This window comes from Burkholderia sp. Bp8986 (assembly GCF_003854225.1).
In the GTDB taxonomy this organism is placed as follows: domain Bacteria; phylum Pseudomonadota; class Gammaproteobacteria; order Burkholderiales; family Burkholderiaceae; genus Burkholderia.
This window is the reverse complement of sequence record NZ_QTQM01000003.1, coordinates 170003-283094: the sequence shown is the minus strand read 5'-3', so window position 1 is coordinate 283094 and position 113092 is coordinate 170003. Positions and strand designations below refer to the sequence as shown.

Annotated in this window: 111 protein-coding genes, 1 tRNA gene and 1 pseudogene (1 of these 113 only partly in view); 50 read left to right on the top strand and 63 right to left on the bottom strand. The window is 68.3% G+C overall.

Annotated features, from left to right (window positions below; all coding sequences use genetic code 11):
* Positions 1-2144: the 5' portion of a serine hydrolase gene (locus DID99_RS05215; protein WP_124666231.1), read on the bottom strand. The gene continues 235 nt to the left of window position 1, outside the view; the window shows 2144 of its 2379 coding nt (coding positions 1-2144); its start codon is at positions 2142-2144; the stop codon falls past the left edge of the window.
* 121 nt (positions 2145-2265) lie between these two features.
* Positions 2266-2730 carry a carboxypeptidase regulatory-like domain-containing protein gene (locus DID99_RS05210; protein WP_124570435.1) on the bottom strand — a complete coding sequence of 155 codons (465 nt, stop codon included), beginning with the start codon at positions 2728-2730 and terminating at the stop codon, positions 2266-2268.
* Between the two features lie 469 nt (positions 2731-3199).
* On the opposite strand from DID99_RS05210, the gene DID99_RS05205 reads away from it, so the two are divergent.
* Entirely contained in the window at positions 3200-3697 is a 498-nt protein-coding gene (locus tag DID99_RS05205) for a lecithin retinol acyltransferase family protein (RefSeq protein WP_124666266.1), read from the top strand.
* A 278-nt stretch (positions 3698-3975) separates the two neighbouring features.
* Here the strand turns inward: DID99_RS05205 and DID99_RS05195 are convergent, their stop codons facing one another.
* From DID99_RS05195 to DID99_RS05185, 3 genes are all read right to left on the bottom strand, one after another.
* A complete protein-coding gene (locus DID99_RS05195; protein ID WP_124666229.1) occupies positions 3976-5232 on the bottom strand; it encodes a putative glycoside hydrolase in 1257 nt (418 codons plus the stop codon).
* A complete protein-coding gene (locus tag DID99_RS05190; protein WP_124666265.1) occupies positions 5229-6029 on the bottom strand; it encodes a polysaccharide deacetylase family protein in 801 nt (266 codons plus the stop codon). The genes DID99_RS05195 and DID99_RS05190 overlap by 4 nt, the downstream gene beginning before the upstream one ends.
* A gap of 118 nt (positions 6030-6147) precedes the next feature.
* A complete protein-coding gene (locus tag DID99_RS05185) occupies positions 6148-7083 on the bottom strand; it encodes a 1-phosphofructokinase family hexose kinase (RefSeq protein WP_124666228.1) in 936 nt (311 codons plus the stop codon).
* A gap of 217 nt (positions 7084-7300) precedes the next feature.
* Between DID99_RS05185 and DID99_RS05180 the strand changes: the two genes are divergently transcribed.
* Entirely contained in the window at positions 7301-9097 is a 1797-nt protein-coding gene (locus tag DID99_RS05180; RefSeq protein WP_124666264.1) for an adenosylcobalamin-dependent ribonucleoside-diphosphate reductase, read from the top strand.
* Between the two features lie 68 nt (positions 9098-9165).
* Here the strand turns inward: DID99_RS05180 and ftsH are convergent, their stop codons facing one another.
* Genes ftsH through DID99_RS05165 form a run of 3 tightly spaced genes read right to left on the bottom strand, consistent with a single transcriptional unit; the run spans position 9166 to position 12303 of the window.
* Complete coding sequence (ftsH, locus tag DID99_RS05175) at positions 9166-11073, bottom strand: ATP-dependent zinc metalloprotease FtsH (protein ID WP_124666227.1); 1908 nt, start codon at positions 11071-11073, stop codon at positions 9166-9168.
* A gap of 33 nt (positions 11074-11106) precedes the next feature.
* On the bottom strand, positions 11107-11616 hold the full coding sequence (locus tag DID99_RS05170) for a BCAM0308 family protein (RefSeq protein WP_124666226.1): 510 nt from the start codon (positions 11614-11616) through the stop codon (positions 11107-11109).
* A 39-nt stretch (positions 11617-11655) separates the two neighbouring features.
* The gene (locus DID99_RS05165; protein WP_124666225.1) at positions 11656-12303 is read right to left on the bottom strand and encodes a BON domain-containing protein; all 648 of its coding nucleotides are present in this window, start codon (positions 12301-12303) and stop codon (positions 11656-11658) included.
* 379 nt (positions 12304-12682) lie between these two features.
* Here DID99_RS05165 and DID99_RS05160 point away from each other — a divergent pair, with 379 nt between their 5' ends.
* From DID99_RS05160 to DID99_RS05120, 9 genes are all read left to right on the top strand, one after another.
* Positions 12683-14176, top strand: coding sequence for an efflux transporter outer membrane subunit (locus DID99_RS05160; protein ID WP_124666224.1), 1494 nt, complete (start codon positions 12683-12685; stop codon positions 14174-14176).
* A complete protein-coding gene (locus tag DID99_RS05155) occupies positions 14173-15246 on the top strand; it encodes an HlyD family secretion protein (RefSeq protein WP_124519794.1) in 1074 nt (357 codons plus the stop codon). Before DID99_RS05160 ends, DID99_RS05155 begins: the two co-directional genes overlap by 4 nt.
* Positions 15243-18056 carry a ribosome-associated ATPase/putative transporter RbbA gene (gene rbbA, locus DID99_RS05150; protein ID WP_124666223.1) on the top strand — a complete coding sequence of 938 codons (2814 nt, stop codon included), beginning with the start codon at positions 15243-15245 and terminating at the stop codon, positions 18054-18056. Before DID99_RS05155 ends, rbbA begins: the two co-directional genes overlap by 4 nt.
* Before the next feature lie 2 nt (positions 18057-18058).
* Positions 18059-19183, top strand: a complete 1125-nt coding sequence (locus DID99_RS05145) for an ABC transporter permease (RefSeq protein ID WP_124666222.1) — start codon at positions 18059-18061, stop codon at positions 19181-19183.
* Between the two features lie 141 nt (positions 19184-19324).
* Entirely contained in the window at positions 19325-19510 is a 186-nt protein-coding gene (locus DID99_RS05140; protein WP_124519791.1) for a DUF2964 family protein, read from the top strand.
* Between the two features lie 32 nt (positions 19511-19542).
* A complete protein-coding gene (locus DID99_RS05135; RefSeq protein ID WP_124519790.1) occupies positions 19543-20679 on the top strand; it encodes an ABC transporter permease in 1137 nt (378 codons plus the stop codon).
* Positions 20676-21380 (top strand): ABC transporter ATP-binding protein, encoded by a 705-nt coding sequence (locus DID99_RS05130; RefSeq protein WP_185733734.1) that lies wholly within the window; start codon positions 20676-20678, stop codon positions 21378-21380. Before DID99_RS05135 ends, DID99_RS05130 begins: the two co-directional genes overlap by 4 nt.
* Positions 21377-22462 carry an HlyD family secretion protein gene (locus tag DID99_RS05125; RefSeq protein ID WP_124666220.1) on the top strand — a complete coding sequence of 362 codons (1086 nt, stop codon included), beginning with the start codon at positions 21377-21379 and terminating at the stop codon, positions 22460-22462. The genes DID99_RS05130 and DID99_RS05125 overlap by 4 nt, the downstream gene beginning before the upstream one ends.
* Positions 22440-23930 carry an efflux transporter outer membrane subunit gene (locus DID99_RS05120; RefSeq protein ID WP_124666219.1) on the top strand — a complete coding sequence of 497 codons (1491 nt, stop codon included), beginning with the start codon at positions 22440-22442 and terminating at the stop codon, positions 23928-23930. The genes DID99_RS05125 and DID99_RS05120 overlap by 23 nt, the downstream gene beginning before the upstream one ends.
* A 50-nt stretch (positions 23931-23980) precedes the next feature.
* Here the strand turns inward: DID99_RS05120 and DID99_RS05115 are convergent, their stop codons facing one another.
* Entirely contained in the window at positions 23981-24430 is a 450-nt protein-coding gene (locus DID99_RS05115; RefSeq protein ID WP_124666218.1) for a hypothetical protein, read from the bottom strand.
* 280 nt (positions 24431-24710) lie between these two features.
* On the opposite strand from DID99_RS05115, the gene DID99_RS05110 reads away from it, so the two are divergent.
* Positions 24711-26114, top strand: coding sequence for an MBL fold metallo-hydrolase RNA specificity domain-containing protein (locus DID99_RS05110; protein WP_124666217.1), 1404 nt, complete (start codon positions 24711-24713; stop codon positions 26112-26114).
* Positions 26115-26186: 72 nt separating this feature from the next.
* Here the strand turns inward: DID99_RS05110 and DID99_RS05105 are convergent, their stop codons facing one another.
* Genes DID99_RS05105 through DID99_RS05085 form a run of 5 tightly spaced genes read right to left on the bottom strand, consistent with a single transcriptional unit; the run spans position 26187 to position 31362 of the window.
* Positions 26187-27227, bottom strand: a complete 1041-nt coding sequence (locus tag DID99_RS05105; RefSeq protein ID WP_124666216.1) for a zinc-dependent alcohol dehydrogenase family protein — start codon at positions 27225-27227, stop codon at positions 26187-26189.
* Positions 27224-28255 (bottom strand): bifunctional enoyl-CoA hydratase/phosphate acetyltransferase, encoded by a 1032-nt coding sequence (locus DID99_RS05100; RefSeq protein ID WP_124666263.1) that lies wholly within the window; start codon positions 28253-28255, stop codon positions 27224-27226. The genes DID99_RS05105 and DID99_RS05100 overlap by 4 nt, the downstream gene beginning before the upstream one ends.
* A 14-nt stretch (positions 28256-28269) precedes the next feature.
* Complete coding sequence (locus DID99_RS05095) at positions 28270-30099, bottom strand: alpha/beta hydrolase (protein ID WP_124666215.1); 1830 nt, start codon at positions 30097-30099, stop codon at positions 28270-28272.
* A complete protein-coding gene (locus tag DID99_RS05090; protein ID WP_124570385.1) occupies positions 30096-30842 on the bottom strand; it encodes a beta-ketoacyl-ACP reductase in 747 nt (248 codons plus the stop codon). The genes DID99_RS05095 and DID99_RS05090 overlap by 4 nt, the downstream gene beginning before the upstream one ends.
* A complete protein-coding gene (locus DID99_RS05085; protein WP_124666214.1) occupies positions 30832-31362 on the bottom strand; it encodes a hypothetical protein in 531 nt (176 codons plus the stop codon). The genes DID99_RS05090 and DID99_RS05085 overlap by 11 nt, the downstream gene beginning before the upstream one ends.
* 196 nt (positions 31363-31558) lie before the next feature.
* On the opposite strand from DID99_RS05085, the gene DID99_RS05080 reads away from it, so the two are divergent.
* From DID99_RS05080 to DID99_RS05065, 4 genes are all read left to right on the top strand, one after another.
* On the top strand, positions 31559-32398 hold the full coding sequence (locus DID99_RS05080; RefSeq protein WP_124666213.1) for a universal stress protein: 840 nt from the start codon (positions 31559-31561) through the stop codon (positions 32396-32398).
* 8 nt (positions 32399-32406) lie between these two features.
* Entirely contained in the window at positions 32407-33609 is a 1203-nt protein-coding gene (locus tag DID99_RS05075) for an acetate/propionate family kinase (RefSeq protein WP_124666212.1), read from the top strand.
* Between the two features lie 69 nt (positions 33610-33678).
* Positions 33679-34182 carry a universal stress protein gene (locus tag DID99_RS05070; protein WP_124666211.1) on the top strand — a complete coding sequence of 168 codons (504 nt, stop codon included), beginning with the start codon at positions 33679-33681 and terminating at the stop codon, positions 34180-34182.
* Entirely contained in the window at positions 34179-35012 is an 834-nt protein-coding gene (locus DID99_RS05065; RefSeq protein WP_124519778.1) for a universal stress protein, read from the top strand. Before DID99_RS05070 ends, DID99_RS05065 begins: the two co-directional genes overlap by 4 nt.
* A gap of 52 nt (positions 35013-35064) precedes the next feature.
* Here DID99_RS05065 and DID99_RS05060 read toward each other — a convergent pair whose 3' ends face one another.
* On the bottom strand, positions 35065-35535 hold the full coding sequence (locus DID99_RS05060; protein ID WP_124519777.1) for a universal stress protein: 471 nt from the start codon (positions 35533-35535) through the stop codon (positions 35065-35067).
* Between the two features lie 250 nt (positions 35536-35785).
* Between DID99_RS05060 and DID99_RS05055 the strand changes: the two genes are divergently transcribed.
* The 3 genes from DID99_RS05055 (at position 35786) to fnr (ending at position 39635) form a co-directional block, all read left to right on the top strand.
* Positions 35786-37792 (top strand): PAS domain S-box protein, encoded by a 2007-nt coding sequence (locus DID99_RS05055; RefSeq protein ID WP_124666210.1) that lies wholly within the window; start codon positions 35786-35788, stop codon positions 37790-37792.
* Positions 37789-38436, top strand: coding sequence for a response regulator transcription factor (locus DID99_RS05050; RefSeq protein ID WP_124519775.1), 648 nt, complete (start codon positions 37789-37791; stop codon positions 38434-38436). Before DID99_RS05055 ends, DID99_RS05050 begins: the two co-directional genes overlap by 4 nt.
* A 425-nt stretch (positions 38437-38861) precedes the next feature.
* Positions 38862-39635: a fumarate/nitrate reduction transcriptional regulator Fnr gene (gene fnr / locus DID99_RS05045; RefSeq protein WP_124528573.1), complete on the top strand. Its 774-nt coding sequence runs from the start codon at positions 38862-38864 to the stop codon at positions 39633-39635.
* 25 nt (positions 39636-39660) lie between these two features.
* On the opposite strand, the gene DID99_RS05040 is transcribed toward fnr, so the two are convergent.
* Positions 39661-40650 carry a zinc-dependent alcohol dehydrogenase family protein gene (locus DID99_RS05040; protein ID WP_124666209.1) on the bottom strand — a complete coding sequence of 330 codons (990 nt, stop codon included), beginning with the start codon at positions 40648-40650 and terminating at the stop codon, positions 39661-39663.
* Between the two features lie 173 nt (positions 40651-40823).
* Here DID99_RS05040 and DID99_RS05035 point away from each other — a divergent pair, with 173 nt between their 5' ends.
* The 4 genes from DID99_RS05035 (at position 40824) to DID99_RS05020 (ending at position 43611) form a co-directional block, all read left to right on the top strand.
* Positions 40824-41831 (top strand): Acg family FMN-binding oxidoreductase, encoded by a 1008-nt coding sequence (locus tag DID99_RS05035; protein WP_124666208.1) that lies wholly within the window; start codon positions 40824-40826, stop codon positions 41829-41831.
* A 19-nt stretch (positions 41832-41850) separates the two neighbouring features.
* Complete coding sequence (locus DID99_RS05030; protein ID WP_124521041.1) at positions 41851-42186, top strand: c-type cytochrome; 336 nt, start codon at positions 41851-41853, stop codon at positions 42184-42186.
* Between the two features lie 22 nt (positions 42187-42208).
* Positions 42209-43228 (top strand): LOG family protein, encoded by a 1020-nt coding sequence (locus DID99_RS05025; RefSeq protein ID WP_124666207.1) that lies wholly within the window; start codon positions 42209-42211, stop codon positions 43226-43228.
* A gap of 140 nt (positions 43229-43368) precedes the next feature.
* Positions 43369-43611, top strand: a complete 243-nt coding sequence (locus DID99_RS05020; protein ID WP_124519769.1) for a hypothetical protein — start codon at positions 43369-43371, stop codon at positions 43609-43611.
* A gap of 124 nt (positions 43612-43735) precedes the next feature.
* On the opposite strand, the gene DID99_RS05015 is transcribed toward DID99_RS05020, so the two are convergent.
* Positions 43736-43975, bottom strand: coding sequence for a hypothetical protein (locus DID99_RS05015; RefSeq protein WP_124519768.1), 240 nt, complete (start codon positions 43973-43975; stop codon positions 43736-43738).
* Positions 43976-44023: 48 nt separating this feature from the next.
* The gene (locus DID99_RS05010; protein ID WP_059452433.1) at positions 44024-44674 is read right to left on the bottom strand and encodes a BON domain-containing protein; all 651 of its coding nucleotides are present in this window, start codon (positions 44672-44674) and stop codon (positions 44024-44026) included.
* Between the two features lie 230 nt (positions 44675-44904).
* Between DID99_RS05010 and DID99_RS05005 the strand changes: the two genes are divergently transcribed.
* Positions 44905-45570, top strand: coding sequence for a nitroreductase family protein (locus DID99_RS05005; protein WP_124528579.1), 666 nt, complete (start codon positions 44905-44907; stop codon positions 45568-45570).
* A 104-nt stretch (positions 45571-45674) separates the two neighbouring features.
* Here DID99_RS05005 and DID99_RS05000 read toward each other — a convergent pair whose 3' ends face one another.
* The 4 genes from DID99_RS05000 to DID99_RS04985 all read right to left on the bottom strand — a co-directional run bounded on the left by DID99_RS05000 (position 45675) and on the right by DID99_RS04985 (position 47904).
* On the bottom strand, positions 45675-46109 hold the full coding sequence (locus DID99_RS05000) for an Hsp20/alpha crystallin family protein (RefSeq protein ID WP_124666206.1): 435 nt from the start codon (positions 46107-46109) through the stop codon (positions 45675-45677).
* A 177-nt stretch (positions 46110-46286) separates the two neighbouring features.
* On the bottom strand, positions 46287-46562 hold the full coding sequence (locus tag DID99_RS04995; RefSeq protein WP_124519765.1) for a DUF1488 domain-containing protein: 276 nt from the start codon (positions 46560-46562) through the stop codon (positions 46287-46289).
* Between the two features lie 41 nt (positions 46563-46603).
* Complete coding sequence (locus DID99_RS04990; protein WP_124666205.1) at positions 46604-47077, bottom strand: universal stress protein; 474 nt, start codon at positions 47075-47077, stop codon at positions 46604-46606.
* A 203-nt stretch (positions 47078-47280) separates the two neighbouring features.
* Complete coding sequence (locus tag DID99_RS04985) at positions 47281-47904, bottom strand: hypothetical protein (RefSeq protein WP_260444545.1); 624 nt, start codon at positions 47902-47904, stop codon at positions 47281-47283.
* Between the two features lie 143 nt (positions 47905-48047).
* Here DID99_RS04985 and DID99_RS04980 point away from each other — a divergent pair, with 143 nt between their 5' ends.
* The gene (locus DID99_RS04980; protein WP_124666204.1) at positions 48048-49652 is read left to right on the top strand and encodes a bifunctional aminoglycoside phosphotransferase/ATP-binding protein; all 1605 of its coding nucleotides are present in this window, start codon (positions 48048-48050) and stop codon (positions 49650-49652) included.
* Between the two features lie 62 nt (positions 49653-49714).
* Here the strand turns inward: DID99_RS04980 and DID99_RS04975 are convergent, their stop codons facing one another.
* Positions 49715-50164 (bottom strand): CBS domain-containing protein, encoded by a 450-nt coding sequence (locus DID99_RS04975; RefSeq protein WP_124519761.1) that lies wholly within the window; start codon positions 50162-50164, stop codon positions 49715-49717.
* A gap of 289 nt (positions 50165-50453) precedes the next feature.
* On the opposite strand from DID99_RS04975, the gene DID99_RS04970 reads away from it, so the two are divergent.
* Positions 50454-51047, top strand: coding sequence for a rhomboid family intramembrane serine protease (locus DID99_RS04970; RefSeq protein WP_124666203.1), 594 nt, complete (start codon positions 50454-50456; stop codon positions 51045-51047).
* A 31-nt stretch (positions 51048-51078) separates the two neighbouring features.
* On the opposite strand, the gene DID99_RS04965 is transcribed toward DID99_RS04970, so the two are convergent.
* The 12 genes from DID99_RS04965 to DID99_RS04905 form a co-directional block, all read right to left on the bottom strand.
* Positions 51079-51543 carry a hypothetical protein gene (locus DID99_RS04965; protein WP_124519759.1) on the bottom strand — a complete coding sequence of 155 codons (465 nt, stop codon included), beginning with the start codon at positions 51541-51543 and terminating at the stop codon, positions 51079-51081.
* Positions 51544-51696: 153 nt separating this feature from the next.
* Positions 51697-52956 (bottom strand): nitrate/sulfonate/bicarbonate ABC transporter ATP-binding protein, encoded by a 1260-nt coding sequence (locus tag DID99_RS04960; protein WP_185715738.1) that lies wholly within the window; start codon positions 52954-52956, stop codon positions 51697-51699.
* Between the two features lie 119 nt (positions 52957-53075).
* Complete coding sequence (locus tag DID99_RS04955; RefSeq protein ID WP_124666201.1) at positions 53076-54809, bottom strand: ABC transporter permease subunit; 1734 nt, start codon at positions 54807-54809, stop codon at positions 53076-53078.
* A 198-nt stretch (positions 54810-55007) separates the two neighbouring features.
* On the bottom strand, positions 55008-55967 hold the full coding sequence (locus tag DID99_RS04950) for an acetyltransferase (RefSeq protein ID WP_124666200.1): 960 nt from the start codon (positions 55965-55967) through the stop codon (positions 55008-55010).
* Positions 55964-56137: a hypothetical protein gene (locus DID99_RS38430; protein ID WP_185733730.1), complete on the bottom strand. Its 174-nt coding sequence runs from the start codon at positions 56135-56137 to the stop codon at positions 55964-55966. Before DID99_RS38430 ends, DID99_RS04950 begins: the two co-directional genes overlap by 4 nt.
* Positions 56138-56203: 66 nt before the next feature.
* Positions 56204-57580, bottom strand: coding sequence for a nicotinate phosphoribosyltransferase (locus DID99_RS04940; protein ID WP_124666261.1), 1377 nt, complete (start codon positions 57578-57580; stop codon positions 56204-56206).
* Between the two features lie 545 nt (positions 57581-58125).
* A complete protein-coding gene (locus DID99_RS04930; protein WP_124519755.1) occupies positions 58126-58365 on the bottom strand; it encodes a hypothetical protein in 240 nt (79 codons plus the stop codon).
* A 164-nt stretch (positions 58366-58529) separates the two neighbouring features.
* Complete coding sequence (locus tag DID99_RS04925; protein WP_124519754.1) at positions 58530-58979, bottom strand: CBS domain-containing protein; 450 nt, start codon at positions 58977-58979, stop codon at positions 58530-58532.
* A 61-nt stretch (positions 58980-59040) separates the two neighbouring features.
* Complete coding sequence (locus DID99_RS04920; protein ID WP_124528591.1) at positions 59041-59691, bottom strand: BON domain-containing protein; 651 nt, start codon at positions 59689-59691, stop codon at positions 59041-59043.
* 72 nt (positions 59692-59763) lie between these two features.
* Complete coding sequence (locus tag DID99_RS04915) at positions 59764-60177, bottom strand: hypothetical protein (protein WP_124666199.1); 414 nt, start codon at positions 60175-60177, stop codon at positions 59764-59766.
* A gap of 168 nt (positions 60178-60345) precedes the next feature.
* Positions 60346-62679, bottom strand: coding sequence for an FAD-dependent oxidoreductase (locus DID99_RS04910; protein ID WP_124666198.1), 2334 nt, complete (start codon positions 62677-62679; stop codon positions 60346-60348).
* A complete protein-coding gene (locus DID99_RS04905; RefSeq protein ID WP_260427850.1) occupies positions 62676-63191 on the bottom strand; it encodes a flavodoxin domain-containing protein in 516 nt (171 codons plus the stop codon). Before DID99_RS04905 ends, DID99_RS04910 begins: the two co-directional genes overlap by 4 nt.
* A gap of 163 nt (positions 63192-63354) precedes the next feature.
* Here DID99_RS04905 and phaZ point away from each other — a divergent pair, with 163 nt between their 5' ends.
* Positions 63355-64569, top strand: a complete 1215-nt coding sequence (gene phaZ / locus DID99_RS04900; RefSeq protein ID WP_124666197.1) for a polyhydroxyalkanoate depolymerase — start codon at positions 63355-63357, stop codon at positions 64567-64569.
* A gap of 48 nt (positions 64570-64617) precedes the next feature.
* Here phaZ and ppsA read toward each other — a convergent pair whose 3' ends face one another.
* Positions 64618-67029: a phosphoenolpyruvate synthase gene (gene ppsA / locus DID99_RS04895; protein WP_124666196.1), complete on the bottom strand. Its 2412-nt coding sequence runs from the start codon at positions 67027-67029 to the stop codon at positions 64618-64620.
* Between the two features lie 483 nt (positions 67030-67512).
* Between ppsA and DID99_RS04890 the strand changes: the two genes are divergently transcribed.
* Both DID99_RS04890 and DID99_RS04885 read left to right on the top strand, forming a co-directional pair.
* The gene (locus tag DID99_RS04890; protein ID WP_124666195.1) at positions 67513-69939 is read left to right on the top strand and encodes a membrane-bound PQQ-dependent dehydrogenase, glucose/quinate/shikimate family; all 2427 of its coding nucleotides are present in this window, start codon (positions 67513-67515) and stop codon (positions 69937-69939) included.
* Positions 69940-70046: 107 nt separating this feature from the next.
* Positions 70047-71153 carry a porin gene (locus DID99_RS04885; RefSeq protein ID WP_260444543.1) on the top strand — a complete coding sequence of 369 codons (1107 nt, stop codon included), beginning with the start codon at positions 70047-70049 and terminating at the stop codon, positions 71151-71153.
* A 53-nt stretch (positions 71154-71206) separates the two neighbouring features.
* On the opposite strand, the gene DID99_RS04880 is transcribed toward DID99_RS04885, so the two are convergent.
* Complete coding sequence (locus DID99_RS04880) at positions 71207-71977, bottom strand: class I SAM-dependent methyltransferase (protein WP_044846519.1); 771 nt, start codon at positions 71975-71977, stop codon at positions 71207-71209.
* Between the two features lie 303 nt (positions 71978-72280).
* Here DID99_RS04880 and DID99_RS04875 point away from each other — a divergent pair, with 303 nt between their 5' ends.
* Positions 72281-72601 carry a hypothetical protein gene (locus DID99_RS04875; protein ID WP_044846518.1) on the top strand — a complete coding sequence of 107 codons (321 nt, stop codon included), beginning with the start codon at positions 72281-72283 and terminating at the stop codon, positions 72599-72601.
* 249 nt (positions 72602-72850) lie between these two features.
* On the opposite strand, the gene DID99_RS04870 is transcribed toward DID99_RS04875, so the two are convergent.
* Entirely contained in the window at positions 72851-73849 is a 999-nt protein-coding gene (locus tag DID99_RS04870) for an ABC transporter substrate-binding protein (RefSeq protein ID WP_124485867.1), read from the bottom strand.
* A 67-nt stretch (positions 73850-73916) separates the two neighbouring features.
* Positions 73917-74261: a DUF3088 domain-containing protein gene (locus DID99_RS04865; protein ID WP_044846516.1), complete on the bottom strand. Its 345-nt coding sequence runs from the start codon at positions 74259-74261 to the stop codon at positions 73917-73919.
* A 478-nt stretch (positions 74262-74739) separates the two neighbouring features.
* Here DID99_RS04865 and DID99_RS04860 point away from each other — a divergent pair, with 478 nt between their 5' ends.
* From DID99_RS04860 to DID99_RS04845, 4 genes are all read left to right on the top strand, one after another.
* Positions 74740-75924 (top strand): porin, encoded by a 1185-nt coding sequence (locus DID99_RS04860; protein WP_044846514.1) that lies wholly within the window; start codon positions 74740-74742, stop codon positions 75922-75924.
* A gap of 126 nt (positions 75925-76050) precedes the next feature.
* Complete coding sequence (gene soxC, locus DID99_RS04855) at positions 76051-77310, top strand: sulfite dehydrogenase (RefSeq protein ID WP_124666193.1); 1260 nt, start codon at positions 76051-76053, stop codon at positions 77308-77310.
* On the top strand, positions 77303-77860 hold the full coding sequence (locus DID99_RS04850) for a c-type cytochrome (protein WP_124666192.1): 558 nt from the start codon (positions 77303-77305) through the stop codon (positions 77858-77860). The genes soxC and DID99_RS04850 overlap by 8 nt, the downstream gene beginning before the upstream one ends.
* Positions 77861-77969: 109 nt before the next feature.
* Positions 77970-79169: an LLM class flavin-dependent oxidoreductase gene (locus DID99_RS04845; RefSeq protein ID WP_124528615.1), complete on the top strand. Its 1200-nt coding sequence runs from the start codon at positions 77970-77972 to the stop codon at positions 79167-79169.
* Positions 79170-79171: 2 nt separating this feature from the next.
* Here the strand turns inward: DID99_RS04845 and DID99_RS04840 are convergent, their stop codons facing one another.
* The 6 genes from DID99_RS04840 to DID99_RS04815 all read right to left on the bottom strand — a co-directional run bounded on the left by DID99_RS04840 (position 79172) and on the right by DID99_RS04815 (position 85935).
* Positions 79172-80536, bottom strand: coding sequence for an LLM class flavin-dependent oxidoreductase (locus DID99_RS04840; protein WP_044843485.1), 1365 nt, complete (start codon positions 80534-80536; stop codon positions 79172-79174).
* 39 nt (positions 80537-80575) lie between these two features.
* A complete protein-coding gene (locus tag DID99_RS04835) occupies positions 80576-81793 on the bottom strand; it encodes an acyl-CoA dehydrogenase family protein (protein ID WP_124666191.1) in 1218 nt (405 codons plus the stop codon).
* A gap of 175 nt (positions 81794-81968) precedes the next feature.
* Complete coding sequence (locus DID99_RS04830) at positions 81969-82856, bottom strand: ABC transporter permease (RefSeq protein ID WP_124666190.1); 888 nt, start codon at positions 82854-82856, stop codon at positions 81969-81971.
* Positions 82853-83794 carry an ABC transporter ATP-binding protein gene (locus tag DID99_RS04825; RefSeq protein ID WP_260426155.1) on the bottom strand — a complete coding sequence of 314 codons (942 nt, stop codon included), beginning with the start codon at positions 83792-83794 and terminating at the stop codon, positions 82853-82855. Before DID99_RS04825 ends, DID99_RS04830 begins: the two co-directional genes overlap by 4 nt.
* 127 nt (positions 83795-83921) lie before the next feature.
* Positions 83922-84977, bottom strand: a complete 1056-nt coding sequence (locus DID99_RS04820) for an ABC transporter substrate-binding protein (RefSeq protein WP_044843482.1) — start codon at positions 84975-84977, stop codon at positions 83922-83924.
* Between the two features lie 43 nt (positions 84978-85020).
* Complete coding sequence (locus DID99_RS04815; RefSeq protein WP_124666189.1) at positions 85021-85935, bottom strand: TauD/TfdA family dioxygenase; 915 nt, start codon at positions 85933-85935, stop codon at positions 85021-85023.
* A gap of 363 nt (positions 85936-86298) precedes the next feature.
* Here DID99_RS04815 and DID99_RS04810 point away from each other — a divergent pair, with 363 nt between their 5' ends.
* Complete coding sequence (locus DID99_RS04810; protein ID WP_124666188.1) at positions 86299-88488, top strand: ATP-binding protein; 2190 nt, start codon at positions 86299-86301, stop codon at positions 88486-88488.
* A gap of 75 nt (positions 88489-88563) precedes the next feature.
* Here DID99_RS04810 and DID99_RS04805 read toward each other — a convergent pair whose 3' ends face one another.
* Positions 88564-89274: an MgtC/SapB family protein gene (locus DID99_RS04805; RefSeq protein ID WP_124666187.1), complete on the bottom strand. Its 711-nt coding sequence runs from the start codon at positions 89272-89274 to the stop codon at positions 88564-88566.
* A 381-nt stretch (positions 89275-89655) separates the two neighbouring features.
* Between DID99_RS04805 and DID99_RS04800 the strand changes: the two genes are divergently transcribed.
* Positions 89656-89940: a helix-turn-helix domain-containing protein gene (locus tag DID99_RS04800; protein ID WP_044843467.1), complete on the top strand. Its 285-nt coding sequence runs from the start codon at positions 89656-89658 to the stop codon at positions 89938-89940.
* Complete coding sequence (locus tag DID99_RS04795) at positions 89930-91234, top strand: HipA domain-containing protein (protein WP_044843466.1); 1305 nt, start codon at positions 89930-89932, stop codon at positions 91232-91234. The genes DID99_RS04800 and DID99_RS04795 overlap by 11 nt, the downstream gene beginning before the upstream one ends.
* Before the next feature lie 175 nt (positions 91235-91409).
* Here the strand turns inward: DID99_RS04795 and DID99_RS04790 are convergent, their stop codons facing one another.
* A complete protein-coding gene (locus tag DID99_RS04790; RefSeq protein WP_124519732.1) occupies positions 91410-91793 on the bottom strand; it encodes a hypothetical protein in 384 nt (127 codons plus the stop codon).
* Positions 91794-92042: 249 nt separating this feature from the next.
* Here DID99_RS04790 and DID99_RS04785 point away from each other — a divergent pair, with 249 nt between their 5' ends.
* From DID99_RS04785 to DID99_RS04765, 4 genes are all read left to right on the top strand, one after another.
* Positions 92043-92483 carry an Hsp20/alpha crystallin family protein gene (locus DID99_RS04785; protein WP_124528629.1) on the top strand — a complete coding sequence of 147 codons (441 nt, stop codon included), beginning with the start codon at positions 92043-92045 and terminating at the stop codon, positions 92481-92483.
* A gap of 15 nt (positions 92484-92498) precedes the next feature.
* The gene (locus DID99_RS04780) at positions 92499-92906 is read left to right on the top strand and encodes an Hsp20/alpha crystallin family protein (protein WP_124570350.1); all 408 of its coding nucleotides are present in this window, start codon (positions 92499-92501) and stop codon (positions 92904-92906) included.
* 412 nt (positions 92907-93318) lie between these two features.
* Positions 93319-93882: an Hsp20/alpha crystallin family protein gene (locus tag DID99_RS04770; protein WP_044843462.1), complete on the top strand. Its 564-nt coding sequence runs from the start codon at positions 93319-93321 to the stop codon at positions 93880-93882.
* A 47-nt stretch (positions 93883-93929) separates the two neighbouring features.
* A tRNA-OTHER gene (locus DID99_RS04765) sits at positions 93930-94003 on the top strand.
* 79 nt (positions 94004-94082) lie between these two features.
* Here DID99_RS04765 and DID99_RS04760 read toward each other — a convergent pair.
* The 10 genes from DID99_RS04760 to DID99_RS04715 all read right to left on the bottom strand — a co-directional run bounded on the left by DID99_RS04760 (position 94083) and on the right by DID99_RS04715 (position 100618).
* Complete coding sequence (locus DID99_RS04760; protein ID WP_124519728.1) at positions 94083-94478, bottom strand: hypothetical protein; 396 nt, start codon at positions 94476-94478, stop codon at positions 94083-94085.
* Positions 94479-94562: 84 nt separating this feature from the next.
* Positions 94563-94817 carry a hypothetical protein gene (locus tag DID99_RS04755; RefSeq protein WP_124485851.1) on the bottom strand — a complete coding sequence of 85 codons (255 nt, stop codon included), beginning with the start codon at positions 94815-94817 and terminating at the stop codon, positions 94563-94565.
* Positions 94818-94926: 109 nt separating this feature from the next.
* On the bottom strand, positions 94927-96549 hold the full coding sequence (gene groL, locus DID99_RS04750; RefSeq protein WP_124666186.1) for a chaperonin GroEL: 1623 nt from the start codon (positions 96547-96549) through the stop codon (positions 94927-94929).
* Between the two features lie 77 nt (positions 96550-96626).
* The gene (gene groES, locus DID99_RS04745; protein ID WP_124485849.1) at positions 96627-96944 is read right to left on the bottom strand and encodes a co-chaperone GroES; all 318 of its coding nucleotides are present in this window, start codon (positions 96942-96944) and stop codon (positions 96627-96629) included.
* 654 nt (positions 96945-97598) lie between these two features.
* Positions 97599-98021: an ACT domain-containing protein gene (locus tag DID99_RS04740; protein WP_124528639.1), complete on the bottom strand. Its 423-nt coding sequence runs from the start codon at positions 98019-98021 to the stop codon at positions 97599-97601.
* Positions 98022-98117: 96 nt separating this feature from the next.
* Positions 98118-98597, bottom strand: a complete 480-nt coding sequence (locus DID99_RS37740) for a hypothetical protein (RefSeq protein ID WP_260426156.1) — start codon at positions 98595-98597, stop codon at positions 98118-98120.
* A gap of 184 nt (positions 98598-98781) precedes the next feature.
* The gene (locus tag DID99_RS04730; RefSeq protein ID WP_124485847.1) at positions 98782-99003 is read right to left on the bottom strand and encodes a hypothetical protein; all 222 of its coding nucleotides are present in this window, start codon (positions 99001-99003) and stop codon (positions 98782-98784) included.
* Positions 99004-99052: 49 nt separating this feature from the next.
* Positions 99053-99868, bottom strand: a complete 816-nt coding sequence (locus tag DID99_RS04725; RefSeq protein WP_124666185.1) for a fused MFS/spermidine synthase — start codon at positions 99866-99868, stop codon at positions 99053-99055.
* A 5-nt stretch (positions 99869-99873) separates the two neighbouring features.
* The gene (locus DID99_RS04720; protein WP_044843459.1) at positions 99874-100137 is read right to left on the bottom strand and encodes an HPr family phosphocarrier protein; all 264 of its coding nucleotides are present in this window, start codon (positions 100135-100137) and stop codon (positions 99874-99876) included.
* Between the two features lie 34 nt (positions 100138-100171).
* Positions 100172-100618 carry a hypothetical protein gene (locus DID99_RS04715; RefSeq protein ID WP_124666184.1) on the bottom strand — a complete coding sequence of 149 codons (447 nt, stop codon included), beginning with the start codon at positions 100616-100618 and terminating at the stop codon, positions 100172-100174.
* A gap of 207 nt (positions 100619-100825) precedes the next feature.
* Between DID99_RS04715 and DID99_RS04710 the strand changes: the two are divergent.
* Positions 100826-101176: pseudogene (locus DID99_RS04710) on the top strand (zinc ribbon domain-containing protein YjdM).
* 319 nt (positions 101177-101495) lie between these two features.
* On the opposite strand, the gene DID99_RS04700 reads toward DID99_RS04710, so the two are convergent.
* Positions 101496-101693 (bottom strand): ribbon-helix-helix protein, CopG family, encoded by a 198-nt coding sequence (locus DID99_RS04700; protein WP_044843458.1) that lies wholly within the window; start codon positions 101691-101693, stop codon positions 101496-101498.
* 168 nt (positions 101694-101861) lie between these two features.
* Positions 101862-102629: a YoaK family protein gene (locus DID99_RS04695; RefSeq protein WP_044843457.1), complete on the bottom strand. Its 768-nt coding sequence runs from the start codon at positions 102627-102629 to the stop codon at positions 101862-101864.
* 245 nt (positions 102630-102874) lie between these two features.
* Here DID99_RS04695 and hyfB point away from each other — a divergent pair, with 245 nt between their 5' ends.
* From hyfB to DID99_RS04660, 7 genes are all read left to right on the top strand, one after another.
* Positions 102875-104881 carry a hydrogenase 4 subunit B gene (gene hyfB / locus DID99_RS04690; RefSeq protein WP_124666183.1) on the top strand — a complete coding sequence of 669 codons (2007 nt, stop codon included), beginning with the start codon at positions 102875-102877 and terminating at the stop codon, positions 104879-104881.
* Positions 104875-105825, top strand: a complete 951-nt coding sequence (locus tag DID99_RS04685) for a respiratory chain complex I subunit 1 family protein (protein WP_044843455.1) — start codon at positions 104875-104877, stop codon at positions 105823-105825. The genes hyfB and DID99_RS04685 overlap by 7 nt, the downstream gene beginning before the upstream one ends.
* Positions 105826-106485, top strand: a complete 660-nt coding sequence (locus DID99_RS04680) for a formate hydrogenlyase (protein WP_044843454.1) — start codon at positions 105826-105828, stop codon at positions 106483-106485.
* Positions 106478-107941 (top strand): hydrogenase 4 subunit F, encoded by a 1464-nt coding sequence (locus tag DID99_RS04675; RefSeq protein WP_124666182.1) that lies wholly within the window; start codon positions 106478-106480, stop codon positions 107939-107941. The genes DID99_RS04680 and DID99_RS04675 overlap by 8 nt, the downstream gene beginning before the upstream one ends.
* Positions 107942-107944: 3 nt before the next feature.
* The gene (locus DID99_RS04670) at positions 107945-109507 is read left to right on the top strand and encodes an NADH-quinone oxidoreductase subunit C (RefSeq protein WP_124570343.1); all 1563 of its coding nucleotides are present in this window, start codon (positions 107945-107947) and stop codon (positions 109505-109507) included.
* Positions 109507-110022, top strand: a complete 516-nt coding sequence (locus DID99_RS04665) for an NADH-quinone oxidoreductase subunit B family protein (protein WP_124666181.1) — start codon at positions 109507-109509, stop codon at positions 110020-110022. The genes DID99_RS04670 and DID99_RS04665 overlap by 1 nt, the downstream gene beginning before the upstream one ends.
* 201 nt (positions 110023-110223) lie before the next feature.
* Positions 110224-110421, top strand: coding sequence for a DUF2970 domain-containing protein (locus DID99_RS04660; protein WP_044843450.1), 198 nt, complete (start codon positions 110224-110226; stop codon positions 110419-110421).
* A 212-nt stretch (positions 110422-110633) separates the two neighbouring features.
* On the opposite strand, the gene DID99_RS04655 is transcribed toward DID99_RS04660, so the two are convergent.
* Positions 110634-110846, bottom strand: coding sequence for a DUF2909 domain-containing protein (locus DID99_RS04655; protein WP_044843449.1), 213 nt, complete (start codon positions 110844-110846; stop codon positions 110634-110636).
* Entirely contained in the window at positions 110843-111193 is a 351-nt protein-coding gene (locus DID99_RS04650; RefSeq protein ID WP_044843448.1) for a hypothetical protein, read from the bottom strand. The genes DID99_RS04655 and DID99_RS04650 overlap by 4 nt, the downstream gene beginning before the upstream one ends.
* Before the next feature lie 372 nt (positions 111194-111565).
* On the opposite strand from DID99_RS04650, the gene DID99_RS04645 reads away from it, so the two are divergent.
* The gene (locus DID99_RS04645; RefSeq protein WP_044843447.1) at positions 111566-111751 is read left to right on the top strand and encodes a ribbon-helix-helix protein, CopG family; all 186 of its coding nucleotides are present in this window, start codon (positions 111566-111568) and stop codon (positions 111749-111751) included.
* 21 nt (positions 111752-111772) lie between these two features.
* Here DID99_RS04645 and DID99_RS04640 read toward each other — a convergent pair whose 3' ends face one another.
* Both DID99_RS04640 and DID99_RS04635 read right to left on the bottom strand, forming a co-directional pair.
* Complete coding sequence (locus DID99_RS04640; protein ID WP_124528647.1) at positions 111773-112609, bottom strand: spermidine synthase; 837 nt, start codon at positions 112607-112609, stop codon at positions 111773-111775.
* Between the two features lie 46 nt (positions 112610-112655).
* The gene (locus DID99_RS04635) at positions 112656-113000 is read right to left on the bottom strand and encodes a zinc ribbon domain-containing protein YjdM (protein WP_044843445.1); all 345 of its coding nucleotides are present in this window, start codon (positions 112998-113000) and stop codon (positions 112656-112658) included.
* Between the last annotated feature and the right edge of the window lie 92 nt (positions 113001-113092).

Below are 113092 nucleotides of genomic sequence, written 5' to 3'. Positions count from 1 at the left end.
CGCACCCCTTCGCACATCCTGCCGCGATACGGCCCCTCCGCCGGCACGAAGCGAACCGGCGAGAACGTCGCGTCCAGCCGCATCGCGCGAAGATCGTCGGCGAGGATGCGCCCGTCGATCCACGGCGCGCCGACCACGCCGAACGGTGTCGCGGTGCCGCGCCCGACACTGACCGCCGCCCCTTCGATGAGCCCCGTCTCCGGGTAGAGCGACAGCGCGGCGCCATCGCGCAGGTTCGGCGAGGGCGGTACCTGGCCGAGCCCGGTGTCGCCGAAGCGCATCGCGCGCACGTAATGCGCCATCGGCACCACGGTCAGCGCCGCGCCGACGTGCAGGCGGTCGTTGAACAGCCGCGCGAGCTCGCCGAGCGTCATGCCGGGCTGGAGCGGCAACGGGTAATAACCGGTGAACGTGGCCGGCCCGGCATCGGCCACGGGGCCGCCGAACGCATCGCCGCCCAGCGGGTCCGGGCGGTCGAGCACCAGCACCGGGCGCTGCGCGGCGGCGCCGGCCTCGAGCGCGTAACCGAGTGTGGCCAGATAGGTGAAGAAGCGTACGCCGGCGTCCTGCAGGTCAAGCACCAGCACGTCGACGTCGGCGAGCAGCGCGGGCGCGATCCTGCGCCGGTCGCCGTAGAGGCTGTGAACCACCACACCGGTCGCGGCGTCGACCGTGTCGCCGAACGTCTCGTCGACGTCGGTGCCGAGCCCGTGCTCGGGTGCGAACAGCGCGACGAGCCGCGCGCCCGGCGCCTGTGCGAGCAGGTCGGCCGTGCGCCGGCCGAACCGGTCGAAGCCGCTGCGGTTCGTGACGAGCGCGATGCGCTTGCCCGCGACGGCCGCGAAGCCGTTCGCCGCGAGCACGTCGATGCCGGCCAGTACCGGCCCGCGCGATACCGGCAACCGGGCGGCCTGCGCGACGGCCGCCGCCATTGCGGGCACGCGCGTCGCGATCCGCGCCGGCGTCACGGGAGCGGCTTCGCTCGATACGATGCCGAGCACGAGCGAGCGCAACGGCAACGCCGTGCCGGTTTCGTCGGGATACAGCCGGCTCGTGAGCACGACCGCGAAGCGGCGCGTCACGGGATCGATCCACAGCGCCGTGCCCGTGTAGCCGAGGTGTTGCAGCGCGCCGACCGGCGGCAACCGGTAGCGGTTCGCGACGAGCGGCGGCGCGACCGCCCAGCCGGGCGTGTGCGGGTCGCCTTCGGCGTCGAGCGTGGCCGGTGTCTCGAGCGTGGCGACGCTGCGGCGCGCCAGCACGCGCGCCGGGCCGAGCGCACCGCCGTTCAGCAGCATGCGCGCGAAGCGCGCCAGATCGTCCGCACTCGCGAACAGGCCCGCATTGCCGGCCACGCCGCCCAACGCGGCCGCGACGGGATCGTGCACGCTCCCGCGGAGCAGCCGGCCATCGCGCACGGCGGTGGGCGCCACGCGCGCGAGCAGCGGCGCCGGCGGCCGGAACGCGGTGCTCGCCATCCCGAGCGGCGCGAACACGTGTGCTGCGCACCACGCGTCGAGCGGCCGGTGCGACACGCGCTCGACGATCTCGCCGAGTGCCACGTAGTTGACGTCGCTGTAGCGCACCCGGGTGCCGGCCGGCGCACCGGGTGTCATCGCGACGATGTCGGCCAGCACGGCGGCGCGGCTGCGCAGCGCGCGGGACGACGACACGCCGGCCGGCAGCCCCGACACGTGCCCGAGCAACTGGCGGATCGTGATGCCGGCCTTGCCGTGCGCACCGAACGCGGGCCAGTAGCGCGCGACCGGCGCGTCGAGGCTCAGCATGCCGCGCTCCGCGAGTTGCATGACCGCAACCGCCGTCGCCACCGGCTTGGTCAGCGACGCGAGATCGAAGACGGTATCGGCCGTCATCGCCTCCGCGTGCTCGCCCGCCACGCGCAGGCCGCGCGCGACGCGTACCCGCACGCCGTCCGCATCGCCCGTCACGACCACCGCGCCGGCAAGATGGCCGTCGGCGATCTCGGCGGCGACTGCCTCGTCGATCGCGGCGGCCTGCTGCTGCGCGGCGGCCGTGCCGGATTCCGCGTGCGCACCGGCCGATGCAAGCGCGAACAGCAGCGCGCCGGTCAGCGCGGCAGCGCAGCGGGAGTGTCGCGATCGAGACTGTTCCACGGCATTCATTCCTTCGTGCCGGTCGCAGCGGCGGAGTCGAGCCGCGCGCGGAGAACCGCCGCGCCGCTGGCGCGAGCGCCGCGCATCGCCGCCTCGCCGGTCCTGATCGAAAGCGCGACTGGCGTGCCGGTTATTGCGGCGATGCGGAACAATCCGCACACAGATGCATAGCGCCTTGCCGTTCGGGGTCGTGCCAGTAGAAGCGCACATCGACGGCGCCGCGCGCCGGTACGACGACGTGCCGGACTTCCTGGACGGCCCTGTCGTGCGCGGACACGGTATATCGCCCCGGCGGCACGCGGGCGAACAGGAACGGCCCGTTCGTGTGCGCGTCGAGAAGCGTCGCCTTGCCGGACGACAGCGTGACGTCGACATCGGAAAGATAATGGCCCCGCTTCGACGCGAACGTGATCCGCAGGTTGTAGCGAGGCGCGACATCGCGAAACGCGGTGACCTCGTCCTGGCCGATTCCGCCGGTGATATACGCGACACCGTTGCGCATGATCGGCTCGGTCGACGTTTCAGCCAGCGCGTTCGTACCGATATTCAGCAGGCAGGCTGCCAGCAGCAGCATCTTCACGGTTCCGGTCCACATCTTCACTCTCCTGATCGAGCACGCATGGCTGCAATGCCGCCCGTCCGGTCGCGGAACGTGTCGCGTGCGGTGACGTCGCTCGTTCGAGTCGACGACGCTGTCAGCGTCGCGCGGAACGCCGATTTCCCGTTGACTCAAGTCAAGTGCGCGCCTGTCGACGCCGAACGAGGCCGGACGGCCCCCCGCGAGACAGTCATCGCGCCCCATCTGCCCGGGCGTCGCGGCACGCCTGAAAACACGGGGGAGCGGCATCCGGACGGCGCAATCGTCCGTAACGGCTGTCAGCCGATATTGCACGGCCCGTCGGAAATTTCCGACACGGCGGCCCGACGTCGGACAGCAAGCTCAGGCCACGCTGATTGTTCCGCGCGGCGCCGCTGTCAATACTGGAGACGTGACAGGAAGCAACGTGTTTCGCGGCCGGCGCGCGGCCCTTCCGCCCCGCCGCCGCAGGACCGAGGAGCTGGCGATGATTGATCCGACCGCAGTGCACGCCGACGACGCCATGCCGGATGGCGAACCGCCGGTCGGTGCCCACCTCGTGACCCGCCGCCCCGGTTATCTGCATCATGGGATCTACATCGGCGACGGCAACGTGATTCACTACGCGGGATGGTCACGCCATGCGAGCGGCGGTCCGGTCGAGGTCGTCACGCTGGACGGCTTTCGTGCCGGTTTCGGGCTCGCGGTCATCCGCCACGCGCGCACGCTGTACGACGGAACGGAAGCCGCGCGCCGCGCGGCATCGCGCCTGGGCGAATGCCGATACCGGCTGCTCACGAACAACTGCGAGCACTTCTGCCTGTGGTGCCTTTTCGGTGTGGCGAGGAGCGAGCAGGTCGCGTCGTGCCTGCGCAACCCGGCGCATGGCATCGCGGTCGCCGTCATGCTCGTCGCGTGCGTACTGGCCGCGCGGTGGCATCCGGCGATGACCGGGCGCGAATGCACGGCACGGTGTATGGCGTAGTATCGACGGCAGGGCCGTCGTTCAGTCATTCATCGACTCGACCGTCACCCGCGGCCACGAAAGACGGCATGCGCACGCCCCCACCGTTTCGCCTGCGCGATCGCGATGCGGATCGCGCTGCCCTCGGAACGCCCCTGCCGCAGCAGCGCGTTGGCAATCTCGATCGCCTTGCCGCGAACCGGCGGCGGCAGATTCCGCATCGAAGGCGGATAACGTTCGTCATTCCACGGCATGATCGATTCGCGCCCTGCGCGTTCGCGCCGGTCTGCACGTGCCGCTCAGCGCGGCAACGCGGCAGGATCGTAGCGATTGCGCGGATTCCACAGCATCCAGCCGTCCGTGCCCTCCGCGTCGGCCGCGTCGACCTGCGCGCGAATCTCGTCCGCATCGAACGGCCGGCGATCGAACGCATAGTCGCGAAACGCCTGGAGCCACGGCCGAAACCGGACACCGTCCAGTCCGGTCCGGCGCTTCGCCTCGGCCAGCGACCGCGACACGATCTCGCCCGGATGCTCGGTCGGCTTGCGGCAACCGGGCAGGCCCCACGTGAAGCCGGACGGATACAGCATCGGCGACACATAGTCGACGACCGGTCCGAGCGCGTCGAGCCGCTGCCCGATCGCGGTGTCGTCGGCATTCCAGCAGACGTACCCGAAGATGTCGGCCGACATGTACAGGTTGTACGGCCGCAGCCGTTCGCGCGCGCCGGTCAGGAATCCGGTGATCGCCGCGACCCGGTTGGCCTCGGTATTGGACTCGCCGAACCGAAGGCCGTTGGCGTCGGGAAAACGCAGGTAGTCGAACTGGATTTCGTCGAAACCCATGCGGGCAGCCTCTTCGGCGACATCGTAATTGTGTTGCCAGGCCGCGCGCGACGTCGGGTCGATCCAGCGCTGATGCTCGCGGTCCTGCCAGATCTCGCCGGCCGCGTCGCGCACGGCCCACTCGGGATGAGCGCGCGCCAGCGCGTCGTCCTTGAACACGACGATGCGGCCAATCACGTAAAGACCGCGCGCGTGGAACGTCCGCAGCAGGTCCGGCAGATCGGGCGGATGCACGACGGCGCCGGCGGCATGGTTCGCGGCACCCGAGATTTCACGCGCCAGGCTGCGATACGGCGTCACGCCGCTGTCGCCCTTCACGTCGATGACGAGCGCGTTGATTGCCGTCTTGTCCTGGAGGGACAGCGCCGCCTCGCGCAGCGTGCGGTCGGCGACGCCATAGGCGGACAGATAGACCGCCTTCGGACGCACGGGCGTCATCCGGATCGTCTGCGCGACCCCGGCCGGCGCGAGCGTGACTTCGGTTCGCGCGTAGCCCGGCGCACGCACGCTCAGGCGCGTGCCCGCCGCGTCGATCTCCAGTGAAAACGCGCCGTCGCGATCCGCGGTCCGGTTCACGCCCGACGCATGCCCGATCGCGCCGGCGAGCGGGTGCCCGTTCGTCGCATCGACGACGGTGATCGTGACGGGCGCCGCCCGGGCAGCGAAGCCGGCGAGCGACACGAGCAGGCAGATGATCAGGCGTTTCATCACGGCTGACTCCCGGCGGTTCTCAGCAATCCGTTCATGCATCGTGTGTCGCAATCGTCCGTCATCAGATAGCGCGGCAGTGCCATTGCCGGGTCGGTGACACGAACGGGGCGCGCGTCGAGCGTGAATGCCGCGACGTAGCCTTCGCGTGCGGCCAACTGGTCGGTCTGTTCATCATGGACGCCGAACGGCCAGGCCAGCAGCCTGACCGGCTCACCGGTTTCGGCCTCGAGCCGTTCGCGGGACCGGCCCAGCTGGAACGACACGAAGCGCCGGTAGTCGTCCGGCGTGAGCCGGGCGCGCTCGGTGCGGAAATTCGGATGCCAGTACGTATGGGACTCGATGTCGAACCCGCCGGCCCGCCCGAGCGTGCGCAGCTGGTCCCAGGTCATCGCATAGCCGGCGTTGGAGATGGCGGATGGATAGATGAACAGCGTGACCGGCATCGGATGGGCGCCCAGCAACGGGCGCAGCACGTCGTAGACGGAGCGATGACCGTCGTCGACGGTGATCGCGACCGCCCGCGCCGGCACGGCATCGGCCTGGCCGTCGTGCCAGCGCACGACGTCGGCGAGCGGCACGATGCGGTAGCCGTTCGCCTCGATCGCCTGCAGCTGGTGCCGGAAGGTTTCGGTACGCACCGTCATCGAATCCAGGCGCGCGGTGGCGAACCGGTGATAGACCAGGATCAGCACACGCTGCGGGGGCGAATCGACGGTCGCGACGTCGGCGGACGAAACCGGCGACGCGGCCGACAGCAGGAGCAGGCTGGCGATCAAGGCGGTCAGGCGAACGGCCATGGCGGACCTCGTGGAATGGCTGCCCCATTTTTCGCGATGGCGGCGCGCAATCCGCTGAGCCAGATCAACGATCGATCGCGCGTCGACGCGATCGTGCACGCGTCGGTCCGCCTGGACGTCAGCTTGCCTGCGCAACCAGTTCGGCATGAATTCGCTCGACGTCGTCGCGCGTGCACAGCGCCGTGCCCGGATGCTCGACCGAGGCGGCCGATGCCGCCAGCGCATAGCGGCACGCATCGTCGAACGGCACGCCGCGCGCCAGCGCCCAGACCATGCCGCCGACGAAACTGTCGCCGGCGCCGACCGTGCTGCATACCGCTGCCGGCCTGCCGGGCAGGCGCTGCGCGCGATCGCGCGTGACGACCCAGGCGCCGCGCGCACCGAGCGTCAACGCGACGATGTCGGCCTGCCCGCGCGCCACGAGTTCGCTCGCCTTGCGGCAGGCCGCCGTGTCGTCGAGCGGTTCGCCGGCCAGCGCACTCAGTTCGCCGAGGCTGGGCTTCACGAGATGAACGCCGGCCTCGAGGGCCGCTTGCAGCGCCCGGCCCGCCGCATCGACGACCACCCGGCTTCCTCTTGCCCTGGCCGTGCGCGCGAGCGTCGCATACAGGTCGTCGGGCGCGCCGGGCGGCAGGCTGCCGCTCAGCACGAGATAGCGCGGCGCCGGCTGCATGGCGTCGATGCGGGCCGCGCAGTCGCGCCACTCGGCCTGCGTGACGAGCGGCCCCGGCATCACGAACCGGTATTCGCGCCCGGTCGCGGTCTCGCTCACGCAGACGTTCTCGCGCGTCTCGCCGGCGATCCGGACGCGCACCGCCGGCAGGCGCTCGGCTTCGAGCAGCAGCGTCAACACGTCGCCGGTCGGCCCGCCGGCCAGGTACAGCGCGACGCAGTCGCCCCCGAGCCGGTGAATGGTTCGGGCGACGTTGATCCCGCCGCCGCCGGGGTCGCGCCGTGGCCGTGTACAGCGCAGCTTGTGGGTATCGACGATGTGCTCGACCGAGGTCGAGACATCGACGGCCGGATTCAACGTGACGGTAACGATATCGGTCATGGTGCGTCGCTCGCAGTCGATGGCAGGCGCGCCGGGTGCCCGCGTGGCGATTCCCGGCCCACCGCGGCGTGCCGGCCGTGGCTACACGTTACGTTCGACGCCGGCCGCGGCGTTGACCGCCATCAAGCGGTGCCGCGAAAGCGCCCGGTTGCGTTCGATCAACGACACGTTCGGGCAGGCGCCTACATTGAGTCATTCGTCGTCGCCGAGCCCCGCCATGGACGAGCAACCGCTTTGCAGCACCGTGTTCGCCGAGCGCTATGCGCAGCCCGGCGACACGTCTCGCGCGGCCGTCTTCCATCGCGTCGCCCGTGCGCTGTCGCTCGCCGAGCCGGCCGAGCGCCGTGCGCAGGTGGAGCGCGTGTTCTACCTGAACCTGCAGCGCGGTGCGATCGGCGCGGGCCGCATTCTCGCGAACGCCGGCGCGGACCACGGCGGAACGATGGTCAACTGCTTCGTCCATCCGCTCGCGATTCCGGCCGACGCCCCCGTGCAGGCCCTCGACACGGCGCTCGCGCATGCGCTCGACGACGCCCGGGTCACGCTGCTGATGGGCGGCGGAATCGGCTACGACTTCTCGCCGGTGCCGCCCGCCGACGCGTACGAACGGCGCCTGTCGTCCGGACGCGGCGTATGCGCGGCGATCGACCGCTTCGATGCGATGTGCCGGGCGCTGCCGTTCACCGGCCCGCGCCGCGGCGCGCAGATGGGCGTGCTGCGCTGCGATCATCCGGACCTCGTCGCGTTCGTCGCGGCCAAGCGCGGACGCGCGCGCTGGCCGACGTTCAACCTGTCGGTCGGCGTCACGAACGCATTCATGGAGGCGGTCCGGCACGACCTGCCGTGGGCGCTCTTCCACCACGCGCCACCCGCCTGCACGTCCGGCGCATCGCCCCGGCTGCCCGACGGACGCTACCTTTACACAACGGTGCCGGCCCGCACGCTCTGGCACGCGATCGTCACTGCCGCGCGCGACAGCGCCGAACCGGGGCTGCTGTTTCTCGACACGATCCGCGCCGCGAATCCGCTGCGCGAGCACGAGCGGATCGACGCGACGAACCCGTGCGGCGAGCAGCCGCTGCCGCCCTACGGCAGCTGCGTGCTCGGACCGATCGACCTGTCTCGGTTCGTTCTGCACCCGTTCGGTGTCGACGGCGAGCCGCGCTTCGATTTCGCGACGTTCGCCGATGCGGTGCGCATCCAGGTCCGCATGCTCGACAACGTGCTCGATCTGACCGAGTGGCCGCTCGCCGCGCACGAGCACGAAGCGCGACGCACGCGCCGCATCGGGGTCGGCGTGACCGGGCTGGGCGACGCGCTGACGATGCTGAGGCTGCGCTACGACAGCGCGGAAGCACGCGCGCTTGCACGCAGGATCGCGCTCGCGATGCGCGAGCATGCGTTCGCCGCGTCGGCCGCGCTTGCCGCCGAGCGCGGCGTGTTTCCGGCCTACGACCCGGCCGCCTATCTGAGCGGCCCCGCGTATCGAACGCTGTTGCCGCTGAAGGTGCATCACGCGATCGCGCGGCACGGGCTGCGCAACAGCCACCTGCTGTCGTTCGCGCCGGCCGGCAGCGTGAGCCTCGCGTTCTGCGACAACTGTTCGAACGGAATCGAGCCGGCCGTCGGCTGGACGCAGCGCCGCATGGTCCGCACCGCGGACGGGCAGGTCCGGCCGTTTCGTGTGGAGAATCACGCTCACCGGCTGTTTCGCGCACTGCATGGCGACATCGTCAGGCTGCCGGGCTATTTCGTCACGGCGGCGGATATCGCGCCGGCCGACCACGTCGCGATGCTCGCGGCGCTGCAGCCGTGCGTCGACGCCGGTATCTCGAAGACCGTGACGATGCCCGCCCGGTGTTCGCTCGCGGCGGTCGACGCGCTGTTCTTCCAGGCGTGGCGCGACGGGCTCAAGGGCATCACGGTCTTCCGGCCCGATCCGCGGCTCGCGTCGGTCGTGACCGATGACGCGTCGCACGCGCGGCGCGGCGGCCCGGTCTGCATCGGCTGTTGAACGACACGATGAGCGGCGGCGAGCGTCCGGGCAAGCATCCGGGGCGATAGCGGGCGCCGATCGCTCCTTCAGGCGGAGACGCCCGTGGTCGTTTCCGTGTCGGCTTCCGGCGCCCGGGGCGGCTCGCCGTCATCGTCCGGCGGCGTGATGAGTGCCACCAGCATGTCGTGATCGATCGATTCGTGCTGCAGCAAACTGCGCGCGATCCGTTCGAGCGCATCACGATGCGCGCCGAGCGTTGCCGTGACCCGCGCGTGCGCTTCCTCGAGCAGCGCACGCACCTCTTCGTCGATCAGTTGCGCCGTGTGCTCGCTGCAGTGGCCGTCGCCCGGCGTCCACACGCCCGGCGCCCCGCCCTGGCGTGCGCCATCGTCGAGTGTCGCCAGGCCGATCTTCTCGCTCATCCCGTACTGCATCACCATATGGCGCGCCAGCGCGGTCGCGCGTTCGAGATCGTTCTGCGCGCCGGTCGACACGTCGCCGAACGCGATTTCCTCGGCCACGCGTCCGCCGAGCAGCACGTCGAGCCGGTCGAGCAACTCGCTCCGGCGCAGCACGTAGCGATCCTCCGTCGGCACCTGCTGCGTGTAGCCGAGCGCCGCGATCCCGCGCGGGATGATCGACACCTTCTTCACCGGATCGCAGTGCGCGCGGCTTTGCGCGACGAGCGCATGCCCCGATTCGTGGTACGCGATGGTCCGCTTCTCCTGTTCGTTCATCACGCGGCTCTTGCGCTCCATGCCGGTCATCGCGCGATCGATGGCTTCGTCGAAATCGGCCATCCCGATCGCGGGCTTGCCCAGTTCCGCCGCATGCAGCGCGGCTTCGTTGACGACGTTCGCGAGATCGGCGCCGACGAAGCCCGGCGTGCGCTGTGCCAGCTCGGCCAGGTCGACTTCCGGCGCGAGCTTCACGCGCTTCGTGTGCACGGCCAGGATCTGCTTGCGTCCGGTCAGGTCCGGCCGGTCGATCGCGATGTGCCGGTCGAAACGCCCGGGGCGCAGCAGCGCGGGATCGAGGATCTCCGGCCGGTTGGTCGCGGCCATGATGATGACGCCCGAATTGGCCTGAAAGCCGTCCATCTCGACGAGCAGCTGGTTCAGCGTCTGCTCGCGCTCGTCGTTGCCCGACATCAGGCCGACGCCGCGCGCCTTGCCGAGCGCGTCGAGCTCGTCGATGAACACGATGCACGGCGCGCTCTGCTGGGCCTGCTCGAACAGATCGCGCACGCGCGCCGCGCCCACGCCGACGAACATCTCGACGAACGCCGAGCCGCTGATCGTGAAGAACGGCACCGCTGCCTCGCCGGCGACCGCGCGGGCGAGCAGCGTCTTGCCGGTGCCGGGCGCGCCGACGACGAGCACGCCCTTCGGAATCTTGCCGCCGAGCCGCTGGTAGCGTTCGGGGTTGCGCAGGAACGCGACGATCTGCTGCAGCTCGGCCTTCGCCTCGTCGATGCCCGCGATGTCGTCGAACGTGATGCCGGTTTCCTTCTGCATGTAGACGCGGGCGCGGCTTTTGCCCATGCCGCTCAGATCCCGCATCCCGCCCGGCCTTCGCATCATGAAATTCCAGATCAGGACGAAGCCGATCAACGGGAAGATCCAGGTCGCCAGCGTGCCGATCCAGCCCGTATCCGTCGCGCCGCGGTAGCGAATCCCGGCAGTCGTCAGCGCGGCGACCAGCCCTTCGTCGCTCACCCGGTTCGTCGTGAAGCGCCACGGCGCGCCGGCCTCCTTCACGCCGGCCGCGTCGGACGCGGGCAGCGCGGCGCCGGCTTGCGGCATGCGCAGCGTGCCCGAGATCGTCGCCGGGCCGATCTCGAGATCGTCGACGAGCCGTGCGTCCACCAGGCGGTGAAAATCGCTGTAGGAAATCGTTGTCGACACCGGCTGGCGCGCGAGCAGTTGAACCGCGACCAGCACGGCGAACGCGACCGGAATCAGCAGCCCGGAGTAGTCGAATGATTTTTTCACGGGGTCGAACCTCTCCGGCAGGCCAGCATCCGCTCACGCATCGTCGCGCTTCCAGTGCGCACGCAGCACGTCCTCGCCGTCGCGATAGTCGAGCACGAGATCGCCGTGATGCGCATGCAGCAGTGCTTCGCCGAGGCGCCGGACCATGTGCACGCCCGTCGTGCGAACGATGAGCGAATCGGCGGATGTGTCGATGTCCATGATGCGTTCGAGCGCGTGCTCGCTCGTCTCCAGATCGGCCTGATGCCGCAGCAGTTCGAGAATCGTCGAACGGTGCGCGCTCAGGTAGGCACCCTGCAACACCAGTTCGCCCGCCGGCACGTTTTCCCGCATGCGCTTGCAGGCCGGGCATTCGAGCTGGCGCCGGTCGAGCGGGGTCGCGTACCAGGTCCAGCGGCCCGCGTCGCAGACGGCGCCGCAGCCTTCGCAGATGCGGTCGCCCGCGGGCCGCTTCGGTTCGCGATAACTGTCTTTCGTATGCGGCTGCATGCGCTTGTCGCGGCGCAGATAGTTTCGGCCGGGGCCGGTATGCGAACGGTTCATCGCAGCTTCTCCTGGTAGTAGACGGCGCGTGCAAGCCGGTCAGGCGACGATCAGTCGGTCGACGACCTGCCGGACACCCCTCACCGACCCGGCCGCACCACACGCGGCGCGCCTTTCGGCCAGCGACGCGACCGTGCCCGTCAGCGTGACGACGCCGTCGGTTGCATCGATCGAGATTCCCGCGGTTTCGCGCTGCGCGCGGCGCGCAAGCGCCTCGGCGATCCGGGCGCCGACGTCGGGCACCGTATGGTCGGCACGCACCCGGATGCGGTTGGCCACGCCGACGACGCCGATCATCCGGCTCACCATCGCTTCCGCCGCGCGGCTCTGATACGCATGATCGACTTCGCCGTCGAGGGTCACGCAGCCGTGATCGACCTCGACGCTGATCTTGTGATCGCGCAACGCCTCCTGCCAGCCGAGCGCGAACGTGATCGCGATCGCCAGCTCCTGGTCCGCGCACGCGTTCTCCGGCGGGGTGACGTTCAGTTCGAGCACCAGCGCGCGCGCGTCGGCGACGTGCAGTGCCGTCTTCTGCGCCTCGAGCTTCTGCGCCCAGCTGTCGACCGTGCCGCGCAACGTCACGATCCGGTCGTGAACCTCGACGTCGATCCGGCGCGCATCGATCGCCGGATTCCAGAACAACGCCTGCTCGACATCCTGCTTGAGTACTGCATCGGACTTCATGTCGGTCTCCCGTCGGTCCATGCCGGCCGCAATGCCCGCGAGCGAATGCGTGCCGCACCGTGTTCAGCATCGCGCACGGCCGCGCCGGCGGCTTGACGAGGATCAATCAACCGCGGGCTCGCGACGGACGTTGCCGCACCAGGCGTGCCGCCCGTGACAGGCATTGCGCGGCCCGGTCCGGCACGCCGTCGCGAAAGCGTCCGACGCATGCTCCGGCACGCGCGTCAAGCGAGCAGCCCCTCGAAACGCATCCCCGCCCGAGTGACACAGATCAAGGGGAAACCCGGTAATCGTCGGATATAAGTGAATCCGAAGCGGCGACGCCCCGCGGGCGGCGCCATCCCGAATTCCCGCATTTCCGTATTCGACGAGGCATTCCATGCGCGCTGCCGCGCTTCCCGTTCGCTGTCATCCTGCCGTCGTGCGGCGCATGCGTGCCATTGCGCTGGCGGCGGGCATGGGGCTGCTGTCGGGCTGCCTGTCGCTTGCGCCACCGGACGAGCGTCCCGCCGCACCGATTCCCGCGTCCTTTCCGGAGCCGTCCGCCGACGCGACACCCGCCGCGCCCGTGCCCGACTGGCAGGCTTACTTCGTCGACCCGCGCCTGCGCGCACTGATCGGCCAGGCGCTCGCCGACAACCGGGATCTGCGCGCGGCGGTTGCCCGCGTCGAGCAGGCGCGCGCGGTGTACGGCGTCCGCGGCGCGGATCAATGGCCGACGATCGGTGCGGGCGCGGCCTACGCGCGGTTTCGTACACCGGGCGGCTTTCTCGCTCCGGCGCCCGTCATCGGGCAGGTCTATCAAGTCCAGCTGGCCGAGACGCAATGGGAGATCGATTTCTGGGGCCGCGTGCGCAACCTGAAGGAAGCAGCGCTTCAGCGCTACCTCGCGAGCGACGCGGCCAGGCAGGCGGTGATGCTGAGCGTCGTCACCGGTGTGGCGGACGCGTATCTGACCCTGTGCGAGATCGACGAACGCATCGCGCTGACCCGCGCGACGATCGACACCCGCCGCGAATCGCTGCGGATTTTCCGGCTTCGTCACGCGGCCGGCGCGATCTCGCGCCTCGATCTCACGCAATCGGAGATCCTGCTGCAGCAGGCGGAATCGCTCGGCGTGCAGTTGCAGCAGGCCCGCGCGACGGCAGCCGATGCGCTGGCGTTGCTCGTCGGTGCGCCGACGGCGCTGGGCGCCACGCCGCTCGCGCTCGACGACGGCGCGGTGCTGCCGTCGCTAACCCCCGGCCTGCCTTCGTCGCTGCTGACCCGGCGCCCGGACGTGATCGCGGCGGAGCGCGAACTGCAGGCGAGCCGCGCGAACATCGGCGCGGCGCGCGCGGCATTCTTTCCGCGCATCGCGTTGACGAGTGCGATCGGTTCGGGAAGCAGCGCGCTGCACGACCTGCTGTCGTCGGGGTCCGGCGTGTGGTCGGTGATTCCCAACGTCACGCTGCCGCTCGTCGACGGCGGCCGCAACCGGTCGAATCTCGCGCTGGCGCGCGCGCAACGCGAAGAAGCGCTCGCCCGCTACGAGCAGACGCTGCAGCGCGCATTCCGCGACGTGTCGGATGCGCTCGCCGCGCGCCATTGGCTCGCCGACCAGGTCGCCATCGAGCGCGCCACGCTGGCGTCGCAGGCCGAGCGGGCGCGCCTCGCGAAGCTGCGCTACGACAGCGGGGCAACCCGCTTCCTCGAGGTGCTCGATGCGCAGCGGGACCTGATGAACGCCGAGCAGCAGCTGGTCACGACCCGTCGTGCGCTGCTGTCGAGCCGCGTCGCGCTGTACGGCGCGCTCGGCGGCGGCGTGATCGACACCGGCAAGACTGCCGCGGCAACGGCGCCCCTTTCGACCGACTCGGACAACACACCATGAAAACCATCCCGCGCCCTCTTCTGATCGGTATCGGTGCGGCCGTGCTTGCGATCGGCCTCGCGTACTACGGGTGGACGCGCTGGCACGACGGCCAGGCGGATGCGGGGCTCGTCAGCGGCAACGGCCGCATCGAGGCGACCGAAATCGACGTCGCGACCAAGCTGCCGGGGCGCGTCACCGCCATGCTCGTCGACGAAGGCGACTTCGTGACGGCCGGCCAGCCGCTCGCACGCATGGACGTCGTCGTCCTGCAGGCGCAGCTCGACGAGGCACGGGCGCGCGAGCAGCAGGCGGTGAACACCGCGGCGAGCATCGACGCGCAGGTCGCGCAGCGCCGCAGCGACAAGGCCGCGGCCGCGGCCGTCGTCGTGCAGCGGGAAAGCGAGCTGGATGCGGCCACGCGGCGGCTCGCGCGGTCCGAAACGCTGTCGCGCGACGGCGCGTCGTCGATGCAGGAACTGGACGACGATCGCGCGCGCGCCGGCAGCCTGCGCGCGACCGTGAATGCCGCGCGGGCCCAGGTGCAAGCCGCTCAGGCCGCGATCGACGCCACGCAGGCCCAGCTCGTCGCGGCGCGCTCGGCCGTGACGGCCGCGCAGGCGACCGTGGCGCGCGTGCGGGCCGACCTCTCGGACAGCGAACTGACCTCGCCGCGCGACGGGCGCGTCCAGTACCGGATTGCCGAGTCGGGCGAAGTCCTGCCGGCAGGCGGCAAGGTGCTCAACGTCGTCGACCTGTCCGACGTGTACATGACGTTCTTCCTGCCCGAAGCGGTCGTCGGCCGGGTCCCGCTCGGCGCCGACGTGCGGATCGTGCTCGATGCGGCACCGGAATACGTGATTCCGGCACGCGTGTCCTATGTGTCGAGCACCGCGCAGTTCACGCCGAAGACGGTCGAAACGGCCACCGAGCGGCAGAAGCTGATGTTCCGGGTGAAGGCACGCATCGATCGCGACCTGTTGCAGCGCCACCTGAAGCTCGTCAAGACCGGCTTGCCGGGCGTGGCGTGGCTGAAGACCGACCCGCACGCGGGCTGGCCGGATCGCCTCGCGATCAGGGTGCCGCAATGAAAGCGGCGCCGCCCGTCGAGACGGTTGCCGGCGCGACCGGCGCTGCGCCGGTGTCGGCCGATCCGGGCTGGGTCGCACGGCTGTCCGGCGTCTCGCTGCGCTACGGCGACAAGGCCGCGCTCGACGACGTGACGCTCGATATCCCGGCCGGCCGCATGATCGGGCTGATCGGGCCGGACGGCGTCGGCAAGTCGAGCCTGCTCGCGCTCGTTTCCGGCGCGCGCGCGATCCAGCAGGGCCGCGTATGGACGCTCGACGGCGACCTGTCGTCGCGCCGCCACCGCGCGCGCGTGTGCCGGCGCATCGCCTACATGCCGCAAGGCCTCGGCCGGAACCTGTACGCGACGCTGTCGGTCGAGGAGAACCTGCAGTTCTTCGCGCGCCTGTTCGGCCACGATGCGGCGGAGCGGCGCCGACGGATCGACGCGCTGACGCGCAGCACCGGCCTGCAGCCGTTCCTGGACCGCCCGGCCGGCAAGCTGTCCGGCGGCATGAAGCAGAAGCTCGGCCTGTGCTGCGCGTTGATCCACGATCCCGACCTGCTGATCCTCGACGAGCCGACGACCGGCGTCGATCCGCTGTCGCGCGCGCAGTTCTGGGAGCTGATCGGCCGCATTCGCGCCGCCCGCCCGGCGATGAGCGTGCTGGTCGCCACGGCGTACATGGACGAGGCCCGCCGTTTCGATCGGCTGATCGCGATGGACGCCGGCCGCGTGCTGGCAACCGGCAGCCCCGGCGAGCTGCTCGAGCGCACCGGTTGCGACACGCTGGAAGCCGCGTTCATCGCGCTGCTCCCGGAGGCGCGCCGGCACGGACACCAGCCGGTCGTGATCGCGCCGTTCCAGGCCGATCGGGCGGCCGGCTACGCGATCGAGGCGGACGGGCTGACGATGCGGTTCGGCGATTTCGTCGCGGTCGACCACGTGAGCCTGCGGATCCGCCGCGGTGAAATCTTCGGCTTTCTCGGCTCCAACGGCTGCGGCAAGTCGACGACCATGAAGATGCTCACCGGCCTGCTGCCCGCGTCCCAAGGCACGGCGACGCTGTTCGGCCGGCCGGTCGCCGCGAACGACATCGACACGCGCCGGCGCGTCGGCTACATGTCGCAAGGGTTTTCGCTCTACGGCGAACTGACCGTCCGGCAGAACCTCGTGCTGCATGCGCGCCTGTTCGGCGTGCCGGAGGCGGACGTGCCCGCGCGCGTGACCGAAATGGTCGCGCGCTTCGGGCTGGCCGACGCCCTCGACGCGCTGCCCGAGCGCCTGCCGCTCGGCATGCGGCAGCGGCTCTCGCTCGCGGTGGCGATGGTGCACAAGCCCGAGCTGCTGATCCTGGACGAACCGACGTCGGGCGTGGATCCGGTCGCGCGTGACGACTTCTGGCGGCTGATGATCGAGCTCGCGCGCAACGATCGCGTCACCATCTTCATTTCGACGCACTTCATGAACGAGGCCGCGCGCTGCGACCGCATCTCGCTGATGCATGCGGGCCGCGTGCTCGCGAGCGCCGCGCCCGAGGAACTGGTGCGCCTGCGCGGCGCCGCCACGCTCGAGGACGCGTTCATCGGCTACCTGAGCGACGCGCAGAAAGCGGATGGCGCGGACGGTGCGCCGGCCGATGCGCCGTCCGACGCCGGCTGGCTCGCCGCGCCGCCCGCGGCGGCCGGCGCCGGTCGTGCGGCGGCATGGTTCAGCCCGGCGCGCGCCGGCAGCTATCTGTGGCGCGAAGTGCTGGAGCTGCGACGCGACCCGTTGCGCGCGACGCTGGCGCTGTTCGGCTCGCTCGTGCTGATGTGCGTGATCAGCATCGGGATCAGTCTCGACGTCGACAACCTGACGTTCGCGGTGCTCGACCGCGATCAGTCGATCCTGAGCCAGGACTATGCGCAGAACCTCGCCGGTTCCCGCTACTTCGTGCCGCGCGCGCCGCTCGCGGACGACCGCGACATCGAGCGCCGCATGCGCAACGGCCAGCTGTCGCTCGCGCTCGAGATCCCGCCCGGTTTCGCGCGCGACGTCGCGCGCGGCCGCCGCGTGGAGATCGGCGCATGGGTCGACGGCGCGATGCCGATGCGCGCGGAGACGATCCGCGGCTACGTGGCCGGCATGCACGAAAACTGGCTGCGCGACCAGGCGAAGCGCCGGCTCGGCGTGTCGCTCGCGCCGGCCGTCGACATCGCGATCCGCTATCGCTACAACCCGGACGTCAAGAGCCTGCCGGCCATGATTCCCGCGATCATGCCGATGCTGCTGCTGATGCTGCCCGCGATGCTGACGGCGCTCGCCGTCGTGCGGGAACGGGAGCTCGGGTCGATCGTCAACCTGTACGTGACGCCCGTCACGCGGGCCGAATTCCTGCTCGGCAAGCAGGCGCCGTACGTGATGCTGGCCATGCTGAACTTCCTGCTGATGGTCGTGCTGGCCGACCTCGTGTTCGGCGTGCGGATCAAGGGCAGTTTCGCGACGCTGGCGGCCGCGGTGCTGATCTTCAACGTCGTGGCCACCGGCATCGGGCTGTTCGCGTCGACGTTTACCCGCAGCCAGATCGCCGCGATCTTCATGACGATCGTCGGCACGCTGATTCCCGTCGTGCAGTTCTCGGGCCTGCTCACGCCGCTGTCGTCGCTCGAGGGCAGCGGCAAGTGGGTCGGCACCGTCTATCCGGCCACCTACATGCTCGCGATCAGCCGCGGCGTCTACAACAAGGCGCTCGGGCTGGCCGACCTGTCGTCCCAGTTCTGGCCGATGCTCGCGGCCGCGCCGGTCATCCTGGTCATGACCGGCGTGCTGCTGCGCAAGCAGGAGCGCTGACCATGTCGCGCCTGCTCGTCATTTTCCGGCTCGGGGTCAAGGAACTGTGGAGCCTCGCCCGCGACCCGATCCTGCTCGCGCTGATCGTCTACACGTTCAGCGCGTCGATCTACGTCGCGGCCACCGCGCGCCCGGAAACGCTGCACAAGGTGCCGATCGCGATCGTCGACGAGGATGCGTCGCCGCTGTCGGCGCGCATCGCGGCGGCGTTCTTCCCGCCGCAGTTCGTGCCGCCCCCGCTCGTCGACGCCGGCGCGGCCGATCGCGGGCTGGACAACGGCGACTACACGTTCTCGCTCGACATTCCGCCCGACTTCCAGCGCGACGTGCTCGCCGGCCGTCACGCGACGGTCCAGCTCAACGTCGATGCGACCCGCATGACGCAGGCGTTCACCGGCGGCGGTTACGTCCAGCAGATCGTGTCGGGCGAGATCGATGCGTTCGTGCGGCGCCAGCGCGGCACGTCCTTGCCGCCGGTCGATCTCGCGATGCGGATGCGCTTCAACCCGAATCTCGACGAAGTCTGGTTCGGCGCGCTGATGGAACTGATCAACAACGTGACGATGCTGTCGATGATCCTCACCGGGGCCGCGCTGATTCGCGAGCGCGAGCACGGCACGATCGAGCATCTGCTCGTCATGCCGGTGACCGCGGCGGAAATCATGCTCGCGAAGGTCTGGTCGATGGGGCTCGTCGTCGCGGCGGCGGCCGTCGCGTCGCTGACGTTCGTCGTGGGCGGCGCGCTGCACGTGCCGATTCCGGGATCGGTGCCGCTGTTCGTGGCCGGCATGGCGCTGCACCTGTTCGCGACGACGTCGATGGGGATCTTTCTCGCGACGCTCGTGCGCAGCATGCCGCAGTTCGGCATGCTGCTCGTCCTCGTGCTGCTGCCGTTGCAATTGTTGTCGGGCGGCCTGACGCCGCGCGAAAGCATGCCGCCCGTCGTGCAGGACATCATGCTGGCCGCGCCGACCACGCATTTCGTCGAACTCGCGCAGCGGATCCTGTATCGCGGCGCCGGGTTCGATGCGGTGTGGGCCCAGTTCGCGGCGCTGTTCGCGATCGGCTGCGTGCTGTTCCTGCTGTCGCTGACGCGGTTCCGCAAGACGATTGGTCAGATGACTTGATCGGCGCATCGCGCCCGTGACGCCGGGATTCGTCCGTTGATACAGATCAATCGTGCCGGCGCGCGGCACGCGATCATGGCGCCATGTCTTGCGCAACCAGTGGCAGCTATGTCCACGGCGGCCGCTTCCCGGGAGAACGTCATGATGGGTCTGCGATACCGAAACGCGCTTGCGACGCTCTGCGTATTCATCGCGCTCGCGTCGCTGCTGGGCGTCGTGCATGCGATGCTGATCGACGAGCGGGTCGTCCCGTACGCGATCGTTGCGCTCGTGTCGGGCATCGTGGCGTTCGTCGCGCAGCTGGATCCGGCGCCGTCCGGGCGCTAGGCGCACGGCCCGGACGCGTCGGATTCGCCATCATGAACGGCATCCTGCGTCTCGCGTTCAAGCTGCTCGTCAACGACAGCGCGAAATTCACCGCGCTGATCGTCGGCATCACGTTTTCGGTGCTGCTGATGATCGAGATGACGTCGCTGTTCGCCGGCATCCTGAACAAGTCGTCGGCGTCGGTCATCAATATCGGCGCGAAGGTATGGGTGATGGACCCGGCCGTGAAGACGATCGCGAACAGCATCGGCATGCCCGACTACGTGCTCGACGCGGTGCGCAGCATCGACGGCGTCAAGTATGCGGTGCCGCTCTATTCCGGCGGCGCGCTCGTCAAGCTGCGCTCCGGCACCTACCAGGCCGTGACGGTCGTCGGCCTCGACGACGCCAGCCTGCTCGGCCGCCCGACGATGCTGCAGGGCCGCATCGAGGACATCTACGCGGAAAACGGCTTCATCGCGATTCAGGATCCCGAGTTCCGGAAACTCGAGAATCCGTCCGTCGGCACCGATTTCGAGTTGAACGATCATCGCGGCGTGATCGTCGGCATCGCGAAGGTCGCCGCGAGCGGCCTGTTCGGCACGCCGACGCTTTACACCACCTACGCCCGCGCGATCCGCTACATTCCGTCGCCACGCTTCACGACCTCCTACATCCTCGTCGAGCCCAAGTCGGATGCCGACATCGCCCACATCAAGGCCGTCGTGCAAGCGCTCGGCTATCGCGCGTACACACGCGACGAATTCATCGCGCAGATCGCGCGCTTCTACAAGTACGAGACCGGGCTCGGCACCAACATCATGCTGATGACGATCATCAGCTTCATCATCGGCCTGTCGATTTCCGGGCAGACGTTCTATGCGTTCATCCTCGAGAACCTGGACAAATTCGGCGCGCTGAAGGCGATCGGCGCGAAAAGCCGCGAGCTGGTCGCGATGATCCTGTTCCAGGCGACGTTCACCGCGCTGACCGGTTACGGTATCGGCGTCGGGCTGTGCGTGCTGATGATCAGTCTCGCGAAACTGCGGATTCCCGACTATGCGGCGCTCATCACGTACGGCAACCTGTCGCTCGCGTTCGGGATGGTGGTCGTGATCGCGACGATTTCGAGCTATCTCGGCGTGCGGCGCGTGCTGCGCATCGAGCCGTTCGACATCTTCCGGGGCTGACGATGGCCGGCATCGCGATCGACGCGCGCGGCGTCAGCAAATGGTTCGGCGAAGGCGACGCGCGCACGCAGGCACTACGCGACGTGTCGATGCAGGCGAACTTCGGCGAGATGCTGCTGATCGTCGGGCCGTCCGGCAGCGGCAAGACGACGCTGCTCAGCGTGATCTCCGGCATCCTGCGGCCGGACGGCGGTTCGGTGTCGATCGACGGCGTCGACCTGTGGGCGCAGCCGAACGACGCGATCGCCGATTTCCGGCTGAACCGGATCGGCTTCGTGTTTCAGGATTACCACCTGTTCCCGCGGCTCACGACCGCGGAGAACGTCGCGATCCCGCTGATCCTGAGGCGCCGGCCGTGGGACGACGCGCTCAAGGAAGCGCACGCGTATCTGGACGTGGTCGGGCTCGCAAACCGCGCGCAACTGCCGCCCGTGAAGCTGTCCGGCGGCGAACAGCAGCGCGTCGCGATCGCGCGCGCGATCGTCAGCCAGCCCGACCTGCTGATCCTCGACGAGCCGACCGCGTCGCTCGATGGCGACACGGGCCGCATGATCATCGACTTCGTCAAGCACAAGGTGCTCGACGACACGCGCTGCATCGTGATCGTCACGCACGACGCGCGGATCTTCGAGTACGCGGATCGCGTCCTGCGGATGGAAGACGGCAAGCTGAACGGCATCGAGCGCGGTGGTGCACGATGAAACACCGGCTCGTGTTCGTGGCGGCCCTGCTCGGCTTCCTGGCAAGCGTCGTCGCCGCGTGGGTCTACAGCCGCCAGGAGCCGCCGCAGCCGCCGGTATTCAAGCCGGCCGCCAATCCGTACGCGCGCGGCGTCTATGCGAACGGCATCGTCGAGAGCGAGCAGCCGGCCGGCGCGAACGTGAACGTCTATCCGGACGTCTCGGGCGCGGTGACGCGCATCCTCGTGCACGACGGCGATCCGGTGAAGGCCGGCGACGCGCTGCTGACGATCGACGACTCGGTGCAACGCGCGACCGCCGCCCAGCTCGCGGCGCAGGCCGACGCGGCCGCCGCGCTGCTCGACGAGCTGAAGGCGCAGCCGCGCCGCGAGGTGCTCGACGTGGCCAGTGCGCAAACGGCGGCCGCGCAGGCGAGCCTGAAGCTCGCGCAGGACCAGTACGACAAGCAGCGGCACGCGTACGACATCGATCCGAAGGCGGTCAGCCGCGACGCGCTCGACACGGCCGCGAACGCGGTGCGCGTCGCGGCGGCCAACCTGGACGTCGTGACGCGGCAGTATCGTCTGACCAAGGCCGGCGCATGGAGCTACGACGTGCGCAACCAGGAAGCGCAGGCCATCGCGCTGCGGCGCGCGGCCGACGCGGCGGCCGCACTGCTCGCCCGCTACACGCTGCGTGCGCCGGCGGACGGGACCGTCCTGGCGATGAACGCGGCCGTGGGGGCCTACCTGACCTCGCAGGGGCTCTACGACACCTATACGCGGGGCAGCACGCCGGTCGTGGTGCTCGGCACGCCGGTCGACCGGCTGCAGGTGCGCTGCTACATCGACGAGATCCTGATCCACCAGTTACCCGACCTGCATGCGTTGAAGGCGCACATGTTCGTGCGCGGCACATCGGTCGAGGCCGATCTCCAGTTCGTGCGCGTGCAGCCATACGTCACGCCGAAGATCGAGCTGTCCGACCAGCGCACCGAGCGCGTCGACGTGCGCGTGCTGCCGGTCATTTTCCGTATCTTGCCGAACAGGAATGTGCGGCTGTTTCCCGGGCAGATCGTCGATGTCTACGTCGCAGGCAAATAGCGGGGCCCGCCGCGCGCGCGCGCTGCGCCGCGGCACCGGCGCGCTGGCCGTCGCCGTGCTGCTCGCGGGGTGCACGGTCGGGCCGAATTTCGTCCCGCCGCCCGCGCCGCGCGTCGCGCGCTTCGTGCCGCCCGACGATCCGGGCGCGGCGTCCGGCTCCTGGAGCGGCGGCGGCCGGACGCAAGCATTGTCGGCGGACGCGGCGCTCACGCGCGACTGGTGGACACGCTTCGGCAGCCGCGCGATCGACTCGACCGTCGCCGAAGCATTGACCGGCAGCCCGACGCTCGATCTCGCCGAAGCGACGCTGCGGCGCAGCGAGCACGCGCTGCGGGCCGGCCAGGGGATCTTCTTTCCGCAGGTGGATGCACAGGCCGGCGCGTCGCGCCAGCGCGCTGTGCCGCTGCGCACCGGCCAGGCGTTGCCGGCGTCGATCTTCAACCTGTTCACGCTGTCGGCCACGGTCAGCTACACGCTCGACCTGTGGGGCGGCGAACGGCGCCAGGTCGAAGCGCTCGCGGCCGACGTCGATGCGCAACGGCAGGCGCTGGCGGGCGCCTATCTGATGCTGACCGCGAACGTCGTCAATACGATGGTCGCGCGCGCGGCCTATCGCGACGAAGCCGCGGCGACGCGCGAAATGATCGGCCTGCTCGACGAGCAGGTTCGTCTGACGCGCGCGCAGGTGACGGCCGGCGCGGCAGCCTACGTCGCGGTGCTGACGCTGGAATCGCAGCGGGCGTCGTTCGAGGCGACGCTGCCCGCGCTCGACCAGAAGCGCGCGCAGGCCGACGATCTGCTCGCGCTGCTGGCCGGCCGCTACCCGGCCGACTGGCGGACGCCGGAACTGTCGCTCGACGGGATCGAGCCGCCCGCCAGCCTGCCCGACACGGCGCCGTCGTCGCTGGTGCGCCGCCGCCCCGACATCCTGCAGGCGGAAGCCCAGTTGCACGTAGCCAGCGCGCGGGTCGGCGTCGCGACGGCCGCGCTTTACCCGAACCTCACGCTGTCCGCATCGGGCGGGTTCGACAGCGTCGTCGCCGGCAAGCTGTTCGCGCCCGCCGGCCGCGTGTGGAGTGCCGGTGCCGCACTCACCGCGCCGATCTTTCATGGCGGCTCGCTGCTGAACCAGCGGCGCGCCGCGCAGGATGCGTACGACGAAGCCGATGCGGCCTATCGGCAGGTCGTCCTGTCGGCGTTCTCGCAGGTGGCCGACACGTTGCGCGCGCTCGCCAACGACGCGGCGGCGCTCGATGCGCAGGCGCGCGCGATGGCCGCGGCTCGTGACGCGCTGAAGCTCACGCAGGCCGGCTACGACGCGGGGATTGCCGGCTACGTCCAGTTGCTGGTCGCCGACTTGCAATACCATCAGGCGCGGATTGCGTGGCTGCAGACGGTCGCGCAGCGCCTGCAGGATACGGTTGCGTTCTACGTCGCGCTCGGCGGCGGCTGGGGCGATGCGGGCTGACGCGCGCCGACAAGCGCGCCGCACCGGCATTCAGTCCCGCTTAGCCCCATTCAGCCCGTCTGCGCCACCACGTCGGGCCGCTGCCACGGCGGCAATTCCGCCCAGCCGAGCGGCCCGTAGACGGTGCCGCCGGCGGCCTCGATCCGTTCGACGAACGTGGCGAGCGTGACCCCGGCCGGCACGGTCAGCGTCAGCGCGTCGACGAAATCCTCGCTGCGCAGCCATGGCGCCGCGCCGTGGTTGATCTGCTGGACGCTCCACGCATGCCCGTGCCGCCCGGCCTCGGGCGGTAACAGACCCGGCGCGTCGAACGCGACCCGGAGCAATTGCACGCGCGAATCGCTGTACGGCGGTCTCGCGGCATTCTGGTACGGCACGTCCGCCCAGCGCTCGCCGCATTGCTCGTCGAGCGGCAAGCAGGTAAACCACGCCCAGGGCGCGCGGACGAAGCACAGTCGGTAAAGGTGCCCGGCACCATCCAGATTGGCGATCAACGTCATGATGGGTTCATCCCGAAAGACTCGTGAGGCGACGCGTGATGCCGAACGCATCGCGCGCATGGCATGCGCGGATAACGGGGTCCCGACACCGCATGCACGCACCAACTCACTATCCTGCCGCCGCCGGGGCCCATGCTTGATCGTCGTCAAACCACGCGCCGGCCGGGAATCTCGCCCGGCCGGCATGGGGATCCCGCAATTCCTGATTTCGGTCAACCGCCGCCCGCGCGTTCGGGATGTAATCGATTTACTGTTCCGTCGACTCCCGCAGAGGCACCCCATGAAACTGACTTTTCTCGGTGCGACCGAAACCGTGACCGGCTCGAAATATCTGCTCGAGCACGGCGGCCGGCGCGTCCTGGTCGATTGCGGCCTGTTCCAGGGGACCAAGAACCTGCGGCTGCGCAACTGGCGCGCGCTGCCGTTCGGGCCCGACACGCTGGACGCGGTCGTGCTCACGCACGCGCACATCGATCACACCGGCTATCTCCCGGTGCTGGCGCGCGAAGGCTATCGCGGGCCGGTGTACTGCACGGCGGCCACGGCCGAACTCTGCGACATCATGCTGCGCGACAGCGCGCGGCTGCAGGAGGAGGAAGCCGACTTCGCGAACCGGCACGGTTATTCGAAGCATCATCCCGCGCAACCGCTCTACACGCTGGACGACGCGCAGCGCGCGCTGCGCCTGCTGCAACCCGTCGCCTTCGACGAATGCACCGCGCTGGGCGGCAGCCTGTCGTTCCGCCTGCTGCCGGCCGGGCACATCCTCGGCGCGGCGAGCGTCGTGATGCACTGGGATCACAAGGTGCTCGCGTTCTCCGGCGATCTCGGCCGGTATCACGACCCGATCATGCAACCGCCGCGCCCGCCCGCGCATGCCGACTACCTGGTGGTCGAATCGACGTACGGCGACCGGCTGCATCCGGCGTCGGATCCCGAAAACGAGCTGGCCGGGATGTTCGACAAGACCTTCGCGCGCGGCGGGGTCGTCGTGATGCCCTGCTTCACCGTCGGCCGCGCGCAGGAGATCCTGCACTACATCGCGCGGCTGAAGGCGGCCGGCCGCATGGCGCGCGTCCCGGTATTCGTCGACAGCCCGATGGCGACGGACGTGACCGAGATCTATCGCCACCATATCCTCGAACACCGGCTGACGGCCTCCGAAGCGAATGCGCTCGGCCACGCGGCCACGATGATCCGCTCGGTCGAGCAGTCCAAGGCGATCGCCGAACACCACGGCCCGATGGTCATCATCGCCGGCAGCGGGATGGCGACCGGCGGGCGCGTGCTGCATCACCTGAGCCGCCATGCGCCCGACGCGCGCAACACGATCGCGCTGGTCGGCTACCAGGCCGCCGGCACGCGCGGCGCGGCGCTCGCCGCGCACGAGCCGACGCTGAAGATTCACGGCGAGTACGTGCGCGTGCGCGCGCAGGTCGAGTCGATCACGACGCTGTCGGCCCATGCCGACTACGAAGAGATCCTGAAGTGGCTCGGCACGATGCAGGGCGCGCCCGTGCGGACCTTCGTCACGCACGGCGAACCCGCTGCCGCGGATGCGATGCGCCGGCGCATCTCGGAGCGCCTGCATTGGCCGTGCGAGGTGCCGACCTACGAGCAGTGCGTCGATCTGGACGCGATTGAATCAAACAACACGCAGGAACCCGCCGCGCTGTCGTCCTGACTGCCGGCGCAACGCCGGCCGCGCGTGACGGGCGGCGGAAGCACCCGGTTTCCGCCACGCGCGGCCCGGCATTCAGCCGATTTCGATGATGACCTTCAGCGCGTGGGTCTGCGCGGCGCGCCCGAACGTGTCGTACGCGCTTTCCACGTCGTCGAGCGAGAACCGGTGCGTGATCAGGCGCGCCGGATCGAGGCGCCCGGCGCGCACGGTCTTCAGCAGCATCGGCGTGCTGACCGTGTCGACGAGCCGCGTCGTGATCGAGATGTTGCGATCCCACAGCTTCTCGAGGTGCAGATCGGCCTTGACGCCGTGCACGCCGACGTTCGCGACGACCCCGCCAGGCGCCACGAGCGCCGTGCACATCTCGAACGTCGCCGGAATGCCGACCGCTTCGATCGCGCAATCCACGCCGACGCCATCGGTCAGCTTCATCACTTCCGCGACCGGGTCGACGCCGTGGCCGTCGATGCAGTCGGTCGCGCCGAAGCGCCGCGCGACCTCGAGCCGGTTGCCGTCCGGGTCGATCATGATGATCCGCGCGGGCGAATAGAACTGCGCGGTCAGCAAAGCCGCCAGCCCGATCGGCCCCGCGCCGACGATCGCGACCGAGCAGCCCGGCTGCACCTTGCCGTTCAGCACGCCGCATTCGAATCCGGTCGGCAGGATGTCGGACAGCATCACGAGCGCGTCCTCGTCCGCGCCGGCCGGGATCCGGTACAGGCTGGTCGGCGCATGCGGGATGCGCACGAACTCGGCCTGCGTGCCGTCGATCCGGTTGCCGAGGATCCAGCCGCCGGTCGTGCAATGCGAATACAGTCCGCGGCGGCAATACTCGCAGCGGCCGCACGACGAGATGCACGAAATCAGCACGTGGTCGCCCGGCTTCAGCGAATCGACCGCCGCGCCGACCTGCTCGACGATGCCCACGCCTTCATGGCCGAGGACGCGGCCCGGTTCGCACGTCGGCACGTCGCCCTTGAGGATGTGCAGATCGGTGCCGCAGATCGTCGTGCGCGTCACGCGGACGATCGCGTCGGTGGGCGACTGCAGTTCCGGTTTGGGCCGCCGTTCGAGCGCCTTGCGCCCTGGGCCGTGGTACACGAGTGCTTTCATCGCAATTCCTCCATCGAAAGGGGGGCCTGTTCAGGCATCGGGGTGGCGTCATGCCGGACTTGCGCCAGCAACACCGCGAGCGCGCAGGACGCGACCCGGACGGCGACGCCGTCGGCGCGGCTCGTCAGCACGATCGGCACGCGCGCGCCCACGACGACGCCCGCGTTCGCGGCGCCGCCCAGGTATTCGAGCTGTTTCGCGAGCATGTTGCCCGCTTCGATATCGGGCACGACGAGGATGTCCGCACGGCCGGCAACCGGCGAGTCGATCCCCTTCTCGCGCGCGGCCCGCTGCGATATCGCGTTGTCGAACGCGAGCGGGCCGTCGACGACCGCCCCCGTGATCTGCCCGCGCTCGGCCATCTTCGCGAGGGCCGCCGCGTCGAGCGTCGAACGCATCGCCGGATTGACGGTCTCGACCGCGCACAGCACCGCGACGCGCGGGCGCGCGACGCCCAGCGCATGCGCGACGTCGATCGCGTTCTGCGTGATGGCCGCCTTCTGCGCGAGATCCGGTGCGATGTTCACCGCGGCGTCGGTCAGGATGAACGGCCGCGGATACGCCGGCGCCTCGATCAGGAAGCAGTGAGACATGCGCTTGTCGGTGCGCAGGCCCGATTCCGCGGCGACGACGGCCCCCATCAGCTCGTCCGTGTGCAGGCTGCCCTTCATCAGCGCGCCGGCGCGGCCCGACGCCGCGAGTGCCACCGCGCGGGCCGCCGCGGCGTGGCTGTGGGGAACGTCCTCGATCGTCCATTTCGCGAGATCGACGCCCGCTTCGCTCGCCACGCGCAACACCTTCGCGCGCGGCGCGACGATCAGCGGTTCGATCGATGCGCCCAGCGGCGACGCGTTGAGCGCGGCAAGCGCGACGAGGCTGGCCGTGTCGCACGGATGCACGACGGCCACCGTCAGCGGCGGCGCATGGCGCGCACGCGCGATCAGGGCGGGCAGTTCGCCGTCCGCGCGCGGCAACAGGCCGGGCAGGCACGCGCCGGCGGACAGATCCGGATGCAGGTTCAGGTTCAGGTTCAGGTTCATATTCAGGTCTCCAGCACGTAGCTGCCGGGCGCCGCGCCGAAGCCGGCGGCCGGCACGCGTGCGGGCACCTCGCCCGACGAATGCGCGTGCAGCCAGTCGCGCCAGCACGTCCACCACGATCCGTCGAGCGCGGGCGTTTCGCTCACGAAGTCGCGCCGGTTGCGGTAAGGCGCGCCGGGCTCGCGCGTCGCGCAGCGATAGTGGCGTCCCGGATGGCCGGGTTCGGACACGATCCCGGCATTGTGGCCGCCGGAGGTCAGCACGAACGTCAGCGCGTGGTGCGTGAGCAGATGGAGCTTGTAGACGGAACGCCAGGGCGACACGTGATCGCGCTCGGTCCCGACCACGAATGTCGGCACGTCGATATCCGACAGCGCGACCGGCCGCCCGTCGACGCAGTAGCGGCCGGCCGCGAGATCGTTGTCGAGAAAGAGGCGCGTCAGGTATTCGGTATGCATCCGGTACGGCATGCGCGTGGTGTCCTCGTTCCACGACATCAGGTCGTTCGGCTTCGTGCGCGTGCCGAGCAGATATTCGCTCATCATGCGCGACCAGATCAGGTCGCGCGCGTTCAGCAACTGGAACGCGGCGGACATCTGCGCGCCGTCCAGGTAGCCCTGCCGCCACATCAGCGCATCGAGCGCGGACAGTTCGCTCGCGTCGATGAAGAGGCCGAGTTCGCCGGGTTCGCTGAAATCGGTCTGGGCCGCGAGCAACGTGACGGAGCGCAACGCCTCGTGCTGCCGCCCGTCGCGCGCGAGCGCCGCCGCACCGATCGCCAGCAGCGTGCCGCCGAGGCAGTAGCCGACCGCGTGGACCGCTTCGCCGCAGATCGAGCGGGCGGCGTCGAGCGCCGCCATGCACCCGTCGCGCAGATAATCGTCGAGCCCGAGCTCGCGCGCCTCCGCGCCCGGATTGCGCCACGACACGGCAAACACCGTGTAGCCGGCATCGACCAGGAAGCGGATCAGCGAATCGTGCGGCTGCAGGTCGAGGATGTAGTACTTCATGATCCACGACGGCACGATCAGGATCGGCTCGCGCGCCACGCCGGCCGTCGTCGGGTCGTATTGCAGCAACTCGCACAACGCGTTGCGCCAGACGACGCGGCCCGGCGTGATCGCCACGTCGCGTCCCGGCAGATAGGCGCGCGTATCGCGGGCCCGCGTGCCGTGCGTGCGCTCGAGCAGCGCGTGCGCGTCTTCCAGCCAGTGCCGCCAGCCTGCCGCGAGATTCGCGCCGCCGCTGCGCATCGTCGCGTCGAGCACGACCGGGTTGGTCGCAAGAAAATTGCCCGGCGAGCATGCGTCGAGCCACTGTCGCGCGACGAATCCGACCAGTTCCTCGTGATGCCGTTCGACGCCCGGCACGCCGCGCGTCGCGTCGCGCCACCAGCGCTGGATCGACAGGAAGCCGTCGCGGTACGCGCGAAACGGCCATCCGGACCACGCGGGCGCGGCGAAGCGCGCATCGGCCTGCCCGGCGTGCACGGCCAGGCCGCCCGCGCCGCCATCGTCGGCCTCGCCCTTGCCCTCGCCTTCCCGGTTGGCCGCGGGTGCCACGGCAGCCAGCCACGCCTGCGTCGCAAGCTCGAAGCATTTTCCCGGCGACACGGCCAGATGGGCGCCCCAGTCGAGCGTGGCCAGCGCGAGCGACACGGGCGACAGCCCGAAGGTCATCGCGGCCACGTTCGCATGCGCGGCGCGGTTCCATTCGTCGGCGGGCGACGGCCGGGCCGGCGTGCATCCGGCCGGGTGCGACGCCGGTACGTTCGTAGCCGTTGGCCGCATCGACTCGTGCTCGATCGGCATGCGCATGACGGATCCGTTCATCGCATGTGCATGCCGCCGTTGACATCGAATTCCGCGCCGGTCGCGAAAGCCCCCGCGTCGGAACACAGGAACGCGACGAGCTCGGCGATCTCGTCGGGATTGCCGAGGCGGCCGACCGGGATCTGCGGCAGGATCTTCGCGTCGAGCACTTCCTTCGGCACCGTCTCGAGCATCGCGGTCGCCAGATAGCCGGGGGCCACCGTGTTGACCGTCACGCCGTGGCGCGCGAGCTCGAGCGCCAGCGCCTTCGTGAAGCCGTGGATGCCGGCCTTCGCGGCCGCGTAGTTCGCCTGCCCGTATGCGCCGCGCGAACCGTTCACCGAGCCGATGTTCACGATGCGCCCGAAGCCCGCCTCGATCATGCCCGGCACGAACGGCTTCGTCATGTTGAACATGCCGTCGAGGTTGGTGCGCAGCACCGCGTCCCACATGCTCTTGGTCATCTTCACGAAGGTGGCGTCCTGCGTGACGCCGGCGTTGTTGACGAGCACGTCGACGCGCCCGAACTCGGCCAGCACGCGTGCCGCGCAGTGCTGGCACGAATCGTAGTCGGCGACGTCGACCTCGAACGCGTGGAACGTCCTGCCCGCCTCGCGTTCGTGCGTGAGCCATGTCGCGACGTGGTCGTTGCGCTCCGTATGCGACACCGCCACCGTCATGCCCGCATCGTGCAGGCGACGGCTGATCGCGGCGCCGAGGCCCCCCATGCCGCCCGTGACGAACGCGACCCGATCAGCGCACATGGTCGTTCTCCTGCGCGCCGGTCGTGCCGTTCAGGCGGCGCACGGCAACCGGCGCCCCGTCGTTCGCGTCCTCGATCCCGCGCTCCAGCGCCGTCATCCAGTCGGCCCACGGCATGCTGGCTTCGTTGACCACGGCCAGTCGCCCCAGGTCGGGCAGCCAGTCGGTCTGATAACGCGACATCGCGCCCGCGCCGTATTCGCGCAACCAGGTACGCCATGCGCCGGCGTTCTCGTATTGCGCACGCATGCACAGCTCGGCGGCATCCTGCCAGATCGCGACGCTCGCGATCGCGTAGTCGCGCATCACCTGCCGGGTCGCCTCGCCGAAGGCCGTCCACTCTTTCGTGTCCGCCAGCGCCTGCTGCAGGTGGCGAACCGCAGCGCGGTCCCGCTCGATGCGCCGCCCTGCCAGCGCATGCCATTCGTGCTGCCAGTCGCGGTTCTGCGCGACCATGCGCAGCGCGAGATCGCAGCCCGCGCGGCAAGCGTCGTTCGGTGTCGTCAAAGCGTACGTACTCATCGGCGTCCCTCGTTCGATCCGGTCAATGGGTTGGCATCGCGCCTCGTGCCGCCTGCCCGGGATCGGGATCGGCATCGCGACCGCTTCACTGTGCGGGCATCGCGCAACGGAGCCGTTGATCTGAGTCAAGTACGCGGAAACCCTGCTCCGTAGACTGGATTGCACTGGCGGTTCCCCCGTCGATGGAGCGATTCCGATGAGCTACAAGAGCATAGTCGTGCACCTCGATACGAGCGCCCGCGCGCATTCGCGCCTCGAGTTCGCATTGCGCCTCGCCCGGCGCTTCGGTGCGCACCTGACCGGCCTGTTCGCGGTCTACACGCCGGAACCGCATTCGTTCTACGTGATGGCCGGGTCCGCCGATTACTTCCGCGAGCAACGCGCACAGCGCGACGAGCGGCTCGCCGCGCTGGAACGCCTGTTCCACGCCGAGACGGCCCGCGCGAAAGTGCCGGCCGCGTGGGTGCGTGCCGACGACCGCGCGAACCTGGCCGTGCCGCGCGCCGCACGCCTGGCCGACCTCGTGATCGCCGGCCAGAGCGACCCGAACGATCCCGAGACCTACATCGACGACCAGTTTCCGGAGAACCTCGTGTTGTCCGCCGGCCGCCCGGTGCTGCTCGTGCCGTACACGGGCGAATTCCCGTCGATCGGCGAGCGGGTGTTCATCGCGTGGGACGGCAGCCGGGAGGCGGCCCGCGCCGCGCACGACGCGCTGCCCTTTCTCGAACACGCGAAGCGCGCGACGGTCGCCGCCGTGGTCGACGGCGACTCGGAAGCGGCGGCCACGCGCATTCCGGCCGCCGACGCCGCGCTGATGCTGGCGCGCCACGCACGCGACGTGAACGTGCTCGAAATCGATACCGGTTCCGGCCCGACAGTCGGCGATACGTTGCTGTCGCGCGCGTATGAAACGGGTTCCGACCTCCTCGTGATGGGCGCCTACGGCCATCCGCGCTGGCGCGAGCTGGTGATGGGCGGCGCCACCCGCACGGTGCTGGCGTCGATGACGCTGCCGGTGCTGATGTCGCACTGAGCCGGCCGATGCGTACGCTCGCCCTGCTCGTCGTCAATGCCGGTTCGTCGAGCGTGAAGTTCGCGCTCTTTGCCTACCCGCCGCACGGCGACCCCGCGCGGCGGCCGCTGCACGAGGGCGAAGCGGTCGCGGCCGGCAACAGCGTGTCGATCCGCTACGACGCCGAGCCGGACGGTTCGCTGCCGCTCGGCACGGAGGACGATCCCTACCGCGCCGTGCTCGCGCGGATCGCGGCGTGGATCCGCGTGAAGTTGCCGCATGTCGCGCTGGGCGCGATCGCGCATCGCGTCGTGCACGGCGGCGCACGCTACGTGGAGCCGACGCTCGTCGACGACGACGTGCTGGACGCGCTGCGCACGCTGACGCCGCTCGCGCCGCTGCATCAGCCGCACAGCCTCGATGCGATCGACGTGCTGCGCGACGCGTTTCCGGACGTCCCGCAGATCGCCGTGTTCGACACGGCGTTTCATCGCACGCTGCCGCGCGTCGAGCAGCTGCTGCCGCTGCCGCATGCGTGGTTCGACCAGGGCGTGCGCCGCTACGGATTCCACGGGCTGTCGTACGAATACCTGTCCGTCGCGCTCGACGAGTCGTTCGGCGCCCGTGCGCACGGCCGCGTGATCGCCGCCCATCTCGGCAGCGGCGCGAGCCTGTGCGCGCTGCGCGACTGCCGCAGCGTCGCGACGACCATGGGCTTCTCCGCGCTCGACGGATTGATGATGGGCACCCGCAGCGGAACGCTCGATCCCGGTGTCGTCCTGCACCTGCTCGAGGCCGGCAAGCTGTCCGGCGACGAGCTGGGACACATGCTGTATCACGAATCGGGGCTCAAGGGCGTGTCGGGCGCGTCGGGCGACCCGCGCGTGCTGCTCGCGCGCGAGGCGGCCGGGGACGAAGCTGCCCGCGATGCGCTGGCGCTGTACGTCCATCGCATCGTGCGCGAGACCGGCGCGCTGACCGCGCTGCTCGGCGGCCTCGACATGCTGGTGTTCACGGCCGGCATCGGCGAACACTCGGCGGTGTTGCGCGAGCGGATCTGCGCGTCGCTCGGCTGGCTCGGCATCGTGCTCGACGCGCGCGCGAATGCCGATCATGCGCATGTCGTGTCGTGCGCGTCGAGTGCGGTCACGGTGGTCGTCGAGCCGACCAACGAGGCGTGGGTCGCGGCGCGCGCCGCGGTGCGCGTGCTGCGCGCCAATCGCGACGCTTGATCCAGATCAGCGCGAGCGGCGCATACGCGCCGATGATGGTTCCATCGGCATCCGTTGAAGGGAAACGTCATGTACTCGAACATTCTGGTCGCGCTCGACGGCAGCGATACGTCGTCCCGCGCACTCGACGCCGCGCTGAACCTCGCGGCGGAGACGGGTGCGCGGCTGACCCCGGTCTACGTCGTCGACTTCCTGGTGCCGGCCTACGACACGTACGGATACGATCCGTCGATCCTGATCGATGCATTTCGCGAGGAAGGACTGCGTGTCACGGAGGATGCGGCACGCCGCATGAAAGCGCGCGACGTGGCCGGCACGCCGCAGATCTACAACGTCGCGCCGGCCGGCGAAGACGTTGCGCACCGGATCGTCGGTCTCGCCGGCGAGACCGGCGCCGACCTGATCGTGATGGGCACGCATGGCCGGCGCGGTTTCCGGCGCCTGTTCCTCGGCAGCGTCGCCGAGCGCGTGCTGCGTCAGGCCACGTGCCCGGTCCTGATGATACCGGCAAGCTGCGCCGCGCAGGCGCCCGCCGAAACCACCGTGGCATCAACCGAAAAGGAGCCGTCATGAGCTACAAGACCCTGCTCGTCCATCTCGACGACAGCGAGCGCTGTGCGACGCGCGTCGACCTCGCGCTCGAACTCGCGGGACGCTGGAACGCCCATCTGATCGGCCTCTACGTGGTCTGCCAGGACCTCCTCGAGCCGTTGCGGCGGCCGGACGAACCGCTGAAGCTGGCCGTCTACGAGCGCCTGTGCGAACAGCGGCGCAAGGAAGCGGAAGAAAAATTCCTGAGCGCCGCCGAACGCGCCGGACGCAGCGTCGAATGGCGTGCGCCGACCGGCAACGCGACAGAGGCCGCGGTCCTGCACGCGCGCCACGCCGATCTGCTGGTGCTCGGCCAGGAAAACCCCGATGACCGCCTGACCTACGTCGCACGTCACTTCGTCGAGGACGTCGTGATGGGCAGCGGACGCCCGGCGCTCGTCGTGCCGTACGCGGGCGACGTGCGCACGCTCGGCGAGAACGTGCTGATCGGCTGGGACGGCGGGCGCGAAGCCGCCCGCGCGATGGCCGACGCGCTGCCGCTGCTCGCCCGCGCGCGTTTCGTCAACGTCGAGACGGTCGCCCGCGGGCAACCCGATCCGGACAAGACGCCGGCAGGCGTCGACGTCGCCGCGTATCTCGAACGGCACGGCATTCGCGCGTCGTTCTCGAGCACGCCGCGCGAACGGCCTGTGAGCGTGGGCGCGACGCTGCTGAACCGGGTGACCGACCTGCATGCGGATCTGCTGGTGATGGGCCTGTACAGCCATGCGCGCATGCATGAACGCGTGCTGGGCGGCGCGACGCGCACGATCCTCGAAACGATGACGGTGCCGGTCCTGCTGTCTCACTGAGCGAACGAAAACGGGGCAGCCGCGCGCGGCTGCCCTCGTCCCGTCACGACCGTCACAACATGCCGGCACACGCGCCCGGCCCCTCCCGGACGACCAGCACCGGCCGGTCCGCGATACGCACCAGCGATTCGGCGACGCTGCCGAGCAACGCGCGGCGCACGCCGCGCCGGCCATGCGTGCCCATCACGATCAGGTCCGCGTCGCATTCGGCGGCGGCACGCGCCAGCACGTCCGATACGTTCTCTCCACACGCGTCGATCGTTTGCGCGATGCCGCGTACACCCGACAACCGGAACGCGGTTTCCGCATCCGCGAGCGCGATCGCGGCCTTGTCCGCATCCAGTCCGGCCGGGTCGCGCCGGTCGATATAACCGCTGTCGACGTCGGCCAGCCGCGGCCCATCCGACACCACGCACATGGCGATCACCAGACTGCCCGACTCGCGGGCGAGCGAGATCGCCTCGTCGAGCGCGAGGCGCGCGCCACGGCTGCCGTCGAGTGCCGCAAAGATCCTTTGGTACATGACGCCTCCCAGTTGTCGTCAGGGGTCGACCGGTTCGTGAAACCAGTCTGATCCTCGCAGGCGGCGCTCCGTTGACGCGGGTCAAACCCGCGCGTCGGCGCCCCCTTGCGTATCGGTCCCGATTGGCGAACGTCGGCAAAACGCGCACAATTCCGTGCGATATCGCAGTTGCGTCCCGCTCCGCCTTTCGTGCCCCCCGTCCGGCCCGCCGCCAGCCAGCCGTCGACGAAATCCGTCAGGATGAACGGCAATGACAGTGAATGCGCCTCCCTCCCAGGCCGGACCGGCTTCACACCGGATTCGGCCCGCCCGATATGCAGCCGCGGCCGCGCTGCTGACGCTGGCGCTTGGCCTGGCTGCAACGTTCGCGGCATCCCGCGTACTGCAGAACGGGGCGCAGCACGCCGCCCAGGCGAGGTTCGCGCAAACCGCGACCCTCGCGACGGCCGACCTCCGGCGCAGCCTCCTCGGTGCGGCTGCCGTATTGCGCGGCGCGCGCGGCTTCGCGTCGACCCTGCCCGCGCCGCAGTCCGGAGCGGCGTGGCGCCGCTATCTCGACAGCCTGAATCTGGACGAATTGCAGTCGCCGGTCCGCAGCCTCGGGAGAATCGAGCCGAGCGCGGCGGAGGACGATCAGGCGACGCGGCAGGCGCTGCAGCGCGCGGCGGAAACCGGCAAGGTCGCGCTCGCCGCGAACGCGATCCAGGACGCCACCGATGCCGCGCTCGCGCGGACCGAGCTGACGCTGTACCTGCCGATTTATGCGAACGCTGAAGACCTCGCTTCGTCCGGGACGCGGCACGCCACGGCGACCGGATACGTTTATGCCGCGCTGAATCCGGCTCGTCTCGTCGATTCATCCGTACTCGATCGGCTGCGCGTGGAAATCATGGCCGACAATCCGGCCGCGCCGGTGTATGCCGGCGGCTTCGGCGCCGGCGACTCGAACGCGGCCGGCGACTCGAGCGCCGCCGGCGACCTGTTCCGGCGCACCGATTCCGTCACGTTCGGCGGCACGCCGCTCGCGCTGCGCTACAGCGCGCAGCGCGCCGACACGTCCGGTCCGACGACGGCCGTCCTGCTGGCCGGCACCGTGCTCTCGCTGACGCTGGCCGCGCTCGTGCGGCAGGTCGTCGCGAAACGCGCGCTGGCCCCCGCCGGCGACAGCCAACCCACCGAGGCCCGGATGATGGGCATCATCCGGTCGTCGATGGAGGCCGTCATCACCGTCGACGAGAGTCAGACGATCGTGATCTTCAACCCGGCCGCCGAACACGTGTTCGGCGTCAGCGCGATGGAGGCGATCGGCGCGCCGCTGTCCCGCTTCATCCCCGAGCGCTTTCGCGCCGCGCATGCGCGACACGTCGAGCAGTTCGGCGTGACGGGCGTGTCGGAGCGACAGATGGGGCGGCAACGCGTGCTGTTCGGCTTGCGCGCCGACGGCACCGAGTTTCCGATCGAGGCGTCGATCTCGCAGATTCGCGACGGCACCGGCAAGCTGTACACGGTCATGCTGCGCGACGTGACCGAGCGGGTACGCGCGGAAAATGCGCTCAAGCGCTCGCGCGAGGAACTGCGCGAGCTGTCCGCCAACCTGCAGAACGTGCGGGAGGAAGAGAAAACGCGGATCGCGCGCGAATTGCACGACGACCTCGGCCAGCAACTCACCGCGCTCAAGATGGATCTGTCCGCCGTCGAGCTGGGGCTCGGTGGTGTTGTCGCCCCCAACACCGGCGTGCGCGAGCAGCTGAGCGGCATGCATCGCCTGATCGATTCGATCGTTGCGTCGGTCCGGCGCATCGCGGCCGATCTGCGGCCGGTGATGCTCGACGACCTGGGCCTCGTTCCGGCGATCGAATGGCTTGCAACCGATTTCACGCGCCGTTACAGGATCACGGTCGAGCGGGACATCGCCCCCGTCGATACCGCGTTCACCGGCGCCGGTGCGACGACGCTGTTCCGCATCGTGCAGGAGGCGCTGACCAACGTCGCGCGACACTCGGACGCGACGAACGTGACGCTGGCATTGAAAGTGGAAGACGGTTATTGCATGCTGCGCATCGCGGACAACGGTCACGGCGCGCCGGAGCCCACCCGCAACGGGCAGGATCGCCCGTCGTTCGGCCTGATCGGGATCCGCGAGCGTGCGCACATGCTCGACGGGACGGTGACGATCGACAACCGGCCGGGTGCGGGATTCACGATCACCGTGGCGCTGCCGCTTCACGCCATCCAGCAAGGAGATGTGCTGTCATGATCAGGGTACTCATCGCCGACGACCACGCACTCGTCAGGGACGGTCTTCGGCACATCCTGCAGAGCGCGAGCGGTTTCGAGGTCGTCGGCGAAGCGCAGGACAGTGCCTCGACGATCGCGCTCATGCGCGACACGGATGCCAGCGTGCTGGTGCTCGACCTGTCGATGCCCGGCCGCAACGGTGTCGAACTCATCAAGCAGATCAAGGACGAGAAGCCGGGATTGCATATCCTCGTGCTGACGATGCATGCCGAACAGCAGTACGCGGTGCGCGCATTCCGCGCGGGCGCCTCGGGCTACATGACCAAGGAAAGCGCCAGCGCCGAACTGGTCGCCGCGTTGACCAAGATCGCGGCCGGCGGCGTCTACGTCAGCCTGACCATGGCCGAGCAGTTCGCGCAGAGCCTGAACGAGCCGACCGATCTCCTGCCGCACCAGCGCCTGTCCGACCGCGAATTCGACGTGTTCCGGCGCGTCACCACCGGCGAGTCGATTTCCGAGATCGCGCAGGCGCTCTGCGTCAGCGTCAAGACCGTCAGCACGTACAAGACGCGGATCCTCGAGAAGATGCAGATGCCGAACGACACGGCACTCGTGCGCTACGCGATGCGCCACAAGCTGTTCGAGGACCCGGACGAACTCTGACGGCGGCATCGGGCGCGGGCGGCGCCCCGCCCGGCTGCCCCGACGGCATCGGTGACGGCGGCCGGGCCCGCGCGGGCCGCGCCCCGCCCTTCATCAGCGTCCCGCACCCGCCCGCGACGCTCGCGACAAGTTGCCGCGCCCCTGTAGGAAACCTCCTACAAGACTTCCATCTCACCTACTGCAACTTCAATTCCGGCTGATTTTCTTGACGTTGCGCAACATCCATACTGCACATCAAGAAAAACGCACAAACGTGCCTCCCGGAGCCCAAGGCAGCATCATCGACGAGACCGGTGTATCGGTCTCCCGGCGCGTCCGGTGGGGCTTTCCCGACAGGAAGGCGGCAGAGACCAAAGCCGCCGGTACAACGGCCAGCGCGACCCGCCCGACGGCGAGCCGCCGCTGCCCCCGAACTGGAGCCGATCATGCACAGCAGTGCCGAAGTCTCGACGACCATGCCGTTACGCCCGTTCATCCCGCTGCATCCCGTCGAACCGACGGATCAGCCCAAGCGCGCCGCGTCCCGCTGTTCGACGTGCGCATTGCGTACCGTCTGCATGCCGTCCGATCTGACGCCCGACGATTTCGCGCGCGTCGACGCGATGATCTGCACGACGCGCCACGTCAAGCGCGGCGAAACGCTGTTTCGCGCGGGCGATGCGTTCAACAGCATCTACGCAGTGAGAACCGGGTCGTTCAAGACGATCGTGATGCATCGCGACGGCGACGAGCAGATCACCGGCTTCCAGATCGTCGGCGAGTCGCTCGGGCTCGACGGCGTGTACACCGGGCACCACAACGGCGACGCGATCGCGCTCGAGGACAGCACGGTCTGCATCATCCCGTTCGGCCAGCTCGAGCAGATGTGCCGCGAAGTGCGCCCGATGCAGCATCACGTGTACCAGATGATGGGCGGCGAGATCGTGCGCGAATCCTCGCAGATGCTGCTGCTCGGCACGATGAGCGCAGAACAGCGCGTGGCCGCGTTCCTGCTGAATCTGTCCGCGCGCTTCAAGGCACGCGGCTACTCGGCCGCGGAATTCGTGCTGCGGATGACGCGCGACGAGATCGGCGAATATCTCGGCATGAAGCTCGAAACGGTCAGCCGCATGCTGTCGAAGTTCCAGCACAAGGGGCTCGTCGCGGCGCAAGGCAAGCAGATCCGGATCGTCGATTCGGAAGGCCTGCGGCAAATCTGAGCGCGCCGCGGCGCCGTCGGGCAGGTCAACCGCGCATGCCCAGCACGGCGGCGCCCGATACGCGCCCGCCGCGCAGGTCGTCGAGTGCGCGGTTCGCGTCGGTCAGCGCATAGCGCACCGCCTCGACCCGCAGCGGCATCGCGGCCGCGATCCGCATGAATTCGACCGCGTCCGCGCGTGTCAGGTTGGCCACCGACGCGATGCGGCGCTCGCCCCACAGCCACGCATACGGAAAGCCCGGGATGTCGCTCATGTGAATGCCGCCGCACACGACGATCCCGCCCTTGTCGAGCGCGCGCAGCGCGGCCGGCACCAGCGCCCCCACCGGCGCGAAGATCAGCGCGGCATCGAGCGGCTCCGGCGGCGCTTCGTCGCTGCCGCCCGCCCACGCCGCACCCAGCGACAGCGCGAGCTGCTGCGCGGCCGTGTCGCCGGGCTTCGTCAGCGCGAACACCTCGCGTCCTTCGCAATGCGCGACCTGCGCGACGAGATGGGCCGCTGCACCGAAGCCGTAGATGCCGATGCGGCGCGCGTCGCCCGCCATGCGCAGGGTGCGATAACCGATCAGGCCCGCGCACAGGAGCGGCGCGGCTTCCAGATCGGAATAGCGCTGCGGCAGATGCACGCAATAGCGGTGATCGGCGACCACGCGCTCGGCGTAGCCGCCGTCGATCGTATAGCCGGTGAATCCGGGGGTGTCGCACAGATTCTCGCGGCCGGACGTGCAATATGCGCAATGCCCGCACGTCGAGCCCAGCCACGGCACGCCCACCCGGTCGCCGACGGCGAAGCCCGTCGCGCCTTCGCCCAGCCTGCGCACCGTCCCGACGATTTCGTGACCCGGAATCAGCGGCAGCTTCGGGTGCGCGAGGTCGCCGTCGACGACGTGGAGATCGGTGCGGCAGACGCCGCATGCGTGTACGTCGATCAGCAGCTGGCCCGCCGCGGGCGACGGCTCCGGCACGCGCGCTTCGCGCAAATGCGGGGTCGTGCCGTCAAACATCATCGCAAGCATGCTCGCCTCCCTGCGCGACCGGTTTCGCGCGCTTCGCTTTCCAAGGCTAGTCGTCCGCCACCGCGTGCGTTTGCCCCGATGACAGGCGCTTGACGTGGGTCAACGGCCGCCGGACGGTTGCTGACACGATGAAGTGGCGAAACGCCGCCCGCGCGGCAACCTGGAGATGATCGATGATATCCGTTCCCCCGCTTGCCGCAAGCGCCCATCCCGACCAGCAGCTGAGGGAGATGCTGGGCTACGCGGTGCTGGCGCCGTCCAGTCACAATTCCCAGCCGTGGCGCTTCCTGGTCAACGGCGCCACGATTTCCGTGTGCGCGGACCGCGTCCGCGCGTTGCCGGTGGTCGATCCGTTCGATCGCGAGTTGATCATCAGCTGCGGCGCGGCATTGCTCAACCTGCGGGTCGCGCTCGATCACGCCGGGCTCGCCCACACGATCACCACGTTTCCTTCCGAAGTCGATCCCGATCTCCTTGCGGTGGTCCGGGTCTGCGACGACGGCTATTCCGATGCGTCCCTCGGCGCGCTGTTCGATGCGATTCCGGAGCGCGTCACGACGCGCGCGCCGTTCGAATCGACGGCCGTGCCGCACGAGATCCAGCAGGCGCTGATTGCTGCCGGCGTCGCGGAAGGCGCCGACGTCGCGTGCGTCGACGCGCTCGCGCACCGTGCGCGCGTGGCCGAACTGGTTGCCGAGGCCGACCGCCAGCAGTTCGCGGACCCGCGCTTCCGGCGCGAGCTGGCGAGCTGGATCGATCCGCGCCGGCACGCCGACGGCATGCCGGCATTCGCGGCCGGCGTGCCGACGTTGCTGGACTTCGCCGCGCCCGTCGTGACGATGGCGGTACGGACCTTCGATCTCGGCGACGGGCTGGCCGCGCTGCATCACCAGCTCGTCGGCGCGTCGCCGTTGATCGTGTGCATCGCGACCGTGCGCGACGATCGCGAAGCGTGGCTCGCTGCCGGTCAGGCGCTCGAGCGGATCCTGCTCGTCGCGACGCGCGCCGGTTATACCGCGTCGTACCTGAACCAGCCGATCGAGACGGCCGGGTTGCGCGCCCACCTGCGCCACATGCTCGGGCTGCGCGGCGAGCCGCAGTTGCTGCTGCGCGTCGGGCGCGGCCCGCATACGCCGCATTCGCCGCGTCGCCCGCTCGACGAAGTGATCTCCTTCTCCTGATCTCGACAAGGAAACGAACATGAGCATCATGCGTTGCGCCGCCCTCTGCGCGATTGCGCTGATAGCCGGCACGGCCGCCGCGCAGACGACCGTGCCCGAGCCGACCGAACTCGTCAACGCGCAGCACTGCATGTTCTGCCATACGCCCGACATGACGTTCCTCGGGCCGTCGTTTCACGAGATCGCCGAGCGCTATCGCGGCGATCCGCATGCCGCCGCGCAGCTGGAACGCAAGCTGCGCGTCGGCGGCCGTGTGCATTGGGGCGACACGCCGATGCCGTCCGCCATCGATCGCGGCGGCCCGCTGTCTCGCGACGACGCGCATCGGCTCGTGCAATGGGTGTTGAGCCAGTGACCGTCGCGGGGCGCTTCCGTTCATGTCGACCCTCGTCAAACGCGCGCCCGCCGGCATGACACGCGGCCACGCACGCCGCCGCCCCGCCCCCGCCGCGACGATCGCGAAGATGCGCGGCAATCGGCTACGCGCGAGGCCCGATGCCGTCGTCGGCAAGGACGCCATCCCGCGCCGCGCGCGGCGCGTCGCCCCATCCCCGAACCGCGCCCCGGCCGAAGCAGACGCGACCCTTCTGCGGGGTTCCGGCATGCGCGGCATCCGGCTGCAATTCGATTACTGGAAAGCCGAGGAGCGCCTGCAGAACGAACGGATCGGCCATGCGGTCGTGATCTACGGCAGCACGCGTATCGTCGCGCCGTCGGTCGCGAAGGCGCGGCTGGACGAAGCGAATCGCCTGCTCGCGGAGCGTCCGTACGACCCGAGCCGGCGGCGCGCCGTCACGATCGCCAGCCGGCTCGTCGAATACAGCGTGTATTACCGCGTCGCGCGCGCGTTCGGGCGCATCGTCGCCCATGCCGACCGGTGCACGCGCACCGCGCGGCTCGCGATCGTCACCGGCGGCGGCCCCGGCATCATGGAGGCCGCCAACCGCGGGGCGTACGAGCGCGGCGCGCCGAGCATCGGCTTCAATATCGAGCTGCCGCGTGAACAGGCGCCCAATCCGTACATCACGCGGGCGCTCTGCTTCCGGTTCCACTATTTCGCGATCCGCAAGCTGCACCTGCTCGAGCGCGCGAAAGCGGCCGTCTTCTTCCCCGGCGGCTACGGCACGTTCGACGAGCTGTTCGAAGTGCTGACCCTGCTGCAGACGCGCAAGATCGCGCCGCTGCCGGTCGTCCTCGTCGGCGAGGCGTACTGGCGCCGCGCGGTCGACCTGGCGTTTCTCGCGGACGAAGGGATGATCGACCGCCGCGACCTGGAACTGTTCACGTATTGCGAATCCGCCGAGGCGATCTGGGACGCGATAGGCAGCTGGTATGCGCGGCGTCGCGAACGCGCGCCGGCACGCTGCAACGGGTCTTCGAAGCCACGCGCCGTGTAGGAATCCGCCGACGAGACGGGTGCGATTCCTACCTCGACTTCGGGGCACGCTGATTGAATCGGGGGCGCGCGGCAACGATACTGAAATCACGGATACCGGCCGACCGGCAAGCCGATCGCACAACAACCAGGAGAGCCGTCATGTCACACGCCGACTATCGTTCCGATTCGGGGATGCGGGCCGCCGCATCCGACACGTCCGACGCATCCGGCACGGCCGCGCTCGACACGCTGGCACTCGTCGCGCTCGCCCGGGACGCCGGCATGCTGGTGACACTCGACGGACAGATCGGGCGCGAGCGCTACGAAAGCGTGACGGGATCGATCGCCACACTGGCCCGCTTCGCCCAGGCGCTGCAGCTTTCCGCGCTCAAGGTGGAGTGATACCCGGCGTCGTGGCGTCGCGCCTCGGTATCGGTCGCCGGTGCGACGGCCCCCGTCGCTGCGCGGCTGCGCGCAGCGCGCGACGTGACCGACGCCTTCGTCGACCCGCCCCCCCCCCACCGGTTCAGACCGTGAAGGTATTCGACTTCTTCATCTCGATCCACGTCATCCCGGCGCGCAGCGCGTCGATCGCGGCTTCGCGCTCGGTCGCATGCGTCCTGCAGTGCGCGAACGTCCGCTCGCACATGCCGTCCGGCGATTCGAGCGTGACGTGGATCCGGCAGCGGAAGCCGCCCGTTTCGGCCGCGACCGTCTCGATCGCGACCGACCAGTCCGTTTCGTGAAGTTCGCCTGAAAGTGTCATCCGGCCACCCTCCTGGATCGCCGCGGATCGCGCCTGCGCCTGCCGGACTTACTCGACCACCAGGTCGTCGACGACGGCACGCACGCCGCGCGCGGACCACGCGGCACCGCGCACGGCCTTGCGTTCGGAGAACGAGCCGACCTTGCCGGATAGCCGCACGGTGCCGTCGTGCACGTCGATCGCGATATGCTTCGCCTCGCGCTCCGCGTGACGCATGATCGCGCGCTTGATGTTCCCGCCGATGTCGTCCGCACCGACCGTCCCCTGTACCGCGATGTGGTCGGTCACGCCCGTCACGCTGCGCATCTGCGAGATCGCGCGCACGGCCAGATGGCTCTGGTATGCCCAGTCGACCTTGCCGGACAACGTGATCCAGCCGCGCTCGACCTGCACCTTGACCGCGTCGTCATGCAGCCCGACCGTCCAGTGCAGCACCGATCGCACCGCTTTCGCGATGTCCTCGTCGGTGCGCACGTCGTCGTCCGGCAGATGCACGGTCATGTCGACGACGAGCGCCTTGACGCCGGCCACGCGGTTCGCCGCGCGCTCGATCGCCAGCTTCTCCGCATAGCTCGGCGGGTGCCCCGAAAGCGTCACGATCCGGTCGGTCACCTCGACGCCGATGCGTGTCGAATCGATCGACGGGTCGGACTCCAGTTCGTCCTGGACATCCTGCTTCAACTGCTTGTCGGTTTTCATCGTCTGCTCTCCTGTGAGCCGCGGCGTGCCTGTCCGCCGCACGTAGCCAGATTTGCACACGTGCGGCGCCCGATCGCTGATGCAGGTCAACGTATGCCGCGCGCCGCACGTCGTGGCCGGCGGGTGCGCCGCTTGACGGAAGTCAAGCCGCTACGGCCCGGCCGTCTTATCGTGAAATCGCCGAGGCGCGACGTTCCAGGCACGCGCAATCACGCTTCAAGGAGACTCGCATGACCGAACAGCAGCTGTTGGCCTATTCGCCGGCGCCCGTGATGCAGCCGGCATCGCCCGAGGGCGAGTCGCCGGCGATCGTCGACCTGCCGCGCCCGATGCTCGACAGCGACGTGCCGCTGATGGCGGCGCTCGCGACCCGAATGAGCTCCCGCGAATTCGCCGCCACACCGCTCCCGCCGATGACGCTCGGCACGATGCTGTGGGCGGCCGACGGCATCAACCGCCCGGCGAGCGGCGGTCGTACGGCACCGTCCGCGCACGCATTCAATGAAATCGACATCTACGTCGCGCTGCCTTACGGCGTCTATCGCTACGATGCGCCCGCGCATCGGCTCGTGCTGAAACACGCGGTCGATGCGCGCAACCTCACGGGCTATCAGGACTTCGTCGGCCGCGCGCCGCTGGATCTCGTCTACGTCGTCCGGACGGCCGCGATACTCGACATGCCGCCGCAGCAGCGCGACGTGTTCTCGGCGATCGCGGCCGGCGCCATCGCACAGAACGTCTCGCTGTACTGCGCGGCGGCCGGCCTCGGAACGGTCGTGCGCGGCTGGATCAATCACCGCACGCTCGCCGACGCGTTGCGGCTGAACGAGGACGAGCTGCCGATCCTCGCGCAGACGGTCGGCTACCGGCCCGGCAGTACGCCATCGCATGCGTGAGGGCAGATTCGGTCGCACCAACGAAGCGGCGCGCGGATCGCTCCGCGCGCCGGATCCACCCGATGGGCGACGCGTGCCTGCATCGCCCGTTGCCCGTCGTCCGATCAGCTGATCGTGAGTTTCTTCTGCCCGACCGGCGCCTTCTTCGGCAGCGTCAGCGACAGCACGCCATCCTGATACGTCGCCGTCGCGCTGGCGTCGTCGATGTCGCCCGACAGCGAGAACGAGCGGCTGATCGCACCGCTGTAGCGCTCGCGACGGATCACGCGCTCGCCGTCCTTCTGCTCGTTGTTGCGCTCGACCTTCGCATGGATCGATACGGTATTGCCCGTCACCTGGACGTCGATATCGTCCTTGGCGATGCCGGGCAGCTCCGCGTTGACGGTATACGCCTTGTCGTTTTCGGTGACGTCGATCTTCATCGATGCAAGATCGGGCTGGTCTGCCAGCGCCATGCCGCGCAGCGGCCTGAACAGCCCCTGGAACAGGTCGGATACGGGTTCGATCGAAAACGGATCGTAACGCGTCATGTTGCTCATGGTTCGTACTCCTGATGCGGTGACATACGGCCGGCGCTCTCGTCCCGACAGCAGCGGCCGCAATGAAGATCGGAGGGCGCGACAGCACATGCCGCGCATGGGACGAATGATCTTTCGAAATCCAGCGTACCCTCCCGCCCCGGCACGCGCTTGATGCGCGTCAAGGGCGGCGGCCGATTACGTACAGAAGCGGAAATAGCCGCTGTGAAGCAGGATCGGCCGTCCGCCGATTTCTTCGAGCAGGCAGCGGGCAGCGCGCTCGATGGCGGGACGATGGCGCGCAAAGGCGTCGACGAGATCCTGCTCGCGAGGCGACGCCGCGCGGAAGTGATCTTCCAGCGCGGCCGAGGTGATCGCGCAGCGCACGCGGCGGCCTTCGACGAGTGCCGGAAAGCTCAGCGCGGAATCAAGGTCGCAATACGTCGGATGTTCGGAAGGAAACGATATCTGCATGATGATCACCTGTGCAGCTAGCACACTGGCCGACAGCAACACTAGGCCGCCACAACCGTCGCGGGCGCGGCATCCTCACCGCGCACGAGCAGGACCGGGCAACTCGATGCGCGGAGGAAAGTTTCGGCGACGCTGCCGAGTACCAGCCGTCGGACCCCGCGCCGACCGTGCGTGCCGATCACGGCCAGATCGATCGAATGATCGACGACGTAGCGCTGCAGGCGCGCCGCGACGTCCTCGCCGAAATCGGTCTCGATGATGTCCGTCTCGCCGTTGACTGCCGCGCGCGAGATCGTCCGGTCGGCGTCTCGCAGGATCGCGGCGCCGTGGCTACGGATCTCGTCGAGCAAGGCTTCCGGCTCCATGCGGCCGCCGTAGGCGAACAGCGTGGACTTGTCGATGGCGAACACGGCGAACAGGCGGGCGCCGCACAACCCGGCCATCCTGAGACCTTCTTCGAGCGCCCGATGCGCCGAAGGACTGCCGTCCGTGGCGACCATGATATTCGTGTACATGCGAACCTCGCTGATGAACCGACGCGCCGGCGGCGTTCGGATTCGCTTCCATCATCGGTGCTCGCCGCGAGCAGGCGTTGACCGAGGTCAACGGTTTGGAGCCGTTGCGAAACCGGCACGAGAAGAAACTGGCGGCCGCTGGCCGGCATCCGGCCGACCGGGAGGCGAGGCGCCGCATTGCCGAGGACCGACGGCATCCGCCGCTAGCCCGGCGGGTTTTCGTCCGACCGGAAGCCTTGCTCGATTTCAAGGATCTTCCTGGCGCACGCATCGTATTGCCATCCCGGGCCGCCGTTGCTGTCATACATGCCCTTGCACATCGCCTTGAGCCGGATTACCGAGACACCGCCACCCGATTCCGCGCGCGACGCCCAGAGATAGACTTCTCCGGCCACATACGGTTGCGCCGTCTCGATCCGGTCCGCACTGAATCTCGTGATTCGGGTCGACGAATGATCCTGGACGTAGCGCCGCGTGCGGCTCCACGCCCGGTCGCACTCGGACGGCGTCGAACACTGCAGCGCGGCGGCCTGACGCATCTCGAGCAGTCGTGTTTCCATCGTCCTGAATGTCCCGGTTCGCTCCGCCCCGGCACACGCACCCAGCGCGAGGAGCACACTCATCGCCAATGCCCGTCGTTTCATCGTCAATGCCTCGTCCGGCCATGAATTCCGCATACGGTCACGCGCCGCTTTGCGCGGGCGCTGGAACCGACTGTATTGCCGCCCCGGCGAATGCGGTTGACCTGCGTCAAGCGTCTGCTCGCGCGTCTGTCGGGCGTCCGGCTTGACCGGCATCAAGTCGCGATACGCCGTGGTCGGCTGCAATAGGGTTCGTCGCGTCGGCAATTCCGGGCCTGCCAGCCGGATCCGGCGACATCGGGCGAACGAGAACGCGCATACTCGTTTCGAATCCAACCCGCCGGGCGCGGCAACGCGTACGCGCGCCCCGTATAACCGATCCGTTCATCATGTCCCGAGCGCCGCATATTCCATTCGCGCTGAGTCGCGGAAATGCACGACGAAAGTCGAGACAATTCGATCGCGCGTTGAGCCGGCCAAACACCTATCCCCACCCCGCGGGCCGGATCGAGCGGATCGAAACCCATCTGTCCGTCGTTTATCTGGCCGGGCGCTATGCGTACAAGCGCATCAAGCCGGTGCACTTCACCTTCGTCGATCTCACGCGGCCTGCACAGCGGCGCCGCTGCGCGCTCGCGGAGTGCACGCTCAATCGGCCGTTCGCCGGCCCGCTGTACCTCGGTGTCTGGCCGCTCGTCCCGCACGGCCGGCGATGCGCGTTCGCCGCACCGGTGCCGACCGGCGGGCGCCGGCGCCGGCAGCAGACAGTGCCGGGCGAGTACGTGGTGCGCATGCGCCGGTTCGACGCGCAGGCGATGTTGTCGGTTCGCAGCGCATCGCGCGACGACGGTCTGGCGGATGCGGAGGCCCTCGCGGATACGCTGGCCCACCATCATCTGCACGCGCCGCGCCGTGCGCCGCGCGGCCATCCCGGCAGCGCGGCGAGCGTCGCGGCCCAATGCCGGCCGTTGCTCGACACGCTCGACGTCACGGTACCGGACGAAGCCGCGCTGCGCGCCTGGTACGAAGCCGAACTGGCCGGCATCGCACCGCGGCTCGCCGATCGGCATGCGCGCGGTTTCGTGCGCGCGTGCCACGGCGACCTGCATCTCGAGAACATCGTGCGCTGGCGGAACCGGATCCTGATGTTCGACTGCGTCGAATTCGACGACGCGCTGCGCTGGATCGACGTGGCGAGCGATCTCGCGTTCGCGCTGATGGATTTCTCCGCCCACGGACGCGAGGATTGCGCCCACCGCCTCCTTTCCGGCTGGCTGGCCCGCACGGGCGACCACGCGGCACTGGGCGTGCTGCCGTGCTACTTCGTCTACCGTGCGCTGGTGCGCGCGCTGACCGCCCGGCTGCGCGGCGACGCGGCGGCACGCGCCCGCTATCTGCGCATTGCGTCGGCGATGGCCGGTGCGCGACGCGATGCGCAACCTGCGCTGCTCCTGTGTCACGGGGTTTCCGGTTCGGGCAAGTCGCTGGCGAGCCGTGCGCTGGCCGAGCGGCTCGGCGCCATCCGCTTGTCCAGCGACGTCGAGCGCAAGCGCCTGGCCGGGGCATCGGCCGACACCCGCCTGCCCTCCGTTGCCTATTCGGACACGGCGATCGACGAGATCTACGATCGCCTGCTTTCGGAGGCGCGCGTGGTCATCGACAGCGGCTACACGGCAATCGTCGACGCGACGTTCCTGCGCCGGTGCAACCGGGCGGCGTTCATCGCGCTCGCCGCACGGCTCGGCGTGCGCGTCGCGATGCTCGATTTCACCGCGAGCCGGGCGACGCTCGCCGCGCGCGTCGCTGCCCGGGCGGCACGCGGACGCGATGCCTCCGATGCCGACACCGCCGTGCTGGCCCGGCAGATCGAGCATGCCGATCCGCTGACCGAAGCCGAAGCAGCGATCGCGATTCGTTTCGACACCGATTGCGATGCCGTCGCGTATGAAAGCGGCGCGTTCTGGGCGCCGTTGCGCGCCGCGCTGCACGCGTAGGCGCGCGGCGCGAATCCCTCGGACAAGCGGCCCGGCCCGCGCCGGGCGCCGGCCCCGCGGCGTCACGCGCGGAAACGCTGCTCCTCGATCTGCTGCAGCTTGCCGACTTCCGCGACGCTGCCGAGCAGCCCCGCGAGATGCCCGACGATATCGTCGAGCGTCACGATGCCGACGAGGCGGCCTGCATCGTCGACGACCGGCAGTCTCCGAATGCCCGACCGGCGCATCTCATCGAGCGCGACGCCGATCTCGTCCGTGTCGGACACGACGACGAGACCCCGCGACATGATCTGGCCGGCCGTCACGTCGCCCGGATCGTCGCCGCGGGCCATCACCTCGATCACCAGGTCGCGGTCGGTGACCAGGCCGATCGGAATGGCTTCGCCATCACGGTACTCGATCACGACGATGTCGCCGACATGCGCGTGCCGCATGCGATCGGCCAGTTCGAACGCACTGCATTCGACCGTGCACGATTCGACCGGTCGGGTACTGATTCTTCCAATGTGCATGATGAAGCTCCCGTTGCCCTTTGCGTGGACGATACGCATGCGCGCCGCCTCGCGGCGACGCATGTTTCCCGAGTTCAGGGTAAGCGCGGCGCCCTGGGCGGGCTTGACGCACGTCAATGTGCCGTACGCCGTCGGGCCGACGAGGCGCGGACGGCGAGGCGGCGGCCATCCATGATCTGCCTCAACGGCCGCGCATGTGCCACCGCTAACGTGACGGTATGTCGTGACGTTCGATGCCGGCCGTACCGCTGGCCGCCAACGCCACCTCCGTCCCGCGGATTCCGTCGCCATGACCTACGCACTGATTCTGGTGAACTTCGCCGTGTTCATCGCCGAGGCGAGCGGCTGGCCGGTGCTCATCGACCTGTTCGCGCTATGGCCGCCCGCCCCATCGGGCGCGCCGGCGACACCGGATTTCCACGTCTGGCAGTTGCTGACCTATAGCGTGCTGCATGCCAGTCTCGCCCATGTCGCGTTCAACATGTTCGGGCTCTACATGTTCGGACGCGATGTCGAACGCGTGCTCGGGCGCGCACGCTTTCTCGCGCTCTATCTGGCGAGCGTGCTGGCCGGCGCGATCGCGCAGCTCGGCGTGATGCGTGCCCTGCCGCCGGCCGACGCACCGACCGTCGGTGCGTCGGCCGGCGTTTTCGGCGCGCTGATCGCCTACGCCGTGCTGTTTCCGAAACGGCGCGTCGTGCTGCTGTTCCCGCCGGTACCGATGCCCGCCTGGCTCTTCGCGGCCGGCTATGCATTGACCGAATTGCTGTCCGGCCTCAGCGGCGACACGAGCGGCGTCGCGCATTTCGCCCACCTCGGCGGGATGCTCGGCGCGCTCGTGTGCCTCGCCTTCTGGCGAAAACGCGCGGGCATGCGTGCGTGACGCCTGTTCCCGCCGATGGCGGGAGCGAGCCCTAGATGCTGAGATATCCCTGGAACAGCCACGGCGGGCCGGTTCTCTCGCCTGTCGCGCGACCGCTCGCGGCGGGCACGCAGATGCCCGAGAAACCGGGCGACCCGTCCTGCCAGAACGACGGCACGAACGAAAATTCGCCGTTGACCGTCACCACGAAGTCGCGATTGAACTGCGACGGCCCGAAAATCGTCACCTCGCGGAAGAACGACGCGGCCTCGTCGCGCGCCGTGCTGCGCGCGGCAAGCAGCCCCCTGACGTCATAACGCGCCGGCAGCGTGTAGACCTTCCCGCCGCGCTCGACCGCTTCCGCCGCCGTGAAAACGAGTTCCACACCCGGGTACGGCAACCGGTAAGGCTCCCGACAGATCGGGCCGTCCGGCCCGAGCGCGAGCGGCGGATGAGCCCAGAGCGAAAGCGACAGCGGGCTCGTGCGCTGGGCGAAGTATTCCGAAAGCCAGTTCATGGTCAGTCCTCCCGTGAACGGTCATTGACGTCGGGTTGCGGAGCTTGTCTGCCGGATCGACGCGGTCGCGTCGACGGTTCGTCCAGCGTCGCACGCCCCGCCGCGCGACGCTTGATGCCGATCAAGCACGCGCCCGACATGCGGCCCGAGCGGTCAGCGGCCGAACGTGCGGGTATGGTCGTCGTAGTCGAACAGTCCCGCGTAGCGCCCCCAGTCGATCACGACCCTCAGCGCCTGGTCGGCGCTGCGCGGATCGAGATGATCCTCGAGTTCGAGCTCGAAACGCTCGCGCGGCGCGCGGTGCCCCTCGCGTTCGCCCAGCACTTCGTCGATATGCCCGGCGAGCGGCACGAACCGGACGACATGCTCCCGAAACAGACGCCGCCGGGCGTTGTCGTCGCTTTGCGCGAACACGTGACCCGCGGCACTCAGCCGGATGCTCCGGTCGTGCCATTCGGCAAACGCGAGCAGATGGAGCGCGGCCGCCGTCGAATACAGCGCGTCGACCCGGAGCGCGAGCGCCGATGCGATCGTGCCGAGCTCTGCATGCCCCTCGTACGGCGCGGCAGCGAGCGTGTCGACGAATCCGGCGAGATGGTGGCTCGACACGTCGGGCAGCTTCATGGCCAGCGCGCTGCCCGCCGCTTCCCGGCCTGCCGTCGCGTCGGTGATGCGTGCCGTCAGCGTCGCATAGATCTTGCCGGCGATCGCCTGAACGGCCGGATCGTGCCGACTGCGCGGACGCGGCAGCGGCACGTTCAGCGTTGCCTCGATGCGCGCCGGACCGGCGCCGAGCACCAGGATGCGATCGCACATGAGCACGGCTTCCTCGATGTTGTGCGTCACCATCAGCACCGACCGGGTCGACAGCTGGTGCGCGTCCCACAGGTCGAGAAAATCCGTGCGCAGCGTTTCCGCGGTCAGCACGTCGAGCGCCGAGAACGGTTCGTCCATCAACATCAGCGCGGGCTCGCTGACGAGCGCGCGGGCGAAACCGACCCGCTGGCGCATGCCGCCCGACAGTTCGCGGGGAAACGCCGATTCGAACCCGTCGAGCCCGATCAGCTCGATCGCGGCGGCCGCGCGTGCGCGCGCGTCGCCCGGCGCGAGGCCCAGCGCGTCGAGGCCGAGCTCGACGTTTTCGATGACGGTCAGCCACGGGTACAGCGCAAAGGTCTGGAACACCACCGCGATGCCGTCGGTCGGACCGGCGAGCGGCGCACCGCGATACGCCACCGTGCCGGACGAGGGCTTGACGAGCCCGCCGGCGATCCTCAGCAGCGTGGACTTGCCCGAGCCGGAGCGGCCCAGCAGCCCCAGGATCTCGCCTTCGTGCAGCGCGAGGTCGATATCGGCCAGCACGTGCAGCGGTTCGCCGGACGGCTTCGTGAACGATTTGCATACGGCCCGCATCTCGAGCACGACCGCCGCCGGGTCCGAAGGCGGCGCAGCCGCGCCGGCGACGTTCCCTTCCGTGTATTCGCTGAGGTTCGGCACACGGGTCTCCCGTGAGTAAAGGATCGGTCGAGGGCTCAATCGAGCCGCGTGCGGCGCTCCGCGAACGCGTACATCGGGCGCCACACGAGCCGATTGGTCGCGATCACGAGCAACGACATCGCGGCCACGCCGAGCGCGATGCGCGGATAGTCGCCGGCGTCGGTCATCCGCGCGATATAGGCGCCGAGTCCGCCGGCATCCAGGCGTGTGCCGCCCCAGCTCACCGCTTCGGCGACGATGCTCGCGTTCCATGCGCCGCCCGACGCGGTAATCGCGCCGGTCACGAAGTACGGCAGGACGCCCGGCAGCATGACGTGACGCCACCAGGTCGGCGGCCGCACCCGGAAGCAGGCGGCCGCTTCGCGCAGGTCGGCCGGGAACGCGCTCGCACCGGCGATCACGTTGAACAGGACGTACCATTGCGCGCCCAATATCATCAGCGGGCACAGCCAGATGTCGGGTTCGAGCCGCAGGCGCACGATCGCGAACACCGCGACCGGAAACAGCAGGTTGGCCGGAAACGCGGCGAGGAACTGCGTGACCGGCTGGATGCGGGCGGCCACGCCCGGCCGGAGGCCGATCGCGATGCCGATCGGCACCCAGATCGCCGACGCGAGGGTGACCAGCACGGTCACGCGGACGAACGTGAGCCCGCCTTCGCTTGCGACGACGCGCAGGTCCGTCCAGGTCAGCGTCGCGCGTCCGAGCCGGAACAGTTCGTACACCGCATACGCGCATCCCGCGCCGCACGCCGCGAACCAGAGCACGTCGCCCGTGTGTCGCGGCAGCGCGATCCGGCCGCGCCATGCCGGCATGAACCCGCGCAGCCGCGCGCGCGCCGCCCGACGCAGCACCGCCCGGACCGGGCCGACCGCACGGCCGATCCATCGCGATCGGTGGAACAGGTCGAGCATCCAGCTGCGCGACCCGACCGTGGGCGCGGCATCGCCATAGCGGAACCGTTCCGACCATGCGACCAGCGGCCTGAACAGCAACTGGTCGTACAGGACGATCGCGACGCTCATCGCGACGATCGCCCAGCCCACGGCGGCGAGGTCGCGGCTCGCGATCGCCTGCGCGACGTAGGCGCCGACGCCCGGCAGGTCGACGTGCAGGTTGCCGACCGCGATCGCCTCGGACGCGACCACGAAAAACCAGCCGCCCGACATCGACATCATCGCGTTCCAGACGAGTCCCGGCATCGCGAACGGCACGTCGAGGCGCCAGAAACGCTGCCATGCGGACAGCCGGAAGCTGCGGCTCGCCTCGTCGAGATCGAGCGGCACCGTGCGCAGCGCCTGATAGAAGCTGAACGTCATGTTCCAGGCCTGGCTGGTGAAGATCGCGAAGATCGCCGCGCACTCGGCGCCGAGGATCCGCCCCGGAAACAGCGACAGGAAGAACAGCACCGTAAACGACAGGTAGCCGAGGATCGGCACCGACTGCAGCACGTCGAGCAGCGGGATCAACACGCGCTCGGCGCGACGGCTGCGCGCGGCCGCGGTCGCGTAGACGAACGTGAAGACGATCGACGCGAGCAGTGCCGCGAACATGCGCGCGACCGTGCGCAGCGTGTAGCCGGGCAGCGCCGCGGGCGACAGCGAAATCGCCGGGGGCTGCGCCACCGCCAGCGGGCCGGCCATCTGGTGCGCCGCGATGCCGGCCAGCAACAGGAAACCCACCACGATCAGCGTCGCGACGATGTCCCGCCAGCCCGGCACGGGCAGCGTCCAGCGCCCGCCCCGCAATACCTCAGCATGGTGCTCCACGACGCCTCTCCCGCCGATGATGGCGGTTCATCTTCCCGGGTGGGGCGGCCGGCGGGCTTGACCTGCGTCAACCGCCCTGCATTGCCCGGCGCCACGATCGCAGCGAGTCCTGCCGCGCAACGGCCACCGGTCAGGAGCATCCCGATGACACCCGTTCCGGCCACGCCGTACCACACCGACGAGCGCGCCTGCGTCGGCTCACGCAGCGGAGTATGCGTTCGCGAGCGCCTCGACGAACGCGTCGAGGCGCTCCGGCGCGAGCCGGTTGATGCCGGCCGCCCCTTCCCGGCCGCCGCCCTCCGGAAATGCGCGACAAAGACGATCTGCGCCGTACGGTGCGGCGACCGGCGCGCGAACGCTGACGGTGTACCCACCCGAGGCCGACGACGTCAGCACCGCGTGAGCGCGTGCCGCGTCACCACGCGCGAGCCGATTGGCGAAAACGCCGCGCACGCGACGCGCCCAGCGCGTGTCGGGGAGGATATAGACGTCCGCCCCCGGCAGCGCGATGTTCGCGCGCTGTCGCTCCGCAAGCGCGATATCGCGTCGCCGGTTGGCGTCGAGCCGCCGCGCGAGGGGCGACCTCGCGAACTCGAGCGGGTTCGCATATTGCCGCACCGCCGCATACACGGCCGGCGGCGGCATGAAGAGGTCGTCCGGGCAATCGCCGTAGCCGTTGTAGTTGACGGATTCGCCGAGCACCTGCAGACGGTAGGCATCGGCATCCGTCAGGCCGCAGGCGGCGGCGAGCCTGCCGGCCACGCCGACGAGATTGTCGCCATAGGCACCGACCACCGCCCAGAGTCGCTGCCGGCCCGCCAGGTATCGGTCGACGATGACGCTCGTACAGGTGTCCGGCGCCGTGTCGATATGCGTGCGAAGGTGCGGATGAGCGGGCACGGCGGCGGCCATGTGGTGATCGAAATAGTCGATGTCGACCCCGCGCGCCAGCAGCGCGTCGAGTGCCGCGCGGTTCACGTCGAGAGAAATGTCCAGGACGGTGACGATGTCGCCTCGGGCGGCCGGCACGCGCGCGAGCAGCGCGATGTCGCGCTTGGGACCCGTCACGAGCACCGACTCGGCCGGCATCTCGAGCCGCAGCTGCTGAAGCGAACAGATGCCGTCCGCATCACCGTTGAACACGTCAAAGCGCGTCATGATTCGCGACGCGCGATAACTGCATGAATCGAGGTAGCCATGCCATGGAACGACTCCCTTTCAGCCTGTTTGCCTTCGCCTCGTGTCGCGCCTTCGGCGAACGGATCGCGGCCCGTCTCGGCGTCACGCTCGCCGCGCACGAGGAACGTCCGTTCGAGGACGGCGAACACGAGACGCGCGCGCACTTCCTCGCAACAGAAGCGATGGCGCGCGGCCGGCCGGGATGCGTGCACCGTTCATGCCGCTTGCTGCCCCGCGTGCGTGTCCGGCCGGGCATTCTCCTGCGCGACCAGTGCCGCCAGCGCCGGAGAAATCGCCGGCTGCAGCGGCATGACGGGCGCCAGTGCACGCATCGGATCGGGCAGCGTGGACAGTTCGCGCATTGCGTGCATGCGGCTCTCGCCGAGCGTGGGGGCCGCGAGTCGCGCCCCTCCGATCATGACGGGCCGCAACAGCGGCGTTCCGTCGATGCGCTCGCCGTCGAGTCCGAGGCTGTCGGCGGCGATTCGCCCATCCGGGCCGTATTGCCGGAACACCTGCTTGCGGCCGGGCAGCGTGGCCTTGCCCTCCGAACGTTTGCAGCGCGCCCGGCCCGCATACTCGACGAGCTTGTACGCGCAGTCGAGACACGGTGCGTCCGCCGACGTACTCATCCGCGTGCCGATTCCGAAACCGTCGATCGGCGCGTGCTGCCGGACGAGCTCCCGCAGCCGGATTTCATCGAGATTGCCGCTCGCGAAGATCGTCGCGTCCGTCAGGCCGCCATGGTCGAAAATCGCGCGCACGTTGCGCGCGTGCGCCGCCAGATCGCCGCTGTCGATCCGGACGCCCTTGATGCGCACGTTGTCGAGCGCAAGCCGCCGCGCCAGTTCGACGACCTTGTGCGCCGCGTGCTCCGTATCGTACGTATCGATCAGCAGCACCGCGTTATCCGGCTGCGATCTGGCGAAATGCTCGAACGCGAGCGCTTCGTCGTCGTGCGCCTGGACGTATGAATGCGCCATCGTGCCGTACACGGGAATGTCGTAGCGCACGCCGGCGAGCAGGGTCGCCGTGCCGGAGAATCCTGCCAGGTAGCTGGCCCGCGCGGACAGCATCGCCGCCTCCGCGCCATGCGCGCGCCGCAGGCCGAAATCGACCAGCAACCTGCCATGCGCGACGAGCGTGGCGCGTGCGGCCTTGCTTGCAACCAGCGTCGCGTAATGGAGCAGGTTCATCACGCGGCTCTCGACGAACTGCGCCTCGCGAAGCGGCGCCGTGATCCGCAGGATCGGTTCGTCGGCGAAAAACACCGTGCCTTCCGGCATCGCGTCGACCGTACCGGTAAAGCGCAAGCCGGCGAGCGACGCGAGGAAATCGGCTCGCAAGCGCCCGGTCGCGGCCAGTCGCTCAAGGCCGGCGGCCGTAAAGCGCAGGCCCTCCAGATAGTCGAGGACGAGCTCCAGTCCCGCCGCCATCAGGAATGCCCGCTGCTCGGGCAGCGCCCGTACGAAGAACTCGAAGCTGGCCATGTCGTTCATTCCGGCATCGAACGCGGCCTGCATCATCGTCAGTTCATACCAATCCGTCAGCAGCGCGTCGTCGATGCCAGCGTCCGGCCAGGATCCGTTCATCATGCGCCCTCCCGCGTCGCTCGCGCGCAATCGTGCAACCGGTACCCGGCCGCTGCGATCTGGAGCAGCGTCGCTTCCGTCATTGCGGCGCGGGTCCCGGACTCGCCGGGACCGCGGTCCACACGCCATTGCACGACGCGACATACGGATAGTATCCGCGCGGGTCCTCGACCGCGCTGTCACCGCGTACGCTCCCTCGGCGCGAAATGGCGAAAGTCCCGCCCGTGGAAATCCTGGCGGGGAACATGGCGTGCATGCTGCGCATGTGCCGGCTGCGTCGGCACGCAACATGCGGCCGCGCACGGCACAAGCACGCGGCTTGCGCGTCTGAGCCTGTTCATGGTCGTCATTCTTCGCGGAGATGCGATCCATCGTATTGAGGCCGTGCCCCGCGGCCTTGACCGGGATCAACGCATGCCCGCGGCCCGGCGGGACGCCGGCGACGCGGCATTCGCAGGCGCCAGGTCATGCCGCGCGCGCAGGGTTCGTGTCGCCGTGCTTGCCGATGCGCATGCGGTGCAGACGACGGTGAGCAACACCGTCCGTCAGTACGTGAACGTGTCCGATTTCTTCATTTCGACCCATGTCATTCCGCTTCGCAGTCCCTCCAGCGCTGCCTCGCGCTCGGTCGCGAATACGCGGTGATGCGGGAAGACATGCTCGCACTTGCAGTCGGGTGAGCGAACCGTCACGTGGACACGGCAGCGGTACCCGCCGGACTCGACGCCAACCGTTTCGATCTCCACAGTCCAGTCCGCTTCGTTCAATTCACCGGAAATCGTCATGATTACCCCCTTTCCTTGCCGTGCGAGCGCAAGCTGCTTCCCTCATCGGTCGCGCCACGCCGCGAGCCGCGATGGCGTTCGCGCGCGCCCGAAGGGCGCATCGCACCGGCATCGAGACCGCCGCTGCGCCATGCGCGGCGCGACGGAAGCTGGATCCGGCCGGATCAGCCACGCTGCTTCTCCTCGAAATACGGCTGGCGGGCCGCCACGAGCCGCAACTCGTCGAGCAGCGCCGCGGCCGCGCGCAGCAGATCGTCGAGCGAGACAATGCCGACCAGTTCGCCGTCGCCGCCGACGACCGGCAATCGACGGACGCCATGCTGGCGCATCCGCTTCGCGAGCAGCCAGATGTCGTCGTCGACGTTCGCGGTCGCGACGGGCGCCGACATGATGTCACCGACGAACAGCGAGCCGGCCTGCGCATCGGGGCTGACGACCGTCAGCACGATGTCGCGATCGGTCACGACACCGACCGGCACGCATCGCCCCTCCTGTTCGCGCACGACGATCAGATCGCCGGCGTGCGCGCCGCGCATCATTTCCGCCGCCTCGACGACGGTTGCTCGTGCCGAACACATGGCAACATCGCGGGTACAGAGCATCGCGGCATTCATGTTCGTTCTCCCGGCCGGGGCGAGGCGGACCATCGATCGATGTCCGCCGCCGCCCGAACCATCATGCAACCGTAAGTTGATCGACCACGTTGCGCACGCCCGGCGCCGACCACGCGGCATGGAAGGCAAGCCGCCGTTCGCCCAGCGAGCCCACCTGGCCCGTCAACGTCACGCAACCGTCCTGGACGGTAATGCCGACGTGTGCGGCCTCTTCCGTTGCATGCCGAATCAAGGCCGCCTGGATCTTGCCCGCGATGTCGGATTGCGTCGGATGCGGCCGGACGTGGATCTCGTTGATGATCCGGGTGACGCCGCGCAGCCGCTCGACGGCCCGCTCCGCCTCCTGCATCTGGTAGCTCCACATCACCTCGCCCGACAGCGTCACGCACCCGTTCTCGACCGTCACGTGCACGGCCTGCTCGCCAAGCCCCGCATCCCACATCAGGAGCGAGCGCGCTGCAATGGCGACGTCCTCGTCCGAGCGATGCTTGCCGTCGTCCGTTTGCACCTCGAGTTCCAGCACGATGCCGCGCACGCCTTCGATACGCTCGACGGCCTTGCGCACCGCGACCTTTTCCAGATAGCTGGCGACGTGCCCAGTCAACGTCACGATGCGTTCGTGCACTTCGACGCCGATGCGCACCGCATCGATCGACGGGTCCCACTCGAGTTCCTGCTCGACGTCCTTCTTCAGCGCGCTGTCGCTTTTCATGGCCATCGACTCCTGTTCGCAATCGATGAAAACAACGGTAATTCCCGCTGCACCGCGTGGAATTGATACAGGTCAGCGCGCGGCGTGGTGAGCGATCGCGACCGATGTCTCCGCTGCGATCGCGCGAAACCCGGTCGTTACGTCGACATTGCGCCCCTGCCAGGCGCGATCGCGCCTGGCGAGTCGCGATACCATCCGGCGCCCGTCGGGCGACAGGCGGGCGGGCGCCTCGGCAAGCGATGCCGCATCCAGTCGAACGAGACCGCGATCGGCGAGGCAGCGCAGGTCGGCGGGGTCGCCCTGCTGGCGCCGCGGCTCGCTGGCGAGCACCATCAGGATCGCGATTTCGTGGGGACTCAGCAGCCAGTCGCCGCCGGCGTCGATCGGGTGATGCTGGCGATGCGCGGCAGCCGACACGCGCAGCGCCGATGCTTCGGAACGGGAAATGATCTGGCGATTCGACGTGTTCGTAAACAAGGCGGGCATGATGGTGTCCGGATCATGAACGTGAAGACGCAGAAGGCACGGGACATGTCGATCGCGGTCGACATGCGAGAACGTCAATATCCGCTCCTGCCGGGCAAGCGTTCTTGATGCAGGTCATCCGGAAGACGCGAGCGATCGAAACGTTCCCCGCCGTGGAGTGGGAAGCGTTCAAGGCGTTGGTGGCCTCGCTCGACCAGGCCGGCCGGCTGCGCCCCCGAGCGGTTCCGCCGCGTTGGACGCGAGCACTGCGAGCGCCGCGCGGCGGCCGAGTTCGAACAGCGCTGCAATCGATGTATCGGAAAAATCGAAGTCGCGCGCGAAAGTGTCCGTGGCTCCGGCGAGGCCATTCAGCGCGATCCTGAAGACCCGTACGGGCGCACGACTCCCCATGAGTCGGATGTATTCCGGGAGTTGTCGCATGCGGGCCGCCGTTTCGGGATCAAGCTGGCAGGTTATACGTTCGACGAGATCGCGAAAGTCGTTCTCGTTTTCCTCGAACCGCAGGTCGTTACGAACCCGATCGGCATAGACGATCTCGTCGCGCCGCAGCATGACCTCGATCAGGTTCGATGGCAACGGGCGCGACCCTGAAAACAAATCGACAACAAACACGCGCCCTGCTATCCGCCCGCACCGTTCGATCACGAGATCGAGCGGCGAGTTGCTGATGATGCCGCCGTCCCAGTAAGCGCGGCCGTCGATACGCGTCCACGGCATCGCGGGCGGCAGGCTACCGCTGGCGAGCAGGTGCTCGGGCGTGATGCGATCGACATAGCTGTCGAAGATGCGCCGCTCCCCGCTTTCCACGTCCACGGCTCCAAGCAGCAGGCGCGTCGCGCTGCCCGCCAGGGCGTCGAAATCGACATGGCGGCGCAGTAGCGCGAGCATCGGCTGCGTGTCGTAGCAGCTCGTCCACCACGTAGCAAAGCCGGACGGCGGAATCCCGTCAGGCCACCAGTGCGGCCGAAGGAAATTCGGAACGCCGAACAGCGCGATATGCCACGCGAGCAACGCATGTCCCGCATAGGCGGACGACGGCACGCCCACCGGACTCCTGATCGACAGCTCGCGCCAGAATGCGTCGAGTGCTTCGGCCGCATGCCCCGGATGGCTCGCTGCGATCGCGCCGTTGAACGCGCCGATCGACACGGCCGCGATCACGTCCGGACGGACGCCCCGCGACTCGAGCGCGGCGATCGCTCCGCTTTCGAATGCGCCGAGCGCACCGCCACCCTGCAGGATCAAGACCGTTTGCGCGGGGAGTTCGCACAGCCGCGATACGTCGTGCGTCACAGCCTCGACTTGCGCGCCGAGATTGACCCGATGGCGTATCGTCTCCTCGGCGGCGGTCATTTCATCCGCGCGGACACCGATCGAGAACATCGCACGCAGGACATGATGTCTCAGATAGAGCAACGAGTACGGAGCATGCGGGAATCGGCCCTGCTCGACGACTTCGGTCGCATCAGCAGCGTTGCCGAGGAAGTTGTACGGTACGTCGAATACGCTTCCGTAGAAAATCGATACATCCCGATAGGGCAAGCGCGCACCGCGCATGTTCCTGGCGGCCAGGCGCCCCTGACGCACCGCGTTGTCCCAGTGCTCGATACGCCTCTGCACGCCGAATACCGGATCGCGAAACCGCGCGACGTCGCCGGCCGCATGGACGTCCGGATCCGACGATTGCAGGCATTCGTCGACAAGCACGCCATCCACTGTCGCGATGCCACTGCCCGCGAGAAACCCGCAGTTTGGCTCGACGCCCACGGCAATCACGACGAGGTCGCATTCGATGACGCTGCCGTCGGTGAGCACGGCCGCCTCGATCGAATGCTCTCCGATGAAGCGCTCCACCGTCGTTCCGGTTCGAACGTCGACGCCGCGCGTCGCACACAACCCGGCAAAGTGATCGGATAGCCGAACGGAATTCAGCTGCGGCAACAGCCGCTCGCAGCGCTCGACGAGCGTGACCTCCAGACCGCGCCCGCGCAGCGTGGCCGCCGCCTCGAAACCCGTGAAGCCTCCGCCCACGACGAGCAGGCGTCGTCGCCGGGCGGCGCTGTCGCGAAGCACGAGCGCGTCGTCGAGGTCGTGAAGGTGACCGATGCCCGCCAGCGTCGCCCCCGGCACCGCCAGACGGCGTGGCGACGCACCGGTCGCGATCAGCAGCTTGCCGTAGTGTATCGCGGAGCCGTCCTCCAGCCTGACGACATGCGCGCCGCAGTCGACCGACGCGCCCCTCGCCCCTAGAAGCAGATCGATCCTGCGCATCTCGTAGAACCCCGCCGGGTGTATCGCGATTGCCGCCGGGGTGAGGTTTCCTGCGAGAAATTCCTTTGTCAGCGGCTGTCTCTGATACGGCAGCACGTGTTCGCCGCACAGGATCGCGATGCGCGCGGACGGATCTTCGCGCCGCAACGTATGCGCCGCGGACACGCTGGCAATGCCGCCGCCGACCAGCACATGATCGTAGTCGCGCCTGGCCCCGGACTGCGCCGTCACGTTGCCCGCTCCGCGCGCATGTGCCGTTCGCCGGAGGCAAGCCGGCGGGCGATCGAACGCGCAAAACGGGCGAGCTTCCGAGCGGCCAGGCCGCGGCCGATATCGCGCCCGGAAATCGCGCACGTCGCGATCGGCCTTTGCCGCGCCAGCGCCTGCATCTGCCCGAATGCAGTGATGTCGCCGCGCAGGCCCATCGTGCAAAAGAATGCGGTCGCGCGCAGTTCGCTCCCGTGCCGCGCGAGCCAGGTCGAAATCGGCGTCGATGCACGGCCCGCCCAGACCGGCGTACCTAGCACGACCACATCGTATGCGGACGGCGAACAGGCTGTTGGCCGAAGGTCCGCGGCACGATCGCGGATCACGTCCGCGAGCGAACGCAGGAAGCCGACGGCCCCCGTCCGCCGCCGATCGTCGGCTTCCCGCAGCCGTTCGCAATCCGCGCCAAGCTCGGCGGCAAGCCGGTGCGCAACCGCCGCCGTCGTTTCACTGCGCGAGTAGAAGACGACGAGCATGCGTCGAGACGTGTCCATGGCCCACTCCGTGCATCCGTCCGGGATCCATGGACCAGCTTATGCACCGGCGATCGGGGCGACACTGATGCAGGTCAACCCGTCGCGGCACAATCCGGCGACAGTAGGCTTGTCCAACTTTCCCGCGATTTTCCGCCCATCCGCCATGTGGTATGACCTGATCGAACGGCAACGGCAATGGTTGCGAACGTGGGGCGCGGCGGCGCGGTTCACGTGCGGTCTTTGGCCCGATGCCGCGGCGGCGTGCTACGCCGACCTTTTCGAACCCCTGCTCGACCTGCATGCCGAGGCACCACGGTTCGCCATCGATTCGATCGACGTGGACGGCCGTCGCATCGACGTCGACGAAACGATCGTCTCGCACACGCCGTTTTGCACGCTGCGCCGCTTCTCGCACGCCGGTGCACAACGCGTGATCCTGCTCTGCGTGCCGCTGGCCGGCCATGCGGCCGTGATGATGCGCGAGACGGTCGAGACCCTGCTGGCCGACGGCGACGTCTGCATCACCGACTGGACCGATGCGCGCGACGTGCCGTGCGACGCGGGCCGATTCGGCCTCGACGAATACGTGTCGATGCTCGACCGCTTCGTCGATACCCTGCTTGCGGACACCCGGCCGGTGCACGTCGTCGCCGTCTGTCAGGCGACGTTTCCGTCGCTCGGTGCCATCGCGCTGCGCGCGCAACGCGACGCCGCGCTGCCGGCGAGCCTGACGTTGATCGGCGGCCCGCTCGATGCCCGCATCAATCCGAGTGCGCTCGGCACCGCGGCCCGGTCGCATTCTCTCGACTGGTGTCGCGCCACGCTGATCGATACGGTGCCGCACGGCTTCGCCGGATACGGGCGGCAGGTATTTCCGGCCTATCTGCAGCGCGCCGAGATCGCGGTCACCTACCCGCAACGCTACATGGCGCTGGTCGATCGCTATCGACGAGCGGTGTCGAGCGACGACGCCGACGCACTCGCAACCGCACGCCGCGCACTGCGCGAGTACCTGACGCTCCTCGACATGCCCGCCGAGTATTTCCTCGATACAGTCGACATCGTGTTCCAGCGGGCTTGCCTGGCAAACCGGACGTGGCACGTTCACGGCCAGCGGGTCGAGCCCGCCGCGCTGCGCTCGATCGTGTTGCTGACCGTCGAAGGCAAGTGCGATGCCGTCACCGGTGCCGGCCAGACCCATGCCGCGCTGGCCATGTGCAGCGGCCTCGCGGCGGATGCCCGGCAACGCGTCGACATCGACGATTGCGACCACTACGGGCTCTTTACCGGCGATCACTGGCACGCCGACGTGCATCCGGTACTGCAAGCGGCGTTCGTCCGGGCCGAACGCGGCTGGCCGCGCTCGTGCGCGGCGTGATGCGCCTTCAACCCGGTGCGGGACCGTCGTGTGCCCATCCGACCCCGTTCATTCCGGCGCCGCACGCTCGCCGGGCGCAGCGCGCTCCGCAGCGGCCACGCGACGCTTGACCGCGATGAAGCTGTCGGGGCTGACGGAAACCGAGTCGATGCCGCACGCCACGAGAAAATCGGCGAACGCCGGATGATCGCTCGGCGCCTGGCCGCACAGGCCGACCTTCGCTCCCGCGTTGCGGGCCGACTCGATGACGCGGGCGATCATCCACTTCACGGCGGCGTTCTGTTCGTCGAACAACCCGGCCAGTTCCGCCGAATCGCGGTCCACGCCAAGCGTCAGTTGGGTCAGATCGTTGCTTCCGATCGAGAAGCCGTCGAAGCGCTGCGCAAACTGGCTCGCGAGGATGACGTTCGACGGGATTTCGCACATCACATAGATCTGCAATCCGTCATCGCCGCGCTTCAGGCCGTTGGCGGCCATCACCTCGAGCACGCGGTCCGCCTCGTCGAGCGTCCGGCAGAACGGGATCATCACGACCACGTTCCTGAATCCCATGTCGTTTCGCAGCCGCGCGATGGCCCGGCATTCGAGCGCGAATCCGGCACGATAGCGCGGCGAATAGTAGCGCGACGCACCGCGAAAGCCGAGCATCGGGTTTTCTTCCCGCGGTTCGAACTGCGCGCCGCCGACCAGATGAGCGTACTCATTCGTCTTGAAGTCGCTCATGCGGACGATCACCGGCGCGGGATGACAGACCGCCGCGATACGCGCAAGGCCATGCGCCAGCCGGTCGACGAAATAGTTCGACGGGTCGTCATAGCCCGTCGTCAGGGCAGCGATCGCGCGCTTCGCATGCGCGTCCGTCAGCGCATCGTAGTGGGCCAGCGCCATCGGGTGAACCTTGATATGGTTGCTGATCACGAACTCCATGCGCGCGAGCCCGACGCCGTCGGCAGGCAGTCGCCACCACCTGAACGCCGCGGCCGGATTCGCGAGGTTCAGCATGACCTGCGTACGGGTAGCCGGCAGGTCGGTCAGGTCGATCGCCTCCACGTCGTATTGCGCGATGCCTTCGTACACGAACCCGGCCTCGCCCTCCGCGCACGATACCGTCACTTCCTGCTGATCGTGCAGCATGCGGGTCGCATTGCCGGTGCCGACGATGGCCGGCAATCCCAGTTCGCGGCTCACGATCGCGGCATGCGACGTGCGGCCGCCATGATCGGTGACGATCGCCGCGGCGCGGCGCATCACCGGCACCCAGTCCGGATCCGTCGTGCGCGTCACCAGTACCGCGCCATCGACGAATCGCCCCATGTCGCGCGGACTGTCGATCACACATACGCTGCCGACCGCGATCGCCTCGCCGACACTGACGCCGGTGAGCAGCTTGCGGCCGGCCCGACCAAGTCGATAGGTCTTGATGGCGCTGGCCTCGCGCCGGGACTGCACCGTTTCGGGACGTGCCTGCACGACGAACAGTTCTCCGCTTACGCCGTCCTTTGCCCACTCGATGTCCATCGGCTGACCATAGTGCGCCTCGATCGCGCAGGCCCAGTTCGCAAGCGCCAGGATGTCGCGGTCCGCCAGCACGAAGGTGGCACGCTCGGCTTTCGAGGTCGGCACGTTGCGGGTCGGTGCATGCTCGTCGCGCGCATAGATCAGCTTGCGTGCCTTGCCGCCGAGCGTCTTGCCGATGACGGGCGTGCACGCCGGATCGCCGAGCAACGGCTTGAACACCTCATATTCGTCGGGATCCACGGTGCCCTGCACGACATTCTCGCCAAGCCCCCACGCCGCGTTGATCAGCACCACCTTGTCGAATCCTGTTTCCGTGTCGAGCGAAAACATCACGCCGGCCGCGCCGAGGTCCGAACGCACCATCCGCTGCACGCCGATCGACAGCGCGACGCGCAAATGATCGAAACCCTTTTCTTCGCGGTAGGCGATCGCCCGGTCGGTAAACAGCGACGCATAGCACCGTCGGCAAGCCGCGAGCAACGCATGCTCGCCGCGCACGTTCAGGTAGGTTTCCTGCTGACCCGCGAAGCTCGCGTCGGGAAGATCCTCGGCGGTCGCGCTCGAGCGGACGGCGACATCGACGTCGTCGCTGCCGGCCTCGCGGCACAGTTGCCGATACGCGTCCCGGATCGCGTCGGCGATGTCGTCGGGCCAGTCTCCGTGGAGGATCGCCTGCCGGATCGACGCACCGGCCTCGGCAAGCGACATCTTGCGTGCGCCGAACGCTTCGAGCGTGCTGCCGATGGCCTGCCTCAACCCGTTCGCATCGATGAAGCGCCAGTACGCATCCGCGGTCAAAGCGAACCCGGGTGGCACGCTCACGCCCCGTGCGGACAGGTTGGCGATCAGTTCGCCCAACGACGCATTCTTGCCGCCGACGCGCGCCACGTCGCCGCGTCGCAGATCGTCGAACCAGACGATGTGTGATTTTCCGTGATCCATGACGAGCCCTCCGATGGTCGCGGCCGAGCCGCGAGCGACAGGCGCGGGCCGGCAGTGGCCGGCGCGGTCGGCCGAACACGTTCATCGTGGCTCGGCGCGTCGGCGTCTCCCGTGACCTGCATCAAGAACGGCGCTGCATCGCCCCCAACTTCGCCCGGGGCGGCTTCCCCCCGCTGCGGTTCGTTCGCTTGCTGCAAGAAATCGACGGGTTTCCGATCGATCGCCCGTCGCACTGATCTGCAACACACTTTCAACCAATCGAACAAGAATCGACGAAAAAATGGGCGAGCAAAATCTCCGGTTCGCCATTAAAATGCACCGCTTGGTTAATTTCTACAGCTAACCAGGCTGCACGATCAGGACCTGCGAAGCCCGCGCATGCATGCCGTGCGGCGCCTTCTCCACGTGTTCGAACGGGGCCACCCACGGCGCCCTCTTCCCGCCTGTCGATGCAGCCCGGCGCAAACGGATAAGAAGACACTCATGTCCAAGCAATCCCCTGCAGAGCCGATTCGTGCTTCCGCCCGCATCGGCCTGACCGCCGCGGGCGCGGTCTCGCTGCTCCTCGGCCTTTATTTCGTCATCGGCGGCGGCATGCTCGTCGCCCGTGGCGGGAGCGCGTACTATCTGCTGGCCGGGCTCGCCCTGTGCGCGACCGGCGTCCAGCTCGCCCGGCGCCGCGCCAGTGCGGTCGCGATCTACCTCGTGATGCTGATCGCCACGGCGCTGTGGGCCGTGTGGGAAGTCGGCTTCGCGTTCTGGCCGCTCAACGCGCGGATCTTCATGTTCTCGATGATCGGCATGCTGCTCGCGCCGGCCTGGCCGCTGCTGCGCCGTGCCGAAGGCAAGGCACCCGCACGCGGCATGGCATGGGGCATTGCCGCACTCCTGCTCGCCTGCAACGGCGCATTCGTCTACGGCATGTTCGTGCCGCACGGCACGTTCGGCACCGAGACGCCCGTGCCGGCGGCCGGCAATGCAGGCGCCGACGACTGGACGGCCTACGGTCACTCGGACGGCGGCGACCGCTTCACGCGCTACGCGCAGATCGATCGCGACACGGTGAAGCACCTGCAGGTCGCGTGGACGTTCCGCACCGGCGACACGCCGCTCAGCCCGGACGGCGGCGGCTCGGAAGATCAGCAAACCCCGCTGCAGGTCGGCAAGACGCTGTTCCTGTGCTCGCCGCACAACACCGTGATCGCCGTGGATGCCGCGACGGGCGCGGAGAAATGGCGCCATGCGTTCCCGACCAAGACGACGGTCTGGGTCCGCTGCCGCGGCCTCGCGTACTTCGATGCGGACAAGCCGCTCGTGCAGCCGACCGTCGCCGGATCGACGCCGGTCCTGCCGGTCGCCGCGTCCGGGGATCCGGCCGTGTGCCGCCGCCGCATTTTCATGAACACGATCGACGCGAAGCTCGTCGCGCTCGATGCGGACACCGGCAAGCTGTGCGACGGCTTCGGCGATCACGGCATCGTCGACCTGAAGGCCGGCCTCGGTAACGCGAAGAGCCCGTTGTACCAACTCACGTCCCCGCCGACGGTCGCGGGCACGACGGTGGTCACGGGCGGCCGTGTCGCCGACAACGTGTCGCTCGACATGCCCGGCGGCGTGATCCGCGGCTTCGACGTGATGACCGGCAAGATGAAGTGGGCGTTCGATCCGGGCAATCCGGACGATCACGCGCAGCCGGCGCAAGGCAAGACCTTCGTGCGCTCGACGCCGAACGTATGGGCGCCGATGACCTACGACGCGACGTCGAACACGGTCTACATGCCGGTGGGCAACGCGGCGATCGACCTGTGGGGCGTGAAGCGCACCGCGCTCGACGAGAAGTACGGCGCTTCCCTCCTCGCGCTCGACGCCACGACGGGCGCGGAAAAGTGGCACTTCCAGACGGTCCACCACGACCTCTGGGACTACGACGTGCCGATGCAGCCGACGCTGATCGAGTTCCCCGCGGAAGGCGGCAAGCGCGTGCCGGCGCTGATCGTCGGCACCAAGATGGGCCAGCTGTTCGTGCTCGACCGCGTGACCGGCAAGCCGCTGACGCAGGTCGTCGAACATCCGGTCAAGACCGCGTCGATTCCGAACGAGCCGTATTCGAAGACCCAGCCGCTGTCCGTCGGCATGCCGCAGATCGGCGCCGACGTGCTCGAGGATTCGGACATGTGGGGCGTCACGCCGATCGACCAGCTGATGTGCCGCGTGATCTTCCGCGGCATGCGCTACGACGGCCTCTTCACCGCGCCGGACACCGATCGCTCGCTCAGCTTCCCGGGTTCGCTCGGCGGCATGAACTGGGGCGGCCTGTCGTACGATCCGAACGCGGACATGATCTACGTGAACGACATGCGGCTGGGCCTCTGGGTCCACCTGGAGCAGGAGAAGAACCGCGGCGGCGCCTCCGACGGCAACGAATCGGTGAACGCGGGCATGGGTGCCGTGCCGCTCGGCGGCACGCCGTACTCGGTGCTGAAGGACCGCTTCCTCTCGCCGATCGGCATCCCGTGCCAGAAGCCGCCGTTCGGCAGCCTCACCGCGGTCGACCTGAAAACCCGCCGCATCGCATGGCAAGTCCCGCTCGGTACCGTGAAGGACACGCGCCTTCACGGCGTGCAGATGAACATGCCGTCACCGATCGGCATGCCCACCATCGGCGGCTCGCTGACGACCGGCGGCGGTCTCGTGTTCTTCGCCGCAACGCAGGACTACTACCTGCGCGCGTTCGACAGCTCGACGGGCAAGGAACTGTGGAAGGCACGGTTGCCGGTGGGGAGCCAGGGCACGCCGATGAGCTATACAATCGGCGGCAAGCAGTACATCGTCATCTCGGCAGGCGGTGCGCGCCAGTCGCCCGATCGGGGCGACTACGTGGTGGCTTACGCCCTGCCCGACAACAAGTAAGCGCCGGAATCGACCGGATCGCGTGCGGGATGGTGCGGCGAGGGTTGCCGCACCGTCCCGCATCCAGCGCGTCACCTCACTGTCTTGACTGCATGCTACCGTTGTCCATGACTCGTTCCTTTCCCGCCTCCCGCACCCGAAATCACGACCTCACGCCGGGACGCCGCCGATCGCGCCGGCCGGCGGCCGTCACGCGTTTCGCACTGCGCATCGGTGCGGCCGCAACGGCCATTGCCGCACACGCGTCGGCGGCCCATGCGCAAAGCAGCGTGACGCTGTACGGCACGATCGACACGAGCATCGAGATCACGAATCCCGGCGCGGGTTACGTCGCCCGGATGGATTCCGGCGCGTATCGCGGCTCGCGCATCGGCGTGCGCGGCGCGGAGGATATCGGCAACGGCGTGAAGATCCTGTTCGATCTCGAGAACGGCTTCGGCTCGGCGGACGGCACCCTGGCCACCGCCAACACGTTGTTCAACCGCCAGGCCTGGATCGGCGTGAGCTCACGCTACGGCACGGTGCGGGTCGGCCGTCAGTATTCGCCGATCTACATCCCGTTCAAGGGGCAGCTCGATGCGTTCGGGGCCGGCACGATCGCGTCGGGGCTGAACAATCTGTCGAAAATCACGCCGTACGAAAGCAATGCGATCACGTACCTGTCCCCCGAGGTGCACGGCTTTTCGACCACGATCATGGCGTCGTTGCGCGACGCGAAGGACGGCGACGGCAACGGGCTGGCAGGCCACATCGAGACGTTCGCCTGGCATGACGGCCCGCTGCGCATTTCGTACGCACACCAGCAAACCCACGGCAGCGGCGCACTGCGCGCCAACCTCGGCGGCGTGTCCTATGCGTTCGGCCCGGTGACGGCCTTCCTGTCGTACTTCAATGGCGACGGCGGAACGCCGCGATATCACAGCGACGGCGTGTCGGCTTCCGCACGCTACGCGGTGAACGCGCGTTTTCGCGCGTCGCTGGGTTATACATGGCTGCGCGACCGGTCGGGCCGCGACAACGATGCCGACCAGTTCAGCGCGGCGTGTGAATACGATGTGTCGAAGCGGGTGCTGGTCTATGCGAGTGCCGCGTGGCTTCACAACCGCGGCCAGGCCACCTACACGCTGAGAGGCGTGAACGTGACCGGCCTCACGCCTTCGTGGCCGGGTGCGTCGGTGCGCGGTGTCCAGTTCGGCGTGATCGATCGCTTCTAGAAGAAGCGCACGTCCGCGGCCGATGTCGCGATCGACGCGACGCGCCCCTTTCACTAAAAGAATTTCGCAAGCCACCCCGGCGCCGCCGCGCGATCGAACACCACGTGCAGCTCCGGGCTGAACGAGCCGAATTCAAGCCCGTGCCGCGTCGCCAGCAGCGTCAGCGCCTGGCTCGTATAGAACGAAATATGCCCGTTGCGCGGCACGCAGTACCACCATTGCTCGATCCCGCGCGCGAGGATCTCCGGCGTGATCAGGGACGTCTGGAACAGCAGTGCGCCGGCAGGCGCCCGGTAGCGGATGATGTCGGCGAACAGGCTTCGAGGATCCGGATGATGCTCGAAGACCTCGAACGACAGGATCGAATCGAACTGCCCCTGCGGCGCGACGGGATGGCTGAACGGATCATACGAAGTCACGTCCGCGAAGCCGCGCGCGGACAACTTCTTTTCCAGCAGCCCGAGCCCCGAGCCGAAATCGAGAATGCGGGTCTCGCGCATCGACGGAAAGCTCGTGCAGATCAGGTCGGCGTGCTGCTGCGGACGATGCTCGAGATACTCCGGATCGTGGCGCGCGTAGTCGTCGTTGTACACGTGACGCGCAAAGTCGTCGTGCGTCCAGCGGTCGAAGGCCGGCGTACACGTGAATCCGCATTGCCGGCACGCGTAGTAGTAGATCGGCACGCCCACGAACGGATCGACCTTTTTCCCGGCGATCATGTCGGCGCCGCAGCGCGAAAAATCGACCACGCCGCAGATGTCCGCGTCGGCACCGCACACCTTGCAGGCGATCGTCGCCGGATGGTTGGCCGGAATGTCAATCATGTTGCAGTCCCCTGGTTGGCTTCAGGCGTACGCACCACCCGCTCGGTCACGTCGCCCCGGCGCCCCGGCGCCGTCTGCCGGAACGGCGTGGCCGACGGCTACCGCGGCGAATCGTTCCGATCCGCGCACGATACCCGGTTTCCGGCGAACATTTGTTAAATAGCTTGAATAGCCGACAACCGGTCGACAATTTGCCTTAACATCCGGCCACACGATCGACCACGGGCTTCAGCAAGGACCGCGGTCACCATTTTCAAAGGCTCGAAAGCGGCAGCGGCTTTCATTCGAACGGACGGACCGACCATGTTCCAATCACCAGGAGACTCCTTCGTCGGCGGCTCGCTGCTCGGCCTGTGCGTCGAGGTGCCGCTCGCCGTGCTCGTTTCGCTGATGATGCATGGCGTCGACTGGACCGGGCCGCGCATCGCGATGCTCGTCGCGACGCCGGTACTGATCGCGTGCACCGTGCTGCTGACCCGCCCGGTGGCATTCAGCACCGTATGGAAGCACAAGCGCTCGCCGTTCGAGCTGGACGACAATGTGCGCGCGTCGATCTACGGCCGGCTGACCGGCATCGCGCTCGGCCTGGTGTTCGGCATCATGGTCGCGACGACGTTCGCCTGAGCGACGTTCGCCCGATCGACGTTCTCCTGATTCGGTCCGCGCGACTGAATTCGCGCCGGGCGCGCCCGCTCCGGCGCCTGCGCGTCCCCGTCGCGGCACGAGCGTCGGGATCCGCCAGCCGCGCAACCGCACGCACGACGACTGGCCGTTCGCCGCGCAGGCGGCCGACCATGCGATCTCACGCCACGGCGGATTCGCCCTTGCCGCGCCCGCGCATCACCTACCGGCGTTTGAAGCGCCGCTCGCGCATCACGCCGACGCCACCAGCGCGTTGAACGACGTATCCCAGAACGGCGCGACGTTCGCCGGCCCATCCAGCACGCCGATTCGCGCGAATACGTCCGCGACTCGTTGATGCTGCGCGATCACGTCGGGCGTGACGGGCAGCAGTGCGTAGTCGTCGCTGCGCTGCGCGAACATCGCCTCGAGATCGGCAACCGGCACGCGCGTTTCGCCGTTCTGCGCGCGCGCATACGCGCCGAAATGCCCGTTCGCCCACGCGTACGCGCGCTGGAACCGCAGGAGCAGATCGCCGGTAGCCGCGCGCCGGCGCGGGTCGTCCAGCGTGCGCGGGTTCGCATAGATCGGGAAATTGCCGGACAGATAGCCCTTGCCCGTCTTCAGCACGCGCGCCCCGTAACGGTTGCGCGCGAGCTGGCCGTTGTAGCCGTAGATCGCCCACGCGTCGAGGTCGCCGCGGTCGTACGCGGACAACCCGTCGGTCGGCGACAGGTTGATCGGATGGATGTCGTCGAAACCGAGGCCGGCCTCCGCGAGCTGCCGGTACAGGAAATAGTGCGACGTCGTCGCGCGCACGTAGCCGACGCGCTTGCCCTTCAGGTCCGCGATGCCGAGGATCGGCGTGTCCTTGCGCGCGAGCGTGACCTGGTTGTTCAGATCCTCCCGCGTACGCGAGATGAACCGGACGCTGGCCTTCTGGCGTGCGGCGAACACCGCGGGAATCTCGCTGCCCGAGCCGATGTCGAGCGCATCCGCGTTCAGCGCCTCGATGTGCAGCACGCCGTTGTTGAGCTCGCGCCACTCGATCCGGTACGGCGTGTCGCTCAGGCCGGCCGCCTGCAGCAGCGCGCGCCAGCCGCCCTTGTAGGTCGCGACGCGCAGCGTGGTGCCGGCAAGATCGGCGTTGACGGTCGGCGCGGCGAACGCGACCCGCGCGACCACGGGGCCCGCCGCGATCGCGGCGCCGGCGAGCAGCAGGCGGCGGCGTGCCGCCGAAGTTGACGCCATCGGATACTCCTGTCGATTGAACGGTAAAGGGAAAAAGGAAGCCGCCGTGCGCGACGGCCGACGTGCGTCAATGCAGCGAAGGAAAACCGTGGCGCTCGGCCAGCAGATCGAGGATGCGGCGCGGGTCGGTGACGAAGCGCGTCGTGCCGAGCGCTTGCGCGTCGTCCGGCGCCGGTTGCGCGCTACCGAGCACGAGCACCGGCAGGCCCTGATGCGCGTCGTCGAGCACGTCGATCACCGCGTGCCGCGGCCGTTCGAAACCGACCCGGCGCACGTCGAGGCGGCCGGCCCGCTCGGGCGCGCTCGCAAGCAGGCCTTCGATCGCCAGTCCGTGAGGACAGACGAAGTGTCGGCCCGGATACTTCGGATCGGCAAAGCCCGGTTCCAGCAGAAACAACACATCCCGACTCATTTCACACGGCTCCCATATTCGTGGTTCGACCGGGCTGCACGCTGCGTGCGCTGCGCCCGGCGCTGGCCGGCTCGCGGCCGGATGCCCGACTCTACTGCCTTGCATCGCGCGGCCCTACCAACGTTTTGCGGAATCGATATGCAGGTGTGCCTACCGCATCGGCCGCGCGTCTCACAGAGCCGCGTTGCATAAAAACATCGTCATCCGAACGGATCTCGTCGCGATATCCAACGATTTCATCGATCGATATGCGCACGACCGCGCATGGCCGTCGCGCGATGTTCGCCATCCATGCCGATACGTCCGCTGCAGCACCCGCGCCGGACGCGATCACGGCGCACGCGTCGAGCGTGCAGCGGCACGCATTGCAATTCGCTCGCGCAGCGAATTGCAAACCACGGATCGAACGTTCGTCGACCGGACCGACGTCAATAGCATCGTGATCCTCGCAGATTCACCCATAAAAAAGAGGTTATTCATGATCAAGAAGTCGGTAGTCCTGGGTTTGGTTTCGATCGGTTCCATCGGCGCGCATGCGCAGAGTTCCGTCACGCTGTACGGCGTCGTCGACGCCGGCTTTGCCTATACGAACAGCCAGGGCGGCGCGAGCAACATCCAGCAGACGAGCGGCAAGCTGAGCGGCAGCCGCTGGGGCCTGAAAGGCAACGAGGATCTCGGCGGCGGCCTGGCGGCCGTGTTCACGCTCGAAAGCGGGTTCCGGCCGAGCGACGGCGGGCTCGGCCAGGGCGGCCGCCTGTTCGGCCGCTCCGCGTACGTGGGCCTGAGCAAGGCCGACCTCGGCACGCTGACGTTCGGCCGCCAGTACGAGCCGATCACCGATCTCGTCGCGCAGTACGCGGGGTCCGGTTTCTGGTCGCCGGCCACCCATGTCGGCGACAACGACAACCTGAACCAGAGCTTCCGGATCAACAACGCGGTGAAGTTCCGCAGCGCGACGATCGCCGGTTTCACCGCCGACGCGCTGTACGCGTTCAGCAACCAGGCCAACGGCGGCGCGGGCACCGGCTTCTCGAACAACAACGCATGGGGCGTGTCGGCGAACTACGTGAACGGCCCGCTGTCGGCGGGCGCCGGCTACGTGCGGCTCAACCACCCGAACGCGACGTCGAACACGAGCGGTGCGGTGGGCGGCGCGACCACGACGACCGGCAACGACTACAGCGGCGCGTTCTTCTACGGGCTGAACGGCGGCGTGCGCAAGCAGCAGATCGGCGTCGCGGGCGCGAACTACGCGCTCGGCCGCGCGACCCTCGGCTTCGCGTGGAGCCACACGCAGCTCGACTATGTCGACGGCTCGTCGCGCAAGTTCAACAACTACGACGTGAACGGGCGCTACCAGATCACGCCGGCGGCGACGCTGATCGGCGTCTACACGTTCACCGACGGACGCGCGAGCGGCTTGCCGGGCACCGGCGGCCAGACGCTGAAGCCGCGCTGGCACCAGTTCACGCTCGGGTTCGACTATGCGTTGTCGAAACGCACCGACATTTACCTGTCCGGCATCTACCAGCTGGCCGCAGGCGATGCGAGCACCGCGACATCCGGTGGCTATCGCCGGATCGCGGCGATCTCGAACATCGGCAGCGCATCGTCGACGAATCGGCAGCTCGCGTTCGTCAGCGGGCTGCGCGTGAAGTTCTGAGCGTTCGCGCAGCCGGCGCGGCGCGATAAGCAAAGCGGGAATCGTTGTTTGCCGCGTCGCGCCCGGTTGCCGAGAATGTCCGTTTTTCCGGATGCTGCCGCGCCCGCGCGCGGCACGGCTTCTCTCATGACCGACTCTCCTTCCCGCCCACGCCGCGCCGGCCGACGCGCGGCGCTGCGCCAGCTCGCCGGCGGCTGGGCCGCCGCGATGCTGCCGGCCGGCGGCGCGCTCGCGGGCCAGCCGCTCGCACCGCTGGACGTGCCGCCGTGGACGCGTACGCCGGGCGCACCGCTGCTGTCGCCACCGTATGGCCTGCCGGGCGCGCACGAACGCGACGTCATCCGTCGCAGCGCGCGCACGCCGGCGCTGCCCGGCTCCGGCTCGTCGATGACGCCGCTCGCCGACCTGTTCGGCGACATCACGCCGAACGGCCTCGTCTACGAGCGCCATCACGCGGGCGTGCCCGAGATCGATGCACAACGCCACCGCGTCGTCGTGCACGGCCTCGTGCGCGAGCCGCGCAGCTTCACGCTCGACGACCTGCTGCGCTTTCCGTCCGAATCGCGGATCCACTTCCTCGAATGCTCGGGCAATACCGGCAGCGAATGGAACGGCCCGAGCGGCCTGCCCGTCCAGTTCACGCACGGATTGCTGTCGTGCTGCGAATGGACGGGCGTGCGGCTGTCGACACTGCTCGACGAAACGGGCGTCGATCCGGCCGCGCAGTGGCTGCTCGCCGAAGGCGCGGACGGCGCGGCGATGACGCGCAGCCTGCCGCTCGACCGGATTCTCGAACGCGCGCTCGTCGTCTATGCGCAGAACGGCGAGCGGCTGCGCCCCGAGAACGGCTACCCGGTGCGGCTGATCGTGCCGGGCTTCGAAGGCAACACGAACATCAAGTGGCTGCGGCGGCTGAAGCTCGTGCGCGCGCCGGAGATGACGCGCGAGGAAACGTCGAAATACACGAGCCTGCTGCCGAACGGCTGCGCCCGCCAGTTCGTGTTCGAGATGGACGCGAAATCGGTGATCACGCGCCCGTCGGCCGGCCACCGGCTCGCCTCGCGCGGCTACTACCCGATCAGCGGCTATGCGTGGTCGGGGCGCGGCCGGGTGCGCGCGGTCGACGTCTCGACCGACGGCGGCCGCACCTGGCGCGCCGCGCGGCTCGCGGGCGACGTGCGCGATCGCGCGCTGACGCGCTTCGAAGCCGACTGGGTCTGGAACGGCGAGCCCGCCGACCTGCAAAGCCGCGCGACCGACGAAACGGGCTACGTGCAGCCGACCCGCGACGCGCTCGTCGCCGCACGCGGCGTCAATTCGCAATACCACTACAACGGCATCCAGAACTGGCGCGTCGGCGCGGACGGGGAGGTGCGCAATGCGTAACACGATCGTGCGTCGGCTCGCGTCGTGTGCGGCCGTGTGGGCCACGTTCGGCGCGCTCGCGTTGTCTGCGCTACCCGCGTTCGGTGCAGGCTTCGGCCTCGGTCAGCCGGTCGACCGCGCGGCGCTCGCCGCATGGGACATCGACGTCGCGCCCGACGGCAGCGGCCTGCCGCCCGGCGCGGGCACGGTCGCGCGCGGCGCGCACGTGTTCGCCGACAAGTGCGCGATGTGCCACGGCGCCGGCGGCCAGGGCGGCGTCGGCGATCCGCTCGTCGGCGGCCTCGGCTCGCTGGCCGGCGCGAAGCCGAAAAAAACGGTCGGCAGCTACTGGCCGTATGCGACGACGCTGTTCGACTACATCCGCCGCGCGATGCCGTACAACGCGCCGCAGTCGCTGAGCGCGGACGAAGTCTATGCGGTCACGGCCTACGTGCTGCACCTGAACGGCATCGTGCCGGATGACACGACGCTCGACGCGCACACGCTGCCGCGAGTCAGGATGCCGAACCGCGACGGCTTCGTGCCCGACCCGCGGCCGGGACGACTGTGACGCGACGCGATCCACCGGCCGGCACGACGCAGAACGGTCCGGCAAGACTGCCGGCATCGCGTGCCGGATTTTTTCGTTCGGCGCCAGCGCGCCGCGCAAGGAGCCTACCTTGACCGACACATCCGCCGCGGCCCGGGCCGACGCGCCGCTCGTGGCGTCGCCGTTCGTCGACGTCCGTTCGCCGGCCGATTTCCCCGACAGCCCCGCGTCGCGCGTGCTCGCGCAGCCGCTGATGCTCGGGCTGTTCCTGCCGATCCAGGCCGGCGGCTGGAGCGCCTCGACGCTGCCGCGCTCGACCGACTGGACGTTCGACTACAACGCCGACCTGGTCGCGCGCGCCGAGGCGCTCGGCTTCGATCTCGTGTTCGCGCTGTCGCAGTGGTTGCCGAAAGGCGGCTACGGCGGCGTGTTCGACGGCCAGGCGCTCGACTCGTTCATGACGCTCGCGGCGCTCACCGCGCGCACCGAACGGATCATCCTCGTCGCGACGAGCCACGTGCTCTACGGGCCGTGGCATCCGCTGCATTTCGCGAAGTTCACGGCGACGCTCGATCACATCTCGCGCGGACGCTGGGGCATCAACGTCGTGACCGGCCACCGCGCGATCGAACACGAGATGTTCGGCTGGAACCGGATCGAGCACGACCGTCGTTACGAGATGGCCGCCGAGTTCGTCGACGCGGTCAGCCAGCTGTGGGCCCAGCCGGACAACTTCAGCTATGCGCCCGCGCTGTCGAGCTGGCGGCTCTCCGGCGCGTTCGTCACGCCGAAGCCGCGCTACGGCCGCCCGCTGCTGATCAACGCGACCGGCTCCGACGCCGGCATCGATTTCGCGGCCCGCTATTCGGACATCGTGTTCGTCACGAGCCCGGCCGGCCCGGACGTCGATCTCGCGCTGGACGCGCTGCCCGCGCATACGGCCCGCGTGAAGGCGGCCGCCGCCGCGCGCGGCAGGACGATCCGCACGCTGCTCAATCCGCTCGTGATCTGCCGCGAGACGGCGGCCGAGGCTCGCGCGTACCGCGACGCGATCGTCGCGCATGCGGACGAAGGCAGCTTCCACCGCTTCGACAGCGACGCCCATGCGTGGCGCGGCGGCTTCGAACAACGCGCGCAGGCGGCCGCGCGTGCGATCGGCGGCAACATCTCGATCACGGGCTCGCCCGAGGAAGTCGCCGACTACATCGTGCGGCTGCATCGCGCGGGCATCGACGGCATCCAGTTGAGCTTCTACGACTTCAGGCCGGATCTCGACTTCTTCGGCGCACGCGTGCTGCCGCTGCTGCGCGACGCCGGCCTGCGGCGCTGAACTCAGGCCGCCGCGGCGCCGGGCACGGCCGACGCGCGCCGCGCCGCGGGGCGCCGCAACCCGAGGTGATCGCGCAGCGTGCTGCCGGCGTAGTCGCTGCGGAACAGCCCGCGACGACGCAATTCGGGCAGCACGAGCGCGATGAAATCGTCGAGGCCGCCGGGCAAGGTCGGCGCCATCACGTTGTAGCCGTCCGCGCCGTAATGCACGAACCGTTCCTCGAGCGCATCGACGATCTGCTCCGGCGTGCCGACGAGCTGCCAGTGACCGCGCGCGCCCGCGATGCGCAGGTACAGCTCGCGGATCGTCAGGTTCTCGCGGCGCGCGAGCTCGAGCGTCAGCGTCTGCCGGCTCTTGCTCGCATTCGTTTCCGGCAGCGGCGGGATCGGGCCGTCGAGCGGATAGGCGGACAGGTCGACGCCGCCGGTCAGGCCCGACACGAGCGCGAGCCCGACCTTCGGGTCGATCAGCGCCTGCAGCGCGTCGAACTTCTCCTTCGCCTCGCTCTCGGTGCGACCGACCACCGGAAAGACGCCGGGCATGATCTTCAGCGTGTCGGGGTCGCGGCCGAACGCGGCAAGCTGCCCCTTCACGTCCGCGTAGAACGCGACCGCGTCGTCGAGCGTCTGCTGCGCGGTGAAGATCACCTCGGCCGTGCGCGCGGCCAGCCGCGTGCCGGCCGCCGACGAGCCGGCCTGCACGATCACCGGCTGCCCCTGCGGCGCGCGCGGCACGTTCAGCGGCCCGTCCACCCGGAAGAAGCGGCCGCGATGAGCGAGCACGTGGCGCTTGTCCGGGTCGAAGAAGCGGCCGCTGGCACGGTCGCGCACGAACGCATCGTCGTCCCAGCTGTCCCACAGTCCGCGCACGACGTCGGCGAATTCCTCCGCGCGCGCATAGCGTTCGCCGTGATCGAAATGCGCATCGCGGTTGAAGTTGCGCGCTTCGTGCGCGCTCGACGACGTGACGAGATTCCATCCGGCGCGGCCGCCGCTGATGTGGTCGAGCGACGCGAACTTGCGCGCGATGTGGAACGGCTCGTTGAAGCTCGTCGACGCGGTGCCGACGAGGCCGATGCGTTCGGTGACGGCCGCGAGCGCCGACAGCAGCGTCAGCGGCTCGAACTGCGCGACGTAGCTGTGCGCGGTGCGGCTCAGGAATTCGACGTCGTCGCCGCGCGTGCCGACGCCGTCCGCGAGGAACACGAGGTCGAACTTCGCGGCCTCGGCCGCCTGCGCGAGCCGCACGTAATGACGAAAGTCGACACCGGCGTCCGCCTGCGAGCCGGGATGGCGCCACGCGGCGATGTGATGGCCGGTCGGATACAGGAACGCGCCGAGGTGCAGGTGGCCGGTGCGGGTCGTCATCGGGGAGCTCCCGGAAAGTGGGCTGCGGGCGCAGCGGAATCAGAACACGCGTCCTTCGGTCAGGTGCGTGGTCACGCCGTTCAGGTCGTAGTCGCCGATCACCCGCGCCTTGTGCAGCAGCGGGTTGTGGCTGAAGATCGTGCGCAGGTTGCGCCAGTGCCGGTCGAGGTTGTGCACGCGCGCGGTCGCCGACGCGCCGCCCACTTCGAACAGCCGTTCGGCCGCGTACAGCGCGAGCTTGCCGACGATCAGCTGCGTGCGCGCGGTCGCGAGCGCGCTGTCGAGCACGCGTTCGTGCGCGTCCGCCGCGCCGGCCTCGATCGCGTCCGCGGAGCGGTCGAGCGCACGCGCGTTGTCGCGCACGAGCGCGTCGATCGCGTGGCTGTGCGCCGACAGCTCGCCGACGATCTGCTGGATGAAATGATCGTCGCGCGCGCTCGCCGCCGGGCTGTGCAGCACCGGCCGGCCATGCTCGAGCACGTAGCGGCGCGCGTCGGCCGCCACGTTGCGCACGATGCCCGCGCCCGTCGCGACGAGATGAAGCTGCCGCAGCGCGCCGCAATGGCGGCCGACGAGCGTCGAGCCGTCGCGGGCCGCGACTTCGTCCGCGAATACCTGCACGTCGTGCAGCAACAGGCTGCCGCTCGCGGTCATGCGCTGGCCCATGCCGTCCCAGTCGTCGAGCACCTGCACGCCGTCGCGCGCGACCGGGATGATCACGGCGAGCGCGTCGCCCTGCTCGTTCTCCACGTTGATGCGCGCGAAATCGGCAAACGCGGTGCCGGTCGAATAGTATTTGCGGCCCGTCACGCGATGGTGCGCGCCGTCGCGGCGCAGCACGGTCGTGTTCTCGCCCGGCCGCGACGTGCCGCGCTCGGTCGACGCGCCGCCGAAGATCGCGCCGGCCAGCGCGCGCTCGAGCTGCACGTCGTTGAACGGCGTGCGCGGCGACAGCCGCAGCGTCTCGGTCAGGTCGTAGTGGATGCGCAGCGCGTGCGCGAGATTCGAATCGGCGGCCGCGAGCGTCGCGATCGTCTCGAACAGGTCGACCAGCGTGCCGCCCAGGCCGCCGCGTTCGACCGGAATCCTCAGTACGCCGAGCGCGGAACGGCGAAAGAGCGCGAAGCCTTCGAACGGCAGTTCGCGACGCGCCTCGCGTTGCGCGGCGTCGCGCCCGATCGCCGTCGCGAGTTCGGGCAGTGCGGCGAGCGCGGCGCACAACGCGTCGTGCGGTTCGGCACCATGACGGGCATTCATGCAGCGGTTCCTCATCGTCGAAAAGCGACGGCCCGCCGCACGATTGCGCAGGCCGTCGCCGCAGCCCGCAGGCAGCACCGAAAAGTATAGGGACGCATCCGGTGCGCGTGAAAAACCGATTTCAGCTTTGGTTATGCGTGCGCCGGGAATGCGGCGCGCACGCGCATCGATACGGTCAGTGCGGGATGCCCCAGCGGCGCACCGTCACGCGTTCGAGCGTATCGAACACGAGATGCTCGACGAGCAGGCCGATCACGATGACGGCCGCGAGGCCCGCGAACACGCGGTCGGTATACAGCTCGTTGCGGTTCTGGAAGATGTACCAGCCGAGCCCGCCCTGCCCCGCGCTCGCGCCGAACACGAGTTCGGCCGCGATCAGCGTGCGCCACGCGAACGCCCAGCCGACGCGCAGCCCCGACAGGATCGACGGCAGCGCGGCCGGCACGAGAATCAGCGCGATCTGGCGCAGGCCGGTGAGGCCGTAGTTGCGCCCGGCCATCTTCAGCGTGGCCGGCACGCCGGCGAACCCCGTGTACATGCTGAGCGCGAGCGGCCAGAGCACCGCGTGCACGAGCACGAACAGCAGGCTGCCGGTGCCGAGCCCGAACCACAGGAGCGCGATCGGCAGCAACGCGATCGACGGCAGCGGATTGAACATCGACGTGAGCATCGACAGCACGTCGCGGCCGATGCGCGTCGACACCGCGAGCGAAGTCAGCACGAACGCGAGCAATACGCCGAGCGCATAGCCGCGCAGCAGCACCGACATCGAGATGCCCGTCTTCACCAGCAGTTCGCCCGACGCGATGCCCTGCACGAACGCGGCCAGCGTCGCGCCGAAGGTCGGCACGAGCAGGTCGTTCGCGACGATGCGCGCGATGATTTCCCATGCGGCGATCAGCACGAGCGCGATGACGGCGCGGCGAAACCCGCTCGCGCCGACGATGCGGCGCCACAGCGGTGCGGGCGCCGCACGTTCGGCGTCGGGCGGCGGGTCGAGCGCGCGCACGTATTCGGCGCGCACGGGCGGCAGCGGCGGCAGGACCGGATCGATCGTGCTCATGATGCGATGCCCTCCGTGGCCGGTGCGGCCCGCGTTTCGTCCGCGACGTCGGTATCGAACAGCAGATGATGAATGCGCGCGACGCGCTCGCGGAAGTCGCCGCTGCCGACGCTGTCGAGCGAATGGTCGTGACTGTTGAGCTCCGCGCGCACGCGGCCCGGATGCGGCGACAGCAGCAGGATCCGGTTGCCGACGACGAGCGCCTCCTCGATCGAATGCGTGACGAACAGCAGCGTGAAGCGGAACTCGTCCCACAGGCGCAGCAGTTCCTCCTGCATCTTGCGGCGCGTGAGCGCGTCGAGCGCGGCGAACGGTTCGTCCATCAGCAGCACGCGCGGCTGCATCGCCAGCGCACGCGCGATCGCGACGCGCTGCTTCATGCCGCCGGACAGCGTGTGCGGATAGGCATCGGCGAACGCACCGAGGCCGACCTTGTCGAGATAGTGCAGCGCGCGCTCGCGTGCTTCGGCGCGCGACAGCTTCGCGGCCGCGCGCAACGGAAACGCGACGTTCTCGACGACCGTCTTCCACGGCGGCAACTGGTCGAATTCCTGGAACACGACGATGCGGTCGGGGCCCGGCCCTTGCACGGGCCGGCCGTCGAGCGCGATCGAGCCCGACACCGGCTCGATGAAGCCGGCGATCGCCTTCAGCAACGTGGACTTGCCGCACCCCGACGGGCCGAGCAGCACGAAACGGTCGCTGCCATACACGTCGAAGCTGACCTGATGGGTCGCGCGCACGATCCGCGCGCCGCTCCGGTATTCGAGGCTCACGCGATCGATCGCCAGCAGGCGCTCGCTGTGCGCGCCGGCCGGCGCGGACGCGGATGCCGGCCTGCTCGCCGCGTCGGTGTCGGTGACGGGTTGGGCGGGCGGTGCGGCGGCGCCGCGCGCCGCGTACGGCGGCAGCCCGATTCGGGGAGAAGTGGCGTTCACGATCGAAACTCTTGCGGGTAAAGCATCAACATACGGCGGCACCGCGCGCGGCCCAACCAACGATTGCACATATCGAAACCGCGTCGACGCATAAGCGTCGATCGCGGCGCCGCAGCGCCACGCCCGCTCAGCTGCCGCCGGCCGTCGCCGGATCGTCGAAGAAGTAGTCGCGCCACGACTTCGGCTCGTTGCGGATTGCGCCGGTGCGATACATGAACTGCGCGAGCTTCAGCGTGTTCTCCGGGGCCGTCTTGAACTGCACCTGCGGATTGCGCAGGATCTTCAGCAGCAACGCGCGATCGATCTTCGAGCCGTTCACGCGGATATAGGTATCGACCGCGCGCTCGGGATCTGCCGCGATCTGGTGCGCGGCGTCGGCGAGCGCGGCGACGAACGCGCGGTACGTCTTCGGGTTCTCGTCGCGGAATTTCTCCGTCGCGTACAGCACCGTCGCGGAACTCGGGCCGCCGAGCACGTCGTAGGAATTCAGCACGATGTGTGCGTTCGGATTGCCCGCGAGTTCCTGCTCCTGGAACGGCGGATTGCCGAAGTGGCCCGTGATCACGTTGCTGTTCGCGAGAATCGCGGCCGTCGCGTCGGGATGCGGGATCGCCTGCGTGAGCGGATCGAGCTTGTCGAACTGCTTGTCGCCCCACTGCTTCGCGGCCGCGTACTGCAGCACGCGCGACTGCACCGACACGCCGACGGCCGGCACCGCGATGCGGTCCTTCGCGCCCAGGTCGGCGATCGTCTTCACGTTCGGGTTGCTGCTGACGAGGTAGTACGGAAAATTGCCGAGCGACGCGACGCCCTTCACGTTCTGCCGGCCGCGCGTGCGATCCCACACGGTCAGCAGCGGCCCGACGCCCGCGCCGGCGACGTCGACCGCGCCCGACAGCAGCGCGTCGTTCACGGCCGCGCCGCCCGACAGGCGCACCCAGTCGACCTTGATGTCGAGGCCGGCCTTGCGCCCTTCCTTCTCGATCAGTTGCTGGTCGCGCGCGACGTTCAGCATCAGGTAGACCACGCCGAACTGCTCGGCGATGCGGATGCGGCCTTCCGCGTGCGCGGCTTGCGGCGTGCCGGCGGCGGCCAGTGCGAGCGCCGCGGTGAGCGTGGCGGCCAGTGCGCGGCGCGCGGCCAGGGTCGTGCGGCGCAGGGCCGGCGAAAGCGGAAACGACATCGGAACTCCAGTGAGAATGAGGCGGCGAACCGGGACGTGCCGTTCAGAACGGCGCGTCACCTTCGATCGTGGTGCGGTACAGCTTGCGGCGCAGATGGTCGGGCGTGCCGGCCGCGAGATGCATCAGCGAGCGGTTGTCCCAGAACACGAGGTCGTGCTCGCGCCAGTGGTGCCGATACAGATGCTCGGCACGCACGCTGTGCGCGAACAGTTCGTCGAGCAGCGCGCGGCTTTCGTCTTCGGGCAGATCGACGATGCGCGTCGTGAAATGCTCGCTGACGAACAACGCCTTGCGGCCCGTTTCAGGATGCGTGCGCACGACCGGATGCACCACCGCCTCGACCTGCGCGATCTGCTCGGCCGACAGGTTCGGCCGCCACGGGCTGCGCGCCTGCAGCTCCGCATAGCGGGCGAGATACGTGTGCTCGGCACGCCGCCCTTCGACCGCGCGGCGCAGGTGCGCGGGCAGCGTGTCCCACGCGAGATGCATGTTCGCGAACAACGTGTCGCCGCCCTCGGCCGGCAGCTCCTGCGCATGCAGCAGCGAGCCGAGGCTCGGCTTTTCCTTGTACGACAGGTCGGAGTGCCAGAAATGGCCGGCGTCGCCGAGCCCGATCGGCTTGCCGTTCTCGACGATGTTCGACACGATCAGCACTTCCGGATGCGCGGGCAGCGCGAACTGGTGCAGCACGTGGATCTGCAGCGGGCCGAAACGGCGGCTGAACGCGATGTGCTCGTCCGGCGTGATGCGCTGGTCGCGAAACACCAGCACGTGATGGTCGAGATGCGCGCGATGGATGCGTGCGAAATCGGCGGCGCCGAGCGGTTGCGACAGGTCGATGCCGACGACTTCGGCGCCGAGCGGCGCATCGAACGGGACGATGTCGAATCGCTGCGCGCCGGCCTCCGGCGGCAAGGCGGGCGTCGATATTGCGGCGCGGATGGCGGAAGTCGTCACGGTACAGCCCTTGATTCGGTAAAGATGCGAATCTACGAGCGCGTGCCGCACTGCGTCAACGAAGCGATTCGGATACGTTTATCTGCTGCAGCGATAAAGATCGCTGCTCGGACGGCGGGGCCGGCAGGCGGGCGTCCGCCAACCGACGCGGGCTTTCTGCAGTATTTACAAATGCAGCGCCGTCCGGCACCGCCCGCGTGGGCCGGGCCGATGCCGCGGCGTCGCCGGGCATCGGCGCCGCTCCGGCACGCAGCTTGCGCGCGCCGGACCGGATATGGCCGCGGCACGGAATCGCCGGCCGCCAACGGCATTGCCTGGTCGTGAGCGATGAAAACAGTCCCTCCCCTGCTGGAATCGGCGCCAATGCGGGCCGATCACTTCGTCCAGTTCTACGAGTCCGACGCGCAGCTCATGTCGGAAGTCGCCGTGTTCGCGGCCCAGGCGCTGAGCGCCGGCGGCAGCGCGATCGTGATCGCGCGGCCCGCCTGCCTCGCGGCGGTGCACGAACGCCTGCACACGCTCGGTGCATCGGCCGGCGGCGCGGCTCGCGGCCGCATCTTCATGTCGAGCGCGCATGCGCTCCTCGACAGCTTCATGAATGGCGACCTGCCCGACCCCGCGCGCTTTCGCCGCTCGATCGGCACGATCGTCGAAGCGGCGATCCGCGCCGGCCGGCCCGTGCATGCGTTCGGCGAAATGGTCGCGCTGCTGTGCGCGCGCAACCGGTACGCCGCGGCGCTGCGGGTGGAAGCGCTATGGAACGCGCTGATCGAGCGGTACCGCTTCTCGCTCTACTGCGGCTATCCGCACGATGCGTTTGCGAGCGCCGAGCAGTCGGAGACGTTCCGCCACGTATGCGCGCTGCACCGCCGCATCCTGCCCGTCGCATCGCTGCGCGACGACGAAGGCGGGCTGCACCCGACGCTGGCGCTGGCGCAGCAGCGCTCGCGCGCGCTGAGCGACGAGATCCGCCGCCGCGAGGATGCCGAACAGCAACGCAACGGCGTCCTGATGCACGCGCCATTGCCGATCGCGCTGCTGTCGGGCCCCGCGCACCGGATCGTGCTCGCGAATCACCGCTTCTCGGCCTTGTGCGGCCGGACCGACATCGTCGACCAGCCGCTGACGGCGGTGCTGCCCGGCGGCGATGCGCCCGAGATCGTGCGTGCACTGGAAGCCGCCCGCGCGCAGGGCTGCTCGACGACGATCGGCGAGCACCGCGACCGGCCCGAGCCGGACGGCGCCCGCGTGTATCGGCTGCATTTCAATCCGCAGCCGCTCGCGGACGGGCTGGGCGTGATCGTCAGTGCGGTCGAGGTGACCGAGCACGTCGCCGCGCGCGAGAAGCTCGTCGCCGCGAACGCGGAGCGCGACCGGCTGCTGGGCGAGCTGCGCGACGCGAATCAGGCCAAGGACCAGTTTCTCGCGGTGCTCGGCCATGAGCTGCGCAATCCGCTGACGCCGATCTCGCTCGCGCTGGAGCTGATCCGCAACCGCGACGGCCACGCGACGCCGAACGAGATCGCGATCATCCAGCGCCAGCTCGATCACATGGTCCGGCTGATCGACGACCTGCTCGACGTGTCGCGCATCACGCGCGGCAAGATCACGCTGAAGAAGGAAGCCGTGCGGCTCGCCGACATCGCCGACCGCGCGGTCGAGATCGCGAGCCCGCTGCTCGAGCAGCGCCGCCACCGCCTGCAGGTCGACGCCGATCCGGACGCGCGCTGCCACGGCGACCCGGTGCGGCTGTCGCAGGCCGTCGCGAACCTGCTGACCAACGCGGCGAAATACACGCTGCCGGGCGGCGACATCACGCTGCGCGCTGCGCGCGGCGCGGACGGCACCGCGATCGTCGAGGTATGCGACAACGGCGCCGGCATTCCGCGCGATCGTCTCGACAGCATCTTCGAGCCGTTCTACCGGCTCGACGGCGAAGCGAAACAGGCGCATGGCGGCCTCGGCATCGGCCTTGCGCTCGTGCGCAGCCTCGTGACGCTGCACGGCGGCACGGTGCGCGCGGACAGCGCCGGCCCCGGCTGCGGCAGCACGTTTACGATCACGCTGCCCGAATACCGGCCGAAAACGGTGGCGGTCACCGTGCCACAGCCGCCGCCCGGCATCCGCGACCTGGCGCCGGGCCGCACCGGCCGGCGCGTGATGCTGGTCGACGACAACGAGGATGCCGCGTCGACGCTCGCGCAATGGCTGCGCGAGGCCGGTCACGAGGTCGCCGTCGTGCACGACCCGGTCACCGCACTGGCCGCGTACCGCGCCTACCGTCCCGACGTCGCGATCCTCGACATCGGGCTGCCGGTGATGGACGGCTACGAGCTGCTGCGGCGGCTGAAGGCGATCACCGAGGTCACGCCGTGCATCTTTCTCGCGCTGACCGGTTATGGCCGCAACGCGGATCGCGAACGCTGTCTCGCGACCGGGTTTCTGCAGCATTTCGTGAAACCGGTCGACCCGGCCGCACTTCATCTCGCGATGAGCCGGCCGGGGACGGACGGCGATGCGCACGACGGCGCCGGTGCGGAAGCCGGACGCTGAACGCTGCCGGATCCTGAATGCCGAATGCGGCACGAGGCATGCAACCAGCCGACGTTCCGGCAAGCGCCGTGCGGCTCAGTTCTCCTCGGAACAGCGGATCGACGTCAGGCCGGCCGATTCGACGATCCGGATCAGTTGACGCAGCATCGCATCGGCGTCGGCCGGTTCGCGCCACTTCACGAGCAGTTCTTCCTCGCGCGACGCACGCGCGGCCGTTTCGCGAAAACCGCGCGTGCGGCACGCGAAGCCCGCATTGTGCAGCCCGGTCGTCAGGCGCTCGCGCGCCGCCGAGCCCAGTTCGTACTCGACCGTGACCAGCGCAGTCCTGACGCTGCGCACGCGCTGCTCGACCAACCGCAGCGGCCACACGACCAGGAGGGCGAGCGCGAGCCCGAGCGCGCCGAGCGACAGCTGGCCGCCGCCGATGCACAGTCCGACGACGGTGACGAACCACAGCGTCGCGGCCGTGGTCACGCCGGATACGAGGCCATCGCGATGCAGGATCGCGCCGCCGCCGATGAAGCCCATCCCGGTCAGGATGCCGAGCGGCAGGCGCATCGGGTCGAGCACCGAGAACCCGTCCTGCGGCTTGCCGGCCTGCAGCAGCAGCGCATTGACCTGCAGCATCGCCAGGCACGCGGCGAGACAGACGAAGATCGTCGTGCGCAGCCCTGCCGTCTTGCCGGATTCGCTGCGATCGAGGCCGATCAGCCCGCCCGCGACGAGCGCCAGGACGATCCTGACGAGGACCGCATCCCACTGAAGTACGACTGGCATCGGCTCCATGCGCGCCTCCCTGCAAATTTTCTTGCGCGATGCGTCGCGGCGTGGCCGCGGACGACGCTTGCGGCGCGCAAGGTTCGGGCCCGGCTCGCGCGCGTGTCACAGTGTCGGCGTGTCGCCGCGCGCACGGCTAGCGCCCTGACCGCTCAGTCGTCGCACGCGCATGCGACCGGGCCGCCGTCACGGTCCCGCCCTTCTCCGCATCCGTTCGGATACGAAAATCGCCTGCGTCACGCTTCCGCGCCTCCCGGTATCCGATCGGGTACGAAACGGCGCACCGGCTCCCCGGTTCGCCGCTCCGTTCCTGTACGGATACGAAATGATGCCCCGGCCGGCGAGTTGTGCAATACTGTTCCCGATCAGATACGAAGCACGGAGAACGTCATGTCGGAGTCCCAGTCCGTCGACACGATCGGCGCGCTCGCCCACCTCATCCGCGCGGCGCGGCTCCAGCAGGGGTTCACGCGCGACGAACTCGCGAACGCGACCGGGCTGTCGCCGAAATTCATCAGCCAGGTGGAAGGCGGAAAGCCGACCGCGCAAATCGGCAAGGTCATGCTGCTGCTCGGCGAACTGGGCGTGCGCCTGTACGCCGAGTCGTCGGTCGAGATTTCGGAAGCCACCGCGCTGAAGGCCGCGCAACGCCGCAGGAGCAGCCATGGCGGCTAGAACGCTGATCGCGTCCGCCAACGGCGTGCGCATGGGCACGCTGACCGACGACAAGGGCATCTGGTCGTTCGCGTACGACCCGCAATGGCTCGCGTCCCCGGCTGCCTATCCGCTGTCCCCGGCGTTCGCGCTGCGCGCCGGCCCCTACACCGACACGTCGACCGATCGCCCGGTCCAGTGGTTCTTCGACAACCTGCTGCCCGAGGAAGGCATGCGCACCTCGCTCGCGCGCGAGGCGAAGGTCGACGCCGCCGACGCGTGGGGCCTGCTCGCGTACTTCGGGCGCGAATCGGCCGGCGCGCTGACGCTGCTGGCCGACGGCGAACGGGAAGCGCCCGGCAGCCTGCAGCCGCTGCCGCTCGACGAGCTCGAGCGCCGGATCCGGGCGATGCCCGAGCGCGCGCTGACGGCCACCGCGCCCAAGCGCATGTCGGCGGCCGGCGCGCAGCAGAAGCTGCTGCTGGTGCTGCGCGGCGATGCACCCGACTACGCGCTGTACGAGCCGGTCGGCAGCGAGCCGTCGATGCACCTGCTCAAGCCGGACATGCGCGCGGCCGGCTACCCGCACTCGGCGATCAACGAATTCTTCTGCATGAAGCTCGCGCAGAAGATGGGGCTCGACGTGCCCGACGTGCACTTCCTGCGCGCGCCGTCCGCGTGTTACGTGATCGACCGGTTCGACCGCGACGTCGCGTCGGCGCCGGCCGCACGCGTGCATACGATCGACGCGATGCAGTTGCTCAACTACGACCGCGGCTTCAAGTACCAGCGCGCGAATGCGCAGGAGCTCGCCCGCGCGATCGAGCGCACCAGCACGCGCGCGCTGGCGCGCCTGTCGGTGTTCCGCTGGACCGTGTTCAACGTGGTGGTCGGCAATGCCGACGCGCACCTGAAGAACCTGTCGTTCTTCGTCGACGCGCGCGGCTACCGGCTCGCGCCGTTCTACGACATCGTCAGCACGGTCGTGTATCACACGCCGACGCACCGCCCCGACCATCGCGGCGATCACTGGCCGCACTGCGAATTGACGATGCCGCTCGGCAACGCGACGCGCTTTGTCGAGATCGATGCGGCCGCGCTGATCGCGTTCGGTCAGGCGCTCGGGCTCAGGGAGAAAGCGGCGGCAAGCGAACTGCAGCGCTTTCTCGAACCGCTCGATCGCCATGTCGCGCAGACGCTCGAGGAAGTTCGGGCAATCGCGCGCCCGGACGCCGGCGAGACGCGGCTGCTGAACTCGATCGCGGCGATGCCGATCGCGGAGATGGGGCGCGCGCTTCGGCCGACGCACGGTTGAGGACGGGCATGAAGCATGCACCTGGGCGCGCCGGTCCAGGTGGATCGCCAATCCGACGTCCGGCGTCGGTCGGGTGCCCCCATTCCGCGATCGTTGCCGCCGTGCCCGCCCCGCGCCGGCATGTCGGCAGACGCGAACCTGCGCCCGCCGTACGGCCGGGCGCCGAACCGATCGGTCAGCGGATCGGCGGCGTCGAACTCAGCTTCTCCGACAGCATCCGCTCGTACACGCCGAAGTGCAGATCGACCTCCTTTTGCGTGACCGGGGTGACCGTGATGTTGATCTGCTCGGGCAACAGGCCCAGCACGACCGCGACCGCGGCTTCAAGTTGCGGTGCACAAGCCTTGTCCTCCGCCATCGTCGTGCCGACCAGCACGTCGTAGGTCTTTTCCTGCCGGCAGACGATCTCGACGAGTCGCGCCCGCGCGCTCATGTTGTTGTCGATCGCGAGCCTGACGACCTCGGTCACGGTGCGCATCGTCTCGGTCGGAAAGCCCTTCGTCGAGCGCAGCCGGATACGATGCCTGCCCAGCGTAAGCCAGTCCGTATCGAATTCCATGGCGTCCTCCGCATGCAGTTCCAAGCCGCTGCGATGATAGGTTCCAGCACCGAAATTTCAAGTGCAAAAATCTGCCGCCGCCCCTTGAAATTTTCCGCAGAGTGCCTATCTTGAGTTTCGCTCAGGCAGACGCGCGAACCGTTTCATCCCGCGCGCTGCGTGTTTCGATTTGTTTGCCGGCAGTCCGGCAGGCGAACTGGAGCGCGTAGGCCCGTTCGCCTCCCGATTGCCATCCAGGAGGATACGATCATGAGCGATCTTTACTTCGGAACCGATCTCTTCAGCGAGTTCGACCGCCTGCAGCAGCAGATGGCGCAACTCTTCGGCGGCTTCCCGTCCAGCATCCGCGCGAGCCGGCTCGGCGCATTTCCTCAGATCAACATCGGCGCGACGGACGAGTCGATCGAGATCGTCGCCTTCGCCCCGGGCGTCAGCGCCGCCGAACTCGACGTATCGATCGACAAGGGCTTGCTGACCCTCAGCGGCGAACGCAAATCGACGCAACCCGACACTGAAAGCGAGACGCGTACGTACGCGCAGGAGCGCTTCGTCGGCGCCTTCCGGCGCGTCATCGAGCTGCCCGACACCGCCGATCCCGACAAGGTCCAGGCGCGCTACGAAAATGGCTGCCTGTCGATCAGTATCGGCAAGCGCGAGTCGTCCAAGCCACGCGCCATCACTGTCCAGTAACTCGAGGAGCCGATCATGAACGACATGACCAAACTGGCTGAACGCGCCCCGTCCGCAGTCACGCGTCGCGACGCGGAACAGGCCACGCGCCGGATCACCCTCACCCCGGCCGTCGACATCTACGAGAGCAACCAGGGCGTCACACTGTGGGCAGATCTGCCCGGCGTGACGAAGGACAAGCTGGACGTCAAGGTTCACGACAGCAGCCTCTCGATCGAGGCCGAGGCGGTGGTGCCGACGCCGGCAAATCTGCGCCTGCAGCATGCCGAGGTCCGGGAGCCGCACTTCGCGAGGACGTTCACGCTGTCACCGGACTTCGATACGTCGAAGATCGAGGCGAGCCTCCAGGACGGGGTGTTGAAGCTGACGATCCCGCGTCGCGACGAGGCTCGCCCACGGCGCATCGAAGTCAGGACCGGCTGACCCTGCGGCAACGGCGGGTCGGGAGCATGGGCGGCGGGGAAAACGCCGCCGCCCGTCGCGAACCAGGCGCGGGAGGCACCGGTTTCCGATGTCGCTCAGGAGTCCTGGAGAGGGCATGCGGTCCTTGTCCGCACCGTGCCCATGCGACGATCGCGACACGCACGTCCGCACCGGATGACTACATCGCCATCGTCCGGATCGAACGGAACGATGAGGTGTCGGCCGACCGGCATCCGCCGCGTTTCGGCGAGCGCTGGACAAGCGCGGCCGAAACGCAGCGCGATGCGCTCGAGTACGCGGTGCAACTGATCGATCGCGACATGCCCGGCGCAGCCGAGGCTCGGGGCACGCATGCTGCCCGAGGGGCCGGCCGCCACGCTCGAAACGGATTGAAGCTGAATCGGAGGATGCCATGAATACCGATCCGAAAAAGTGGAACCCCTTCAAGTTCCTTCGCGGAACTGCCCGCAAGTCCGACGCGGAAGGCCCGGAAAACCCGCCGTCAAGCGAACAGTGGCGGGCCGCGTGGCCCGACATTCCGCGACTGTTCTCACGTGAGCCGTGGCGTGCGGTGGAGGAATTCCTTCATGACCCGCTCGCAGGCCGTGGCGCGCTCGAACGATGGTTCGGCGACTTCAGTTCATCGCGCTTCCAGCCGCGCATCGACGTCGTCGATGAAGGACCGGTGCTGCGCGTGACCGCCGAACTGCCCGGAATGGCGCGCGAAGATCTGAAGGTGAGCGTCGAGGACGGGGCAATCGTGCTGCGCGGAGAGAAAAAGCAGGACGTACGCAGCGAGGAAAACGGCTGTTACCGGCTGGAGCGCGCCCACGGAAGCTTCATCCGCACGATCCCGATGCCGGACTACGCCGACCCCGATCGCACGTTGGCAAAGTTCGATAACGGTGTACTCACGTTGACCGTGCCAAAGTCGGAGCCGACGCAGACCGTGAGTCGCACGATCGAAATCCGCTAGGGCAAACACGAAAAGTGCCGTGGTGGCGGGCGGATATCGGACGAACCGGGCCGTTGGCTCAGTTGGTGGAGCGGCCGACTTTTTTGTCCGTTGGTCACTGGTTCGAATCCGGTACGGCCCGCATGAAACCGAACATCCGCTGCCACCCGACAAACGCGGCTTGCGATGGGCAACGAACGCACCGAAGCCATGGATGACGGTCAGCCAGCCGCTGTGGAAGTGTCGTGGCAGACATGCCCGAAGCGGGACACTCGCGACGCATATCGCACGGCGTCGTCCTTTGGACCCGGCTCGATCTCGCACCAGAATTCCTGATGACGGGCACCGAGACGGCGGGCCGCCTCGTAGCGATGAAAGTGACTGGCGAGCCAGAACCGGCACCCGTCGAAGAAGACCTTCATGGCCGGCCGCGCCGCGCGCATCGAACCACGGCGGATAGCGGTCATGGCTTCCTCCAGCGCTTCGTCGGCGAATGTTTGCGCGCCGCGCAGTGCATCATCGACCGAGAGTTGCAAGAACTTGAGGTAGTCCCTCCCGAGCACGCCGGCAGGAAGCCCCATCGACGAGCGGACAGGCGAACGCGGTTCATTGGCCATGACAATGTCCGATTCAGCGGGTTGGCAAGACGATCGGGACGCGGGTTGATGTCGCCGCATCCGGAGCCGGCCGGTCGGGCAAGTTCATTCGTCGGCCATGAGATGGCGGATGACCAGCGCCGGATCGGCGATATCCAGAATCAGCCGGCGCAGTATGCGCCTGCGCATGTGCTCTTCGTCGAGACTCCAGGGCGCGCCCTTGGCGCTGAGATAACGCGCGAGCGCGTCCCGGTTGTCTGCGCCTGCGGGCAAGTCGAGCCGGACGGCCAGCAGTCCCGCCACCACGTCGTCGAGCTCGATGTCGAGCGGCTTCGAGTCGATGCAAAGTTCGAGTTTCATGTCGGTCACCCGCAAAAAGCGGCGCCGCTTCAGCGGGGCAGCGCGCGGCGCCGAACGTGTTGCGCCGGCCGCGACTGTTGGCCGGCGCGTACGAGACCCGCTGCCCGGGTCAGTACTCGAGCGCCGGTTCGGCGGACTGCGCCGGCTTTTCGTCCTTCGGCGCGTCCGCAACCGTCGCGTCGGTCGTCAGGATCAGCCCGGCGATCGATGCGGCGTTCTGCAGCGCCGTACGCGTAACCTTGGTGGGATCGACCACACCCGCCTCGACCAGATCGCCATATTCTCCGGTGGCCGCGTTGTAGCCGAAGTTGCCCTTGCCTTCGAGCACCTTCGCGATGACCACCGAAGGCTCGTCCCCCGCGTTCGCGGCGATTACGCGCAGCGGCGCTTCGAGCGCGCGCAGCACGATCTGGACACCGGCGTCCTGGTCGCCGTTGGCGCCTGTCAGGCTCGCCACCATCGAACGGGCGCGCAGGAGCGCTACGCCACCACCCGGCACGATGCCTTCCTCGACCGCCGCGCGCGTGGCATGCAGCGCGTCGTCCACCCGGTCCTTCTTCTCCTTCATCTCGAGTTCGGTCGCCGCCCCGACCTTGATGACGGCCACCCCGCCCGCGAGTTTCGCGACGCGCTCCTGCAGTTTCTCGCGATCGTAGTCGCTCGTGGCTTCCTCGATTTGCGTGCGAATGGACTTCACGCGCGCTTCGATGCGCTTCTCGTCGCCCGCGCCGTCGATGATGATCGTGTCGTCCTTGCGCACCTCGACGCGCTTGGCACGGCCGAGATCCTCGAGTGCCGCCTTCTGCAGCTGCTTGCCGGTTTCTTCCGAGATGACGGTCGCACCAGTCAGGATGGCGATGTCCTCGAGCATGGCCTTGCGCCGGTCACCGAAACCGGGCGCCTTGACCGCCACCACCTTCAGGATGCCTCGCATCGCGTTGACCACGAGCGTGGCCAGCGCTTCGCCGTCGACGTCTTCCGCAACGATCAGCAGCGGCTTGCCTGCCTTGGAGGCCGCTTCGAGGATCGGCAGCAGATCCCGGATGTTCGAGATCTTCTTGTCGTGCAACAGGATCAGCGCGTCGTCCAGGTACGCGGCCTGCCGTTCCGGATCGTTGATGAAGTAGGGGCTGACGTAGCCGCGGTCGAACTGCATCCCTTCAACCACGTCCAGCTCGTTCTCGAGCGACTTGCCATCCTCGACCGTGATGACGCCTTCCTTGCCGACCTTCTCCATGGCGTCGGCGATGATCTTGCCGATGGTCTCGTCGGCGTTCGCCGAGACCGCCGCCACCTGTGCGATCTCCCTGTTGGTGGAAATCGGCTTCGACAGCTTGCGCAGTTCGTCGAGCACGGCGGCCACGGCCTTGTCGATGCCGCGCTTGAGATCCATCGGATTCATGCCGGCGGCGACGTGCTTCATGCCTTCCTGCACGATCGCCTGGGCGAGCACGGTTGCCGTGGTGGTACCGTCGCCGGCCACATCGGCGGTCTTCGAGGCGACTTGCTTGACGATCTGCGCCCCCATGTTTTCGAAGCGGTCCTTCAGTTCGATTTCCTTCGCGACCGACACGCCGTCCTTCGTGAGGGCAGGCGCGCCGAAGCCGCGCTCGATCAGCACATTTCGGCCTTTCGGCCCCAGCGTGACCTTCACGGCATCGGCGAGGACGTTCACGCCCTTGACGATACGGGCACGGGCGCTGTCGTGGAATTGGACGTCTTTTGCACTCATGTTGCTGCTCCGGATAGTAGTCGTTGACTCGACCCGTCGCGAACCGCCAGTCGGGTGTTCGCGACCGGCTCGGGATGTCAGGCGGCCTCACGCGAGGCGCCGACGTCGGCCTCGAGGAGGCCCATGACGTCTTCCTCGCGCATGACGAGAAGTTCCTCGCCATCGACCTTGACGGTCTGGCCCGCGTATTTGCCGAAGAGAACCTGGTCACCGACTTTCAACTGGAGCGCGCGCAGCGTTCCATCCTGCAGCAGCCGGCCGCTGCCGACTGCGACGACTTCGCCTTGTTCTGGTTTTTCTGCCGCGGAATCGGGTATCACGATGCCCGAAGCCGTCGTCCGCTGCGTCTCGATTCGCTTGACGATAACCCGGTCGTAGAGGGGACGAATCTGCATTTCCATCTCCTGAGCGATTAAAGGATCACCAATAAGGGAATCCGGCTGCGGGCACCGAGGCGCGTGGAACGCCGCCGTGCAGCCGAGCCAATGTCTGGCGGATTGCGAAATAGAGGCGGCCGTCGCGCGCTTCAAGGGGTGTGAAAACGGCTATTTGTAACAAATTGTGTCGGAGCGGCAGCGGAATGGGATTGCCCTGCCGAGGCGACGTACGGTGCGGCCGCGTCCCTCGCAGCGCCCGGAGCGAGCCCGGCAATGTGCAAGCGGGGGAATGGGCGATGCTGAATGGATAAGACAGGATAAGTATTCTTATCACAACGCATCTGTTTTTATTAAAAACTCGAACACGAACAAATACGCCGGGTCAATCGATCCCCTGCCCGCTCGCCCGTGTTTGCCTCACACGGCATGACGAAACGCGAAGGCACGCGAAGACACAAGAACACGGCAGACGTACGCGGCAAATCACGCGAGCGAAGCGCCGCTGCGGCGCGTCGCCCGCGCGCATGCCGCAATCGATTGGCCGTCGATATTCCGCGGCGGCCTCATCCGGTCGAAGCTCGGGCAGACCGCGCCGAACGCCCGATGCAACGCACGCGAGATTCAGCCGTGAAAGGCACCCCGCCTCACCCGGCAGTCGACTGAAGCGGCAATTCAGGGCCTTTGCAGGATGTCTGTCGCCTGCTCGGCGTCGGCCAGCGAGTCGAGCGCGAGATAGGCAATGAACTGCGAGCCGAGCACGGCGGCGGATACGCCGCGGAGATTGATCCCGCCGTCCGACAGTTTCTGGGTCAGCTCCGCGATGATCCCCATCTGGTCCAGCCCCATCACACGGATCGAGTGCAGGCTCGAGCTAGGACTGAACCCCGCCTGCGTGGCAGCACGGGTCTCCCGATCTCCCTGCAGCGGCGCGACGAATACCACCCCTTTGCCGGGTGCTTCCTGGGTGCGCCGGGCGACGATGAATTGCAAATCCGCGCCGGCATCCCGCAACGCGTTCAGCACGCGTGCAAGACCGCCCGGCTTGTCCTCGATGGTGGCCGCCCAGACGTCAACGCGTTCCACGAGCAGTTCCATGGCCCCTCCAGAAAGTCGGACCTCGATGAAGACAATCTATGTCGCGCATGACCGGCGAGCAAGGCCGCTTGTGCGAACGGCGGCATGCAGGTTCGCCTAGGAATCCGATGATTTCGCCGACGGGGGACGCAAGCCGAGCATGACCGCCTGCCGATGCCGCCATTGAAGCAGCGCGTCGCGGAACTCGTCGGATGATTGCCCGGACGTAACCCGCCATGCTCCGGATTGAAAGGATCTCGCGGCGCGCCAGAACGATCGGGCCTCGGGCCCGTCGTCGATGGGAGTAATGGGCAACTGGTACGTTCGATGCAGATACGACAGGAAGGCGAGACCGTAGCCGCGGCGCCTCATCGTCGGGAGAATTTCCAGTCGATGAACATATACCCGATCGGTTCGCGGCGCCAGGCTGTATGTCGCCGCGCCGACGATACCGCCGGATGCCGCGAGGATCGCGACTTCCCAACCCGAATGCGGCACACCGTCGATGCCCAGATCGATCGGCGTCGATTGAAAACGAATCACGGGAAGCCGGCGAAATTTGCGTCGCGCAAAAAGTAACCGCAGGTAGGAAAGCACGTTCAGCCTTTCGTCATGTCCGCAGCGGCACGCTTGCTCATCTTCGCGCGCCACCGCAATTCGCAGCCGCACCCTGGCGCGTTGACGCTTCCCCTGTCGAACGCAACCGCCCATGACATGAACGACCCGGCATGGATGTCCGGATCGACGCGACCGTGCGATTCGCGAGCGACGCCGGCCAGAACTATTTCCGGTTCTTCAGGAACGTCTGTCCGGCTGCCGTGATCGAGACGCTTCCGCGGCCGTTCGTCGGATAGCGCACGAACCCTGCGCCGATGAGCTCGCGGGTGATGGACCAGCCAAGTGCGGGTGTATCGCGACCGTAACGAATATCGGCAAGGCGCTCCAGCGCCCAGATCGCGGATGCCGAGATGGTCGGAACGGTCGAAGCTTGGTTATCGCTCATGGCGTCTCCAGGTGTTTGATCATGATCAAGGGTGCCGCATGTATCGGACTCAATCGGCAAGGCAGCACGCACTCAGGCGCGTCCAGTCGTAACGGGCGCCGACCTCGATGCGTACGGCGGCATCGACGAGGTCGATGCCGTGGTGGCCGCAGTGCCGATCCGCACGTTCGATGAGTGCCTCGAGCGACGGCAGCGGTGCGTCGCTCTTCCAGGCGAAGGCGATCACGTTGCCCGCACCGTCTTCCGCCGGTGCGATTGCGACGGAAGGGCCGAACGTCTCACGCAGCCTCGCGAGACACTCACCGAGTCGCGGATCGTCGCCGAGCAGATTGACGACGAGCACGCCGTCGTCGTTCAGTCGCGCGCGACAGGTATCGTAGAAGGCTGCGCTGCAGAGCTCGGACGGCGCACCATCCGCATTGAAACCATCCTGCAACAGCGCATCGAATGTGTGCGCGGTCGTCGACAGGTGCCGCGCCGCGTCCGCGCAGATGATCGCCAGTCGCGCGTCGTCGGGTGGAACGTGGAACCGGTCGCGAAGCGCGATCACTTCCGGATTGATTTCGATTGCCGTGAGACGGGTGTTCGGCAGGTTCCGATAGCAATACTTCACGAGCGAACCGCCGCCGAGCCCGATCAAGCCAACATGCGCGGGTTCCGGCTGAAACAGCAGGAACCCCATCATCGTGCGCGTATAGCCGAGTGCGAGCGCGTCCGGGGCCTCCCGCAGCATCGTGCTTTGCATGCCACGGCCGTCGAAGCACAGCGAGACGAGGTGCTCGTTTTCCACGACGATCGGCTTGTCGGCGATCTCGGCCGGGGAAGCCGCGCGCAGGCCCAGGAACGGAAAATCGACAGGCGGCACGTCGGTCAGCCCTCTTGAAGCAAGGGCAGGAGCGCACGTAGCGCCGCCTCTTCGTCCGGACCGCTTGCAAGGACTTGCGCGGATGCGCCGCGACGCACCTGCAGCGATGACATGGCCATGCCGTCCTTGGCATTCCCGCGCCGCCCATTGGCGATCAGCAGGATGTCGCTGTCGAAACGGCGCGCCGTGACCACGAGCGCATCGCGCACGGCGGTCGCACCGTTCCGGCTCCAGGCGGGACCTGCTTCGAAATAGACGACGGTTGCCATGTTCCTCGCGTGTGGCGTGAGATGAAGCTGGTATTCAGTGGGACGGGCCGATCCGGCAGGCCATCAGGAACGCCTGGAACTCGGTTTCCCATGCCGCGTCGCGCATGTCGATTTCGAAACCGACGAGACGCTGCATTGCGCCGCTCAGATACACGACACGGAGCACTCGAGGCGGCACGCCCTGCGCGAAACAGCAGCCATCCGCATCGAGCAGCAGGCGCGGATGGTGGCGCAAGCGCGCACTGGCCACCGAGATGGGATCCATCACATGCCGAGCCGATTCCCGCGGATAGACGAACGCCAGATGAATACCGGCTGCCGCGAGCCGCTCGCCCACATCATGGAAGCGGTGGACCATCTGGAAGCCGCGCTCGCCGCCGCGCCCGACGCCCACCACGACAAGCCCCCGGCTCCCCGCGACCTCCGGCAGGGATATGGGCCGCCGATCGGGCAACAGCAGCATCCCATCTAGATCGAACATGTCGGCTACCTCCGCGAATCCGCCCTCAATTCCGGCGATCGGCGGCAAGACTGGATTATAAGACAGCATTCATTGAATGTGTATTTCATTATAATGTTGTGTGCGCCCACCCCGTGGTCGGCCCGCCTGCGAGCCGACGGCACGGCGCCCGTTCCGGCGAGGCAGGCATCAGCCCGCTTTTGCCGCCGACCGGCTCGAATCCGTCCGATGGAAGCCGCGAACGGTGCCCCCGCCTGCCCGCGATGCGCAATGGAATACACCTGCCCGAACGGCACACTGCATCCGTGCGCGGACTGAGGTCATGAATGGTCAGGGGCGCCGGCATCGAATCCGCTGACGAATCGGCCAGGCGAGTCGTCAAGGACGCGAACGGCAATGCTGTCGGACGGCGGCGTGGTCGCGCGGATCAAGGATCTGCGCGTGAGGGGTCCATCGATCACGCTGAGAATGGGCGCCAAGGTAAAAAGCATCCGGATCGTCGGCGGCGATTACGAGATCGACGGCAAGACCGACGCGGGCAGCTTCGTGCTCGCGGCGTGCTTTCGCCGGGAAGCGTGACGCCGCACGCTTACCTACGGCGAACCCGCTTGTCGTTGCAGTTCGCTGCACGCGCTCCCCACCGACAACATATCTACCCGGATCGATCGGGCATGGAGCGCGGTTATCGGAATCTGCGCGGCGTGACCATCGACGCGATCGAAACCGATCCGGACGCGATCGCGCTACGCGATGTATTCAGGATTCCTGCAGACGATGCCCGATTCAAGGTGATCCGTGCGGATGGCACGAAGTACGTGACACGGAAGGATGCCCATACCGACCCTGGCATGCGCACGGCATGCGCACCGGGAAATCGACGTCCAGGCGGCTCGCGAACTCAGTCCGCGCTTCGCTTCACCCGTTTGCCGAGCGCGCTTTTCGTCTTGTAGCTCACGCCGTGTTGTTCGAGATACTCGCGAATCAGCTGCCGCACGACTTGCGACGGCGTCAGGTCCTGCTCCGCGCAGAGCATGTCGAACGCCTCTTTCTTGGCGGGATCGATCAGGATGGTCAAGCGTGCGGTTTTCGTTTCCATTGCAGGGCAGAGTCGGCGATATGCTAATTTAATTATAATGCATCGGCCCTTGCGTACCGCGCCCGAAAGCATTCGGCACGCGCGTGTGGCCCACGCTCGGCGAAAGCGCCCCAAGCAGGATCCGCCGCCGGCAACGCGCAGTCGGGTTTCGTTTCACCTTGTGCAGGCTCACGACCGGCGGTCAAGCCGATAGAGATAGTCGAGCACGTCGTCGACGACGGGCACGATCGCCAGCGTGACGAGTGCCGCGGCCAGCGGCACGGTCGACACGTAGCCGACATGCTTGAAGCCGATGGCGCCGGCCAGCCCCCCGACGAAGAACGACGCCAGCATCGTCGCGTGAATCCTGAGCTTCGCGCGGTTCGCGATCACCGTCTGCGCGTGCACGTCGGCACTTGAACGATTCCAGTAAAAGAGCTTGCCGAGTTCGATGCCGAGGTCCGTCACGATGCCCGTCATGTGCGTCGTGCGGATTTCCGCCCCCGACAGCTTGGTGATCATCGCGTTTTGCAGCCCCATGATGAAGCACAGCAGGATCACCGTGACCGGCATGAAGAACGCTTCCCACAGCGCGAGATGGCTGCCGAGCAGCCCGAACAGGAGCAGCAGCGCCGCTTCGACCAGCAGCGGCAGCACATACTGACTCTGCAGGCCGCGGCGGCGCCCCCAGTTGACGAGCACGGCCGAGCAGCCGGCACCCACCAGAAACGACGCGAGCGAACCCACCCCGGCCAGCACGAGCCGGATGTCGCCGAGCGCGGTCTGATCCGCGATCGCCGACACGATCCCGCTCATGTGCGACGTGTATTGCTTGACCGCGAGGAAACCGCCGGCATTGGTTGCGCCGGCGACGAAGGCAAGCGAAAACCCGAGCTGGCGGTTCGCGGCCGCGCTGCGGTGTTTTCCCGTCAGGCTTCGGAAGTACTGCGCTGGCATAGGATCTTCCCTCATTCGCCCGGATCGGGAGACAACGACGCCCCGGGCGGAGCCCGGCGCGCCGCGGCACACCGCCACGGTCGCCCGTTCCAGCCAGGGAGTCATGAGACTTTCATGATAACGGCATTATCATACCTTGTTATCCTGATTCGTCTTTCGGTGTCATAATGCGGGCAGGAACAGGCTGCGGAAGAAGCGGCCTTTCCATCACCTCGTCCAACCCGAGCGTACTGGAGACATTCCGGATGGCACCCGTGCCGGTCGTCCATTTCGTCCTGCTGGCCGTGGCCGCGTGGCTCGCGGTCGGCACGCTGGGGCTCGGGGCGCTGCGCCGCACGCGACTGGTTGCCCACGGCCTCTTTCCGCTCGGCGCACTGGTCGGGCTGCTCGTCGGCGCGGCGGGCCTCGCCGGCATCCTTGCCGAACCGTCTGCCGCGGTGCTGCCGATCGGGCTTCCCGGCCTGCCCTTTCATCTGCGTCTCGATCGCCTGTCCGGCTATTTCCTGTTCGTGCTCGGCCTCGTCAGCACGGGGATCGGCGCCTTTTCAGCCGGATATTTCCGCAAGGGCGAAGGATCCGCGCCCGGGCTGATCTGCTTCGAATACCACGTCTGCGTCGCAAGCATCGCGCTGGTGTTGATCGCCGACGACGCCTATGTATTCATGGTCGCCTGGGAGACGCTGACGCTGTCCGCGACGTTTCTCGTCATGACCAACCACCGGATCGGCGAGATCCGCCGGGCCGGTTACCTGTATTTCCTGATCTCGCACGTCGGCGCGCTGGCGCTGCTGCTCTGCTTCGGCATTCTGCAGGCGCGCACCGGCGACTACACCTTCGCCAACCTGCGCGCGCAGTCGCTGGATGCCTTGCCCGCGTCGTTCGCCTTCCTGTTCGCGCTCGTCGGGTTCGGCGCAAAGGCGGGGATCTTCCCGCTGCATGTGTGGCTGCCGGAGGCGCACCCCGCGGCGCCGTCGCCGGTCTCGGCGCTCCTCAGCGGATTCGTGCTGAAAGTCGGCCTGTACGGCCTGCTGCGCGTGCTGTTCGACCTGTTGCACGTGCAGATTGCGTGGTGGGGCGTGCTGCTGCTCATGCTGGGGCTCGGCACCGCGCTGCTCGGCGTGGTGTTCAGCACCATCCAGGTCGACATGAAGCGCCTGCTCGCCTATTCGTCGATCGACAACGTCGGCCTGATGCTCGTCGCGCTCGGTCTCGCGGTGCTGTTTCGCGCGTACGGGATGACGAGCCTGTCGGCGCTCGCGCTGACCGCGATGCTCTACCAGATCGTTGCGCATGCGGCGTTCAAGAGCCTGCTGTTCCTGGGCACGGGCGCCGTGCTCCACGCCACCGGCGAGCGCAACCTCGGCAGGCTCGGCGGACTGATCCGCTTCATGCCGTGGACCGCGTGGGCCGTGCTCGCGGGCGTCGCGGCCAGCGCGGGCCTGCCGCCGCTCAGCGGTTTCGTGGCCGAGTGGCTGCTGCTGCAGGGCTTTCTGTTCGCGCCGCGGTTGCCGGATTCGGTGCTCGCGATGACGGTGCCGATCGCCGCCGCGCTGATCGCGATGTCGGCCGCGCTGGCCGGCTACACGATGGTCAAGTTCTTCGGCATCGTGTTCCTCGGGCAACCGAGAGAAGCGAAGCTGAACCGCGCCCGCGACGCGAACGCGTGGGAACGGCTCGCGTTCTGCTGGTTCGCGGCCGCCAGCGTGCTGCTCGGGCTGATGCCCGCCCAGTTCGTCAAGCTGCTGGATCGCGTCACGCACACGCTGGTCGGCGCCGGCGTCGGCGCGGACAATCATGGCTGGCTGCTGTTCGCGCCCGTGTCGGCCGCTCGCGCGAGCTACATGCCGGCGGCGTTCATGCTGTTCTTCATCGCCTGCTGCGGGCTCGCGTGGGTGCTGGTGCGGCGTTTCTATCACGGCCGGCTGCGCCGCGCGGCCCCGTGGGGCTGCGGCTTCCCGTTCACGACCGCGCGCATGCAGGATACGGCGGAAGGATTCGGGCAGCCGATCCGCGAAATCTTCGCACCGCTGCTGCACATCGAGCGGCAATTGCCGTCGCCGTTCGACACCCAGCCGGCCTACCGGGTGTCGGTGACCGATCGCACCTGGTCCGCGCTCTACGCGCGCATCGCGGCGCTCACGCAACGCGCCGCCGACTGGGCGGGCCGCCTGCAGACGGGCAAGATCGCGGTTTACCTGACCTACAGTTTCGTCGTGCTGATCGTGCTGCTGATGTTGGTGAGACGATGGTAACCCTGTCCGGCGTCATCTCGCAGACTCTCGAAATCGTGATAGCGATCGCGGCCGCGCCATTGCTCACGGGGTGGGTCAACCAATGCCGCGCCTGGCTTCAGAACCGGCGCGCGCCGTCCATCTGGCAGCCGTACCGGATGCTCCACAAGCTGTTCAACAAGGAATCGGTCATCGCGCACGGCGCGAGCCCCGTGTTCCGTGGCGCGCCCTATGTCGTCTGGGCCGCCATGACGCTAGCGTGCGCAATCGTGCCGACCCTGTCGACCGAGTTGCCGCTGTCGCCCGCCGCCGATGCGATCGCGCTTGTCGGCCTGTTCGCGCTCGCGCGCGTCGCGCTGTCGCTCGCGGCGATGGACGTCGGCACGGCGTTCGGCACGCTCGGCGCGCGCCGCGAAATGCTGATCGGCTTCCTCGCGGAGCCGGCATTGCTGATGGTGCTCCTGTCGGCCTCGCTGATTACGCAGTCGACGCTGCTGACGAGCATCGTCGCGACGCTCGGCCGCGGCGAGCTCACGATCTATCCGAGCCTGGCGTTCGCCGGCATCGCGTTCACGCTGGTCGCGCTGGCCGAAAATGCGCGGCTGCCGGTCGACAATCCGACCACCCACCTCGAGCTCACGATGATCCACGAGGCGCTGATCCTCGAATATTCGGGGCGGCACCTTGCGTTGATGGAATGGGCGGCAAGCCTCAAGCTGTTCGCGTATTCGTGCATCGGTCTCGCGTTGTTCGTGCCCTGGGGCATCGCGAATGCGGGCGATCCGGTCGCGCTGCTGCTGGCGGTGCCGGTGCTCTTCATCAAGCTGACGGCAGGCGGTGTCGCGCTCGCCGTGGTCGAAACGGCCAACGCGAAGATGCGCATCTTCCGGGTACCGGAATTCCTGGCCACGGCCTTCCTGCTGGCCGTGATCGGCATGCTCGTCCACCTGCTGCTGGGGGCATGAATGCACGCCTACGCGACACAACTGATCAATTTCCTCGCGGCCGTGCTGCTGATGCTGTCGTTCGCGATGCTGAGCCAGCGCCGGATCCTGTCACTGATCCATCTCTATACGCTGCAGGGCGTCGCGCTCGTGTCGGCGAACCTGATCCTCGGCTTCGTCACGGCCGACGTGCACCTGTATGTGTCCGCCGGGCTGACGCTCGTGCTGAAGGTCGGCGTGATTCCGTGGTTCCTGTATCGGCTCGTGCGCAGGCTCGACGTCAAGACCGACGTCGAACCGCTCATCAACATCCCGACCACGCTGCTGATCGGCATCGTCCTCGTGATCGTCGCGTTCAACGTCGCCGCGCCGATCAGCCAGCTCGCGACCTCGGTCGCGCGCGGCACGCTCGGCATTGCGCTCGCGTGCGTGCTGCTGTCGTTCATGGCGATGATCACGCGCGCCAAGGCCATTCCACAGGTGATCGGCTTCCTGTCGATGGAAAACGGGCTGTTCTTCGCGGCGGCGGCCGCGACCAACGGCATGCCGATGATCGTCGAGCTCGGCATCGGGCTCGACGTGCTGATCGGCATCCTGATTCTTGGCGTCTTCATGTTCCAGATTCGCGAGCAGTTCGACAGCCTGGACATCCATCACCTCGAGAAACTCAAAGATGAATGACGCCCACGTCGTGCTCGCCGTGCTCGGGCTGCCGCTCGCGGGCGCCGCGTGCCTCGCCTGCGTGCGGCCGAGCCGGGTCGCGCGCCATCTGAACGTCGGCTTCAGCCTCCTGACGTTCGCGGCGACGCTGGTGCTTGCCGCGCGCACCGTCGAGCACGGCCCGTCGTTCGCATTCGGACGCGCGTTTTTCGTCGATCCGCTCAATGTCTATCTCGTTGCGCTCACGGCGTTCGTCGGCTGGACGACGTCGCTGTTTTCCCGGCCCTACATGCAGATCGAGGAAGCCCGCGGCCGGATGACGGCCGCGCGGATGCGGCTCTATCACAGCATGTATCAGCTCTTCATGTTCGCGATGCTGCTCGCGCTGCTGACCGACAACGTCGGCGTGCTCTGGGTCGCCATGGAAGCCGCCACGCTCGCCACCGTGTTGCTCGTCAGCGTCTACCGAACCGCCGCGAGCCTCGAAGCCGCATGGAAGTACTTCATCCTGTGCGGCGTGGGCATCGCCCAGGCGCTGTTCGGCACGATCCTGCTGTACCTCGCCGCGAGCCGGCAGCTCACCGACGGCGACGCGCTGCTGTGGACGAGCCTGGCCGCCGTCAGGACGCAGCTCGACCCGACGATCGTGTCGATCGCCTTCGTGTTTCTGCTGGTCGGCTACGGGACCAAGGTCGGCCTCGTGCCGATGCACAGCTGGCTGCCGGACGCGCACGCCGAAGGTCCGACGCCGATTTCGGCGGTGCTGTCCGGCCTGCTGCTGAACGTCGCGCTGTACGCGGTGCTGCGCTGCAAGGTGCTGGCCGACGGCGCGCTCGGCAATGGCCTGCCGGGGCGGCTGCTGGTCGGGTTCGGGCTCGTGTCGGTCCTGATCGCGTCGTTCTCGCTGTTCCGGCAGAAGGACGTGAAGCGCCTGTTCTCGTACTCGTCGATCGAGCATATGGGCTTGATGACGTTCGCATTCGGGCTCGGCGGCCCGATCGCGACGTTCGCCGGGCTGCTGCACATGACGGTCCATTCCCTCGTCAAGTCGGCGATCTTCTTCGCGGTCGGCCATGCCGCGCAGAAGGCCGGCACGCAGGCGATCGACGGCATTCGCGGGCTGCTGCAGGTCAGCCCGACGGTCGGCTGGGCCATGATGCTCGGCACGCTTGCGATTCTCGGCCTGCCGCCGTTCGGCGTGTTCGCGAGCGAATTCCTGATCCTGACGACGGCCATGAACACGCTCCCGTGGACCGCGCCGTTGCTGCTGCTCGGGCTCGCCGTCGCGTTCGCGGCGATCTTCGCGCGCGTGCAGCGGATGGTGTTCGGCGAAACGACGACGGCGACGCCGCTCGAACACCGGCCGGCGCTGCTGCCGGTGTTCGTGCATCTGGGACTCGGCCTGATGCTGGGCCTGTACGTACCGCCTTACCTGGCCATGTGGTACCGCCAGGCGGCGACGATGCTGGCGGGGTGAACGATGCGACTCGACTTGATTCAGGCGGACGGCTCGACGCGCCTGCGGCACGCGGCAGGCCAGGTTCCGGCTGCCGTGGTTGACGTGGACGAACCGCGCTGGCTCGACATCGCGCATGCCGCGCGGAGCGAACGAAGCCGGCTCGTCGCGATGTGGGGCGGCGAAACGCGCGCGCGCGTATTTTCGGTCAATGCGGCGTACGAATGCGACGACGGCGTCCTGTGGGTGCGTCTCGCGACCGGGCCGGAACCGCGGGCCGACGGCGACTATCCCGATCTCGCGGGCGTGTTTCCCGCCGCGACGCGGATGCAGCGCGCCATTTTCGACCTGACCGGCCTGCGCGCGCGCGATGCGCGCGACACGCGCCCGTGGCTCAATCACGGCAACTGGCCCGACGACTACTTTCCGCTGCAGAAGCAGGCAACCGGCATCGAGCGATTCGAATCGAACGAAGCGGATTACCCGTTCGTGCAGGTTGCCGGCGACGGCGTGCATGAAATCGCGGTCGGGCCGATTCACGCCGGCATCATCGAGCCGGGCCATTTCCGGTTTTCCGTCGTCGGCGAGAAGGTGCTGCGGCTCGAGGAACGGCTCGGCTATGTACATCGCGGCGTCGAGCGGCTGTTCGAACGGACGGCCGCATCGAACGGCCATCGCGTTGCGGGCCGGATCGCCGGCGACTCGACCGTCGCGTTCTCGTGGGCCTATTGCATGGCGCTCGAACAGGCATGCGGCACGGCCGTGCCGGCGCGTGCGCTGGTGCTGCGCGCCCTCCTGCTCGAGCGCGAGCGCATCGCCAATCACCTCGGCGACCTCGGCGCGCTCGGCAACGATGCCGGATTCGCGTTCGGTCTCGCGCAGTTCTCGCGGCTCAAGGAGAACTGGATCCGGACCAACGGCGGCGTCTTCGGGCATCGCTACCTGATGGACCGGATCGTGCCGGGCGGGCTGGCCGTCGACATCGATCCGGAAGACGCGGCGATCCTCACCGAACAGTGCGAACGCATTGCACGCGACGTGCACGTGATGCGCAAGATCTACGAGGACCAGTCCGGGCTGCAGGACCGGTTTCTCGGCACCGGCCGCCTGAATGCCGACGTCGTCGCGCATTTCGGCGTGCGCGGCATGGCCGCCCGCGCCAGCGGCCAGACCTTCGACGTGCGCGCGAACCTGCGGCCGGCCCCGTACCACGACCTGGCCGTCCAGGCGGCCAGCGATGCGCGCGGCGACGTTGCGGCGCGGGTCGCCGTGCGGTTTGCCGAAATCGACGAATCACTGCGCCTGATGACCGACCTGCTCGCGAATCTTCCGGAGGGGCCGATCGCCGCCGCCGTCATGCCCGCGGCGGCGCCATCCGCGGGCATCGGCTGGGTGGAGGGCTGGCGCGGCGACGTGTTCGTCGCGCTCGAGACGGCATCGGGCGATGCCATCGCGCGCTGCCATTGCCACGATCCGTCCTGGCAGAACTGGCCGGCGCTCGAGCACGCGATCATCGGCAACATCGTTCCCGATTTCCCGCTGATCAACAAGTCGTTCAACCTGAACTACGCGGGGCACGATCTCTGATGTGGCAACTCATCCGTCAATTCGCGCGCACCGACTTTCCCGACGAACCCGTGCCGACCACCGAAGCCGCGTGGCGACACGAGGCGCAGCAGATTCGTCAGGACATACTCGACCTCCTCGGCCGCGCCTTGTGCATCCGGCAGATCGACGCGGGTTCGTGCAATGGTTGCGAGCTGGAGATCCACGCGCTGAACAACCCGTACTACAACATCGAAGGGCTCGGGATCAAATTCGTCGCCAGCCCGCGCCATGCGGACCTGCTGCTCGTGACCGGCCCCGTCACGCTGAACATGAAGGCCGCCGTGCTTGCCGCGTACGACGCCACGCCGGCGCCGAAACTCGTCGTCGCGGCCGGCGAGTGCGCATGCACGGGCGGCATCTTTGCCGACAGCTATGCGGTGTGCGGCCCCGTTTCGTCGGTCCTGCCCGTCGACGTGACCATCCCCGGATGCCCGCCCCCTCCGGTCGATTTGCTGCGCGGCATCCTGACCGCCTGCCGATCACGCGGAGCCTGAAGCGGATGCCCGCGGCAATCCTTCAGGCGGCCGATGAGGCGCGGATATCCGGATCCATGACGTCGTCTCGTTCGAACGCAAGCCGGCCCCGGCGCACAGCCACCGAACGATCCGCGTGCAAACGGAAACGCGATGCTCACGCGCGTCGCGACGCGCGGTATCGGTATCCCTGCAACTTTTATTGAGACGAAGGAAAACTGTATGACTGAAAAAGGTAAAGACCAGATCGTTCGTGCGTTCCGCGCGGTCTTCCTGGCGTTTCTCGGCGTCAACAAACGAAAGAATCTCGAAGCGGATGCCACGCAACTCAACCCGTTCGCGGTAGTCATTGCCGCGTTCGTTGCGCTTGGCGCATTCATTGCGCTGCTGCTGATCGTCGTTCATCTGGTCGTGGGTTGACGGTTCGCCGCCACGAATGCGCGGGTTCGCCACGGCAACGCACCGGCCAGGTCGCGCGCATGCCCGATCGCTACGGCGTGAAGATCGGCAGGCCCGGTGCGATCGGGTCGCCCGGGTCGCCCGGGTCGATCGGCCGGTTCTCCCGTATCGCATCGACGATCCAGGTCATCGGCGCCGACCGCGCCGGTCGACGCGCGACCGGATGCCGCACATCACCGCCCGATCGGCAGCCCAGTCGGTTCGATCCACCCGAGCCGGTATGCGATCAGCAGCGACAGGAACAGCGTGATCGACAACCCGACGCGCGCCGCCAGCGACCACGCCATCCGCTTGCTTCCGCCGCGGTCGTGATTCATGAAATACAACGCGAAAACCAGGCTTCCGATAATCATCACGAAAGCCGCCGAAACCAGCGCAATCTTCATTGTTTGTGTTCCTCCAGACCCGAATCGGTCTTCAGCAGTTCGGCCAGCCTTTGCCGCTCGGCAGCGACGTCGGCGACGCCCGACGCCGGCCAGTCCAGCGCCACGCCATTACCCAGCGAATCGCGCACGAGCGTCTGGTAATGGCGGTCGCTGATCCGGCCCTGCTCCATCGCTTCCGATATCTCATGCCGAAACGGTAGCGGAAAGCTCGCGTATCCGCGCGACAGCGCGGCATATTGCCGCGCGTCGATCTCTTTCGACGACGGCACGACGGCCCACACCACGACGGCCACGATGGCTGCAAACGGAATCGCCGTATAGCGGAGAACGAACTTGATCGGGGTCATGAGGCGGATATCGGAGTGGCGTGTAGCGGAGTGGCGTGTAGTAATGGCGAAGCAACGGCCAGGCAGCGCCGCGGTGACGGCCCGCACGGGCCGCATGGAAACGGAAGCGGCCGGCGCCCATCGCGCAAACGCCGGCGCCGCTTGGGCAGCCCGGCGCCGGCAGCCACGTCCGACATTGTACTTAAAGCCCCATACGGCCAACAGAGCATGATAATCCGGTTATCATGTTTGCTGCGTGATCGACGATCCGTTCTCATCGCGCGAATGCCGGCGTCGCGAGTTCGCTCGCACACCACAATCGCGCATTCGGACAGAGCAGCGAAAACGGATGGATTATAATTTGATTAACATATCGACCGCGCCCGCCTCACGATGGAAACGAAAACCGCCCGCCTGACCGTCCTGATCGACCCCGCGAAGAAAGAAGCGTTCGACCTGCTCTGCGCGGAGCAGGATCTCACGCCGTCGCAAGTCGTGCGTCAGTTGATCCGCGAGTATCTCGACAAACACGGCGTCACGTACAAGACGAAGAGCACGCTCGGCAAGCGGGTGAAGTAAGCCCGGCCGAACCCGGCGCCGTCACGCGCAGATCTCCCACCGTGCATGTTCACGCGCGCGCCACACGAGCCGCGCGGGATCGATGCCCTCCCCGGCCTTCATGCGCCGGGCGGTGGACGACAGCTTGAGCGCGCCAGCCGAGCCGAACCCGAGCGCGCGTTCGAGCAGGATCCGCAGCGACGGCAACGGGTTGCCGTTCTTCCACGCGAACGCGATGAAGTTGTTGTCGTCGCCGCACGGCACCAGCGCATACGAATCGTCGAACACCGCGCGCAGTTGCTCGAGATGCCGCGGCAACGCCGGATCGTCGTCCATGAAGTTGATCGCGAGCACGCCCGTTTCGCTCAGCCGCGCACGGCACGCGTCGAGAAAGGCCACGCCCGTGCAACTGCCCGGCATGCCGTCGGCAACGAACGCGTCGTGCAGGATCACGTCCGCCCGGACCTCGGGCCTTGCCACGTAGTCGGCGCCGTCCGCGCAGACCACCGCGAAGCGCGCGTCGTCCTGCGGAATCCTGAACACGTCGCGCAGCGCGATCACGTCCGGGTTGATCTCGACCGCGTCGATCGCCGTGTCGGGCAGGTGCCGATAGCAGTATTTCGCGAGCGATCCGCCGCCGAGCCCGATCATGCAGATGCGCGCCGGCACCGGCTGCAGCAGCAGGAAACCCATCATCACGCGCGTATAACCGAGTTCGAGCCTGACCGGATCCTGCAGCGACATGAAGCTCTGCGTGCCGAAGTGGTCGAAGTGCAGCGACACCGCGTGCTTCGTCTCGAGCACGAACGGCCGGCCGTCGTTCAACGGCATCGCCAGGAACTGCAGGAATGCGTCATAGGACGCTCGATCCTCGCTCATGCTCGGCAGGCCCGGTTGATCGGAGCGTCGGTCGCGCCGCGTGCGGTCATACCTTCTTCAGGTAGCAGGCCTTCAGCATGAAGCCGCCCATGTCGGTCTTGCAATCGACTTCGTGATCGCCGCCGACGAGACGGATGCTCTTCACCTTGGTGCCCATCTTCAGCGTGATCGACGAGCCCTTCACGCGCAAATCCTTGATCAGCACGACGGAATCGCCGTCCGACAGCACGTTGCCGTTCGCGTCCTTGACGACGTCGCCCGCCGGTTCGTCGCCCGCTTCGGCGCCGGCGCCGGCCGACCATTCATGGCCGCAGTCCGCGCACACGTAAAGCGTGCCGTCCGGGTAGGTGTTTTCCATCGCGCATTGCGGGCAGGCGGGGGCGGCGTTCATTGCAGCTTCCATTCGGTGGGGGTTCAGGTCAATCGAAAAAAAATACCGGGCACGCAAGCACGTGGCCCGGACCGCGCGCGCACCGCTGCGAT

Bases quoted from the DNA above. Each gene is read 5' to 3' on its own strand.
- DID99_RS05110 (WP_124666217.1), top strand. From the start codon at position 24,711: ATGAAACTGACTTTTCTCGGTGCGACCGAAACCGTGACCGGCTCGAAA.
- DID99_RS04920 (WP_124528591.1), bottom strand. From the start codon at position 59,691: ATGAAAAGCGACAGCGCGCTGAAGAAGGACGTCGAGCAGGAACTCGAG.
- DID99_RS04950 (WP_124666200.1), bottom strand. From the start codon at position 55,967: ATGACGCGCTTTGACGTGTTCAACGGTGATGCGGACGGCATCTGTTCG.
- groL (WP_124666186.1), bottom strand. From the start codon at position 96,549: ATGAGTGCAAAAGACGTCCAATTCCACGACAGCGCCCGTGCCCGTATC.
- DID99_RS04875 (WP_044846518.1), top strand. From the start codon at position 72,281: ATGTTCCAATCACCAGGAGACTCCTTCGTCGGCGGCTCGCTGCTCGGC.
- DID99_RS04740 (WP_124528639.1), bottom strand. From the start codon at position 98,021: ATGGAACTGCTCGTGGAACGCGTTGACGTCTGGGCGGCCACCATCGAG.
- DID99_RS05010 (WP_059452433.1), bottom strand. From the start codon at position 44,674: ATGAAAACCGACAAGCAGTTGAAGCAGGATGTCCAGGACGAACTGGAG.
- DID99_RS05135 (WP_124519790.1), top strand. From the start codon at position 19,543: ATGAACGGCATCCTGCGTCTCGCGTTCAAGCTGCTCGTCAACGACAGC.
- DID99_RS04975 (WP_124519761.1), bottom strand. From the start codon at position 50,164: ATGCACATTGGAAGAATCAGTACCCGACCGGTCGAATCGTGCACGGTC.
- DID99_RS04780 (WP_124570350.1), top strand. From the start codon at position 92,499: ATGAACGACATGACCAAACTGGCTGAACGCGCCCCGTCCGCAGTCACG.
- DID99_RS05190 (WP_124666265.1), bottom strand. From the start codon at position 6,029: ATGGCCGTTCGCCTGACCGCCTTGATCGCCAGCCTGCTCCTGCTGTCG.
- DID99_RS05015 (WP_124519768.1), bottom strand. From the start codon at position 43,975: ATGACACTTTCAGGCGAACTTCACGAAACGGACTGGTCGGTCGCGATC.
- DID99_RS04790 (WP_124519732.1), bottom strand. From the start codon at position 91,793: ATGGAATTCGATACGGACTGGCTTACGCTGGGCAGGCATCGTATCCGG.
- DID99_RS04810 (WP_124666188.1), top strand. From the start codon at position 86,299: ATGCGGGCCGATCACTTCGTCCAGTTCTACGAGTCCGACGCGCAGCTC.
- DID99_RS04655 (WP_044843449.1), bottom strand. From the start codon at position 110,846: ATGAAGATTGCGCTGGTTTCGGCGGCTTTCGTGATGATTATCGGAAGC.
- hyfB (WP_124666183.1), top strand. From the start codon at position 102,875: ATGGCACCCGTGCCGGTCGTCCATTTCGTCCTGCTGGCCGTGGCCGCG.
- DID99_RS05070 (WP_124666211.1), top strand. From the start codon at position 33,679: ATGTACTCGAACATTCTGGTCGCGCTCGACGGCAGCGATACGTCGTCC.
- DID99_RS04835 (WP_124666191.1), bottom strand. From the start codon at position 81,793: ATGAATGCCCGTCATGGTGCCGAACCGCACGACGCGTTGTGCGCCGCG.
- DID99_RS05005 (WP_124528579.1), top strand. From the start codon at position 44,905: ATGACCGAACAGCAGCTGTTGGCCTATTCGCCGGCGCCCGTGATGCAG.
- DID99_RS04890 (WP_124666195.1), top strand. From the start codon at position 67,513: ATGTCCAAGCAATCCCCTGCAGAGCCGATTCGTGCTTCCGCCCGCATC.
- DID99_RS05085 (WP_124666214.1), bottom strand. From the start codon at position 31,362: ATGAGTACGTACGCTTTGACGACACCGAACGACGCTTGCCGCGCGGGC.
- DID99_RS05025 (WP_124666207.1), top strand. From the start codon at position 42,209: ATGTCGACCCTCGTCAAACGCGCGCCCGCCGGCATGACACGCGGCCAC.
- ppsA (WP_124666196.1), bottom strand. From the start codon at position 67,029: ATGGATCACGGAAAATCACACATCGTCTGGTTCGACGATCTGCGACGC.
- DID99_RS04925 (WP_124519754.1), bottom strand. From the start codon at position 58,979: ATGAATGCCGCGATGCTCTGTACCCGCGATGTTGCCATGTGTTCGGCA.
- DID99_RS04680 (WP_044843454.1), top strand. From the start codon at position 105,826: ATGCACGCCTACGCGACACAACTGATCAATTTCCTCGCGGCCGTGCTG.
- DID99_RS04795 (WP_044843466.1), top strand. From the start codon at position 89,930: ATGGCGGCTAGAACGCTGATCGCGTCCGCCAACGGCGTGCGCATGGGC.
- DID99_RS04685 (WP_044843455.1), top strand. From the start codon at position 104,875: ATGGTAACCCTGTCCGGCGTCATCTCGCAGACTCTCGAAATCGTGATA.
- DID99_RS04965 (WP_124519759.1), bottom strand. From the start codon at position 51,543: ATGAACTGGCTTTCGGAATACTTCGCCCAGCGCACGAGCCCGCTGTCG.
- DID99_RS05090 (WP_124570385.1), bottom strand. From the start codon at position 30,842: ATGTGCGCTGATCGGGTCGCGTTCGTCACGGGCGGCATGGGGGGCCTC.
- DID99_RS04960 (WP_185715738.1), bottom strand. From the start codon at position 52,956: ATGCGGGCCGTATGCAAATCGTTCACGAAGCCGTCCGGCGAACCGCTG.
- soxC (WP_124666193.1), top strand. From the start codon at position 76,051: ATGACCGACTCTCCTTCCCGCCCACGCCGCGCCGGCCGACGCGCGGCG.
- DID99_RS04695 (WP_044843457.1), bottom strand. From the start codon at position 102,629: ATGCCAGCGCAGTACTTCCGAAGCCTGACGGGAAAACACCGCAGCGCG.
- DID99_RS04770 (WP_044843462.1), top strand. From the start codon at position 93,319: ATGAATACCGATCCGAAAAAGTGGAACCCCTTCAAGTTCCTTCGCGGA.
- DID99_RS04865 (WP_044846516.1), bottom strand. From the start codon at position 74,261: ATGAGTCGGGATGTGTTGTTTCTGCTGGAACCGGGCTTTGCCGATCCG.
- DID99_RS04660 (WP_044843450.1), top strand. From the start codon at position 110,224: ATGACTGAAAAAGGTAAAGACCAGATCGTTCGTGCGTTCCGCGCGGTC.
- DID99_RS05035 (WP_124666208.1), top strand. From the start codon at position 40,824: ATGATATCCGTTCCCCCGCTTGCCGCAAGCGCCCATCCCGACCAGCAG.
- phaZ (WP_124666197.1), top strand. From the start codon at position 63,355: ATGTGGTATGACCTGATCGAACGGCAACGGCAATGGTTGCGAACGTGG.
- DID99_RS04880 (WP_044846519.1), bottom strand. From the start codon at position 71,977: ATGATTGACATTCCGGCCAACCATCCGGCGACGATCGCCTGCAAGGTG.
- DID99_RS05170 (WP_124666226.1), bottom strand. From the start codon at position 11,616: ATGAACCGTTCGCATACCGGCCCCGGCCGAAACTATCTGCGCCGCGAC.
- DID99_RS05165 (WP_124666225.1), bottom strand. From the start codon at position 12,303: ATGAAGTCCGATGCAGTACTCAAGCAGGATGTCGAGCAGGCGTTGTTC.
- DID99_RS05185 (WP_124666228.1), bottom strand. From the start codon at position 7,083: ATGACCGATATCGTTACCGTCACGTTGAATCCGGCCGTCGATGTCTCG.
- DID99_RS05050 (WP_124519775.1), top strand. From the start codon at position 37,789: ATGATCAGGGTACTCATCGCCGACGACCACGCACTCGTCAGGGACGGT.
- DID99_RS05155 (WP_124519794.1), top strand. From the start codon at position 14,173: ATGAAAACCATCCCGCGCCCTCTTCTGATCGGTATCGGTGCGGCCGTG.
- DID99_RS05060 (WP_124519777.1), bottom strand. From the start codon at position 35,535: ATGTACCAAAGGATCTTTGCGGCACTCGACGGCAGCCGTGGCGCGCGC.
- DID99_RS05040 (WP_124666209.1), bottom strand. From the start codon at position 40,650: ATGCTTGCGATGATGTTTGACGGCACGACCCCGCATTTGCGCGAAGCG.
- DID99_RS04970 (WP_124666203.1), top strand. From the start codon at position 50,454: ATGACCTACGCACTGATTCTGGTGAACTTCGCCGTGTTCATCGCCGAG.
- DID99_RS05205 (WP_124666266.1), top strand. From the start codon at position 3,200: ATGATTGATCCGACCGCAGTGCACGCCGACGACGCCATGCCGGATGGC.
- DID99_RS05105 (WP_124666216.1), bottom strand. From the start codon at position 27,227: ATGAAAGCACTCGTGTACCACGGCCCAGGGCGCAAGGCGCTCGAACGG.
- DID99_RS04930 (WP_124519755.1), bottom strand. From the start codon at position 58,365: ATGACGATTTCCGGTGAATTGAACGAAGCGGACTGGACTGTGGAGATC.
- DID99_RS05180 (WP_124666264.1), top strand. From the start codon at position 7,301: ATGGACGAGCAACCGCTTTGCAGCACCGTGTTCGCCGAGCGCTATGCG.
- DID99_RS04670 (WP_124570343.1), top strand. From the start codon at position 107,945: ATGCGACTCGACTTGATTCAGGCGGACGGCTCGACGCGCCTGCGGCAC.
- DID99_RS05020 (WP_124519769.1), top strand. From the start codon at position 43,369: ATGTCACACGCCGACTATCGTTCCGATTCGGGGATGCGGGCCGCCGCA.
- DID99_RS04730 (WP_124485847.1), bottom strand. From the start codon at position 99,003: ATGAGCGATAACCAAGCTTCGACCGTTCCGACCATCTCGGCATCCGCG.
- DID99_RS05075 (WP_124666212.1), top strand. From the start codon at position 32,407: ATGCGTACGCTCGCCCTGCTCGTCGTCAATGCCGGTTCGTCGAGCGTG.
- DID99_RS04635 (WP_044843445.1), bottom strand. From the start codon at position 113,000: ATGAACGCCGCCCCCGCCTGCCCGCAATGCGCGATGGAAAACACCTAC.
- DID99_RS04870 (WP_124485867.1), bottom strand. From the start codon at position 73,849: ATGGCGTCAACTTCGGCGGCACGCCGCCGCCTGCTGCTCGCCGGCGCC.
- DID99_RS04995 (WP_124519765.1), bottom strand. From the start codon at position 46,562: ATGCAGATATCGTTTCCTTCCGAACATCCGACGTATTGCGACCTTGAT.
- DID99_RS05210 (WP_124570435.1), bottom strand. From the start codon at position 2,730: ATGTGGACCGGAACCGTGAAGATGCTGCTGCTGGCAGCCTGCCTGCTG.
- DID99_RS04785 (WP_124528629.1), top strand. From the start codon at position 92,043: ATGAGCGATCTTTACTTCGGAACCGATCTCTTCAGCGAGTTCGACCGC.
- DID99_RS05120 (WP_124666219.1), top strand. From the start codon at position 22,440: ATGTCTACGTCGCAGGCAAATAGCGGGGCCCGCCGCGCGCGCGCGCTG.
- DID99_RS04905 (WP_260427850.1), bottom strand. From the start codon at position 63,191: ATGCTCGTCGTCTTCTACTCGCGCAGTGAAACGACGGCGGCGGTTGCG.
- DID99_RS04820 (WP_044843482.1), bottom strand. From the start codon at position 84,977: ATGTCGTTTCCGCTTTCGCCGGCCCTGCGCCGCACGACCCTGGCCGCG.
- DID99_RS04675 (WP_124666182.1), top strand. From the start codon at position 106,478: ATGAATGACGCCCACGTCGTGCTCGCCGTGCTCGGGCTGCCGCTCGCG.
- DID99_RS05095 (WP_124666215.1), bottom strand. From the start codon at position 30,099: ATGAACGGATCCGTCATGCGCATGCCGATCGAGCACGAGTCGATGCGG.
- DID99_RS04980 (WP_124666204.1), top strand. From the start codon at position 48,048: ATGTCCCGAGCGCCGCATATTCCATTCGCGCTGAGTCGCGGAAATGCA.
- DID99_RS05065 (WP_124519778.1), top strand. From the start codon at position 34,179: ATGAGCTACAAGACCCTGCTCGTCCATCTCGACGACAGCGAGCGCTGT.
- DID99_RS05030 (WP_124521041.1), top strand. From the start codon at position 41,851: ATGAGCATCATGCGTTGCGCCGCCCTCTGCGCGATTGCGCTGATAGCC.
- DID99_RS04665 (WP_124666181.1), top strand. From the start codon at position 109,507: ATGTGGCAACTCATCCGTCAATTCGCGCGCACCGACTTTCCCGACGAA.
- DID99_RS04860 (WP_044846514.1), top strand. From the start codon at position 74,740: ATGATCAAGAAGTCGGTAGTCCTGGGTTTGGTTTCGATCGGTTCCATC.
- DID99_RS04940 (WP_124666261.1), bottom strand. From the start codon at position 57,580: ATGAACGGATCCTGGCCGGACGCTGGCATCGACGACGCGCTGCTGACG.
- DID99_RS04840 (WP_044843485.1), bottom strand. From the start codon at position 80,536: ATGACGACCCGCACCGGCCACCTGCACCTCGGCGCGTTCCTGTATCCG.
- DID99_RS04990 (WP_124666205.1), bottom strand. From the start codon at position 47,077: ATGTACACGAATATCATGGTCGCCACGGACGGCAGTCCTTCGGCGCAT.
- DID99_RS05145 (WP_124666222.1), top strand. From the start codon at position 18,059: ATGTCGCGCCTGCTCGTCATTTTCCGGCTCGGGGTCAAGGAACTGTGG.
- DID99_RS05125 (WP_124666220.1), top strand. From the start codon at position 21,377: ATGAAACACCGGCTCGTGTTCGTGGCGGCCCTGCTCGGCTTCCTGGCA.
- DID99_RS05160 (WP_124666224.1), top strand. From the start codon at position 12,683: ATGCGCGCTGCCGCGCTTCCCGTTCGCTGTCATCCTGCCGTCGTGCGG.
- DID99_RS04640 (WP_124528647.1), bottom strand. From the start codon at position 112,609: ATGAGCGAGGATCGAGCGTCCTATGACGCATTCCTGCAGTTCCTGGCG.
- DID99_RS04760 (WP_124519728.1), bottom strand. From the start codon at position 94,478: ATGGCCAATGAACCGCGTTCGCCTGTCCGCTCGTCGATGGGGCTTCCT.
- DID99_RS05080 (WP_124666213.1), top strand. From the start codon at position 31,559: ATGAGCTACAAGAGCATAGTCGTGCACCTCGATACGAGCGCCCGCGCG.
- groES (WP_124485849.1), bottom strand. From the start codon at position 96,944: ATGCAGATTCGTCCCCTCTACGACCGGGTTATCGTCAAGCGAATCGAG.
- DID99_RS04650 (WP_044843448.1), bottom strand. From the start codon at position 111,193: ATGACCCCGATCAAGTTCGTTCTCCGCTATACGGCGATTCCGTTTGCA.
- DID99_RS04830 (WP_124666190.1), bottom strand. From the start codon at position 82,856: ATGAGCACGATCGATCCGGTCCTGCCGCCGCTGCCGCCCGTGCGCGCC.
- DID99_RS04720 (WP_044843459.1), bottom strand. From the start codon at position 100,137: ATGGCAACCGTCGTCTATTTCGAAGCAGGTCCCGCCTGGAGCCGGAAC.
- DID99_RS05055 (WP_124666210.1), top strand. From the start codon at position 35,786: ATGACAGTGAATGCGCCTCCCTCCCAGGCCGGACCGGCTTCACACCGG.
- DID99_RS04915 (WP_124666199.1), bottom strand. From the start codon at position 60,177: ATGCCCGCCTTGTTTACGAACACGTCGAATCGCCAGATCATTTCCCGT.
- DID99_RS04700 (WP_044843458.1), bottom strand. From the start codon at position 101,693: ATGGAAACGAAAACCGCACGCTTGACCATCCTGATCGATCCCGCCAAG.
- DID99_RS04885 (WP_260444543.1), top strand. From the start codon at position 70,047: ATGACTCGTTCCTTTCCCGCCTCCCGCACCCGAAATCACGACCTCACG.
- DID99_RS04850 (WP_124666192.1), top strand. From the start codon at position 77,303: ATGCGTAACACGATCGTGCGTCGGCTCGCGTCGTGTGCGGCCGTGTGG.
- DID99_RS05115 (WP_124666218.1), bottom strand. From the start codon at position 24,430: ATGACGTTGATCGCCAATCTGGATGGTGCCGGGCACCTTTACCGACTG.
- DID99_RS05000 (WP_124666206.1), bottom strand. From the start codon at position 46,109: ATGAGCAACATGACGCGTTACGATCCGTTTTCGATCGAACCCGTATCC.
- DID99_RS04715 (WP_124666184.1), bottom strand. From the start codon at position 100,618: ATGTTCGATCTAGATGGGATGCTGCTGTTGCCCGATCGGCGGCCCATA.
- DID99_RS04805 (WP_124666187.1), bottom strand. From the start codon at position 89,274: ATGGAGCCGATGCCAGTCGTACTTCAGTGGGATGCGGTCCTCGTCAGG.
- DID99_RS05140 (WP_124519791.1), top strand. From the start codon at position 19,325: ATGATGGGTCTGCGATACCGAAACGCGCTTGCGACGCTCTGCGTATTC.
- fnr (WP_124528573.1), top strand. From the start codon at position 38,862: ATGCACAGCAGTGCCGAAGTCTCGACGACCATGCCGTTACGCCCGTTC.
- DID99_RS04755 (WP_124485851.1), bottom strand. From the start codon at position 94,817: ATGAAACTCGAACTTTGCATCGACTCGAAGCCGCTCGACATCGAGCTC.
- DID99_RS04645 (WP_044843447.1), top strand. From the start codon at position 111,566: ATGGAAACGAAAACCGCCCGCCTGACCGTCCTGATCGACCCCGCGAAG.
- DID99_RS04800 (WP_044843467.1), top strand. From the start codon at position 89,656: ATGTCGGAGTCCCAGTCCGTCGACACGATCGGCGCGCTCGCCCACCTC.
- rbbA (WP_124666223.1), top strand. From the start codon at position 15,243: ATGAAAGCGGCGCCGCCCGTCGAGACGGTTGCCGGCGCGACCGGCGCT.